Origin of the sequence: Rhizobium sp. RHZ01, assembly GCF_014851595.1 — a bacterium.
In the GTDB taxonomy this organism is placed as follows: Bacteria; Pseudomonadota; Alphaproteobacteria; order Rhizobiales; family Rhizobiaceae; genus Rhizobium; species Rhizobium altiplani.
In genome coordinates this window covers 288,358-402,600 of record NZ_JACUZZ010000001.1, presented here as the reverse complement: position 1 = coordinate 402,600, position 114,243 = coordinate 288,358, and the positions used below count along the sequence as shown (strand labels likewise).

Sequence of the window (114,243 nt, the reverse complement as noted above, 5' to 3'; positions counted from 1 at the left end):
AGCAGCTGTGAGGCAGCGACAAGATCATGGGCGCAACCGAATGGACTGCGTCGCAGTTGTATCTGCGACCTGACAGGTGCAGAGTACGCAATGAATAGCCGGAGATAGAAACCGGCCATGTGTTTCAACCCGTGAACAAGCAGCCGCGGACCATGGAACTCGTACTCGCCACCGGATTGATCGTCTTCAAGGTCGCGTTGCTGATTGCGATGCTGCTGCTGTTGCCTCTGCCTCTCACCTGGCTGGAACGCAAGATCGCCGGACACATGCAGCAGCGGATGGGGCCGATGCGGGTTGGGTGGCATGGGCTGCTGCAGCCTATGGCGGACGGAATCAAGCTTCTGACCAAGGAGGACCACATTCCCGCCGAGGCCGATCGCTTGCTGTTCAAAATGGCTCCCATCCTGGCGCTCGCTCCGCCCTTTGTCGTCTTCGTCGCGATCCCCTTCGGCGAATCCGTCTCGGTGCTCGGCAACGAGATTTCCCTCTATGTCTCCGACATGAATGTGGCGCTTCTCTTCGTCTTCGCGGTGCTTGGGATCGAGGTCTATGGCGTTATCTTCGGTGGCTGGGCCGCCAACAGCAAATATGCCGTCCTCGGCAGCCTCAGGACTTGCGCGCAGATGATCAGCTACGAGATCCCGATGGGGTTCGCGGTGATCGGCGTGGTCATGCTGGCGCAATCCATGAGCCTGTTGGAAATCGTGCGTGCGCAGGCCGATGTGTGGAACATCGTTTACCAGCCGATCGGCTTCTTCGTGTTTTTTGTCGCCGGCCTGGCCGAGGCCCAGCGCATTCCTTTCGACCTGGCGGAAGCGGAAGGCGATCTCGGTGCCGGGTTCCATACTGAATACAGCGGTATCCGGTTTGCGTTGTTCATGGTGAGCGAATATGCCATCGTCCTTTTGGTGTCGGTCCTGGCGGTGATCCTTTTCTTTGGCGGCTGGAACGGCGCGCTCATCCCCTTGCCACCGCTCCTGTGGTTCGCGCTCAAGGTCGCATTCTTCGTCTATATGTTTATCTGGTTCCGTTTCACCTTCCCACGCTACCGCTACGACCAGCTGATGGCGATCGGATGGAAAGTCTTGCTTCCTCTCTCGATGGCGAACATAATTATCACGGGTCTTGTCTTCCTTTAGGGGCCAGAGCGGCTCGGTAGTGAGGCAGCGATGTCGCACGCGCAGGACAGAATTGGCACATGGATCGGCTGGGCGTTCTTCGCCGACCTGGCGAAGGCTTTGGCTCTGACCTTCGGTTACATGTTTTCCAAACCGGTAACCATGCAGTACCCGGACAAGGAAAAATGGCTTCCCTATTCGCGCTACCGTGGGCATCACTTCCTGAAGCGTGACGAAGAGGGTGAGATCAAGTGCGTGGCCTGCGAACTCTGCGCGCGCATTTGTCCATGCGACTGCATCGAAGTCGTCCCCTACGAGGATGAGAAGGGCAAGCGTCATCCGGCGAAATTCGAGATCGATACGGCACGGTGCCTCTTCTGCGGCCTGTGCGAGGATGCCTGTCCAGCAGACGCGATCGCGCTTGGCCAGCAATACGAATTCTCCAGCTTCTCTTCGCGCGAGCTTGTGATCGGGCGTGACGATCTGCTTGCCAAGCCGGGCAAGGCAGCGACTGGCGGCAGCGTGGTGGCTGCGCGCCTCAGTGTCGAACCGAAGGTCCTGGTCGAGACCGGCGGGCGGCAGGGGTACAATTGGTGGCGTAATATCCGACGAACGTGAAAATGCGCCAGCCGTCAAGGCAAAGCGCGCAGAGAGGAGGCCCACATGCATGTGCGCCAGATCTTGAACAGCAAGTCTCCCGAGATCGTCTCGGTTACACCCAACCACACGATGGTGGAGGTCCTGAGGTTGTTTCGAGAAAACAACATCGGCTTTGTTATCGTCGCCCGTTACCCGGGGGAATGCCTGGGAACGGTGTCGGAGCGGGACTGCTGCAATGCCGTCGCCAAATATGGCACCCAAGCACCCGCCATGCGCGTCAGCGAGATCATGAGCCAGCGTGTGGCGACCTGCTCCACAGACGATTTACTGCCTCTCGTGATGGCGATCATGACCGAGCGGCGGACGCGCCACGTTCTCGTCATGGAAGGCGACAACATCGCCGGCATCGTCAGCATCGGCGACGTGGTCAAGTTCAGGCTCGAGGAAGCGATGCGCACGGAGCAGGATCTGCAGGATTACATCTGCGGGGTCAGCTATCATTGACAAGGCACGCCAGGGCTAGAGGCGGCCACCGGTCATGCCCTGGGCGTTGTCTTCGGGGTCAGGTGCGAGGACGGTGGCTGCGGTTCCATTGGCCACCCGCGCCTTTCGAACCTCCACCGGACACGGGTATTCGCCCCGCTGCATCAGGCTGTTGAGGCGCAACGCGCTGTAGTTTTCAGGAACGAACACAAGGTTCTTTGGGAAGCGCCTGTTGACCTTGAGCTTTGCAGTCAGCTCGCCCCGGGCTGAGCGCACGACAAGCTGATCGCCATCGGAAAGGTCCAACTCCTCGGCATCCTGTGCGCCCATCTCGACATAGGGATCATCTGCGACCGTATTCAGGATTTCCGATCGTTCGGAAAGATATCCATTGTGGAACAGGCAGTTGCCGGTGACCAGCATGAGACGGTCGGATTGAGCGGAAGCAGGCGCCGGGGCGAAGAACCCGCCAGCCGGTGGCGCAAGTCCCCCTTTGGTGAACGCTCCGTCTGCGCCAAGGCCGTCCCAGTTCAAGCCCTCGTAAGCAGGAACCAGCCTGGCAATCTCGTCGAAAATCTCGCGTTGGATCGATGGTCGCAGTGAGTGGCCACGAAGTGCCGCGACGAAGTCGAAGATCGCCAGATTGCCGCGTGCCTCGCCGACGGGTTCATGGAACTTGCAGACCTTCTGGAGCCGGCCCTCATTGTTGGTGAAGGTCCCGGGCTCCTCGCCGTAACTCGCGGCCGGCAGCACCACCTCGGCCATGCCGACAGTCTCGGTGAGAAACGCATCCTGCACGATCAGGAGCTCGGCGGCACGAAAGGCCTGCTGTACGTACGCACGGTCGGGATAGGACCCAAGCGGGTCGCTTCCGGCAATATAGAGCGCGCCCATCTGCCCCTTGTCGCAGAGGCCGAGCATCCCGTCGAAATCCGAGCCGGGCTCGGACGGTATCTCAGTGCCCCAGCTCCGTTCGAGTGTTGTGTGTGTCTGATCGTCAGCGACCGGGCGCAGCCCCGGCAGAGTTGCCGGCAGCACTCCCATATCCCAGGCTCCAAGCTGGTTGGCGCGGTCGAAGAGAAACTGCATCGCCAGTCTTTTGCCAAGCAGGCGGACAAGCTGCATAAGGTTTGAGAGTTGCTGCAGTGTGTCACGTGCTGTCGACGACCTCAGGAGCTCGGCGCTGACAAGCAGTGTGACGCTCTGCGCGTTGAGCAATGCCCGCACCAGACGAGATACCTCATCGCCAATGGCCGCCGGCGATCCGCCGAGGTTCGCGGGAACGGCGCCCAGCAGGTTCGGATCAGCCGCTGCCATGAGCCCAGCCACCACGCCAGCGAGACCTGGCCCCTCACCGCCCGGTGACACACGCACGACCGCCCTGGCATCGGCGTCCAGTCGGGATGGCCGGGCCGAAAGCATGAACAATCCGGTCTGTCGCCGCCGCGCAGCGTCCCGCAGGAGGTATTCGGTGACCGGGTTTTCCTCGGTCGGGTTACCACCTATGACAAGCACGCAATCGTTGCCGATCACGTCCGCCAGCGGCGCGCGGCTGTAGTGGCCGGTGACCAACGCACCGAGCGGATCGTAGGGTGTCGACCAGCGCGAGGAACAGTCCATGTTGTTGGTCCGGAAGACCGTGCGCATCATTTTCTGGAATTGATAAAGCGTCTCGTTTGGAAGGCGTGGCGAGGCAAGCCCGCCTGCGGCCTTTCCTTCGACCGCCGCAAGGCGCCGTTTCAGGTGGTCCCCGGCCTCTTCCCAGGAAACTGCGACAAGGGCGCCATCACGGCGGACCATCGGTCGCCTGATCCTCTCCGGGCTTGTGACAAAATCGAGGCCAAAGCGCCCGCGCACGCAGAGCGTTTCGCGGTTGACCCCCTGGTCCCATTTTGAGCGCACGCGCATGAACTCGCCCTTGCGCGTGCCAACTGTCAGCTGGCAGCCGGTACCGCAATGCGGGCAGATGGTGTCGGTTTCGGCCAGATCCCAGGGCCGCGCCTTGTAACGATAGGGGAAGCTCATCAGCGCACCGACCGGGCAGACTTCGATGCAATTGCCGCATTGGTCGCAGCTCGCGAGACTGCCCTCAAACCCGGTTACGGCAGTATCCATGCCTTTCTCGACCGTGCCCAAGGCGACCGCGCCGACCACCTCCTCGCACATCCGCACGCACCGCTGGCACTGGATACAGCGATTGACATTCATGATGACGACGGGGCTCAGACGGATATCTTCGGAATGGAACACGCGTTTGGCATCGCGAAAACGGCTTTCGCGTGGCCCATAGGCCATCACCTGGTTCTGCAGTTCACACTCGCCGCCCTTGTCGCAGATGGGGCAGTCGAGGGGGTGATTGGCGAGCAGCATGTCGAGCATGGACGAACGTGTTTCGTCAATCAGTGGCGTGTTCGTTCGCACGACCATGCCGTCTGTGACCGCGGTGGCGCAGGACGGCTGCAGCTTGCGCTGTCCTTCGATTTCGATCAGGCACATCCGGCACGAGGCCAGCGGCGGCAGCCGCTTCATATAGCAGAAAGTCGGGATGTCGATACCCAGACGCTGAGCCGCCTGCAGCACCGTAGACCCGGCCTCCACGTCCAGTGTCTGGTCATTGATCGTGACGCGAACCATGGCTTCCTCGCGGTCTTCTCCCGATGCACCCTAGTGGTACGGGCACCTGTGCTCCTTGATATGGACGTCGAACTCGTCGCGGAAATGCTTGAGCGCAGCCCGCAGTCCCATCGCCGCGCCGTCACCCAGCGCGCAGAACGTATTTCCGAAAATTCCTTTGCACAGGGCGTCCAACTGCTCCAGATCACCGGGCTCACCCTGCCCCGCCTCGACCCGGCGCAGTACTTTCACCGCCCAGTCCAGCCCTTCACGGCATGGGGTGCATTTGCCGCAGGATTCGTGATGGAAGAACTCGACGATCCGTGTGGCGACCTTGACCATGCAGGTCGCATCATCGATCACGATCACGCCGGCCGAGCCGAGCATCGAGCCGGCGGCAGCAAGCGAGTCAAAATCCATCCCCACATCAAGCCCACTCTCCGGTATGACCGGCGCCGAGACCCCGCCCGGGATCACCGCCTTGATCCTGCGTCCCGGCAACGGGCCGCCGGCGTGGCTCTCGACGAGTTCCCGCAGCGGTATGCCCATTGGCAACTCATAGAGACCGGGTTTCAACACCTGTCCGCTGACGCAATAGAGCTTCGGGCCGGGGCTCTTGTCCGGTCCGATCTCCCGAAACCACCTCGAGCCACGCATCACGATATGCGGCACGCAGGCAAGCGTCTCGACATTGTTGATCACCGTGGGGCTGGCATATAGCCCCTCGACTGCCGGAAACGGCGGTTTCAGGCGAGGCTGGGCGCGTTTACCCTCGAGCGAGTCGAGCATCGCGGTCTCCTCGCCGCAAATATAGGCGCCAGCACCGCAATGGATATGCACGGTGAAATCGAAATCGGTGCCCAGGATTTTCCGCCCGAGGTAGCCTTTATCGTGGGCCTCGGCGATCGCCTGCTCCAGGCGACGGATCGCTGTCACATACTCTCCGCGAACATAGACATAAGCGGTCTTGGCGCCAATTGCGTACGCGCTCACCGCCAACCCCTCCACGAGCTGGTGTGGGTCGCGCTCCATGATGATGCGGTCCTTGAAGGTACCGGGCTCGCCCTCGTCGGCGTTGCAGCAGAGATATTTCGGCTTGCCTGTTTGCTTCGGGACGAAGCTCCATTTCATCCCCGTCGGGAAACCGGCACCGCCGCGACCTCGCAGGTTTGCCTCCTTGACGAGGTCGATGACCTCGTCGGGGGCGTGCTCGCGCAGCGCCTTCTTCAGCGCCTGGTAGCCGCCGCCGGCTTCATAGGTCGACAACAAATGACCATCCTGCACGTTGACGTTCTTGAGGAGAACCGGCTCGAACATGGCTTTACTCTCCCGGCGGCCGCGCCGAAGCGGGCTCAATGCCTGCCGCTTGCGACACTCCTGCCCGAAGACTGTCGAGCAGTTGATTCACCCGCGCGTCATCCAGCTTGCCATGGTAGTCATCGCCAACCTGCATCACTGGAGCCATCTCGCAGGCCCCGAGGCATTCAACGGTCGAAAGCGTGAACAGCCCGTCCGGGGTCGTCTCTCCCTTTTTGATCTGCAGCACCGTTTCGAGATGTTTCAGCAGGTTCTCCGAACCGCACAGCATGCAGGAAACATTGTCACAGAGCTGCAGGTGGAACAGGCCAATCGGTTCGGTATGGAAGAGCGTGTAAAAAGTCGCCAGCTCGTAAACCCAGATCCGCTCGACGCCAAGGATGTCGGCGACCTCCTCGAGCACGGGGCCCGGCAGATAACCATGTTCTTTCTGCGCGATCAGAAGCGCGGGCATGATCGCTGAGCGCTGGTTCGGATACCGCGCTGCCGCTGCTTCAATTTTTTCGCGCATGCTCATTGCATCCAGATCTCCAGTTACTTGTCCACCTCCGCCATCACCGGGTCGAGGCTACCCAGCACGGCTATCATGTCGGCCAGGTAGTGTGCGTTGGTCACCCCGAAGAGCCCCTGCAGATTGACGAAGGACGGGGCGCGGACTTTCATGCGGAACGGTTTCGGCGACCCATCGCTGATAATGTAGAAGCCCAATTCACCCTTTGGCGCCTCGATCGCCGAATAGACCTCGCCCTTGGGTACGTCAAAGCCGTAGGCCGACAGGTCGAAATGCTGGATCAGGGCCTCCATCGAACAATGCACGCGTTCCTTGTCCACGGGGAACGCGATCGTCGGCATGTCGATCTGGAACGGGCCGTCCGGCATCTGGTCGAGGCATTGTTCGATGATCGCGATGCTTTCGCGCATCTCGTCAACGCGGCACCGCCAGCGCGCATAGCAATCGCCCTCGTTGCGGGTGATAACGTTGAAGGCGAGCCTTTCATAAATCTCGTAGGGCTCGTCGCGGCGGATATCCCAGTCGACACCTGAGGCCCGCAGGTTCGGGCCACTCAGACCAAGATCGATCGCATCCTCGCCGGAGATCACGCCGATCCCCTTCGTGCGCTTGAGAAAGACCCTGTTATCTTCGAGCAATCGCTCATAGTCGCGGATCCGGTTCGGGAAGATGTCGCAGAACTCCCTGATCTTGGGCAGGAAGCCGTCGGGCAGATCCTCGCGCACTCCGCCAACCCTGCAAAAGGACGTGTGCATGCGCGCACCGGTAATCATCTCCAGCAGGTCCATGATCATTTCGCGCTCACGCATGACGTAGAGCAGCGCAGTCATTGCACCGAGATCCATTGGCAGCGCACCCGTGATCAGGAGATGACCGGAAATCCTTGCCAGTTCTGCCATCATCACGCGGATATACTGAGCGCGGATCGGCGCTTCGATGCCGAGAAGCTTCTCCACCGCCAGCGCGAAGGCCAGGTTGTTCGACGGCGGACAGAGATAGTCGAGCCGGTCCGTGAGCGGGAAAATCTGGGTGTAGGTGAAGCTCTCGGCGAGCTTTTCCGTGCCGCGATGGAGGTAGCCGATATGCGGGTCCACGCGCTCGACATACTCGCCGTCCAGTTCGAGAACGAGCCGGAGCACCCCGTGAGTGCTGGGGTGCTGCGGGCCGAGATTGAGAAGCACTTCCTTGGTGTGGAGCGCTTCGCCTTGCGGCCTGCTGAGCTCGGTGACTTCGGTCATCTCAACCCTCCGGTGTAGAACGGCCTCCTTATGGGATGTCCCTGGTGGCGATGTCCGGCTGCGTCGGCGGCGGACCTTCGGCACCGAAGGGATTCAGTTTGTCCTTGTAGCCCCTCAAGGGGAAATCCTTGCGCTGGGGAAAGCCCTCGAAGCCTTCCCACATGTAGATCCGGCGCAGATCGGGATGGCCCTCGAACTTGATGCCGTACATGTCCCAGGCTTCGCGCTCATGCCAATTGGCCGTCCGCCAGATGCCCGTCACCGACGGGACGCTGGGCGGATCACCAAGGCGGCATTTGATGCGCACGCGCCATTTGTTCTCCAGCGAATAGAGGTGGTACACGGCCTCATAGCGTGGCAGCTCGGGGTAATGATCGACGCCGCAGATATCGGACAGGAAATTGAACTGCAGCGCCGGGTGCTGTTTCAGAAATCGGCAGAACTCAACAATCATTTCCGGTGGAACGGCAAAGGCATGAATGCCGTGCCTGGCGCCGAGATCCTCGATTGCGGCGTTGAAATGTTCCATGACCAGAGCGGGATTGAAAGCCGACTTGACGCTCATGAGGCTGCAATCCGATCGAGAGGCGTCCCGGCCAGCGCGCGGGATTTCTTGATCTTCTCCTGAAGCAGCAGGAAACCGTGCATCAGCGCCTCGGGCCGAGGCGGGCAGCCGGGGACATGCACGTCCACCGGCACGAAGGTTTCCGATCCCTGCACCACCGCATAGGTATTGTAGACCCCGCCCGAGATCGCGCAGGTGCCCATAGCGATCACCCAGCGCGGCTCCGGCATCTGGTCATAAAGCCGGCGCACGACGGGAGCGAATTTCCGGGTCACGGTACCGGCGATGATCATCACGTCGGATTGGCGCGGCGAAGGCCGGAACACCACGCCGAACCGGTCGAGGTCGTAACGCGCGCATCCTGCCGAGATCATCTCGATGGCGCAGCAGGCAATGCCGAAGGTTTCTGGCCACAGCGCCGAGCGTCGGCTCCAGCCGATGATGCTGTCGGCAGTCGTGAACAGCACACTGTCGCGGATCGCATCGCCTACGCCTCCCATTCCAGCGCTCCCTTCAGCCAGGCGTAGGCGAAACCCACGATCAGCAGCAACATGAACACGAACATCTCGACATAGCCGACCAGACCGATGTCCTTCAGGACGACGGCCCAGGGAAAGAGAAACATCGTCTCGACGTCGAAGACCACCAGCAGGATCGCCAGCATGAAGAACTGCACCCTGAAACGGCCCCCGGCGGCCTCGCCGGCCGGGTCCATGCCGCATTCATAGGCCACGTTCTTTGCAGGATAGGGATTGGATGGCCGCAGCAGTGACGAGACAAAAAGCGTTGCTCCCGTCACCAGAGCAACTCCGGCGAGCATGACGAGGACTGGCAGGAATTCCATTGCAGTCATAGTCATATCGCATTGCTGCGGTCGCCCACCGAGGGTTCTTTTCAGGCCGCCGCCGGCGCCAGTTCGGAACCGGAGGTGCGGTCGCAAAGGAAGCGACTTTGGCAATCCTTTCTAGAATTGTCAGTGTATTCCGTCGGGTGGATCATTGCAAATTCAATAGATCAGCCACCGAATACCGAGTGCTGGGCAAGCTTCAGAAACCATGCCGGAAACAGGCCAATTCCTATGGTGCCGGCGGCGGTAAAGGCAAGCGTGGCGCGCAACAAGGGAGACAGTGCGGGGGAAAACGCCCTTTTGGGTTCGCGCATGTAGATCAGCATGGCGATGCGGATATAGAAATAGGCCGCCACAACACTGAGCAGTACTGCGCTCACCGCCAGCATGACGAAGCCTTGCTCGACCAGCGCGACAAGCACGTAGAACTTGGCGAAGAATCCGGCCGTCGGTGGAATGCCCGCCAGTGAGAACAGATAGAGTAGCATCAAAAGCGCCAGCCCGGGATGCGTCTTCGAAAGACCGGCATAGTCATCGATAGTCTCACCCGAGAAATCGCCGTTGCGCATCATGATGATGGTCCCGAAAATGCCGAGATTCATGAACGAGTAGATCAGCAGGTAGAGCATCACGCTGGCGATCCCATCTGCGCCGCCGGCCACCACGCCGAATAGGGCGAAGCCGGCATGGGCAATGCTGGAATAGGCGAGCAGGCGCTTGAAATTGTCCTGCACCAGCGCTGAGAAACTACCGAGCGCCATCGTCGCGACCGCGATGACAGCGACGATGATCCAGGCATTTGAGGCTGCGACCAGCGGGTTGAGAAACACGCGCAGGATCACTGCAAAACCCGCCGCTTTTGGTCCTACAGACATGAAGGCGGTGATGGTTGTCGGCGCCCCTTCATAGGCGTCCGGCAACCACATGTGGAATGGAACCGCGCCGACCTTGAAGACCAGCCCCGCGACAATGAAGACGACAGCAAGCAACAATCCGGGATCGGGCCGGGCACCGGTCACAGCCGCAGCGACCCCATCCAGTTGCGTCGTGCCGGTCAGCCCGTAGACCAGCGAGACGCCATAAAGGAAAATCCCGGTCGAGGCCGAGCCAAGGATCACATATTTCAGCGCTGCTTCGTTCGACCGCCGTTCTTTGCGCAGGAAGCCGGTCAGAACATAGGTGCAAAGCGCCATCAGTTCGAGGCCAACATAGATCGACAGGAGATCGATCGCCGAGGCCATGATCATCATTCCTGAAAGCGCAAGGAGCAACAGGACATGATATTCGCTGTTCGCGATGCCTTCGATCTCCGCATATTTTCTGGAAAGGAGGAGTGTCAGAACGGTGGCCAGATAAAAGACCATCTTGAAAAAGACCGAAAAACGGTCGGCGATGAACATGCCCGTGTAAGCGGGGCGCACCTCGCCGGCGAGCATGATCGTCAGGAGAGCGGCTGTCAGTACCACCGCGACGGACGCCGAAAGAAGGAATTGCTCCTGCCCTTTCCGGACAAGCTGTCCGAGGATGAGGAGGATGCAGGCCCCGGTGACGACCACGATTTCGGGCAGGCTTGCTACAATCGACTGCAAGAGCGCGGCAGCAGTCATTGGACACTCCCCTCACCGTGCACATGTAGCATGAGCTGCTTCACCGAGGCGTCGATGATGCCGAGAAAGGGCTTTGGATAAAAGCCGACCCAGAGCACGAAGAGCGCCAGCGGCAGGATCGCCGCCATCTCGCGGGCGTTGACATCGCGTATCTTGAACTTCGCACCGACGTTTGCCGGACCAAGCGCAACTTTCCCATACATGCCGAGCAGGTAGGCCGCGCCCAGCAAGGCGCCAAAGACGGCGGCCGCACCGACGACAAGGTTGGCCGCAAAACCACCTGACAGCACGAGCAGTTCGCCCACGAATGAATTCGTTCCCGGGAGCGCCATCGACGACAGCGTGAACAGCAGGAAAAACGCGGTATAGACAGGCGCTGCCTTCATCAACCCGCCATAATCCGCGATGCTGCGCGTATGCGTCCGCTCGTAGATCAGGCCGACGAACAGGAACAGCGCGCCCGTCGTTACGCCGTGGTTGAACATCTGGAGGATGGCGCCCTCTAGCCCGCGCAGGTTCAGCGTAAAGATCCCCAGTGTCACGAAGCCCATGTGACTGATGCTTGAATAGGCGACCAGTTTCTTGAGATCATCCTGCGCCAGCGCAAGCAGCCCGCCGTAGACGATCGCAAGGGCCGAAAGCGCCAGCATCAGCGTGGAATAATACGCCGACGCTTCCGGTAGCATCGGCAGAGAGAACCTGAGGAAACCGTAGGCACCCATCTTCAGGAGCACGCCGGCAAGGATGATGCTGCCTGCCGTCGGGGCCTGGACATGGGCGTCCGGCAACCAGGTGTGGAGCGGAACCATGGGTACCTTGACTGCAAAGGCGACCAGGAAGGCGAAGAACAGCCACGACTGGATCCGGAACGGCAAATCCTGCGCTGTCAGCGCGAGGATGTCGAAGGTCTCGCCGCCATTGAAATAGAGCACGATGACGCCGATCAGAAAGAGGACGCTGCCGGCCAAGGTGTAGAGGAAGAACTTGAATGCCGCATAGACCCGGCCCTCGCCACCCCAGACGCCGATGATGAGGTACATCGGGATCAGCATCGCTTCCCAAAAGACATAGAACAGGAACAGGTCAAGCGCGCAGAACACTCCGAGCATCAGCGCCTGCATGGCTAGCAGGCTGACCATGAAGGCTTTCACCCTCCGGTCAATCGCGACCCATGAGGCGAGCACGCAGATCGCGCCAAGGAGCGCGCTCAGGAATACGAAAAGCGCGCTGATCCCGTCCACGCCCAGCGCATAGCTGATCCCAAGCGCGGGCACCCAGAGGTGTCTTTCGGTGAACTGCATCGCGTGCGTCGTGGTGTCAAAACTCGCAAGCATGATGATGCAGAGTGCGAGGTCGAGGATGGCGATGCCCAGTGCTGTCCATCTGATGGCATCTTCGCTGCGCAGAAGCGTCAGCACCCCTGCCCCGATGGCGGGCGTGAATACGATGAGGCTGAGCAGCGGCAACCCCATGGACGCCCCCTACCGCCACGCCACGGCGAGAATGACGGTGGCTGCGATCACACCGACAATCATCGCCAGTGCGTAATGGGTCACGACGCCCGTCTGGAGCCGCCGCAGCGCCCCGCCACCGCGCAGGATCGAGTGGGCGACGCCGTTCACGACGCCGTCCACGCCGACAAGATCGATCCGCAGTCCTGCCCGTGCCGCGCGATTGAGAAGAGGCAGCGCTGCTGTCTCCGACGCGTTGCTCACCGCCTGCTCGTAGCGCGCGAGCGGCTTTTCGGCGAACCACATGAATGCCCGCGCGCCCTTGCGATAGAACCAGTCGGTGTCGAGGCTGATCGTATTCTCGGGGTCGAGCGCCCTGAGGAACAGTATAAAACCCAGGGCGGTAAACATCAGTATGCCGAGGCTCTCGGTGACATGGGAGCCCGTATAGGGTTCGAAGTCGACCGGATATGGCAGGAGCGCATAGAGCGGCTGCGGAAAAACCCCGATCGCGATGCAGAGCACCGCCGCCATGGCCATTGCGACCAGCATGTTTGCTGGCGGTTCCCGCGCCTGAAGCTTCCGGTCCGTACCGAAAAACATGTAATAGGGAAGCTTGAGCCCGGTGTGCAGGAAAGTGCCGGAGGACGCCATGGTCAGGGCCAGCACCACGAGCGCCCGATGATCCTCGCCCGCAGCGGCAATCACCATCGACTTGGTCACGAAGCCCGAGAAGAATGGAAATGCCGAGATCGCGAAAGCACCGATCATGTAGAGTGCAACGGTTACCGGCATGCTCTTGTAGAGCCCGCCGAGTTCGGTCAGCTTGCGCCTGCCCGTAACATAGATCACCGCCCCGGCGCCCATGAACAGTAGGGACTTGTAGAGGATGTGCGCGAAGGCATGACTTGTGGCCCCGTTAACCGCCATCTCGGTTCCGATCCCGATGCCGGCTACCATGTAGCCCACTTGACTGACGATGTGATAGGCCAGCAGGCGCCGGCAGTCGTTTTCCAGGACCGCATAGACGACGCCGTAAAGCGCCATCGCGGTGCCAAGCCAGACAAGAAGCTCGGTTCCTGGAAAGGCACGGGCGAGCACATAGACCGCGGTCTTCGTGGTGAAGGCGCTCATGAACACCGCTCCCGTCACGGTCGCCTCGGGATAGGCGTCTGTCAGCCAGGCGTTGAGCGGCGGTACGGCAGCGTTGAGCAGAAACCCTGCAAGGATCAGGTAAGTCCCGGTGCTCATTTCCCCGATCGGTCCGAAGAGGAGCGATCCTGTTGAATGTCCATGGAGAATGATACCGCCAAGCAGGACGACGCCCCCCGTGACATGGACCATGAGGTACCGGAAACCGGCGCCGATGGCTCGCTGACCGCCCTGTGCGAAGACCAGATAGGCCGAAGCAAACGCCATGATTTCCCAGAACAGGTAGAGGGTCAGGTAGTCGCCGGCAAACACCACGCCAAGCGAGCTTCCGACGTAGACGAACGCCGCGACGTGCTGGCCGGGGTGAGACAGGTGCAGGGCGTAGACCGTTCCGATCAGAGCCATGATCGCAAAAACGGTGGCGAAGACGATGCTGAGCTTGTCGACCCTGGCAATCAGGATGTCCTGCCCCAGGAACTGCGTCGCCCCATAGCTGCCCGGCTGCATTGTGACCACTGCAAGCAGGCCCAGCAGCGGGACCAGCACCAGATAGATCCTGCGGATCGGATCCTTAAGGAAAGGGATCGGCGCGGCACCAAGAACGAACAGCAGGGCGGGATGGGCGAAGTCAATCATAATAGTCCTCGCGCCGCATGAGCCCCCCCTGATGGCCGAGGAACTTGGAAACGAAGATCAGCAGTACACAGGATACGAATCCGTAGACGGCCGACCAGCCCGGCAGGCGGTCCCAGAGGTATTCTGCGTGTTCGCGCGGGACCAGAAAGTCCGCGATGACGATCAGAACAAGCGCAATGTAGAACAGCCGGCGTCGCTGGCTGGCATATCTCTCCTCGCCAAAGAAATCGATCACGCGCTTGATCATCTGACAACTCCTTCCGCCAGAGCGAGGAAATAGTTGGGAAAGACGCCCATCGAGACAGACAGGATCGCGGTTGCGACCAACGGGATCGTCATCATCGGAATTTCCCGGACCGTTTCCGGGCTCCCCTCCGCCTCCGTCCTGAAGAAGGCGAGATAGGTCACTGGCAGGAAATAGGCGGCGTTCAGAACCGAACTCACCAAAAGCACGATCAGGAAGGCAACATCTCCCGCCTGCATAGAGCCCAGCGTCAGATACCATTTGCTGACGAAACCCGCGGTCGGGGGCACCCCGATCATGCTCAGCGACCCGACGAAGAACGCTCCCATCGTCCAGGGCAGCCGGCGGCCGATCCCGGCCATGTCGCTGATGTTGCGCTTCCCCGACGCGCAATAGATCGACCCGGCGCAGAAAAACAGGGTGATCTTGGAGAAGGCGTGCGCCGCAATGTGGATGATGCCGCCGACCATGGCGACCGGCGACAGCAGAACCGCGCCGAGCACGATATAGGAGAGCTGGCTGACCGTCGAATAGGCGAGCCTCGCCTTCAGGTCGTCCCGCGTGAGCGCGTAGACAGACGCCATCAGGATCGTGAACGAGACCAGATACGCCGTGGCGATGCCGAGATGCAGACTGCCCATCAGCCCGGTGCCGAAGACGTGAAAAACCACCCGCAATACGCAAAAGACGCCCATCTTGACGACGGCCACGGCATGCAGGAGCGCGCTGACAGGTGTCGGCGCCACCATCGCGGCTGGCAGCCAGGCGTGCATCGGCATAACCGCAGCCTTGGCGAAGCCGAAGAGATAGCAGAAGTAGACCACCGTCAGCAGCGCTGCAGTAGCATTAACCCCCGCCAGCAGACCACCCGCCACAAAGTCGAGCGATCCCGCAATCGAGTAGGTCAGCGCCAGAGCGGCCAGAAGTGCGCTCTTCGAGGCGCCCATCAGATAGACGAGGTATTTGCGGCTGCCAGTCCATGCCGCTTCGTCCTCGTGGTGATAGACGAGCGGGTAGGTAACGAGGCTGAGCACCTCGTAAAAGATCACCAGTGTGAACAGATTGGCCGCGAAAGCGCCGCCGGCGGCGGCCGCAAGGCTGCTGGCGAAGCAGGCGAAGAACCGGGTCTGCGCGTGCTCCTTCAAATGTCGCATGTAGCCGATGGAATAGATCGCCGCCGCGATCCATAACAGCGATGAGACGGTGGCAAACACCATGCCGAGCGCGTCGACCCGGAAGGCAAAGTCAATCCCCGGCAGGATCTCGAACAGGCGCAAGTCGATTGTCCCGCCGGAAAGCACTGTTGGCGCCATCGAGGCGACAATCGTAAACATGGCGACCGCCGCGATCGGCGAGACGGCGTCGCGGAATTTCTCGCGGTTGTTCAAAAGGATAATCGCAAGGGCCGCCAGACCTGGTATGGCGATGGCAAGCAGCGGCCGGATCGATGTCACCGGGTCCAAACCGCTATCCTTTCATCATCGTCACATCGTCGACCTTGAGAGTGGATTTGTTCCTCACAAAGGCGACCAGGATGCCAAGGGCGACTGCAACTTCCGCCGCGGTGATCGCGATGACGAAAATCGCGAAGACCTGGCCGCGGAAATCGCCATGCTGGCGCCCAAATGCGATGAAGTTGATGTTGACCGAGTTGAGCAGCAGTTCCAGCGACATCAGCACGACCAGGATGTTGCGTCTCAGCAAGACGCCGGCCGCCCCAATCACGAAGACGACCACTCCGAGCAGGATGAACCAGGAGAGCGGAACCATTATCGCTCGTCCTTTCTCGCCAGCACGATGGCGCCGACCAGGGCGGCCAGCAGGATGACGGAGGCTGTTTCAAACGGCAGCAGGTAGTCGGCGAAAAGTGCTGTGCTAAGTTGCCTGACCGTGTCGTCGCTTGATATTGCGGGGGGCAACGCAACCGAAAAGCGGCTGCTCCAGAGCACCAACGCAAGCATCTCGATCCCAAGCAGGACCAGGAGCACAAGAGCGGGCAGGTTGGGGCCCGGCAAGAACCGCTGCAACACGGCTTCGCGTACATCGATCATCATGATCACGAACAGGAAGAGGACCATGATCGCGCCGACATAGACGAATATCTGGATGACGGCGGGCAACGGTGCGTCAAGCAGGATGAAGATTGCCGAGATCTGCAGGAAGCAGGCCATCAACGCCAATGCGCTATGAACGGGATTGCGCGCCACGACCACAATGAGAGCCGCAATCACGCACACCGTCGCGAACAGAAGAAAAAACCCCTGACCCATCCACGCGACCCTCCCACGCAAACTGTCACCCAGCGCGAGATGGCCGGATTTGAGATAGTTGCGCACCTCAGGTGCATTTATAAATTGTGCCCTAGTCTCGGATCTTTCACAAGATTATTGTCATGGTGGCAGAAAACTCGGGCCCAACCCGCGTAGGGCGAACAATGCTCAAGAGAACCACTGGCCGGGGAGCCACCGGTTCCGTCACCGGCGCGCTCTGCGTCGCTGCGACGCGCCAGAAAACTCCGTCTTGCCGCTGGCTCAAAACCGAAAGCACATCATCGGAGCTGGTCAATCGCTGGGTGAGGTTCACGCAACCCATATCTGAGGCTTGACGAACGCGATATCGGTTGCACCTCAGCGAGCCTCTGAAGGCACTCGACGTGCTACAGATCCTGCTTCATCACGCCGTGATCCGGGTGGGCGTTTGCACCGCCCGACAGCAGCGTCGCGATCCACTTTCCAGATGGCGTGCCTGCGCAATAGACGATGAAGGCGATCAGAATAGGCACGCCGATGAAGGCACCGGAGATGCCCCACATGAAGCTCCAGAAGAAGACTGCGAAAATGACGGCGAAGGGAGATATTGCCAGCGACGCACCGGTAAGACGCGGCTCCAGATAGCTCCCGATGATGAACTGGATCACGTTCAGACTTGCGAAAATCAAGACCACGGATTGCCATTTCTCGAATTGGGCAATGGCAAACAGCGTTGGGAGCGCGGTTGCGACAAACGGTCCGAGGAAGGGGATGTAGTTGAGCGCGAATGCGATCGCGCCCCAAGCGGTCGCAAGTTCAAGCCCCGCACCCAGCGCAAACAGCCAGACCACCAGTCCGGTCAGGATACTGGCAAACGTCCGCACGGTCATGAAGCGACGCAGCTTGGCACCAATCACGCGATTGGCAGTCAGGATACGCATTCCGTGAGGTTGCGCATCGGGAGAGACAAGGCGTTTTTTAAAGTCTTCGACCTCGAGGAGGCCGAGCATGACGAAGATGAAGACCAGCAGCGCAAAGCCGGCGAAGCTGTTCAAGCGGCCGGCCATCCCCTGCACGAAACCGACCAGCCAGGCAACGTCGAAACGGTCGGCCAATGGACCAGCGACCGCAAGGCCCCGCTCTTCCAGCCAATTTGTCCAGTCGACATAGACCGCCTGGAAACGGTCAGCATTGACGAACAGCCATTGCGCGAGCTTGCCAAACCCCCACGCTACCGCAGACCCGATCGCGATGATAACGGTCATTGTGACGATCAGCGTTATCAGGAGGGCGACGAGCTTGGGAAGCCAGCGCTGCAGGGCGGCCTGGCATGGCCAGACCAGGGCTATGACAAAGAGCGAAAAGATCAGGGGCGCAAAGATCGATTGGGCGACATAAAGCAAAGCAAGCACCAAAATACCGGTTGCTATCGAACCGATCATGCGACCACCGCCCGCTTCCTGCATGCTCGCCCCTTGAATAGTGATAGAGTTTCCGGATGCCGGCCGATGATAGCGGAGCTCGACGGCAAATTGAATACTTCGCGCAGAACTGGAATTTATCTACCGCAACTGCTGCGGATAGCTTAGAACAATGACGTGCTTCGGCTCATGCATGTTGCCACAGGAGCGACCGGACCGCTTGTCTTTGTTGTTGACCCTTTTGATAAGCTTGGCAGAAGATTAGGTCGAGCCCGTGTCCTCAATCCGTTTGTCGGTCATTGTTGTCATCCTGTTGGCTCTCGTCGGTTGTGGCGGACCGCGTGCGGTCCTTGGCCTCCCCGTCGCATCATCATCAGGCGCAGAACCGCGAGCCATCGTTCCGATCTATGTCGCGACCAACCGCGCCCGATCCAATAATCTCTCCCTGCCATACTCGGCTGAGCGGTCGAAAACATTGAATTTTGCAGAAATCGACGTTGGGATTCCGCAAAACCATGTCGCCGGCCGCGTCGAGAAAAGTGGCAGGACCCCCGATCCGAGAAGACACTTTTCGGCAAGGACCTATCAGCCAATTGCCGGGCGAGAGGACTTCATCCGACGGCTGAATGCGGCGCTGGCGCAGAAGGCGCCCGAAAACCGTGAGATCTTCATCTTCGTCCACGGTTACAACAACAACTTCGCCGACAGCGTCTTTCGAAACGCCCAGATCAGCTACGACTTCGATGTCAAATCGGTCTCTTTGCATTACGCCTGGCCGTCAGGCGCGTCGATTCCGCTCTACGTCTTCGATCGTGACAGCGCCCTTGTTGGCCGGCGTGGCCTTGCCGAAACAATCGAGATCGCAGCCGAAACCAATGCGAAGAGAATAATCCTGGTTGGTCATTCCATGGGCGCCTATGTCGTCACCGAGGCCCTGCGCGATCTCGCCCTCAGGGGGCGCACCAGTGCATTGAAGCGGCTGGGTGGCGTGGTTCTTGCTGCGCCCGATATCGATGTCGACGTGTTCCTCAGCCAGCTTGACGACATTGGTGACATACCGAGACCGTTTACAATCATTGTCTCGCGCCGTGATCGCGCGCTCGGGTTTTCCCGGCGATTGGCAGGCGGCCGTCCTCGCGTCGGCAGTGGCTCCGAGCTCGCCGTCCTTCAGGCGAGAGAGATCGCGGTCATCGATGCCTCTGCTGTTGATGGCGGCACACACAGCGTCTTTGCGAGTTCACCGACGCTGATGGACATGGTCAACAACGATACTTTGATGCGTGGTCTTATCAGAGATGACGAGCCCCCGGCCGGGCAGACAATGCTTGCCGACGGCGCATCGGTGATCGAAGGCGCTGCATCGCTGATCGTTTTTCTGCCAAGCCGCATTCTGGGCGGGATCACACAGGCAGCCGCCAGCCAATAGCCATCGTGCCGGATTGCCGGCGCGATACGCTTTGCCCCAGCTTCGCTTGCTTCAGTAACTGCAGGGCCGATCGTTGCCGAATCCGCCCCTGCACGCTGGCCGCAGCGCAAAGTCGGCATTGTGAGCGCCATACCCGACCGACCCCGTCGTTCTGGGAGCCTCGGAGCTCGTCGAACACGCCGTCGCGACGCCCGCGACGGCAAGCACTATTCCCAGGCACATCATTTTTCGAAGCGTTTTCATTGCATCCACCCCTACGTAGCCTGCCACCAGTTGTGACAGAAACTAGTTCGCGGCGGGATCGGGTAAACGGCACGTCAGATCAACACTTCGGCATCGAACGCTGCCAAGGCGTCTTTCTGCAGCCGCAAGGCCCCCCTTCACCAGTTTGGCACGGCGTATGCATGACCCTTGCCGGGGTTCCTTTGTCAGGAGGGAAAAATGACGGCTTTGGTTAGCGATATCGTCAGCGCCACTGGTCAGCTTGAAGCAGCGATTCTCGATGCGACCACTGCAGATCCGGACATTCTGGTCTGCTCCAAGTCCTTGAGAGAGAAAGCAAAATTTCTCCCGCAGGTTTTGGTGGAGCACTACCCGGAACTCTTCTGGATCGAGAGCGAGCTGCGCGGCGTATTCGAGGCCTGCTCTGATGCTGTTGATCGCAAATCGGTCAATCCGTTGGTCGCAAAAGCGGCAATCTCGATCGCGGAGGAATACCGGCAGGTTATCGATGAGGTGAGGCGAAACAACTGACGGCTCACGAGAGCCGGCATCAGTTCGGATTGCCTATCACAATCGCGTCCAGATAAGCGAGACGCAGATCACCTTCATCGTGCAGCCGCGCATACGCACGGTGTCGCCGCTCAGGGTCAGTACGCCAGTGAATGTCTTCTTGCTCTCGGGCTCAACGATGCTGCCGGTGAAATTGCCGTTGCTGCCTTTGAATGATCCTATGCGCCTTCCCGCATTATTGCCGGTTTTCATGGTAATGCAGTAGCCTTGGGCGCATTCGTCGATGGTCGCGGTGGTGCCGACTTGTGTCTTCCAGTTACCCACAACAGGCTCTTGAGCCAGAGCGGTGAAGGCCACGAGCGCCATTGGCGCGGTGATCAGTGCCAGCCTTAGCATGGTTTGCTCCCCTTCTTTGGAAATCAGGGTGAGGCCGTGGGAGGCCTAAAGCGTTCCACTATACGCCCCGATGGCGCCCCGCTCCAGCGCTGCGTGCTCCCCATGCTGTCTCGGCAGGTCATGCGCCCGGGACTGGTGTTAGGCAGACCCGGGCGATTGTTGCTGTCGGCTCAGCCTTCCAGCCACCTCACCTGTTCTGGTGTGAGCTTGATGTCGAGCGCCGAGAGGCTGTCTTCCAGTTCGGCGATAGTGCGCGGCCCGATCAGGGGAATGACCGGGAAAGGCTGGGCGATCACATAGGCGAGCGCGATATGGATCGGGCTGCGGCCGAGCTTGGCTGCCAGCTCGATGGCCTTGTCCCGGCGGTCGAAATTGCGATCCGAATACCAGCAACGGACGATTTCTTCATCGTCGTGCTTGCCACGGCCCGCACGGTCGGTAAAGAAGCCGCGGCCCTGGCTCGACCAGGCGAAGTTCGGGATCTGCTTGGCGTTCAGCCATTTCTTCCAGTCGTCGTCGGAGGCCGCCACGCATCCAGCCCAGATCGGATCAAGCATTTCGGCAAGCGAGAAGTTGTTGGATAGGGCAGCCGGCGCCATCTTGCCGTTCTTGGCCGCATATGCTGCAGCTTCGTCCATGCGTTCCCGGGTCCAGTTCGACCCGCCGAAGATGCCGCGGATCCGACCGCGCCTGACTTCCGCGTCCATGGCATCGACAAACTCGCCGACCGGAATATCGGTGTTGTCGCGATGCATGAAGTAGATGTCGACGTAATCGGTCTTCAGTCGGTTCAATGACTGATCGAGCTGCTTGCCGATCACATCGGGATAGCAGAGTGGGGAATGAACGCCCTTCCCGATCAGCACGATCTCGTCGCGCGGAACTTTCCGGCTCGTATGCCAGTCACCAAAGATGGCCTCCGTCTTGCCGCCGCCATAGACGAAGGCCGTGTCGAAGACGTTGCCGCCTGCCTCGTAGAAGGCGTCGAGGGTCAGCGACGCGGCAGCGAAATTCGGGAAGAACTCGAAGCCGAGAGTGACGACCGAAGCAGGCTTGGAAATGCCGGGGATCTGCCGCTGCGGAATACTGCTGCCGCGCCGAACGACACCGCCTGCAAGGTTCGTGGTCCGCCTGTCTGACTTCTCGACCCCATATTCCAGGCCAATCGAGGCGCGCCATTGATCGAGAACGCGCAGGTTTCCGATGGAATCGCTCCAGCCCATGCCGGGTGCTCGGAATTCCTTTTCGCCGGCGCGGATTGCATCGCCGGCTGCGTCTACTTCAAAGGAATAGAGCCAGCGGTCTTCCTTGACCTCGACGGTCTGCTGCTCGCTGCCCTTGAAGATCTCGATCCGGCCGACGCCGCCCTTGTGACCGGAGGCAAACCAGAAGTCCTTGACCTCGATGCGACCCTCCGAACCGATGATGCGAAGCGTGTTGTCCTGTTGCGCCATGATGGAGCAGGACACTTCGGCGATAACGCCGTTCGGAAATTTCAGGACCGCGGAGGCCCATTCATCGACACCCGACTGACCGAGATGACCGACACCGGAGACCTTGTCCGGTTCGAGGAACGGTTTGCCCTCGGCAGCACCCGCAATCAACCGCGCCATGGAGACCGGATAGCCGCCAACGTCGAGGATGCCGCCACCTGCGGTATCATTGGAAAAGAGACGATGTTCGGGTTTGAACGAGCCCATGTTGAAACCAAAGCTCGAACGGATGATCCGTACAGTGCCAATGACGCCGCTCTTGACCAGTTCGACGATCTTGGCGGTCTGCGGGTGAACCCGATACATGAAGGCTTCCCCGGCGAAGACGCCAGCCTTTTTGGCTTCATGATAGATCGCATCGGCATCGAATGCGGAAAGCGCAATTGGCTTCTCGACGAGAACGTGCTTGCCTGCCCGGATCGCCTTGATCGCCCATTCAGCATGGCCGGTATGAGGGGTCGCGATATAGATCGCGTCGATCTCTGCATCCGTCAGAAGCGCGTCATAGCCTTTGACAATCCGGGCGCCTGGGAAGTTTTCGGCAAGCCCCGGCTTTTCCGGATTGCGGGTGGCGATGGCAACGAGCTTTCCGGTGCGTGAATGGGCGATACCGTCCGCAAAGGTGCGGGCGATCGTACCCGGGCCGATGATGCCCCAACGGATCGGTTGGTCTGTGCTCATGGGAATTCCTCTTTCATTGAATGGGTCTTGGGATGAGGTGGCAGTCACCGGAGGCGGTTGCCGGCGCTGTCGAACAGGAAGCTGCGGTTGGCGCTCAGACCGACAGTCAGCGTGTTGCGATTGCCGGCCGCCCGCGATTCGGGACGCTCGATGATCAGCTGTTCGCCTGCCGCCGTGGTCGCATAGATGTAACTGGTGTTGCCGAGGTGTTCAGCGACATCGATCGTAACGGTAAGATCCGCATCGCCCTGCCCCGCGTCGACGAAGTGCTCCGGGCGCAACCCAAGCGTTACCGACTGACCAGCCTCGAGCGGGCCTGTTACCGGCATGGTCAGACGAACATTCTTGTCACCGGTGACCGCAACGGTGACGCCTGCAGCATTCCGTTCCAGGATTTCGGCCTTGAGGAAGTTCATTTTCGGCGAACCGACGAAGCCGGCAACGAACTGGTTGGCGGGATCATCATAAAGGTCGAGCGGCGCGCCCACCTGCTCGATCTTGCCGGCCCGCAGGACGACGATCTTGTCGGCGAGCGTCATCGCTTCGGTCTGGTCGTGGGTAACGTAGATCATCGTCGTACCGAGCTGCTTGTGCAGTCGTGATATCTCGACACGCATCTGCACCCGCAGTTCGGCATCCAGGTTCGACAGCGGTTCATCGAACAGGAAGACCTGCGGTTCGCGCACGATGGCACGGCCGATGGCGACGCGCTGGCGCTGGCCGCCGGACAGTTGCTTCGGCCGTCGCTGCATCAACTCGTTGATCTGCAGGATGTTGGCCGCGTGCTTGACGCGCTTTTCCGTATCCTGCTTCGGGTTGCCGTTCATGCGCAGGCCGAAGCTCAGATTTTCCTCGACAGTCATGTGCGGGTAGAGCGCGTAGGATTGGAAGACCATGGCGATGCCGCGCTCGGCAGGTTCGACGTCATTGACGACCTTGCCGCCGATATTGATCTCGCCGCCCGTGATATCCTCAAGGCCCGCGATCATGCGAAGCAATGTCGACTTGCCGCAACCGGAAGGGCCGACGAAGACGACAAATTCGCCGTCCTTCACTTCAAGATTGGCGCCATGGATGATTTCCAGCGCGCCGAAGCGCTTGACGACATTTTTCAACGAAAGTTCCGACATCAGGCGTTCCCCGATTATTTGACTGCGCCGGCCGCGATGCCGGCGATGAAGTGGCGTTGCAGGAACACAAAGACGACCAGGATCGGGGCTGTCAGCATGATCGCACCCGCCATGATGCCTCCCCAGGACACCTTGGTCAGGCCGATCAGCGTTCCAAGGGCCACAGGCGCCGTCATCATTCCGGGCTTGGAGTTGATGAGGAGCGGCCAGAGGTAGTTGTTCCAGGAGTGCAGGAAGAGGATGATGGCCAGCGCGGCCATCGTCGGCCTTGCAAGCGGCAGGGCGATGCGGAGGAAGATTTGCCACTCCTTGACGCCCTCGACACGTGCTGCATCGAAGAGTTCGCCGGGCATCATCGAAAAGGCCTGGCGCATGAAAAGAACGCCGAGGGAATTGAAGAGCGGCGGGACGATCAACGCGATCCACGTGTTCGCCAGCCTGAATTCGCGGGCCACCATGATGAACTGCGGGATGACGACGACGGCAAAGGGCAGCGTGATGGTCCCAAGAATGATGCCAATCACGATTGACCGCCCGACGAAGCGGTAGCGCGCCAGCGCCCAGCCGGCCATCGAAGTGAGAAGCACCGACAGGAACGTATAGATCGCCGCGACGCCGATGGAGATGAACATTGCGCGGAGGAAGTCGGTGTCCGCCTGCAGGTTTTTAAAGTTCTCGACGAAGTTGGTCGACGGCCAGAGAACAATCTCGGGGCTGAAGATGCCGAAATCCGACATCGTGGAGAAGACGAACATCATCCATAGCGGAAACAGCCAGATGATGGCGAGCGGCGTCAGGACGGCATGAAGAGCGATCTGTCGCAGCAGCAGGGATTGAGACTTCGATCTCATTTGGGTTCCCTTCCGATCCAGAGGTTGAGCAGCGAAATCGCCACCGCCAGAGCTGCCATCGTGTAGGCGACAGCGGAGGCGTATCCGAAATTGAGAGAGCGGAAACCTTCGCGATAAAGCAGCAGGCCAAGCGTTTCGGTTCCACCGCCCGGGCCGCCGCGATTGGTGATCAAGAATGGCTCGGTAAAGAGCTGCATCGTGCCGATGACCGACAGGATGACGCAAAACAGGATGATCGGTTTCAGGAGCGGCAGGGTGATGTGGAAGAACTGCTGGGTCTTGCTGACGCGATCGAGCGTTGCTGCCTCGTAGACGTCGTCTGGAATGGATTGCAGGCCGGCAAGTATGATGATCGCGTTATAGCCAGCCCAGCGCCACGTCACCGCGATGATGATCAAGGCCATGGCGGCGTTGGCATTGTCGAACCAGGAGACCGCCGGAAGGCCAACCAAGGTGATGATCTTGTTGATGATCCCGAAATCGAAGCTGAACATCAGGCGGAAGACTGCGGAATAGGCCACTTCGCCGACGACGACGGGTGCGAAAAACGCAAAGCGAAACAGGGGCCGCGCCTTTAGAAGCGGGGAGTTCAGCAGGACAGCCATGACGGTCGCAATCGTGATCATGACCGGCACCTGGATGACCAGGATGATCAGCGTGTTGTAGAGCGCGTTGTAAAAGGCAGGGTCACCAATGAGACGACCCCAGTTAACGCCGGGACTGAATTTCCAGGGGTTGACACGGGTATTCTGAAACGAGGTCAGAAACGAACTGATGATCGGCCATATCCAGAAGGTGGCAAATACCAAGAGATAGGGCGCAAGAAAAGCGTAGGCGTTCCGGTTCCGGATCGGCATTCTATTCTCCTCACAGACGAGACGAGCCATCCCTGAGGATGGAGGCCGGGCGCCAAGCGACGCCCGGCACCGTTACTCATTTCGCAAGGGGAAGACCGGTCGCCGTCGCGATCTGTTTTGCGGCGTCGTCAAGCGCGGCCTTCGCATCAGGATAGCCGCCGGCGAAGTACTTGGTCTGCGCTGCCCTGTAGATCGAGTCCGCATCCGTCTGGAACGGCGTCCCGCGGCTTGGAACGATCTTCGGCAGGGTCGAAAGGATATCGGCCCATACCTTCTGGTCGTGCCAGTAGGCCTGTGGTTCGTTGACGAACGGATCCTGGACTGCGGTCAACAGCGACGGGACGAGGCCGAAGGATTTCAGCATCGTCACCTGGCCCTCATTGGTGCCAAGTGCGTAGTTGATGTAGGTCCAGGCTGCTTCCTTGTTCTGGGAATTGGCAGCGATCGCAAGCGACGAGCCGCCGAGATTCGCAGCATGCGGGCCATCGGGCGTCAGGCTTGGCATCATGTAGACGCCCCACTTGCCGGAAAGGTCGGGCGAGCCGGAGCGAATGGTGCCTTCATACCAGCCGCCATACATCTGGCTTGCCACCTTGCCAGCGGTATTGGCCTGGATCTTCTCGTCCCAGATGGCCGCCGTCAGCGTTCCGGCGTCCTTCATCTGCTTGACTTTTTCGAGTGTCGCAACGCAGGCCGGCTGATTGATGGTAATCGTCTGGCCGTCCGTCGAGAAATAGCCGCAGCCCTGCTCGTTGGAAATCATCCGGAACCATTCGCTGTCGCCGTTGAAGTCGGCTTGCGCCATGACGACGCCCGGATTGGCCGCGGAGATCTTCTTGCCAGCCGCAATGAAATCGTCCCAGGACTTGATCGTCGACGGATCAACGCCGGCCTTTTCATAGAAATCACGGCGATAGAAAACGGCGACCGGACCGGAATCCCACGGCATGGCGTAAGCGACATCACCGACTTCAAGCTCCGTGCGCTTGAAATCGGGGAATTTCGCCTGGATTTCGGGAGTGTAGCCCAGCTCTTTCAGATTGGCGAAGCAGTCAGGGAAGCGGCTCCAGAAGATTTCCGCCTCGAAGTTTTCCACGCTGACGATGTCCGGCAGTCCTTCGCCACCGGCGGCGCAGGCTGCCAGCATCTTGTCGAAGACCTGCTGGTTGCCGAGATCCTCGACCGTGACCTTGATGTCAGGATGCTGCTTGTTGAAGCCTTCGAGCGTGGACTTCAGCGCCGATGCGGCGATGTTCCAGCTCCAGATGGTCAGATTGCCCGACTGCTGTGCAAAGGCAGAACCGGAAGCAAGAAGTGCGACTGCAGCGGTCGCACCGATGAGTTTGAAGCGCATTGAAAATCCTCCCTTTTCAATTGCCGTCCCTTAGCGAACGCGGCTAGACTATCTACAAGGGAGCCGCTGTCTCCTAAAAAGGGAACATGGACTTGGCGGAAAGTAAGATCGTAAGGCGGGCAGTCTATCAACCGGGAGCGAGCAGCATCGAGGGTTTGCCGACGGCCCTTCAGATGTTTCACAACCATCCACCAGTGATGCTCATGCCTCATTGGCATGTGCAGGTCGAAGTGAATTATATCATGCAGGGTAGCGTGCACTACCGCATGAACGGCCAGAAAATCTCGATGAAGGCGGGCGATATGTGCCTGTTTTGGGGTGGGCAACCGCACCAGATGGACGATTGCTCCGAGGACGCCATCTATGCCGGCGGCCACCTGCCACTGGTCTATTTCTTCCGTATGCGCCTGCCGATCAACATCTCCAGCCGACTGATGAAGGGTGAGATCCTGTTCACCTCGGCAACTGATGCGGCCGACCTCGAGAACTTTCCGCGCTGGGTGCGCTATACCAAATCCGGCGATCCCGCCAAGGCTCAGCACGCCGTCGACGAGATGCTGTTGCGGGTGGAGCGAATCGCACTCGAACCCTATTCCATGATCCCGACCCTCGGGCCGACGGATGCCGACGATATCGAGCAATGCTACCCGCAATCGTCGCGAAGCGTGGCGCGTATGTGCGACTTCATCGCTGTCAACTTCCTGCAGGAAATCGATTCGGTCGATATCGCTCGCGCCGCCGATCTTCATCCGAAATATGCGATGAACCTGTTCAAGAAGACCACAGGCATGACGCTCAGCAAATATGTCAATCTGCTGCGTCTGTCACGGGCGCAGGCAATGCTGATGAACGATGAGGCGAACGTCTTGCAGGTCGCGATGGACAGCGGCTTCGGGTCGATCAGCGCCTTCAACAAGTCGTTCCGCCATATCGCCGGGATGTCGCCTTCCGATTTTCGTCGCGATGCGCGCATGGTCACGCAGTATGCGCCCTAGTCCATGGCCTCACAGATTTCGTGTCGTGGCAAACACATTGTAGACAAGCTCGGCGGAGGCCGACAGTTCACGTTCCTTGAGCTTGATGAGGCCGAAACCCGGAACGGAGATGTCTCCCTCGATCTGCAGCGCCTTGACGAGACCATGCCTCTCGAGGAGCGCGGCAACTGGCTCGGCGAAGATGCCAAGCCGCTGGCTCTGCAGGATCAGCAGCATGGTCAGGAGCGCGTCAGAGGTCGAAACGACGCTGGCCGGTACGATGCCATGGCGCCGGATGAAATCATCTATGACCTGCCTGAGGAACGAGCCATGCGGCTGCAGCACCCAGCTCTGGTGCCGGAGGTCGTCCTCGGTGACGACAGGTTTTGCCGAGAGCGGATGATCCACCGCCACGATGACGCGCAGCGTCTCCTGGCCAACAGGCAGATAATCAAACCAGAGTGGGTTCATGCCGCTCGGAATTCGGCAAACGGCAAAGTCGAGCCTCCTGCTCAGCACGTCCTCGAGCAGCACGTCGCTGCTTCCTACAGCGATGCTGATGTCGATTGTCGGATGGGTCTGGAAGATACGTTTGAGCGCGGGGGCGACATAGTCGGCGGCTGGCGTCATGATCGTTCCGAACGCGACGCTGCCGCCCTGCCCGGCTGCGGCGACCACCATTTCGTATTCGGCGCGCTGCGCCTCGGAGATCAACATCTTGGCGTGGCGAACGATTACCTCTCCTTGAGGGGTGGGGATAAGTCCACGGTTGTGTCTCTCGAAGAGCTGGTGCCCGGACATTTGCTCCAGCTCGTTCAATGTCCTCGACAGTGCCGGCTGCGAAACGCCGAACATTTCTGCAACGACACCGAGCTTTCCGTGCTCGCTGAGCGCCACGAGCATCTTCAGGTGGCGTAGCCTGAAACCATCCAATCCCATGCTTGCCTCACTTGATATAAGGAATTTGCATATCAAAATGCGAAAGACTGATTATACATTCCTGTATCGATCAGCTAAGTGCATGACAACAACGGCGTCAAAGCAAGGAAATTCATCGTGGTTGAGAAGACACCTTCCCCGAATCAGAACGCAGTTCAAGAGCAGGACGGATCGCGCCAGCTTCGCTCGAAGGCCTGGTTCGACAATCTCGCAAACCCTGACATGACCGCGCTCTACCTCGAGCGCTACATGAACTTCGGTCTCAGCCAGGAAGAGCTGCAGTCGGGTCGCCCGATCATCGGTATTGCGCAGACGGGCTCTGACCTGTCGCCGTGCAATCGTCACCACATCGAACTCGCCAAGCGCGTTCGCGAAGGCATCCGTGACGCTGGCGGTATCGCCATCGAGTTCCCGGTCCACCCGATCCAGGAAACCGGTAAGCGCCCGACGGCGGGCCTCGACCGCAACCTTTCCTATCTCGGTCTCGTCGAGGTTCTCTACGGCTACCCGCTTGACGGCGTCGTTCTGACCATCGGCTGCGATAAGACGACGCCGGCCTGTCTGATGGCCGCGGCAACCGTCAACATTCCGGCGATCGCGCTGTCGGTCGGCCCGATGTTGAACGGCTGGTTCCGCGGCGAACGCACGGGCTCGGGTACGATTGTCTGGAAGGCACGCGAAATGATGGCGCGTGGCGAAATCGACTATCAGGGCTTCGTCAAGCTCGTCGCATCCTCCGCGCCCTCGACCGGATATTGCAACACGATGGGCACGGCAACCACGATGAACTCGCTTGCCGAAGCACTCGGCATGCAGTTGCCGGGCGGCGCCGCCATTCCGGCCCCCTATCGTGACCGTCAGGAAGTTTCCTATGAAACCGGCCTGCGAATCGTTGAAATGGTTCGGGAAGATCTGAAGCCTTCCGACATCCTGACCAAGGAAGCCTTCATCAACGCGATCAAGGTCAACTCCGCGATCGGCGGCTCCACCAATGCTCCGATCCATCTCAACGCACTTGCCCGCCACATCGGCGTCGAGCTCACGGTCGACGATTGGCAGACCTACGGCGAGGAAATCCCGCTGCTCGTCAACCTGCAGCCGGCTGGCGAATATCTCGGCGAGGACTACTATCACGCCGGTGGCGTTCCCGCTGTCATGGGCGAACTGATCAAGCATAACCTCCTCAACACCGGCGCAATGACCGTCAACGGCAAGACTGTTGGCGAGAATTACACCACGGCGACGATCGAAGACGACAAGGTGATTCGCCCGTTCGAGCGTCCGCTTAAGGAGCGCGCCGGCTTCCGCGTCCTGCGCGGCAACCTCTTCTCGTCGGCAATCATGAAGACGAGCGTGATCTCGCCCGAGTTCCGTCAGCGTTATCTCTCCAACCCGAATGATCCGGAAGCCTTTGTTGGCCGCGCTGTCGTCTTTGACGGACCGGAAGATTACCATCACCGCATCGACGATCCGTCACTGGCAATCGACGCTTCGACGGTCCTCTTCATGCGCGGCGCCGGCCCGATCGGCTATCCGGGTGCGGCCGAAGTCGTCAATATGCGCGCTCCAGACTACCTCCTGAAGCAGGGGATCAGTTCCCTGCCCTGCATCGGCGATGGTCGCCAGTCCGGGACGTCCGGATCGCCCTCCATCCTCAACGCTTCGCCAGAAGCGGCAGCAGGCGGTGGGCTTGCGCTCCTCAAGACCGGCGACCAGGTTCGTATCGATCTCAAGAAGGGGAGCGCCAACATCCTCATCAGCGACGAGGAGCTCGCCGAACGCCGCAAGGCGCTCGAGGCGGCCGGGGGTTACGTCTATCCGGAGAGCCAGACGCCCTGGCAGGAAATGCAGCGTGCCTGCGTTGGTCAGATGGAAACCGGTGCCGTGCTCGAGCCTGCCGTCAAGTATCAGCGTATCGCTCAGACGAAGGGCATTCCGCGCGACAACCACTAAGTCGTTGGCGCGCGGGCGAGAGCGCGTGGCGCCGAAGACAGTCCGATCGAGTACAATGGGCGCGACGCTGTCTCCGGCATCGCGTCCATTTGCGTTTCCGGTCGAGAATCCTTGGTTTTGACCTTGTCGTCAGGCACCGATTGTGATCGGTTTTCGCGGCCGCTGGGTTGGAGGGCGGCCGGTTCGTTTTTCATTTTGAGCGCGTCCATCGCTCGCGTGACGGAACATGACGATGTCTTATACTCTTCTGGACTCTGCTGCCGCCGGTGGCTTGTTTGTAGGTCGTGCCTGGAACCCTGGTGTCCAAGGGCCGAGCGTCGTGGCGGTTCGGGATGGCCAAGTGGTCGATATCACCTCCAAGGCCGTGCCGACGCTGAGCGCACTTCTGGAGCAGGCCGACGCCGCAGCGGTTGCCCGTAATGCACCAGGCCCTGTGCTCGGCACGCTGGAGGAGATCGCTGCCTCGGGCATCGGCACGCCCGACCTGTCGCGCGTCCATCTGCTTGCTCCGGCTGACCTTCAGGCTATCAAGGCCTGCGGCGTGACGTTTGCCCAGTCGATGATCGAGCGGGTCATCGAGGAGAAGGCCGCCGGAAACCCGGATCGCGCAGCAGCCATCCGGGAGCGCGTCAGCACGCTCATCGGCGGTAGCCTCAACAACCTGAAGGCCGGGTCGCCGGAAGCTGCCAAGGTCAAGCAGGCGTTGATCGAGGAAGGCATGTGGTCACAATATCTCGAGGTCGGCATCGGGCCCGACGCCGAGGTGTTCACGAAGTCGCCGGTGCTTTCTTCTGTCGGCTGGGGGGCCGATGTTGGTCTGCATCCGATCTCGACCTGGAACAATCCCGAACCCGAGATCGTGCTTGCCGTGAATAGTCGCGGGGACATCAAGGGTGCAACGCTTGGCAACGACGTCAATCTGCGCGACGTCGAGGGCCGCTCGGCGCTCCTGCTCGGCAAGGCGAAGGATAACAATGCTTCCTGCTCGATCGGCCCGTTCATCCGACTGTTCGACGAGACCTTTGGCCTCGATGACGTGCGCAGCGCAGAGCTCGACCTCAAGGTTACCGGGACAGACGGTTTCGTCCTGCACGGCAAGAGCTCGATGTCGAAGATCAGCCGCGACCCGACTGACCTCGTCAAGCAGACCTGCGGCGCCCATCATCAGTATCCGGACGGCTTCATGCTGTTTCTGGGAACGCTGTTTGCCCCAACGCAGGATCGCGATGCGCCGAATCAGGGCTTCACCCACAAGGTTGGCGACGTCGTCGAAATCTCCTCGGCGGGTCTCGGCTCGCTCGTCAACACGGTGAGGCTTTCGACCGAGTGCCCGCCCTGGCGATTCGGGATTACGGCCCTGATGGCAAGCCTTGCAAGGCGCGATCTGCTGTAGGTTTTGAAGACGCGGTGCGGGCAGGCGCCGCTGAAATCTTGCGCCGGACGGGCGGGCTACCTGTTCCGTCGGAACTGATCACATATATGCTTCTAAAACAGGGTCGAAGCGTTGAGGATGCCATGAAGAAGAGAGCTCTTGTACTGGTTGGAGCATTCCTTCTTGCTGCATGCACGGCTGCAAAGGATTTTTCATCGCCCGGCCTCGAGCCGATTCCCGGCAGTGTCACCTATGGCGGCCAGCCACGCACCAAGCTGACGAAATCCCCGCCCGGATCGACGTTCCCCCACAACTTCATAGATCAGTGGGGTCAACAGGTCGATGAAACCTACATGATACAGCCCGACAGGTCTTTGAAGATCGTCCACAGGGAGTTCCGGCCAATTCGCTTCCACCGGTGAGCAATGTTGACACGGGGCCTTAGCGAAGGCCGTAGCCTGGCGATACTTGTGAGCGAGCCCTGGCCGCATGTTCGGGCTGGAGTCACATTCTTGTCAGATGATATTACCCAAGTAGGAAGAACTACCAATTGAATTTGGCCCATGCCTAATACACATTTATGGGAGTGCTATACCGGAGATCGAGCGATGATCGCCACGCCGGCCCGGTCATGGAAACGCGTATGATGAATGCAAAGACACCAAATGCCATCGATACCTATGTCGGTTCTCGCGTGAGGATGCGCAGGCAACTCCTAGGTCTCAGTCAGGAAAGGCTTGCCGACCAGATCGGTGTTACGTTCCAGCAGGTGCAGAAATACGAGAAGGGTCTGAACCGGATCGGTGCCAGCCGGCTGCAACGGATTGCCGAGGTCCTGAGTACGTCGCCGAGTTTCTTCTTCCAACAGAACGAATCCGAGCCGGTGAGCCTGGTTGAGACGAATGTCGCGGCTGACCCCGTCGCCGAATTCCTGCATTCGAAGGAGGGGCTCGCACTTAACCGCGCGTTCCTGAAGATCACCGATACGCAGCTGCGCGAAAAAATCGTCGCCTTGGTCAAGGCCATGGCGCAGGCGCAGGAAGGGCGTGACGTATCAGGTGAGCGAGGAAAACACGGCGAAACCTTCGCCTGAGCAATCAGGCTCATGTGATGTAGGGCCGGCCGGCAAGATGCAATTCCGCCTGTCATCCCGTGCGTTGTTCGGGCGGTCGGGCAACTTATGCTCGCTCTTCCCAAACCCTTGCAAGCTCAACCAGAGTGGCGACGGCCCTTTCCATGTCCTGCCTGCTGATCCATTCGCGTGGTGAGTGGAAGGCGTGTCCGCCTGCAAATATGTTCGGACATGGCAGCCCCATGAGGGAGAGACGCGAACCGTCAGTTCCGCCTCGAATACTGCCGCGGACCGGCGACATTCCGGCGCGGCGGATCGCTTCGATGGCGTTTTCCACGATCTGCGGGTGGCGATCGAGAACCACCTTCATGTTGCGATACTGCTGCTTGACGGCGAACGTGTAAGACGAGCCCGGATAGTCCTTCATCACCTCCCGCACGATTGCTTCGAGACGCTTCTCCTTGTCGGCGAGGCCGCTTTCTTCGAAGTCCCGGACAATGAGGCTGATAGCCGCCTTTTCCATCGATCCGCTCAGACCGGTCGGATGGATGAAGCCTTCCCGTCCGTCGGTCGTTTCCGGTGCGATATTCCTGGGCAACCGATCTATGATCGCACCGGCGATCTTGATGGCGTTCTCCATCCTTCCCTTGGCAAAGCCTGGATGGATGGCAACGCCTTCGATGGCAATGTCCACACCGTCGGCCGAGAACGTCTCGTCTTCTATGTGTCCGGCTGTCTCCCCATCCATCGTATAGGCAAACTGCGCACCAAGCTTGGTCAGGTCGACCTTGTCGACGCCGCGACCGATCTCCTCATCGGGCGTGAAAAGCAGCTTGATCGTTCCGTGCCTGATGTCGGGATTGTCCATCAGGATTTGCGCCGCCGTCATGATTTCGGCGATGCCGGCCTTGTCGTCGGCACCGAGCAGCGTCGTCCCGTCGGTTGTAACGATATCGTTGCCGATCTGGTCATTGAGCGCCGGATTCTCAGTAACGCGAATGACCTGCTTCTGGTCGCCGGAGAGCTTGATATCGCCACCGCCATAGTTGTGCAGGACTTTTGGCCTCACATTCGTTCCCGTGAAATCTGGTGCCGTGTCCATGTGCGAGCAGAAGCAAATGACCGGGACTGTCTTGTCGGTATTCGACGGAATGGTCGCATAGACATAGCCATGCTCGTCGAGGTGAGCATCGGACACGCCAATCCCCAGCAACTCGTCCACGAGCAATCGACCCAGGTCCTTCTGCTTGGCTGTCGACGGCTGTGTTGGTGATCCCGCATCCGATTGAGTGTCAATAACGACGTAGCGGAGGAAACGATCGAGGACAGTGTCGGTCATGGCGGCTCCGGTTTGTGTTTGGCGACGCACGGGTATAGCCTTCCAGGAGAGGTCTTGAATAGTGGTCTTCGACGCCCATGTTCGACCGCACGTTGGCGAAACCGGGGGTCCTGCCGTCCAGCGAATGCCAGTGTCAGACCTAAGTCCGATGGAACCTTGAGACGTCCGACTTAGTTCCTAAGCCGTAACGCAAAAATCAATTATGGTTGGAGTGGAAGATGAGAAAAATTATCCTGATTGGTGCATTTATGGGCGCGTTGGCCTCGTGCACCGCGACCGAGAAGGGAACGGCGATCGGCGCCGGTTCGGGAGCCATCATCGGCGGTGCAGTCAGCAATAGCTGGGAAGGTGCGGCCATTGGTGCCGTGGCCGGCGGCGTGGCGGGTGCCCTGATTGGACGCTCTACCGAACATCGCGGCTACTGTGTCTATCGTGACCGGTATGGCCGCAGGTATGAGGCGCGCTGCTAGGCGCATGCCCGATGACCGCCTCCTCCTCAAGAGGCGGTCATTTCCATCATGACCCCGCTAGTGGGCACTTTGTTGTTTTGCCCGCGCGACGATCTGCGTCGGGTTGACGAACTGCAGCGCGAGGACGAGCCAGAACAGTGTCGTGACCATGTAGACCACCGCCATCGCATCGATGGACTGGCCTGCCCGGACGCCTGACGCGAAGACGGCGTAGTAGAGGGAGACGACGAGTGTTTGGGTCGTGGGGCCGGCAATCAGGAAGGTGAGTTCGAACATCGCGATGGTTCGAACCAGAACCAAAAGCAAGGCGGCCAGCATTCCCGGCAGGAGCAGCGGTAGCAAGATTCGCAGAAAGAGGCTCGTCGTTCCTGCACCGAACACGCGGGCTGCCGCTTCGATACGCGGGTCTATTTGCTCGATGAAGGGGATCATCACCAGGACCACAAAGGGCAGCGAAGGCACGATGTTGATCAGCACGACACCCCAGAATGTGCCGCCGAGGCCGAGCCGATAGAGGACGGTTGCAAGCGGAATACCGTAGGTCAGCGGCGGGATCAGCAACGGCAACAGGAATAGCAGGACGACAAGGCCCTTTCCGGGAAAGTTGCGCCTCGCAAGCGCATAGGCGGTCGTGACGCCCAGAATTCCAGAAATGATGACGACGGTGAAAACGATCTCGAAGGTGACGAGAACGACACTGGAAAGCTGAAATTCCTTCCAGGCACTGAAGTACCAGCGTGTCGTCCAGCCGGCCGGCAGCCATGTGCCAAGCCAGCGCGTCGCAAACGAATTGACAATGACGGCTGCGATGACGGCAAGCAGGTTTAGCACAAAAAGGATGGCTAGCGCCCAAATGGCGAAACGCCAGATCTTCGAGGTGAGGCCCTGATCTCGGATCATGATTAGCCTTTCGTGCCGCCGGCGGGGCCGCGGTAGAAGAGTGAGCGTATGGCGAGAACCGTCAGCACGACAGCGAGCTCCACGGCACCCATGATGAGCGCGATCGCCGAACCGAGCGAATGATCATATTGCTCGAAGGCGGCCTGATAGGCGGCAATGGAGATGACACGCGTCGGCCCTGCCGGCGCACCCAGAAGCACGGCGGAGGGAAAGACAGCGAAGGCCTGGACGAAGGCAAGGCAAAAGGTGACGGCTAGGCCCGGAACCAGAAGCGGCAGGAAGACGCGGAAGAAGCGCTGCCGTGGCCCTGCGCCCAATGTTGCGGCTGCCTGTTCAATCGCGGGATCGATACCGGTGACGTAGGACAGCGTGAGCAGGAAGGCAAACGGAAAGCCGGTGATCAGTAGCGAGGCAAAGACGCCCCAGTAATTGTTCGTCAGCTTCACGGGGCTGTCGAGGATGCCGAGCAGCAGGAGCGTATGATTGAACCAGCCACGCGGTCCGAGAAAGGTCAGCAGTCCGTCGGCCACGAAGACCGTGCCAAGGGTGATTGGCAAGACGAGAATGGTCGTCAGCAGGCGCTGTCGGCGCATCAGGCGCACGCGCAGGGCAACCGGCACCGCGAATGCGAGGTTGATTATGGTTACCGGCAGGGCCAGCCACATGGTCGCAGCGATCGTTTGGTACTGGAACGGATCGCTGAAGAATTTTGTGTAGTTGGCATACCAGGCGCCCTCTTTCGGCATGAGGGAATCGGCCAGGCCATAGAGGAAGGGGTAGACGAACAGCGCGATCATGAAGATCAGGCCTGGCAGAAGCAGCAGCGTCGTGCCGTCAAGCCCACGAGCGGCAAGTCGAGTTTGCAGCGAGGGCTGGTTCATCCCGCCGCCCCCGAAAAGACCAGGGCCCGACCGGCAACCGGCTGCAGCCTCGTCGATGCGCCGCGGCCCAGCGGCTCGTCCGCCCGGAAATAGAGTTCCGAACCGTCGCCTGCCCGCGCCATGCCGAAAAATGCGCGTCCGCGATACTCCATGCTGCTGACGGTGGCGGCGATCCCCTCGCCGCTGGACGCGACAAGATCCTCCGGACGGACGGACAGGATGGCTGCGTCACCTGCCTTGAGGGGCGAACGCATCGTGCCGACGAGGCGAGCGCCGGCGACCTCGATCTCAGCCTCATCGCCGGACACGCGCGTAATGCGGCCGGGAACACGGGTTCTGAAGCCCATGAAGTCGGCGACATCAACGTTGACAGGCCGCTGGTAAAGATCCTGGGGCGAACCGATCTGCTCGATATGACCCTGGCTCATGACCACGATGCGGTCGGCAAGCGACAGCGCCTCGTCCTGGTCATGCGTGACATAGATGGTGGTGGACCCGATCTGGTCGTGGATACCGCGAATTTCGGCGCGCATTTCAAGCCGGAGCTTTGCATCAAGATTGGATAGCGGCTCGTCCATCAGGACGATTGGCGGGCGAATGACAATGGCGCGCGCGATTGCGACGCGCTGCTGCTGCCCGCCAGAGAGCTGGCCCGGCAATTTGTCGGCTTGGCTTTCGAGGCGAACCAGGGCCAAGGCATCGCGAACGCGCTGGTCGGCCTCGGGACCCTTTATGCCCTGCATGGCAAGCCCGAAGCCGACGTTCTTTCGGACAGTCATGTGTGGAAACAGGGCGTAGCTCTGGAAAACCATCCCAAAGCCGCGGCGCTCCGGTTCGAGCTGGTCGATGCGCGTGCCACCAAGGCGGATTTCGCCACCCGTCAGTGCAAGCAAGCCGGCAATGCAGTTCAGCGCGGTCGACTTGCCGCAGCCGGATGGACCAAGCAGCGCCACGAACTCGCCGGGCTCGATCGCAAGATCGATGCCATTCAAGGCGTTGAACGCCCCGAAGGCGCGACGCATTCCGTCGAGTTCCAGGCGCGCGTTCTTGCGCGTCGATGCTGCGGCATTCGATACCGAGGTCAAACCAATCTCCATCTGCAGAATGAGGTGGCCGGCCTGGGACGAAATCCCGGCCGGCTGATGCTGTTCGATCAGCCCTTCTTGGCGCCGATCTTCTCGTCCCAGATGCGGAAGGCTTCGACCAACTGCTTCGGCTCCAGCGGAACCTCCAGGGGATTGTTGGCGATCCAGTCGGCATATTCCGGTCGACCGAATTCCTTGAGGGTGTCCTGGCTTTCCTGCGGCGCCATGTCAATTGTGACGTCCTTGACGGCCGGACCCGGATAGAAGTAGCCGGCGTCGTAGGCGATTGCCTGCTGCTTGGGCTGCAGGACGTAGTTGAGGACGTCGATCAGCACGCCGATCTTCTCGTCGGACACGCCCTTCGGGATCACTGCGTAGTGGGCGTCGGTGACCCAGTGGAAGCCATCGAGCTTCTGCACCTTCGCTTCAGCCGGAACGATACCGAGCGCGCGCGGATTAATGTCCCACCCGGTCGTCGAGACGACGATGTCGCGGGTTCCCTCGCCAAGCTCCTTCATCACCTGGCCAGTGCCGGTCGGATAGTATTCGATGTGTTCGCCGAGTGCTGCGAGATAGTCCCACGTCTTTGACCAGCCCTTGGCAGGGTCACGCGGGTCGCTGTCGCCGAGCAGATAGGGCAAGCCCATGAGGAAGGTGCGGCCGGGGCCGGAATTGGCAGGGCGAGCGTAGATGAAGCGGTTCTTGTTGGCCTTCGCCCAGTCAAGCAACTCCTGCGCCGACTTTGGCGGCGTGGGCACCTTGTCAGGCATATATTCGATGAGGGGACCGGACGGGTAATAGGTGACGACGACGCCCTGATCCTTGGCAAGGGCCTGCATCTTGAAGGCCTGCGGCTGCAGGATTTGCTCGAGGTTGGGAAGCTCGGACTTGTGCGCTCCGAGATCGATCCAAAGTCCCTGGTCGAGGCCGGCCGAAAGTGCATCCGTGCCTGTCAGGACGAGATCGATATCGACCTTGCCGGCTGCCTGCTGCGCCTTGATCTTGCCAGGGAGTTCCGGCGCCGGTGCCTTTGTGAAGGCGAAGCTCGAGACCCATTCCGGCTTCTCCGCGGCATAGGCCTCGAACATGCCCTGCGTGAGCGCGAGGTTGCCGGCGACATCCGCGATCGTGATGGTGACTGGACTTGCCGGTTTCTTGGCCTGTGCAAAGACCTTCAACGGCAGCATGCTCGCGACGGCAGCGCCTGCGGCGGTGCCGACAAATGTTCTGCGGGTGACTTTCATATTGTTTCTCCTCCTCTTGTTGCCGGGCACCGCAAAACGTGGTGCTGCGCGTCCCCGAACCGATCGTTGCAGGGATCGGCACCTTCTCTTAGATGTCTGAAACATCTGAAATGATTGCCGAAAACACCATTCCTCCCGGTGCAGCTTGGCAGTCGCGATAAATTGATATACTAGTATTCACGAACGAGTCAATGTCAGGGCCGCACGTAATGCAGGCAACAGTTGTTTCCACTCCCGCGACCCTGCCTTCCGGGGCTGAGAGGCCGGCGAAGCTTCGTCGCGTGACGACCGCAGATGCCATCTACGACAGGCTGTACGCCGACATTCTTGCTCTGCGTATGCGACCTGGAATGCAACTGCAGGAAAAGCGCATTGCCGAAGAGTTCAACGTCAGCCGCACACCCGTGCGTGAGGCGCTGCTTCGACTGTCGGAAGGCGGGCTTGTCGATATCTATCCGCAATCGGGCACCGTCGTGTCGCGCGTGCCCGTCGCGGCCATCCCGGAGGCAGTCGTCGTTCGCAAGTCGCTTGAGGGTACCACGGTGGAACGTGCGGCCGAGATCGCGACAGCTGCCGATATCAGTCGCCTGGATGGCATCATCTCACGACAGAGATCACTGGCCGCACTCGGCGACCCCTCGGCGTTTCACGAAGAGGATGAGGCGTTCCACGAGGCGATTGCCAGCATCGCTGGATATCCTGGGATCTGGACGATCCTCAAGACGGTCAAGGTGCAGATCGACAGGGCGCGTCGGCTGACGCTGCCGGTTCTTGGCCGGATGGACAATGTCGTGCACGAACACGAACTCATTCGCGATGCTATTGCGGCCCATGATCTTCAAGCAGCGCGCGCGGCAATGATGCATCACCTCAGCGCCGTCATACCCGATGTCGCCGAGCTTCGAACGCAGTATCCAGATTACTTCTGCTGAGCCGATCAGCGGACAACGACAAGACGATCCCAAGGAGGAAGTGCATGCGCCAGGGTTGGAGATGGTTTGGGCCTGAGGCTCCGGTGACACTTGATGAGGTGCGCCAGACCGGAGCGACGAATATTGTTTCGTCCCTGCATCAGGTTCCGATCGGCCGCGCGTGGACTGAGGCTGAAGTGCGTGAGCGGCAGGCGATGATCGAAACCACGCCGGCTGGGCGCTCGAGCCTGACATGGTCCGTCGTCGAGAGCATCCCCATTCCCGATGCGGTCAAGCGCAATGGCGGGCGGGCAAAGGCGGAAATCGAGGCCTGGATTGCCAGCCTGGAAGCTGTTGCCGCCTGCGGTATTGCAATTGTTTGCTACAACTTCATGCCCGTCGTCGACTGGACGCGCACCGAACTCGACCATGTGATCGATACCGGTGCCACCGCCATGCGCTTCGATCACGAGAAGTTTGCTGCCTTCGATCTGTTTGTACTACAGCGCGCAGGTGCCAAGGAACAGTACAGCGCCGAGGATGCGGCGCGGGCGCGCGAAGTGTTCGACACGATGAGCGAAAGCGAAATTGCGGAGATCACCCGGATCATCACATCTGCCCTGCCCGGCTCTACGACCGAGCCATTGACGATCCCGCAGTTCCGCGAAAAGCTCGCCGCCTATGCCGGGATCGATGCCTCCAGGCTGCGCCAGCACCTCATTGAATTCCTTCAAGCGGTGACACCGGCTGCCGAAGCGCGTGGCGTGAAGCTGACGCTGCACCCCGACGATCCGCCGCGCTCGCTGTTTGGCCTGCCGCGTATTGCATCTACCGCGGATGACTATGCCGCACTCTTCGATGCCGTGCCCTCTGAGGCAAATGGCATGTGCTATTGCACCGGCAGCCTCGGCGTTCGTGCAGACAACGACCTGGCCGCAATTGCCCGGCGCTTTGCCGCCCGGATCCATTTCGCGCATCTGCGGGCAACCAGGCGCGAGGGCGACGGCCGTACCTTCCATGAGAGCGCCCATCTGGAGGGTGACGTTGATATGGTCGCCGTCCTGAAGGAGCTTGTTGCGGAGGACCGACGGCGTCAGGCAGACGAAACGATCGTTTTCCGTTCCGACCATGGTCATCGCATGCTCGACGATCTCAACAAGAACGTGACGCCAGGCTACCCGGCAATCGGGCGTCTGCGCGGTCTGGCCGAGCTCCGCGGCATTCTCCATGCGCTGGGGGCGGCGCCGTCGTGACGGTGGCCGCATCGCATTGAGGATCTTTTAAGCGCTTGTTGCGGGGGTGAAACGGCGGATCGTCCGGCACGCCGCATCTCCCGCATCGGGAACAAACTTGGGCACGGCTCATTTCTCTTCTTGCAGAGAGGAGAAACGACATGACGTACGACCCCAATGATCCCAACCGCAATCCCGACACAGATCACGATCTGCGCACGCCACCGGTGCGTCGAAGCTCGAGTGCCTGGATCGGATGGGTTGCCGCGATCGCTGTGATCCTCGTTGCGGCGTTTGCTATCACGGAATGGTTCGACCGGCCGGGTACCGACATGAACCCGACGGCTTCGACGACTGAAACTCAGCCGGTGAAGCCGCCGGTAGCGCCCGCCGCGCCGTCAAGCGAGCCGGCAACACCAGCCCCGCCCAATCCTTCGACCGGCGGCACGACACCGCAATAACCATGACCGGAATGGGGAGCCTTACCGTTCCTCGGAGGCTTCCCTTTTCTGATCGCACTCTGGTCGGTTTCAGTCGGCCGCGGCTCTCCTGGCCACGGCCTGGGTCTCGACCGAGAGGGCGTGTTGTCCGGCTCCCCGGAGCCAGGTCCACGCACCATCAGTGTGTCGCTGCGCGCTTTCTGGAGGCGGCGAGGATGTAGTCGTCAGCAATATCGGCGATTGCCATTGCGATTTCCGTCGACGAAAAACCGTCGAGTTTTTCGCCCTGGATGATCAGATAGACGGCTTGCTCGATCTTCTCCCTGCAGGCGGAAAGCCTGTCGGCGTGACTGATTACTATAGGACGTAGTTCCATTGCCCTCTCCGGTCGTTCTTGATCTGTGTTGAATGCTGACATTGGTTAAGCGGTGCACCTGTTGACAACCGAGACGCTGTCGCAGACGCCCACCCATCGCTCAGTTCAGCGAAATGGCTTTGCCGCCAATCATCTCCGCTGGAGCGATCGGCGATCGAAGCTTCAACTTAACCGTGCCTCGACCATAGTCGCAAAAGTTCAAAGCGGCTCGTGAAATCGACGTGACACGACCATAAATTGCATCGCCAAAAATATGTACCGCCCAGGGTCAGTGTTGTGCTGCATCAATACTGTTGCTTGACCGCTTTGACCTTGGTCTCATTTGCGCGACAGGGATAAATTCGCAACGGCGGGGGAAAAATTTGGGCGATCAGCAATTAGCTTCTTGAAATAATTTACTCTTGGTTGTATTTTTTCAGAGTTCAAAGATATTGCCAGTCTGACACGAGGAAACGGTGAGCGCCATGAAGGCCAAGACTCCAAACGCCATTGATGCCTATGTGGGCGAGCGTGTCAGGTTGAGGCGGAAGCTACTTGGCATGAGCCAGGTTAGCCTTTCAGAGTCGCTTGGGATTACGTTTCAACAGCTCCAGAAATACGAAAAAGGCGTCAATCGCATAGGTGCGAGCCGGCTGCAGCGGATTGCGGAGGTCCTTGGCGTGCCTATTGGCTTCTTTTTCGATGAAGAGGGGGCGCATACGGCAGGTGTGCAGTTGAGCGCTGAGACCGATGAAGTTGCGCATTTCATCGCCTCGAAGGAGGGGTTGGCGCTAACGCGCGCCTTTATCGCGATCGAAGATCCGAACATTCGTCGAAAGCTGTTGGCGCTTGCAAGGAGCCTTGGCTCCTCGCAATCGGGCACGGATTCGCATGAGGGCTGGGAACGCGCGGACGAAACACGAGGATAGGCGGTGCTGCACCTCCAGACATTTGGCGAACTGCGGCTGACAGATGAAGCGGGCAATGCAGTCGGCTATCCCGCCAAGGCACTGTTGACGATGGCGTATCTCTTTACGTGCAAGGGTCATGCGCTCACACGCCAAGAGGTGGCTTCGTTTCTGTGGTCGGATGCCGAAGCCGATCAGGCCGGTCTCAATCTGCGAAAGCTGATTTCCCGTATTCGACAAATCGATGACAGCGTTGCCGCGCCACTTCGGATCACCTCGGCCTCCGTCGAACTGCGGGCGGAACTCCTGACCGTTGATATTGAAATACTCGATGAGGCAAAATCGCCGATGGACAGGCTGAAAGCGAGTAGCGATCTGCTTCAGCGTGAATTCGTCGGCAATGTTCGCTCAGCCAGCAAAGCGGTCGACAACTGGATCGCGCGGGAGCAGCGAAGCCATAGGGCCAAGTTGCGCCAGACGCTCCTCGATGCGGGCTCGGCTGCTCAGGGTGCCGACGATTATCGCGCCGTGTCGGGCGCTGCTTTGCAGCTCCTGGAACAGGACCCGGCCGATGAGCAGATCCGGGCGATCCTCCGCGGGCTGCCGGGAGTAGCCGACCCGGACCTACTGCCTCGGGGCGAACGCCAAGCGAGAAGCTATTTCGTGTCAGCGGAGGCGCAGAATGCGACCACTCGTGAGGCGGAACCTCGAGCCGCTTCGAGCCTGCCGCGGCTGGTTCTGCTTCCGCCAACGTCCCAGGGTAACGTCGTTGGTCTGTCGCTTGCCGCCGCGCTGATCGAAGATGTCACGATCGAGCTATGCGGCCTCCGAAACATTTCCATCGTTGCGCCTCACACTGCGGAGCAAATCCGTCGTGACTCTGACAAGGCGGCCATGATTGCCCGCCACTCGATCTCCTATCTTCTCGATACAAGGTTTTCGGGCGAAGGCCTCTATGCGCAACTGGTCTATTTCCCGACGGACGAAATCATCTGGGCCGTGAGATTTCCCATGACCGCGGCAACGCTGCCAACCCAGCGACGGCTCATGGCCCAGCACTTGTCATTATCCGTCGTGGATGAGCTTGCCAGGAATGAGGAAGCCCGGCTTAGCCTGGAGGCGAACCCGCAGGCATATCACTCCTACCTTGTCGGCGCGAGCCTGATGGGCAAGCTGACCTTGCCGCACATTCGCAGGGCGAGAGCGGCCTTCAAGGAGGCGCTGAAATATAATAAGGATTTTTCACCAGCGTTTACCGGCCTGGCGCGGACTTACACCAGCGAGTGGCTGGTGACGGCGCAGGGTAACGAGGAGCTCTTGGGCCTTGCTGAACAGAGTGCGTTGAAGGCCATCGAGCGGGACGAAGCTTTCGCCGGCGGCTACCGCGAACTCGGCGTGACAAAGCTTTATCTCGGCGACGTCGATCAGAGCGTGGCGGCGCTCCGCCACGCGGAAGAATTGAGCCCTCATTTCGCCGACGTGATCTATAGCCACGCCGACACACTTGTTCATGCCTCGCGTCCCAAGGAGGCATTGGCCAAGATCGAGAAGGCGATCTCGCTGAATCCAATTTCGCCTGACAGCTATCTTTGGTGTGCCGCAGGCGCGAGCTACTTCCTCGAGCGCTACAACGACGCCATTGCCTATGTGGAAGCCATGAAGGACAAGGAGCCGGCTTACCGCATTGCTGCTGCGAGTTGTGCAATGATTGGCGATCGCAGGCGGGCCCAGTTTTATCGGCAGCGTGCGCAAGCGCTGAACCCGGTCTTCGACCTGGAAAAATGGCTTTCTGTCATTCCGTTCAAGGAACAATGGCAGAAGGATCTCTACAGAGAAGGGCTTTTGAAAGCTGGATTTTGACACCAACGAAAGGAAACGTCATGTCAAGGGCAGTAGTATTCGGCATTGCAGGGGATGCGAAACTTTGGATTGCCGACCTCGATGCGGGGACCGTCAAGCCACTCGATGGGGCAACCGGTGATCTGGCGAAGGTCGCGGATCTGCGCAAGTCAGGTGCCTCCGTCGTCAAGAAGGTGGATTTCGCAATTGCGGTTTCTTCGGCGAAAGCGGCGTTCTCCGGCCACGTCGAGCCGAACCCCTGACGAGCATCAAGCTGGCCGCCTACTCCGACCGCACGGTTCCACCCTCTGAGACGCTGGCCCGAACCGCGCCACTACTCGCGAACTTTGGTATAACACGCGTGGCGCGCCACACCGGCTTGGACAACATCGGCATCCCGGTGTGGTGCGCTTATGTCCCCAATGGGCGGTCGATCGCGATCGCCCAAGGCAAGGGTCTGACCGACGACGATGCCAAGGCTTCGGCCGTTATGGAAGCGCTTGAGCGCGTCGTTGCCAACAGGCCGGCCATTGCAACGCTTTGCGCCTCGGCGAACGATCTGCAGGAGGAGGGATTCTCATTTGACACGCTTGCTTGCCTGATTGGTCGGCATGAGGACGACATTCGGCTCGATGAACAGATTGACTGGGCGCTTGGCAAGGATCTCCTGACCGATCGGGACGTGTATGTTCCCTTTGAGGCGGCACTTCTGGACCGCACCCGCCGCAATCGCTTCTGGATGTCTTCCGATGGTCTTGCCTCCGGCAATACGATGGAAGAGGCCACCCTGCACGGACTCCTTGAGCGTGTCGAACGCGACGCATTTTGCCTCTGGCAGGTTGGCGCCGTTGAGGATCGGCTTTCGCGCTGCATTGATCCGGCAAGCTTCGAAAATCCATGGCTCGATGACCTCGTTCGAAAGATTGAGGCGGCCGGTCTTGTCGTTCGCCTGTTCGATATGACAAGCGATATAGCTGTGCCCTGCTTCACGACCGTCCTCGGGCCCGCGGAGCGACGGGGCGACAATATTCGCTTTGTCGAGGTGACGGGAGGAAGCGGTGCGCATCCCTCCCCTGTCCGCGCGGCCATTCGCGCAATAACAGAAGCCGTTCAGTCGAGGATAACATTCATCAGCGGCGCCCGTGACGACCTGTCGCCGGACGAGTTTCAAAGGCCTGTGCCTGCGGAGACCTTGCATGCCCTCGATGCCATCCCAGTCGCCTGGATCGCTGCTGCGCGCTGCGATGACAAACCGCACCTCAACAGGATCCTCGATGCCTTGCGGGAGCGACAGATCGCGCCAGTGATAATGCTACCACTCAGCGACCCCGCCTTGCCCTTCCATGTCGTCAAAGTCTTCGTTCCAAGCCTCGAAAACCCCGAGGGCGCGCGGGCGCGTCGCTTTGGCACCCGCGCGATCGCAAAGGCGCTGTTTTCATGAAAGTCATCTTTGTTGGGCCAAGTCTCCCGGACGCAGCGACGCTGGCAGGAGATGGGGTCACCGTATATCCGCCCGCCGTTCAAGGTGACGTGTTGGCCGCAGTGCGGAGAGGCGCGCGAGTCATCGGCATCGTCGATGGCGGTTTCGAATACACCGCGCCTGTCTGGCACAAAGAGATCCTTTTTGCACTGTCACGGCAGGTCCGTGTGTTCGGTGGTGCAAGCATGGGGGCGCTTCGCGCGGCGGAATGTAAAGTCTTCGGAATGGTTGGCGTTGGCCGGATCTACGGCGAATATGCCTCGGGAGCGACGGTGGACGACGCCGATGTAGCGCTGCTGCATGGACCCATGGAACTTGGATATCGGGCGTTGACCGTGCCGCTGGTGAATGTCAGGTCGACACTCGATAAGCTGGAGGGCCGGCAGATGCTGACGCATGAACTTCGCGTAGCGCTCGAAGTCGCTGCTGTCGATTTGTTCTTTAAAAAGCGGACTTGGAGGGCGATTGTGGCAAATGCGGACGTTTCCGCCGATCGGCAGGAACTCCTGTCGTTGCTGCGATCGAACGAGGTCGATCAGAAACGGGCGGACGCTCTCGCTCTGCTGGACGCTGTCCGAGTGGCGGACAATGACTGCTCGACCCCGGCTGAGTTGGCGTGGCAATTCAACGAGACCTTTGTCCGCTCGGAAGAGCGATAATTTGGAAACTGTCTGCTGTAATGCAACAATAAAGTGTGTCACGGGGTTTTCACGGGCCTTTTGCGCGCACACTGAATATTCTCCGATGGTTCGAGGGAGAATAGTTATGAGTGCAGCATCGGCAAACGGATCGGTGGTACTAGACGGCAGTGAGCGATCTTCTGAGGACTTGGATGAGCTCGTCGCACTGGCGCGTATGATCGCCTATGCGAAATATGCCGCTGGAGATGCCGATCTGGTGGGGGCTATGGACTACCTTGGTATGGCGCTGAATGAGGTTCTGCGTGAAATTGGGGACGGTCCGCATGAGGGTCTGGCGGACGTGATGGCGTCCAAAGCGGCGACATGCCTGAATTGACATGAATTGAGGGGACGGTGGGGATGGGGCCGGCGCGTTGCGTCGGCCCTATTTCAATTTCTTGGAATAGACGCAGAGCTTTTCGGAGTGTTCATAGTCGTTGCTCTTGTAGTACTCCGCAACGCCGCCCGTGCTGCGCGAGACGAGCCAAACGTGGACATAGCCCATTGCGCGCGCGTCCTCCTCCAATGTGTGCAGGAGGCGGGAGCCGATCCCGGAGCGCTGGTAGCGTGGCCTTATCGCTATTTCCGCGACGTGGATCCCGCGTCCCATGACAGAGGTGTGCGGCAGGCCGAAGGCGAAGCCGACGGGTCGTTCGGCATCGAACGCGGCCATCGCCAGGCACATCGGCGTCGTTGTCAGTTCGTCTATGCGTGAGATTGCGTTCTGAAGGCACCACTCCTCGTGCCAGGGCGGCCTCGCGTAGGCTTCGACGATGATGTCAGCATTGAGGAGTGCTTCATCCCGGGTCACGCGTCTATAAATTATCGGCATTCATACACTGTCGCCATCACCGCGCACGACACGCTTGATGGCGCCTTCCTGTTCACTCCACCCCAGAGCGTTAAAGCATAGGCCAAACGACCCGTGTTGTGACTTCATCGTGACACGCGTTTTGCGCGAACCCCGGGGCGACCTGCAAGCCAGCGCTTTGTGCCGGGTCCTGCCCGGCAAAGAAAGGGCGCTTCGTGAAAGACTGAGCGCCTTTTTCCTTTTGACATTTGCTGTTGCTCGCCCGAAACAGCGTATGTTGTGGCGCGAGGAGAAACCGCAGATGAACGATAATGTCATTCAATTCCGTCGACGAAAGCCGCCCCGGCCACCCCGGCCAGGCCTTCGCAAGCTCGCGATCGCCGCAGCAATTCTTGCGCTGTTCGTTGCGGCGTGGGGGTATTTCACCCTGTTCAGCCCGCCGGTCTGACATCGCGTCGCGCTGGTGCGGGTTGGCGTTTGACGCTGGCAGCACAAGAACATGGCCTGATGTGCAGGCCGCATCGTTCGGCAAAACTCTCTCATCCAGGCATTTGATCTGAGGCAAGGCGCGCTACTCTTTTAAATGGAGTGGTGCGCAAAACTCGTGCAGGCCGCATAGTTTCGCCCGAAGTGCCTTGTCATGAGAACCGCACAGATCGCGGAAGCGAGAGATTCCAATGAGATTGCCCGCAATTGACAATATCGATCGAAAGATTCTCCGATTGCTCCAGAGCGAGGGTGATCTCAGCCACGCCGCGCTGGCCGAGCGGGTCGGGGCATCGAGCGCGTCGTGCTGGCGCCGCATCAGGGCGCTGGAGGCGGCGGGCATGCTGGGGCGGACTGTCAGGCTCGTGAGCCCCGAAGCCGTTGGCCGTGGGCTGACCGTGTTCTGCCAGGTGCGAATGAAGACGCATGATCCGGCTGCAAGAGATGATTTCGAGCGCTTCGCAGAGAGCCATGAGGAAGTGCTTGAATGCTATTCGATGTCTGGTGATTGGGACTATCTGTTGCGCGTAGCCGTCGCCGATGTCCAGGACTACGAGCGTCTCCTCATGCAGGGTATTCTGACGCACCACTCAGTGGCGACATCGTCGTCGCATTTCGCCTTGAAGCGGGTGAAGTACTCCACTTCGGTTCCAGTCTGAGCCGGTCGCTTTTTTCTGGTTACTCCGGCGAGGCCTGTTGTTCCCCTCAGCAATATTCGGACCTTGGTCCTAGGAGGGCCGGACTAACGTCCGGTGGTGGTCAAGGAAAGGTCTGATGTCAACGATTGCGAATTGACGGTCGGGTCGACCCGTGGGCAAAATTGGTAAGGGTTGAGCGGCTAGCATTTGCAATGCCGCGCGGTTTATCTGGGCCCCAGCCCAAGATGGCTGACAGCGCCGGCTGGCTGGATCGCGACCAGGAAAACCATGGAATGCAAGGGAATGGTGATGCTCTCACGACGTAGCTTTGTTGTGGCTCTATGCTCGATGTCAATCGGCCTGTCGCTCGCGGCAATGCCGTTCAAGGTCGCGGTTTCGGGCGGCTCGTTCAAGCTCAGCCTCCAGACTGCCGAGGCCGCCAAAGGCGGCAACGGCAATGGAAACAGCGGCGGCAATGGCGGTAACGGCAATGGCGGTAACGGGAATGGAAACGGCGGAGGCAATGGCGGCGGTGGCGGCAACGGTGGCGGAAATGGCAACGGTGGCGGAAATGGCGGCGGCAATGGTAACGGGAATGGCGGGGGAAACGGCAACGGCGGAGGGAATGGTAGCGGGAACGGCGGCGGTAGGTCCAGTGGCAGCGCCACGACCGGAACAGGCTCGACGGTTGATGTTGATACGGACAACTCGTCAATAGAGGTTCGCCACCGCGACGGCATGAGCGAATTCATCCGGAACGGCCGTTACATCATGAAGGACGCCCGTGGACGCACGATCGTCAATCGGCGGGCAACCTCAGCAGATGAGGCGCGCCTTGAATCCTTCACTCACTGATTGCCCCGCCCGTCGGTGGCATCGCGCAGCGCTATAGCCGCTTCCGTTCGGTTGGCGACCCCGAGCTTGGCCATGATCTGCGTCATGTGATGTTTGACGGTCTTTTCGTGCAGATCGAGCTGCCTTGCCACGTGCTTGTTGCTCAAGCCGGAAGCGACCAGCTGCAGGACCTGCAGCTCACGGGCGGTCAACGCCTCCAGGGCCGATGGTGTTTTCGGTGCGGGTGAAGAGCGGCTGGAAAGTAGCCGCGCAGACAGCGCCGGCGCGACATAGCTTTCACCAGCTGCCACGCTGCGGATAATCTCTGCAAGCGCCCTTGAACCGACCCCCTTCAACACATAGCCCTTTGCGCCGCAATTCAATGCCGCCGTGACATCATCGCTGGATTCGGAAACCGTAAGCATGACAATCTTTTGTGATGGTACGGTTGTCAGAATGGGAAGGATCGCGTTCAACCCGCCCCCAGGCATTGAAATGTCCATGAGCAGGACATCGGGCTGGAGGGTTTCGGCGACCCTGATTGCATCGTCCTTCGTGCTTCCTTCCGCGACAATCTGAAATCCATCTATCTCGGACAGGCTCCGGGATACCCCTTCCCTGAACAATGGATGGTCATCTATGACGGCGACGCGAATTCCTGCTGTCATGACTGGGCAATCTCCTCGCTGCTGAGCGACATGCTGACTATGGTACCTTGTGCGGATGTTCGGAGCTGGAAGGTGCCGCCCAGGCTTTCAATCCGCTCTCGCAGTCCTGCAAGGCCGAGGCTGGCAGGGCCGACATCGTCGGGATCAAAGCCGGGGCCGCCGTCGGAAACCTCGATGCTGATACGGTCACCTTCCATGCGTTGCACGACCCGTTGTTCTTTGCCGCCGCCGTGACGGTAACCGTTGTTCAACCCTTCCTGCACAAAGCGATATACGCAGATCTTGGCGGAGGGCGAAAGATTTTCGGGCGTCTCCGCTACCGATAGTTCAACGCTTGAGCCGGTTCGCTGCTCATGCGCGCGCACACTGCGCTCCAGTATCTCCGTTAGGGTTGCGGCTTCGATCTGCGGCAACACCAGCCCATTGCAGATGGTCCTGATCTCATGCATTGCCTCGTCCAGGCTTTCCTTGATGGCTGCAATTTCACCCTCGCGCCTGGATGCCGGTGTTGAGGGATCGACCAGCGCATTGCTGTCCAGGCGCAATGAGGCAAATGCAACAAGCTGCGCTGGTCCGTCATGGAGATCTGCACCAATGCGCCGCAGGTGGCTTTCGTTGAGGGCTGTGGCGCGTTGGGACGCACGCTGGACGCGCCTGCGCAAGGCCTGGTTCTGGGATAGCAAGGCCGAAAGGTCATCCACGCGCCGACTTAGAGCATGCCGCTGATCATCGATGGTTCGGCTGCCTCTCAACGCGATCGCCGACAACACGATAAAGAATGCAAGCGTGAAGGCGGCGACGGCCATCCAGCTGTGCAATCGCGCCTCATTGAGGCTGCGCTCGAAATCATTGGCTATTTCATAGAATTCGGACACGGCGACAACCTGTCCGGACCATGGCTGCAGAACGGGGTTGTAGATTTCGAGCAGGGGTTTGCCGCTCGCCCGCTCGACCTCGTCTTCCGCATCTTCCAGACGATTGAACTGGGCGACCATCGTGCCGGAAAAGGCCGCCTTGAGGTCGTCGCTCAACTCGAAGCGCTTTCCTTGCATGGTTTTGTCGTTTGAATAGAGAACCGTGCCGTCCGCGCGCCAAAGCCGGAAGGAGATCAGGCGGTTTCCAAGCGCCCCCTGCTCCAGCGTCTCGTCTAGCGCGCGGGAAACACTATCGTCGAGCTCTTGGGCCGTGAGCATGTCAGGCAGGAGGGGGGCAATCACACTGTCGACGTAGAGGGCGGTGGATGCCGCCGAGTTGCGGGTCACCGCGTCTTCGATCAGACTGCTCACGAATGCGCCGACCAACACCATCGCCACCAGCGACACGGCGCCTCCTGTGAACAGGAACTGCCTGGCCAATGATTGCGAATTCCATCGTTTTATGAGTTCACGGGGCCGCACGAGATGTCTCGGGATCGGCCGCCAAAATTGCGTGGCGGCACTTTAGTTGTTTCGATCGTAAACTAGCTTCATCCAGCGGCGGGTCAAACGATATCGCCTCGCAGCCCCCAGGTTTCCGACCTTTGGTCTCCTTTTGGCTAGGACCTAGGTCCTATCCGGTTAAGCAAAGGTCTGACCGCCATGGAGCCTGCGCGGGACGCAGGCTATCGTCGTTGTGATCTGGAACGCGGCATGTCCGCGTCCGGCCGGAAGGCTGGCGTCTTGCCTGCCGCGAGCAGCTTGGCTTTCCGGACGTAGGAACAAAAGACGGCAAAACGGTTTTGGACCGGGAGGTTGATATGAGCATTTCAAGTATTCTTGGACGCAGCGTTATAGCGCTCACAATTGCGGTTGTACCCGCCTGTGGCGCTTTCCTGGGATTAGAGGGCATCGCCTACGCAAAGGGTGGTAACGGCAACGGAGGCGGCAACGGAGGCGGCAACGGCAACGGAGGCGGCAACGGGGGCGGCAACGGCAACGGGGGCGGCAACAGGGGCAACGGCGGCGGGGGGAACCACGCGGGCGGCAATTCCGAACACGGGAAGAAATCCGATACCGTTGGCTCACACGGCTCGCATGCAAAGAGTAAGGACGACACCCGGAGAGATCACCCGACGTTGAAGTCGTTCTTCACACACGAGAAGAAGGCGGCAACGACGACAAGGACCAGAACCGCCACAACGACAAGAACGAAGGCCGCCAAATCCGAGTTTGCCGGGCTGAACTCGCTGAACAGGAATTACCACGCCTACTTGCATTCGAACGATCCGCGAATGGCGGCGGTTTCGGCCTATGTGATGGCCTATGCAGAGTTCGAGGCCGAGAATGGGCCGGATGCCATCCCTACGGACCCTGCTCTTAGCGACGAAGCCCTTCGCGAAGCACTCTCGAGCTTTACCAAGGGCGGCGAAGTGAGTGACGGGGCTCTCGAGCGAGCAAAGGACATCTTGGGCGTTGGGCCCGCCGTTGGCAAGATTGATCAGGTTCGTGACACTCTTCCAGTGCAGGAGCCTGCGCCGGAGCCCGTCGAAAGCGCGCCTGTGGAGGATGAGGCGCCGCCACCGCCGGTGACGGTCATCATCGAGCAGCCCTGACGCTTTCAAAACTTGGCCACCGCACGGACACAACGCGCCGTGCGGTGGCCCAAAAATGCAGGTTGTACCAGCCACGGGCTCGGCAACCACTACTTAGATCGAGCCAGGGATGGCTCGGACGGGGCAGCGCCGCCGCTCTTCGCCGCCTGTTCCAAGGCGCATCGGTGCCTTCTGAACCTTCACCTTCTTGATCCGGGATTGCTTCTGTCGCGCTAAAGGCGTGTCTCTCAAGGCAGTTCCTTTCGCCGTTTGTGAACAGCTACAGGCGGAATCGGTCCTTTTCACCTTCTCATGTAACTCGACGGCGGCCGGCCGCGGCACGGCTGGGTGAACCTCGTCCTCATATGTGCGGCCTCCGTCAGCCGACCACATAAGGGAGCCAGTGACGGGTTTGCCGAATCTCGCGAATCGAGCTAGTTCTGTAACTACGCAAAAAGAGCGAATTATCGCTGTAGAGCGAAACAAGTATTGAATTAACTGTTCATCAACCGTATCGGCGCTTAGGCTATTGGAACGAACTGAGGAAAGAATCGTGAATCGCCACTTAAGCAGCCTCGACTTCATGCAGAGCTTTTCCACAAAATTGGAGCTCGCCCTGCAAAATCTTTCGATGGCACAGTATCCACCGGATGCGCGCCGCGAGATGCGGAAATTTTCCTCGTCGGAAGTCGCAGCGCTCCTGGATGTCTCGGAAGCCTATATCAGGCAGATCGTTCTGAAGGACAAGGGTCCCTCGCCGGAGACGACGTCAAACGGCCGCCGCATGTACACGCTCGAGCAGATCCTCGAGCTGCGACTGATGCTGGCCGGAAAGGGTCGCAAGAAGTGGATGAACCCGCGCCGCGTCGAGGGTGAGGAATGCCAGATCATTGCGGTCACCAATTTCAAGGGCGGCTCCAGCAAGACATCCACGACCATTCATCTTGGTCACTACCTGGCGCTCAAGGGCTACCGGGTATTGGCGGTCGATCTCGACCCGCAGGCGTCGCTTACAAGCCTGCACGGCGCGCTTCCGGATTTCGATCCGCGCGAGGACGAAACGCTCTATGCGGCCATTCGCTTCTCGGATCCCAAGCCGACGAAATCGCTGGTCCACACCACGCATATTGCCGGCTTCGACGTGATCTGCGCCGGGCTCGACCTGACAGAGTTTGAAACGGCTGTCGCTCTCGAGATGCGCAAGAATGGCGGCACGAGCTTCCTTCTGCGGGTATCTCAGGCCCTCGAGCAGGTTGCGGATGACTATGACGTAATCCTGATGGATTCCGCGCCTTCCCTGAACTTCCTTACTCTGTCGTCGCTGACCGCTGCCACCGGCGTCATCATACCGGTCCCGGCACACATGCTGGACGTCGATTCGACGGGGAAATTCCTCGAGCTTGCCTCGTCCTACATGCAGATATTGAGCGAGATGGGGAGTTCGGCCCAGTGGGATTTCGCGAAGTTCCTCGTGACGAAATTCGAAGCCAACGATCACCCGCAGGCCAACATGACTGCGTTGATGCGACAGGTCTTTGGCGAAGACCTGCTGTTGAACATGGTGACGAAGTCAACGGCTGTTGCTGATGCATTGACGTGGAAGCAGAGCCTCTATGAGGTGCAGCGTTCGCGCTTCTCGGCACCGAAAACCTATGACCGCGCAATGGAATCGATCAACGCGGCCAATGCCGAGATCGAGAAGTTGCTTTGGGCAGCATGGGGGCGCGAATGAGCCGCAAGGATTCGCGTGGCATGTTTGCCAATGTGCTCGGTCAACTTGAGCAACCGAGCGCAGCGCCGGCCGCAAAGCCGACAACATCTCCACACCTTCTCAAGGTCGCCGCAGGCGTCAGGCAGATACAGGAAAAGGGCGAGGTTCTCGACAGGCTCCTCAAGGACGGCGACCATATTGTCGAGGTCGACCCCGATGACGTTGCTCCCTCCTCGATTCCCGACCGCTTCGATGGCGCTTATGACGATGCGGCCATTGATGAGATAGCGACGTCCATCAAGGAGCGTGGGCAGATTGTCCCTGGCTTGATCAGGCCGCACAAAGGTGATGGGCTGCCATACCAGATCGTGTTCGGAAGACGGCGTTTGGCTGCCGTCAAGATTCTTGGATTGAAGTTCCGCGCTATTGTCCGCGAACTCAGCGACGAAGAGGCGATCGTCTTCCAGGGTGAAGAAAACGCCAACAGGAATGACCTTTCCTTTATCGAGAAGTGTGCATTCGCACTGTCACAGGAGCAGGCGGGATATCGGCGCGACGTAATCTGCGCGTCGCTGGCGACAGGAAAGTCGCACGTGTCGGAGATGCTGCGGATTGCAACGGCTATCCCCCGGGATGTTCTGCTCGCGATCGGCTCGTCGCCCGAGATCGGCCGTCGTAGATGGATCGAGTTTGCGGATGCCTTTGCCAAGCGCCAGGACGGGGTGGCGCGCGTCAAGCAATCGCTGAGCGAGGACAAGCTCGTCGCCGGGAAAGATCGCTTCGCTGTCGCATTAGGTGCGCTGAAGGCTGAGCAAGCGCCGACCGCCGCGCGGCCTTCCGTCACCGAAATACGTGCAAATGGCTTTCTTCTGGCGACCGTAAGCTACGCGAAGACCGGCCCGAAGATGAGCTTCACCAAGGCTGTTCCGGATAGTTTCGTAGACTTTTTGAACGATCGTATGGAGGCGCTTCACAGCGAATTCGTGCAGTCAATACAACGCAAAAGCAAAGGATAACGCCGCAAAAGAAAAAAGCTCCCGAACGTTGCCGTAACGGAAGCCCTTCTCATAGGTTAGCAGCTAGAGAATCGCATTTCCGGGAATCCCTGTCAAGTGTGGGCACCAATCTGGTGAGTGGATTTCTTTTGCCTTCAACAAGGTGAAGGTGATGGAAACAGGAAGTGTGACGACGCCCTTTGGGCAGCGTCCGATGACGCTTGGCATGCTCGCGAGCCAGAAGGCAGCAAGCGAGCTTCAGGCTGATCAATCGGTCGACAAGTGGAAAATCTACAGGTCACTGTGTGCAGCCAAGCCCTTGCTTGGAGTGACGGATCGCGCGCTTGCCGTCCTCAATGCACTGCTCAGCTTTTATCCGAAGAACGTCCTGTCGGAGGAAAACGGCCTGGTGGTCTTTCCGTCAAACGAACAGCTTTCGCTGCGCTCACACGGCATGGCGGAGCAGACGATCCGCCGCCACCTGGCGGTCCTGGTCGAAGCGGGGTTGATCATCCGCAAGGATAGCCCAAATGGCAAACGCTATGCCCGCAGGGCGAAAGAGGGTGAGGTCTCAGAGGCATTCGGCTTTTCATTGGCTCCGCTGATCGTGCGTGCCGAGGAGATCGAACGCCTCGCATCGGAAGTGGCGGCCGAGCGGCTACATATGCAGCGACTGCGTGAGCAACTCAGCCTTTGCCGCCGCGATGTGGCCAAGCTCATTGAGACCGCGATGGCGGAGCAGCTGGCAGGAGATTGGGAAACCGCGTTTGCCTATTTCAGGGAGCTGGTAGGTTCCATACCACGCACGGCGACGGCCGAGCAACTTTACGCTGCACTCGAAACGATGGAAACGCTGAGAGACGACATCACTAGCAGACTGGAAACATTACTAAAAGCAAAGAAAACGAGCGGCAATCACGATCAAAATGAGCGTCACATACATAATTCAAATCCCGACTCTACTTTTGATCTTGAACCAGCTTCCGAAACGAAGCAGGGGGCAAACTCGGAATTCACGATTGAGCCGAAAACCGTGGCGTCGACGCGGAAACAGAAAAGTGACGCTGGACGCATAGCCAGGGTTCAGAGCCAGGCGGCCAACGATCGCCCGGACCTGAAATCCTTCCCCCTCGGGCTGGTCCTCCAGGCTTGCCCCGACATGGTGAGCTACGGCCCGGGTGGTTCGATTGCAAATTGGCGAGACTTGATGGCGGCTGCGGTCGTTGTGCGGGGAATGCTCGGTGTAAGCGAGTCGGCCTACGAGGAGGCTGCTGCCACGATGGGACCGGAGAACGCCGCCACGGTCATGGCGTGCATCCTCGAACGTGGCGGGCATATCAACTCCGCGGGTGGTTATCTGCGAGACCTGACCCGTCGCGCCGAACGAGGTGAATTCTCGATCGGTCCGATGTTGATGTCGCTGGTGCGAGCACGCGGCGGCGGAACACGGCGGGCGGGATAGCACGCTCATGCAAGCCTGACATTGTTTCGCAGGGGCGAGCTGTTTCGGAAAGGGAAGCGGGTGGCGGGGGTAGAAATCCGTTCGAGGCAGCGGATTGGGCCGGTCGGAAGCAGCGGCGTGGGAGCGGGGAAAAAGTGGGCGAAGAAATTTTGGGTAAGCATGTGCCTTTTCTGAAGGGGCATTACTTGGCTCCGCAATTAAAGATGATCATCTCGGTCGAGCTTCTTGGCATCGACGGCGTGTCGCAGCGTTGCGACATTGCCAAGGTCGACCGGTCTCTCGATGGGGCCTGTCTCAACGATTTTGGCCTCTCCCTCGAAGAAGCCAAGGAGATCCAGCGGCGCCTGCAACAGGAACTGACGCAGTTTCAGGCGGATCAAGCCGGCCACCGAGATCGGAAGCGCCAAGACTGTAACCGCCGTCGGTCGGTGCATGATAGTAGGTACCGTACAATCCATTCGCTCTTTGGCTCTTGCCAAGTGCGTGTGCCGCGGTGGTGCCGCTGTGCATGGGAAGCGTCGAGACCCTGTTGAATGGCCGAGCTACCCCCGAGTTGGAGCGCATCCAAGCCGAACTGGGGTCCCGGTTGTCATTTCGAGAAGCAGCCCGTGTACTTGATATCTTTGTGCCGGCCACGCGGCCTCATAATCATCGAACCGTGAGCAACCGGCCGGCTAAGGTTGCCGATCAGATCGAAAAGTGGGATGTCGCAGGCCCCTATCGTATCAGTCGCGCCGGCAAGTCTCCCGTTTCCGTTTTCATAAAAGAGCACGTGACAACAGTCGCAACGCGTCATAACGCCAGCGCTCGCGTGAGGTCGTCGTGTTCGAAGGCGCTGGCCATGCGGTTGATCTCGGCCGACCGGGCACCAACGGCCATGGCTGTCTCGCGCCATGTTGAAGTCACGGTCGCGACGTCTTTGATGACTACACGTGCCTGCGCCAGCGTGAGCGCGAAATATTCGGAAGCCTGTTCGAGAAGATCAAGGGAGCAGGTGCCCTCGTCGAGGTCAATGTTCGTAGTCAGCACCCGCGCTTTAAGATCCGTAGGCACGGGATTGAGATCATAGGCGGGCGAGAGCGACCATCCGGCCTTGCCAAGCCAGAGGAAGCCGTGGTTACGCAGATGATCGTCGACATTGGAAATCAGCACATTGAAGACGACCCGCCGATAGAGCGCGTGAGTGTCCCTCTTTCCCTGGGAGCCATGCCGGGCCAGGGCGTCGACAATTTCGGGGTAACTGCTACGGTCGCCGTCCTTGGCGCCCACCATCGCCATTGCGGACAGGAATGGGATGCGGATCACGCCATCGCGATCGAAGCGTCGCGATAGCATCACTGACTTGCCGGCCACTTTGACAAGTTCGTGTCGTGGAGTGGCAATGCGGGCTTGGCCGGCCAGCCGCAGCGCAATCTCCTCCCAGGTTTCCATGCTGTACTCGTCCGTCTCCTTCGGAAACTTGACGATGGAGAGATGGCCGTGTTGGTCGATGACCGACGCCTTCGGCCGCGCACCTCCGAGGGAGGAGCCGGGCGCGAAGATGAGTTGAAGGTCTTCGTCCGTTTCCTCGTCCCGCAGAATCCGCTCGGTGATCTGAAGCAGGCGGCCAAGCTCTATTAGGGCCGGCACGCCGGCTCTGACAGGCGCCTGGAAGATATCCTCGCCGACCCAGCGAAACCGCAGCGCGCCGAGCCGCGTCTCATCTGCGACCCCGAGCAGGTAGTCGCTTTCCGCGAGCGTGCGCACGGCGCGGCCCTCGCGATCGGCAAAGCGACGCTCGGCGCGCTGCATGAGGCGGCGGCCCCACGTATCTGGCGCGGAGTCGCCGATCGAGCCGAAGGTTGCTAGTCCGGCAGGAGGAGCGAAGGCGCCGCGCGTCAATGCAAGTGCTGGCTCCAGCGACAAGCGGTGCGGATCCTCAAGCCATGTATCTTCGTACTCGAAAAGAATAGTTTCCGCGCCGCGGACGCGATTGCTCCTCGCCAATCCGATCGGGCGCGTGCGACCATGCAGATCGATGTGCACCTCGAAGTCAGCCATCGTGGGGCGATCGGGTTGGCCGCCTAAGATGAACGTGCTTGGGCAGATCGGCACTGGCCAATGCCTGTCCGACACTGTCGTTGCTGATGTCGGCGATTTGCCCCAGACCTTCGAGCAGACCGAGGGCCTGAAGGACGCCAGCATAGATGCCGATGCTGACATTGGTGTCGCCGGCTTCGACCCTTTGCAGGGTTGAGCGGGATGTGAAAGCACGCTGCGCCACGACCGCCATAGGCAGTTTGCGACGGCGGCGGGCGTCGTGGATATCCGCGCCGAGCTTCCGCAGGGCGCGGCGCACGGCCGCTGGAGGGTTATGGGGAGTAGGCATTTGAAACCTTCGCACTACAGATTAGCGGGATATGTAGCACGAAGATTACAATATTTCGAGCCGTGATTGGAATCTGTTGTGGCGTTTCCCGGCAGTGGAAACTACCTAGGTGAGGTTGGTGGACGTCTCACCCTAATTTACAAACTGCCTGCAAGTTGATCGCCGACCACATAAACCGCTGCATTATCCGACACCTCGCGTAGCCCCTTGTAGGACGCGTGTCTCAGCTTGCCGTCATGCGTCCTGGCGCGATACTCGATCTCGGCAATTAGCGTCGGCTGGACCCATAGGAGGTTCTTTCGACGCCCGTCCTATTTCACCGGCGGCGTCTTGCGCTTTATGCGATCGAGCGCCTTACGGCGTGATCAAATTCGCATGGTTCGCGATCGTCCTTCATCCGCAGACTGCCGCGCATCGAATGTGCGAAGACCTGGGCGGCGTCGACGGCAAGTGCCCTTGAGAGGAGAAGGGCGACATGCGGTGCAAATCGCGAGGTTCTGCTTGAGGCGAGCAGAGGAACGCGTCCCTGTCAGGCGAGATTGGGAGGAGATACGGGCACTCGTCTGGATCCGGAAAAAAATTGAGCAACCGCTTCATGTGCGAGGCAGTTGCCACCCGGCCCTGCCCGTGGTCTCGGGCATTCGTTGGGGCGGAAGTGGCAAGTTCCTCTGTCCTCTGGATGACCGAGCCGTGTCGTCATCGGTTCCGCGCTCCCCGTTTCGGCCCATGGCACTGCATGAGGCGGGCCTCGGCGGGGTCCGAGCTTTGCAGCGCGACTGCGACCGAACGGCACAGGCGGATAAACATATATTGCCAATATATCTTATGATGGTTACGTCACCTTTGTCGACGGAACAAATTTTGGAGACCATGATGACGCAAACATTGACCGAGGCCACGAAGGCAATTGTCCGCGCAACAGCGCCTGCCCTCGCAAGTCACGGGACCGAAATCACGGCGGCCATGTATAAGCGGCTGTTTGAGAATGCCGAGGTCCGCAACCTGTTCAACCAGTCGAACCAGGGAGAAGGCGGGCGCCAGACGAAGGCGTTGGCGCAGGCGATCCTCGCTTACGCCCAGAACATTGACAATCTCGCCGTACTCACCTCAGCTGTTGAACGGATCGCCCAAAAACACGTCGGCCTGCACATCCGGCCCGAGCATTATCCCCATGTCGCGACGGCCCTCCTGAATGCGATCAAGGATGTCCTCGGCGAGGCGGCGACGGATGAAATCCTCAACGGATGGGGCGAGGCCTTCTGGTTTCTGGCCAATATTCTGATCGAACGTGAAGGACAGATTTATAATAGTCTTCAAGCGTCCGAAGGCGGCTGGAATGGATGGAGGCAGTTTGCCGTCGTGTCGAAGCGCCGGGAGAGCGACATCATCACATCGTTCGTGCTGCGACCGGTTGATGGCGGGGCGGTGATCAGTCATCGGCCTGGTCAGTATCTGACATTTCGGTTCGATATTCCGGGTCTTCCTCCGCAGCATCGAAACTACAGCATTTCTTCTGCGCCCAATGCCGAGAGCTACCGCATCTCGGTCAAGCGAGAGACGCATGGGCTGGTATCAAGGTTCCTTCATGATCAGGTTGAGGAAGGCGCGGTCATCGAGGTTGCCCCTCCTACGGGAGATTTCCATTTGCCGACTGGGCAGGAAAGGCCTGTCGTGTTGCTGAGCGGCGGTGTCGGTCTGACGCCGATGGTAAGCATGCTGGAGACCATTGCAAACGATGGACGCGAGGTTCCCGTGCATTACGTCCATGGTGCCGAGAACGGTCGTGTCCATGCGATGGGATCGCATGTCCGCGATATTGCCAAGGACCGGGAGCATCTCAAGACGACAATTTTCTACGGAAGCCCGCATGCGCAGGATCAGAGGGGCGTTCACTTCGACCACGATGGCCTCATCACGGTTGAATGGCTGGCAAGGAACACGCCGATCGCAGAGGCCGACTTCTATCTCTGCGGCCCGCGGCCCTTTCTCGCCGTCTTTGTGAACGGGCTCGCAAAGGCCGGTGTCCCGCAGGATCGTATTCACTACGAGTTCTTCGGTCCGGCCGACGAACTCGCTGCTGCATAGGTTTTCGGAAATGCAAGGCGACCGGCGACGGCCGCCTTGCTATTTGATATACGTTGCCGATATCTTTTATGCGATTGCGCCGATTTTTCCGGGAGGATCTGGTGATGCGTTTGACCGTTTACTCCGACTACGCGTTGCGGCTCATGATGTATCTTGCGCTCAAGGGAGAGCGGCTGTCGACGATTGCGGAAATCGCCGAAGCTTATGATATTTCAAAGGCGCATCTGATGAAGATCACCCACGAACTCGGGCAAAAGGGCCTGATCGACACTGTACGAGGTCGTCACGGCGGCATGCGGCTTGCACGTGCAGTCGAACAGATCGGCGTCGGTGAGATCGTGCGGGCCTGCGAACCCGACTTTGCGATCGTGCCGTGCATGGAAAATGGTACGGAGATTGTCTGTGTCGTGCAGCCTGCGTGCGTATTGAAGAGGGCGCTCGCTTCGGCGGCTGCGGCATTTCTCGATGTGCTCGATGGCTACACGCTTGCCGACCTGACCCGACCAGCCGTACCATTGCGCCGCCTGCTCGCGCTGCCGGAGGCGGAAGCCCACGCAGGGCACCCGGGATGACAACAGGATCGCAAGGACCGTTTGCTCGGCAGAAGCACACCGGATGATATCGCCATCGTCGGACAGGACGGCATCGCCATGGCGGCGCAAGGCTGCAATAACCCGACGACGCTAAGTAAAGACCACGTCGCTTTCATCGATGCAGTCATGGGAGCTTGTCGAGTGCCATGATGCTCAGCTGGAAGGCCCGTAGCATCACCCTCACCTTCACGGACCGCTGGGGCTCGACATCGTGAAACCTCTCCCGCGACATTGTTTCAGAGATGAAATTTAAGCCTGGCGAGATCGCGTGATCACCAGATCTTCGGCTTCCTCTTGGCTCATATTGAGCACGGTCCTGCCAGTTTCGAAGCTGAAGCCATTGCGCCCGAAGGCCGCCATTTCTTTTGCGCTGCGCTCCCGATCGACGTCGCCACGACGAAACGGTCCGAAGCCACGCTTGCGCGCAAAATGCACGGCTGCGAGTAATTCATCCGCCTCATCAAGTGCGGCAGTAATGACCTCTTGATCGACGCCCTTTTGTGTAAGGGTCTGAGCGATGCGCCGCTTCGACCGGCCACTGCGAACACCAGAGCGCGTGCTGATCTCGGCATAGCTGATATCGTTCAGGCCGCCATTGTCATAGGCGAAGGTCACGGCCGATTCTGCAACCGCTCTGAGCTGCATTTCGGTGATGTTCTCGAATTTGTGCTTCGCCTTCCGGATGATGGCATCGTACAGCTGTCTTTCGGTCATCATTCGCCGCTCGAGCCGATAGATGGTGGAGTTTCGGGCCCAACTCAGCATCCGTGCACTGGGAACGTCTGATGGTGCTTCATCATTGCTCACGATTCAGTCGCACCCCTGGTGCTTACCTGTGAGAGAAGCCAGGTCGTGAACGCCACGCCGAGGGCATGTTCGCGCTTACCGTCTGGCATCACGACATAATAGCTGTTTTCCGTCGCCATCGGCCGGTCAAAGACGATTTGCAGCTTTCCAGCACTCAACTCTTGTTCGATGAGATAGAGCGGTAGAAGCGCGAACCCCATCGCCATCGTAGCCGCCTCGATGATCATCGAAAACTGGTCGAACCGATTGCCGCGATAGGAAGGATCTGCGTCGACGTCGCAAAATTCGAACCATTGGCGCCAGAGTCGCGGGCGTGTAGCCAGATGCAGCAGGGGCCTGCGCATGAGCTCGGCCGGGGTTGCAACCGGATCCGCTTGTAAAAGGGTTGGGCTGGCAACGGGAACGATCTTCTCGTCGCAAAGGAAGGTGCAGGTCGCCCCTGCCCAGATTGGCTGGCCGTAATGGATGGCGAGATCGACGTTTTCCTGCTCGAAATCGAAAGGCTCGGAGCGCGATGTTATGTCAACGAGGGAGCCGGGATGGGCAGCCAGGAAGTTCGGCAGCCGAGGCGTCAGCCAACGACTGCCGAACGTCGGCAAGGTCGCAATCGAAAGCGTCGCAGTCGCATCGGCGCCCGATGCTGCACGGATCATCATCTCTTCTGTCTGATGGAGGAGCCGTCTTGCCTCAGGCAGCAGCCTTCGTCCGGCTTCCGACAGGATTGCCCGCTGGCGGACGCGTTCGAAGAGAAGGACCCCCAACTGGGTTTCCAGGTCCTTGATCTGGCGGCTGATGGCGCTTTGCGTCAGATGAAGTTCAAGAGCGGCGCGCGTGAAATTGCCGTGTCGGGCGGCAGATTCAAAAGACTGCAGCGTTGTCAGGTCGGGCGTCAGCTTTCGGGGCAAAGTCATTCCAAAACCGCATCATCTAAGCTTGATTTATTGTTATTCATGTACTCCACGCGCGATATGATCGCAATCCAGAATGAACTCTTCCAACTATGGCGCGTGAGGCAATAAATGTTGACCAGAAGTTTCGTTTCCTCCTGCAGCATCCGCACTGCATTCTCGGCGGCAATGTCGGCCATGTATCGCACCGAGGTGCCCGCTTACGGCACCCTGATGGACATTGTTGCAAAAGTGAATGAGGCCACGCTTGCAGCCGATCCAGCCCTCAGGCGCAGGTTGGAAGAAACGGATTCCCTCGAGCGTGTTTCCGAAGAGCGCCACGGCGCCATCCGTCTCGGAACTGCCGACGAACTTGCGATGATGAGACGCGTCTTTGCCGTCATGGGCATGTTCCCGGTCGGCTATTACGATCTCAGCGAGGCAGGCGTACCAGTCCATTCCACCGCTTTCCGCCCGGTCGGCGATGTAGCGCTGAAGCGCAACCCTTTCCGTGTTTTCACCTCGCTGCTGCGCCTCGACCTGATTGCCGACGAAGAACTGCGCGCCGAAGCCGAGACGGTCCTGCAGAAGCGTCATATCTTTACCGCTGGCGGCATCGAACTGACTGAAAGGGCCGAGCGCGAGGGCGGTCTAGGCGAGGACGATGCCAAGCGCTTCGTCGCAGAAGTGCTGGAGACTTTCCGCTGGCATCATCAGGCGAACGTTGATCTCGCCATGTATAGGCGCTTGCATGATGCGCACCGGCTTATAGCCGACGTTGTCTCCTTCAAGGGACCGCACATCAATCACCTGACACCCCGCACGCTTGATATCGACGAAGTGCAGCGGCTGATGCCGGAATATGGCATTGCGCCGAAGGCAGTTGTCGAAGGTCCGCCGAGCCGTCGTTGCGCGATTCTGCTGCGGCAGACGTCGTTCAAGGCCCTCGAGGAAGCCGTCTCTTTCAAGGATGCGGGCGGGAACTGGCAGCAGGGCACGCATACTGCGCGTTTTGGGGAGATTGAGAGCCGCGGTATCGCCCTGACACCGAAGGGCCGCGCCCTCTACGACAAGCTCTTGGCGGATTCGCGCAAGGTCGTGCGCCCCGCGGCCGATGGCTCGAACGCTGCGGCTTACGAAAAAGCACTCGCCGAGGCTTTCGCGCCTTTCCCGGACAGCTGGGCCGAAATTCGCGACCAGGGTCTTGGCTACTTCAGCTACTCACTCACGCCGAAGGGCCGGAGCGCGATTGCCTCGGCTGATGCCAGTGTCGATCAACTTGTGGCGGAAGGCCTCATCTGCTTCGACCCGATTGTCTACGAAGACTTCCTGCCCGTCAGTGCGGCGGGCATCTTCCAGTCCAACCTCGGGGACGAGGCTGCGCAGGAGTTCACTGCAAGCCCCAATCAGCAGCGCTTCGAGCGGGACCTCGGCGCCTCGGTTCTCAACGAATTCGATCACTATGCTGATATCGAGGCGCAATCAATCGCCGAATGCCGGGCCCTTCTGACCGCGGCGCAGGCGGCCGAGTAGGCCAACAGACCGAACCAGCAACCATTCAAAACGTCAAAGAGTGCACAAATGACCATCGCAGCAAGAACAGTGAATGTGGCCCACGAAGCCGTCGGGCTTCTCGACAAGATCGGCGTCGACAAGGCGCTCTACACCGGCGGCGACCTGGCCTCCTACAGCCCGGTCACGGGCGAGCAGCTCGCGGCTTTGAAGACAGACAGCCAGGACGCGGCGGGCGCCAAGATCGACAAGGCTGCGCGTGCATTCCAGACCTGGCGCCTTGTCCCGGCGCCGAAGCGCGGTGAGCTTGTCCGCCTCCTGGGCGAAGAGTTGCGTGCCGTCAAGACGGAGCTTGGCCGACTGGTATCGATCGAAGCCGGCAAGATTCCGTCCGAAGGCCTGGGGGAAGTACAGGAGATGATCGACATCTGCGATTTCGCGGTCGGTCTTTCCCGCCAGCTCTATGGTCTGACCATCGCAACCGAACGGCCGGGGCATCGAATGATGGAAACCTGGCATCCCCTCGGTGTTGTCGGTGTCATCTCTGCCTTCAACTTTCCTGTCGCAGTCTGGGCCTGGAACGCTGCTCTGGCGCTGGTCTGCGGCAACGCGGTCGTCTGGAAGCCTTCCGAAAAGACGCCGCTGACCGCACTTGCATCGCAGGCCATCCTGCAGCGCGCCATTGCCCGCTTCGGCGATGCGCCAGAGGGTCTGAGCGAAGTGCTGATCGGCGACCGTGCGATCGGCGAGGTCCTGGTCGACCATCCGAAGGTGCCGGTGGTTTCGGCGACGGGTTCTACGCGCATGGGACGGGAAGTCGGTCCTCGACTTGCTCGCCGCTTTGCCCGTTCGATCCTGGAACTCGGGGGCAACAATGCCGGCATTGTCTGCCCGTCTGCCGATCTCGACATGGCGCTGCGCGCAATTGCCTTCGGGGCAATGGGCACTGCCGGCCAGCGCTGCACGACACTTCGCCGCCTGTTCGTCCACGAGAGTGTTTATGATCAACTCGTACCGCGCCTGAAAAAGGCCTATGCCAATGTCTCTGTCGGCAATCCGCTTGAAAGCACGGCTCTGGTCGGTCCCCTGATCGACAAGCTTGCCTTCGACAATATGCAAAAGGCGATCGGCGAGGCGAAAGCCCATGGTGGCACGGTCAACGGCGGTGAGCGCGTCGCGATGCCCCACGACAAGGCCTATTACGTCAAGCCGGCGCTGGTGGAAATGCCGTCGCAGGTCGGGCCGGTGCTGGAAGAGACCTTCGCGCCGATCCTCTACGTGATGAAATACTCCGACTTCGACAGGGTTATCGAAGACCACAATGCCGTCGGCGCGGGGCTTTCCTCGTCGATCTTCACGCTGGACCTGCGTGAAGCGGAGCGCTTCCTGTCAGCCGATGGATCCGATTGCGGTATTGCAAACGTCAACATCGGAACATCAGGCGCTGAAATCGGTGGCGCATTCGGTGGCGAGAAGGAGACCGGTGGTGGCCGCGAGTCCGGTTCGGATGCGTGGAAGGCCTATATGCGCCGTGCAACCAACACGATCAACTATTCGAAGGCTCTGCCGCTGGCGCAGGGCGTTTCCTTCGAGATCGAGTAGGTGTTGCCATGACGATCGATGTGAAGATTGAAGAGGCGGGCTTTCGTCCCGCCTCGAGGATATCTGCCATAGGCGTCTCGGAGATCCTGCAGATCGGGGCGCGCGCCGCTGCCATGAAACGGGACGGCAAGCCGGTCATTATCCTTGGAGCCGGTGAGCCTGATTTTGAAACGCCAGACCACGTCAAGCAGGCTGCATGGGACGCAATGCAGCGCGGCGACACAAAATACACGGCGCTCGACGGCACGCCGGCGTTGAAGGAAGCAATCCGCACCAAGTTTTTGCGCGAGAACGAAGTTTCCTTCGAGGTTGGCGAGATAACCGTTGCCACCGGCGCCAAGCAGATCCTCTTCAACGCGATGATGGCAACCGTCGATCCAGGCGACGAGATTATCATTCCCACGCCCTACTGGACGTCCTATTCCGATATCGTTCAGATCTGCGAAGGCAAGCCGGTGCTTGTCCCATGCGATGCCGAGAGCGGCTTCCGGCTGACCGCCGAAAAACTCGAAGCTGCGATCACGCCGCGGACGCGTTGGCTGCTGCTGAATTCGCCGTCCAACCCGTCCGGTGCGGCCTATAGCGCAAAGGACTATCGCCCGTTGCTGGATGTACTGCTCAGGCATCCGCATGTCTGGTTGATGGTCGACGATATGTATGAACACATCGTCTATGACGATTTTCGGTTCGTCACGCCGTTGCAGCTGGAGCCGCGCCTGCGTGAGCGCACGCTGACGATCAACGGCGTCTCCAAGGCCTATGCCATGACCGGGTGGCGTATCGGCTATGCAGGTGGCCCGAAGGCGCTTATCAAGGCTATGGCCGTGGTGCAGAGCCAGGCGACGTCCTGCCCATCTTCGATCAGCCAGGCTGCCGCCGTTGCCGCACTCAACGGGCCGCAGGATTTTCTTGCCGAGCGAACGCAGAGCTTCAAGCGGCGCCGCGATCTCGTCGTTTCCGGTCTGAACGCAATTGATGGTCTCGATTGCCGCGTTCCCGAGGGCGCCTTTTATACCTTCTCCGGATGTGGCGGCATTCTCGGCCGGACTGCCCCAGACGGCCGCAAGATCACGTCGGACAGCGAGTTTTGCGCCTATCTGCTCGAGGAGGCGAATGTCGCTGTCGTTCCGGGCTCAGCCTTCGGCCTGTCGCCGTATTTCAGGATCTCCTACGCTTCAGCGGAAGCGGACCTGAAGGAAGCCCTGGAGCGAATCGCAGCAGCTTGCAGGCGGCTCGGCTGATTGTCTGAGCGAGAGAGGGTCGCCATTTTCCCGCCACGACGCAAAGGGAATTGAGTTTGGCTTTCGTTGCCAGGCAGACAACGCAAAAGCGCCCGGATCATTTCCGGGCGCTTTTTCCTGTCCACTTTGATTGGACGATCAGCCGGCGATCTTTTCGCCGTACGGCTTCTGCGCATAGTGGTGGCCGAAGCGGCTGTCGAGGAATGCGTCGAGACCAATATCTTCCTGGCGGATGAAACCCTTGCCAGGCAACTCACCCTTGGCCAGCATGTCGAGCACGGCGCAGATGCTGCAGGCGGTGGTGATCTGGATCGCACTCATCATGCGGCCGGCGACAACAGCGCTGTAGACCTTGTTGGCATAGGTTTCCTGCACGAGACGGCCGTTCTTCCAACCGGACACAGTGACGAAGACGATGACGACGTCCTGCATCGTGGACGGCAAGGCGTGCTCGAGGATGTCCTTGAGAACTTCGCGGCGATGACGCAGTCCGAGGTCGCTCAGCAATGCCTTCATGATCGCGGCGTGGCCGGGATAGCGGATCGTACGATAGTTCAGCGTGCGAACCTTGCCCTTCAGCGTCTCACACAGCGTGCCGAGACCGCCGGAGGTATTGAAGGCCTCGTAGGTTACGCCGTCGAGGGAGAACTCTTCCCGCTCTTCCAGAGCCGGAACTTCGATGAGCTGGCCATCGACGATCGCCTCGCAGGGCTCGATGTATTCGTTGATGACGCCGTCGGTGCTCCAGGTCAGGTTGTAGTTCAAGGCATTCGAGGGATACTGCGGCAAGGCGCCGACGCGCATGCGAACACTGTCGAGCTTGTCGAAGCGGCTCGCAAGATCGTTGGCGACGATCGAGATGAAGCCCGGCGCCAGGCCGCATTGCGGTATGAACGCGGTGGATGCACCGGCGGCAATTGCCTTGACGCGGCGGGTGGATTCGACGTCTTCGGTCAGATCGAGGTAGTGCACGCCGGCCTCGGCCGCAGCCTCGGCGATGGCAATGGTCAGATGGAACGGGGCGGCACTCAGCACGGCAAACTTGCCGGAAAGGAGTTTGACCAAGGCTGCGTGGTCGGCAATGTCCACTTCCGCCAGGCTGAGCGCGGCGTTGGTCTCCATGTGATCCAGCTGTTGCTTGCTGCGGTCGGCAAGCGTGACGTGGTAGTCGCCGGAATGGATGAGAAGACGGGCGATCGTCGAGCCGATCTTGCCAGCGCCGATGACGACAATGTTTTTCATATGCGTTCCCTCATATTGGTTCGAGAAATCTTTATGCCCCCTTTATTCCTGTCGGTTTGGTTGATTCACAGCGCGAGAATGATAAAATCGGCTGGAATTCTTTGGCATATCGCCGTCTGGATTGATCAATATGACGATGAGTGACAAGGATCGGCAGCTTCTGTCGATTCTCAGCGAAAACGCCCGGATGCCGACCGCCATGCTGGCCCGCAAACTCGGCCTGTCGCGCACAACAGTGCAGGCCAAGATCGAGCGCCTGGAGCGCGACGGCGTCATAGCAGGCTATGGCGTGCGGCTGTCGGATAACTTCGAGAGCGGTCAGATAAAGGCCCACGTGCTGATCACCCTTGCTGCCAAGGCGCTCGGACGCGTCACCCAAGAGCTGCAGGCCATTGCGGACGTCCGCTCGGTCCATTCGGTCAGCGGTAGTTTCGACATGATCGCAATCGTGGCCGCCGGCTCGATCAGCGAGCTCGATACCGCCATCGACAAGATTGGTGATATCGACGGCGTCGAGAAAACCCTCTCTTCGATCATCCTGTCGACGCGCATCAACCGCTAAAGGGCACCTGCATCTCGCGGTCAGCCTGGATTGCCCGAAGCACTAGACGCGGTAGGTGACGGCCGCCCCGGTGAGACCAGCACCGGCTGCTGCAAGAAGAAGGGTTTCACCCTCCCTGAGAGGCCGCGCGGCTGCATCCAGCGACAAGGTGAGCGGGATCGTCGCGGCGGAAGAGTTTCCGAACCGGTCCAGCGAGCAGACGGTCCGTTCGGGCCCGATCCCGAGATTGGTTGCAACTGCCTGAAATATCCGGACATTGGCCTGGTGCGGTACAAATCGGGTGATCGCTGCAGCTTCCACGCCAGCCATGTCGAGCGTCCGCTGCGAGGCGGTGCTCATCATCTCGACCGCCCGGGAAAACACCTCACGCCCGTCTCGCATCGTCATCAGATAGTCCGTGGCGGCGCGCCCCGGCGCGAAGGGCTTGTTGCTGCCGCCGGCGGCAATCGAGATCAGGTCATAGTTGCTGCCCTCGGAGCAGAGTTCAGTGCCGAGAATTCCGACGGTAGGATCGCTGGAGGGCGTCAGCACGACTGCGCCCGCCGCGTCAGCAAACAATACGCAACTGGCTCGCTCGGCCGGATTGATGCGGCGACTGAGAATATTGGCGGCAACGACAAGAACCGGCCTCCCCTGGGTGCGAACGAATGCGTCTGCGAGTGTCAGGGCATAAAGAAAGCCGGAGCAGGCGCCGGCCAGGTCGATCGCGCCACAGTGCTCGAGTCCAAGCCTGTGTGCCACGAGTGGCGCCGTCGGTGGCAGCAACTGATCCGGCGTGGAGGTTGCCAGGAGCATCAGGCCGACCTCGGATCGATCGATCCCGGCATTGTCGAGGGCCATGGCTCCGGCTTCGGTGGCGAGGCCGCTGAGGGTGTCGCCCTCTTCTGCCCAGTATCGGGTGCGGATCCCGGTGCGACGCTCGATCCAACCGGTTTCGAGCCCGAGGGATTGCTCGATTTCGGCGTTTTCGACACAGCGACCAGGAACAGCGTGCCCAAAGCCTGCGATGCGCGCGGAGCGGACCTTCGTCATGCTGCCGTTCCGATCAGTTCGTCCGCTGCCTCGTCTATGGCGTCATAAAGGCGATCGATTTCGGTTTCCGACACGCAATAAGGTGGCATGAGGTAGATGACGTTTCCAAGTGGGCGGATGAGGAGGTTGCGGTCGCGGAAGAAGCTGCGCAAGTGCGGTCCTATGTCGGCTAAATATCCTTCCGAGCCGACAGCCATGTCCAGCGCCGCAATGGTGCCGGTCTGGCGGACGTTCATGAAGCGCCGATCATTGGCGAAGCGTCGCAGCGCCTTCTCCTGCAGGGCAGCGAGGTGATCTATGCGCGCCTGAACCGGCTCGTTCGCCCAGATCTCCAGGTTGGCGACCGCTGCCGCGCATGCAATCGGGTTGGCAGTGTAGGAACTCGAATGGAAGAAGGTCTTGCGGCGGTCGGTGGAAACATGCGCGTCAAAGATCTCGCTTGTGCAAAGTGTGGCAGCGAGCGGCATGGCGCCCCCGGTCAGTCCTTTTGATGTGCAGAGGATATCCGGACAAATACCTGCCTGATCGCAGGCAAACAGGGTCCCTGTCCTGCCCCAGCCGGTCATCACTTCGTCTGCGATGAAAAGCACATCGTGGGAGCGGGCGATCTCCCTGAGCTTGCCGAGCAAGGATGGCTCGAACATCTTCATGCCACCGGCGCCAAGTACCAGTGGCTCAATCAACAAAGCCGCGACCTGGCCGGAGCAACAAAGGAGGTGAAAGGCATCAAGCGTCCGTTGCTCCGAACCGGGCTCCGGAAAGGCAAGTCGATCTACGCCGAACAGCAGAGGCTCGTAGGCGGCATTGAAGACGCCCCTTTCGCCGACGGACATCGTTCCGATCGTGTCGCCATGATAACCGTGCTCCATGACGACGATCCGATCGCGGCGCCTGCCGGTGTTGTGGAAGAAGCCAAGCGCCATCTTCAACGCAACCTCGACCGCCGTCGACCCGCTGTCCGAATAGAAGACGTGCTCAAGCCCGGCCGGACTTACCTTGATCAGACCACGGGCGAGTTCTTCGGCAGGGGCATGCGTGTATTCGGCGAAGATGACCTGGTCATAACTGTCAGTCGCACGGCGGATCGCCTCCATGATCGTCGGATGCCGATGCCCGTGGGTGCTGACCCACCATGAGGAGATCGCATCAAGAATGCGACTGCCGGCTTCGTCGATCAGATAGGCGCCTTCCGTCTCTATGACCTTTTTCATCGGCGGCTCGAGGCCGTGCTGTGTAAATGGATGCCATACAGGGGAACGCGTCATGACGTTGAACTCCGAAAGACCGACACGTCGAAGCCGCGATGAAAGGCTGCCATCAGGCCGTCGTGGGTAAGTGGGTTGGTCGGCTCCAGCCGTCCCAATTCCCGAGCACCACTCATGTGGATGATGATCCTCTGGGTTTCGGCGTTTTCCTTGCCCATAAAGGCAATGCCGAAGATGGGCACACATCGGCGCTGCAGCGCTTCTACGGATAACAGCGTATGGTTGATGGTGCCGAGCGAGGTTCTGGCGCACAGGATGACGGGTGCCTGCCAGCGAGCGAAGACATCTGCAAACAGGATTCCTGATGTCAGTGGAACGAGAACGCCACCAGCGCCCTCAATGACAAGCGAATGCGGGAGCGCCGGCAGTTCAAGCGCGCCGGGTTCGATCGTCACGTGATCAAGCGCTGCTGCGTGGTGGGGGGATGCTGGTGTCTTTAGCCGGTAGGCCTCGGGTAGAATCCGTTCGGCCGGAACGTTGCCCAGTCGGGCGACCGTTTCTGCGTCAGTCTCTTCGTCCAGTCCCGACTGGACAGGTTTCCAGTAATGCCCTTTGAGTGCGCAGGTTAATGCGGCGGCGAAAACAGTCTTGCCGATGCCGGTGTCAGTGCCGGTGACGACGAAGCGCGACGTCATTGCTGCTCCTTTCGCATGACAACGGCCAGCCTCTCGAACAGCCGCGAAATTGTCTCCGGTTCGACGTTGAGGGTGATGGAGATGCGCAAACGCGCCGTGCCCTCCGCCACGGTTGGTGGGCGGATGGGTCTGACGTCGAAACCCTCGGCCCGCAAGCCTTCGGCGATCCGCACCGCGCGACGATTGTCGCCGACAAGAATGGGGAGGATCTGTGAGCCGCTGGATCGCATCCCGATCGTCCTTTCCATCTCGCGATTGGCAAGAGAGACAAGTCCGGCGAGCTTGTCGCGTCGCTCCGGTTCATCGTCGAGGATCCTCAATGCCTCCCGAACTGTCGCAGCCATCAGCGGGGATGGTGCCGTTGAATAGATGAAGTTGCGGGCGCGATTGACGAGAAAATCGCAGAGGACTGTCGGTGCAAGAACAAGCGCGCCTGACGCACCAAGCGCCTTGCCGCAGGTGTGCAGCGTTATGCAGTTTTCTGGATGCCCCAGCCCCTCCGCCAGGCCGCGTCCTCCCTTTCCGAAGACCCCCGTCGCATGTGCCTCATCGATGACGAGGAAACCATCATGGAGCCTCGCAAGTTCGGCCAACTCGCGAAGCGGTGCGCGATCCCCGTCCATCGAGTAGAGACTTTCGACAGCGATCCAGGGTCGGCCGGTGCCGCCGGCTTTGCGCCATGATCGGATGGCGTCGGCGACGGCGTTGACATCGTTGTGTGAGGTCGCGATCGATGGCGCCCGGCTGGCAGAAATCCCTTCATGAGCGCTGGCATGGATGAGCGCATCATGAAGGATGATGTCCTGGCGCTGTGGCAAGGTTGAGAACAACGCCACATTGGCAGCATAACCGTTGGCGAAGTAGAGCGCCCGTGCTGCCCCGAAATACGCGGCAGCCTCCCGCTCCAGCGCGTCATGCTCCGGATGATTGCCACGTAGCAGGCGCGAACCCCCGGCCCCCACTGCCACGCCGCGGTCCAATGCAGACCGAAGCGCATCTCCTAGCCGCTGCGATTGCGCAAGACCAAGGTAGTCGTTCGAGGCGAAATCCGCGCCGCAAGCGGCGACAAGGCTGCGGCTCCTTCCCTTGCGATCAAGGCCAGCGAGCTTGCGCTCATAGACTGCAAGGCCCCCGGCACTCACTCTACCCGTTCCAGCTGTTCGGCCTTCAACCCCAGGCGGCGAAAGAGAGCCGCGTCATGATCCTCACCGGGATTGTCCGCTGTCAGGAGGGTTTCGCCCACAAAGATGGAATTGGCGCCCGCAAAGAAACAGAGCGCCTGCATCTCGTCCGACATATCCGTTCGTCCCGCAGACAGGCGAACGTGGGAAGCAGGCATCAGGATACGTGCCAGTGCAACCGTCCGAACGAATTCGATTGGATCGATCGGCTTTGCATTGGCGAGCTTTGAACCCGGGATCGGGATCAGCATGTTGATCGGAACGCTCTCTGGCGGCGCCGGAAGATTGGCAAGCGTGACAAGCATCGAGATCCGATCTTCCGCCGTCTCGCCCATTCCGAGAATGCCGCCGGCGCAGACCTTGATGCCGGCCCGGCGGACATTGGCAAGGGTATCAAGGCGATCTGCGAAGGTCCTGCTCGTGATGATCTCGCTATAGAAGCGCTCCGAGGTATCGATGTTGTGATTGTAATAGTCGAGGCCGGCATCCGCGAGCCTTGCCGATTGCTGCGGCGTCAGCATGCCGAGCGTCATGCAGGTCTCCATCCCGAGCGCCCGCACACCCTCGACCATCGCGACGATCGAGTCCATGTCCCGGTCCTTGGGGCTGCGCCAGGCGGCGCCCATGCAATAGCGCGTCGCACCCCCTTCCCTCGCCTTTCGCGCTTCGGAAAGTACGCGGTCGACCTCCATCAGTTTTGAGGCCTTGAGGCCGGTCGGATAATGGGCCGACTGGCTGCAATAGCCGCAGTCTTCGGCGCATCCGCCGGTCTTGACGGACAGGAGGCGGCTCATCTGTACGGCATTGGGATCAAAATTGGCTCGATGGATGCCGTGGGCGCGAAAGAGAAGGTCGCTGAAAGGCAAATTATAGATAATCTCAGCGTCCGAGGTGGTTAGTTGCCCCCTATTGCCGCTCGCCGCGGTTGGACAGTCGGTATGTGGCTGCATTTGATTAAAACCTTTGCGCTGCGGAATGTCGAGGTCGTAGATAGAAATCAAAATTATCTATAATAATTTCATACGACATTAGGCAAGTGCGTTTTTCAGTCCGCCGGAGGTAAATTGGGGATCCGGCTCTGGTGCTCCAGTGTCGGCTAGCGCCTGATTGGCTGACAGGCTTCGCGTTTTCGATGCCACTCTCAGAAATCAGGCTGCATTCCAGCGCGCAACAGGGATTGCGATCGCTCGGCCGATGCGCGTCGCTATTGTCCGAGCTCGGAGCGAAGGCTACCGCTGAACAGGAAACGCGCGCGGAGCAAGTGGGAACGGAGGCTAGCCGACGATTGCAAATCGCTCGCGAGCGGCATGCTGCATTCGCCGCGACGGGCCGCCGATCCATTGCACATGCCGCTCCAGCGCGGTCACGGCATTCTCGACCTTGCCGGCGCGAAGGAATGCGAGAATGCTGCGGTGGTCCGTATCGATTCGCGGTTCCCAGTCGGTGAGCCAGGTGGCGAACAAGAATCGGGCGCTCGCCGCATGCAGGTCGTCAATGGCAGAAAGCAGACGCGGCATTTCGCAGGGTTCGAGGATGAGCTTGTGAAACCTGCGATTGGCCTCTTCCCAGGTGCGAACGTCGCGCGCATTGTCACCGTCGATCGTTGCCTGCTCGGCCTGGTCGAGACGCGAAGGCGTCAGGTGCTCTGCCGAGTGGCGCAGTGCAAGGCCCTCGAGGGCGGCGCGCATCTTCGCGACCTCCTGCACCTCCTTTAGATCGAAGGAGGCAACACGAACGCCGCGGCGCGGTTCGCTGACGGCAAGGCCTTGCGCCTCCAGACGGCGCAGGGCCTCGCGCACGGGAACGTGCGAGGATCCGAATTCCTCGGCTATGTGGTCCTGCTTCAGTTTCGAGCCGGGCGGCAAGGCGCCCGTCACGATGCGCTCCGCGAGCGCGCGACTTATGCGGCCGGCTATCGTGTCGTCGTTATGAATAGTCATATTTTAGAGATAGTTCCTGCGCTCGATGCTGTCGAGATGCGTATCACCGACTGCTGTGGATTTGTAGGTTGGCCCTGCAGCGGTTCCTGGCGGTTTTGACGGCCATGCGGCATTGGTTGCAAAGTTCCGGCACGAAGATCGGCAATGCCGGGCCCTGATTGTTTGTCCGTTCGACACCAAGGCGGGGTCACGCCGCGTTGGTTGTCGGGCCATGACGCGGGACAATCTCTTATTCGTCCAACGCCATCTTGCAATGATTGTGTTGGATGCAGGGAGGCGCAGGACGACCGAAGGGTTCCTTGACGGATATCGGGGTCACGGTCGGGCGTTGTCGTCAGGATCCGTTCCGCACAGCGCGTTGAAGGCTTCCTCGTCGTTGGCGGTAACAGCCGCCGGCGCAAGCTTTGCGGCCTTTGCCTGTAGTCGGGGGACTCCACGCTCGGACGGTGGGCCGTGCCGGGCGGCGATGACATTTCGTCCTGGAAATAAAGACTTGGGCACGCCAGATGGCGAGCTCGTGCATAGGATGGTGGCTTCACCGTTGCGTTTGCGGTGGTTTTCTTGCCGATGAGCGGCGCGCGGGCCTGCGTCATCTGAACGCCGCGCCATGGCGGGCTGACCTTCTGTGGTCATGTCGTCACTGTGATTTGCGCGTGGTTGGTGTTGTACCTGCTGCCGCTTGTGTGCGGGCGTCGCACTTGGCGGCTGCGCGGGCCAGGCGTGAAGGCGGCGGCGTTACCCACAGGCCTTCGAGCGCCGGGGAGGCATGAGAGGGCTTTTCGCGAAGAACCGAGGAGGTGAGCGACAATGCGGTCGGCGCCTCCGGTGACGGTGGTTGGTGTATGCAGGATGATTGACCGTTGTCGCAGGGCTTGGCTCGAACATGAAGGGATCTGCGACTGGACCTGCCAAGGCGCTCGGCGCTGTCTGCCTGTCTTGCGCTCGCATTGGCCGGAAGACCGTCGGGGGGGGCACCATCAGGATTTGCCCTGACCATCGGTTGCTGCCAGGCTCGCCGAGTTCCGGTTCAAGCGGAGTTCCCCGCGGGGAACAATGGGTGAGATGACGTGTCGTGCCGCTATCCACCGGCGCGAGGGGGAGTATCGGTTCGACAGGAATCGTTTGGCGTTGTCGCAGGGCTTTGCTCGGACATGAAGGGATCTCCGAATGGCCTTGCCAAGGCGCTGGGAGCTGTCTGCCTGTCTCGCGCTCGCATCGGCCGGAAGACCGTCGGGGTGCAGCATGAGGAGATACCCTGACCATCGGTTGCTGCCAGCCTTGCAAGGTCCCGATCGAGCGGAGTTCCCCGCGGGGAACAATGGGTGAGATGACCTGTCGTGCCGCTATCCACCGGCGCGAGGGGAAGTATCGGTTCGAAAGGAACCGTTGGGCGTCGGCGTAAGGCTTGGCTCGGACATGAAGGGATCTGCGACCGGAGTTGCCAAGGTGCTCGACGCTGTCTGCCTGTTTCGCGCTCGCATTGGCCGGAAGATCGCCGGGACGTAGCATCAGGAGGTGCCCTGACCATCGGGTTGCTGCCAGCCTCGCAGTGTCCCGACCATGCGGAGTTCCCCGCGGGGAACAGTAGGGTCAAGATCATTTGTCGCGCCGCTGATCCACCGGCATGAGGCGCAGGATCATTTCAAAATAGCCGCGCCGTGATTGGTGTGCCTTGGTGACAATTCCCCGATGATCGGGCGATTGTTGTTGACAAAGCACGGTCTTGTCCGAGATTCTGTGGGCAGGTTTCAGCATTTGCGCCGCTCGCAGGAAGCGGCGCAAGGACATATTCTGGATGCCGCAGCCGTCATTGAGGCAATTTCAGCAGCATCCTTCGGCATTGGCTTCCCGCCCTGCAAATTGCATGTAGCGGAACCAAACCGGCCGTTGGCTGCCGTAAGTGAAAATATGTACGGTTGGTCAATGATTTAGCGGCGGCGCGACGACTGTGTCAGCAGACGCTGCGAAAGCGATCAACGCATGTGGAGAGCACTTTTTCCCCCGGTCGTTTCCACCAGTTCGCTGCCGAAAAGATTTCGACTTCCTGCGCTCCATGATAACCGGCAGCCTCGATGGAGCGTCGGATCCCCTTGAGATCGATCACGCCGTCTCCCATCATGCCGCGGTCCAGCAACAGGTCCGTGGTCGGAACCAGCCAGTCGCAGATGTGGTGTGCCAGGATCCGGCCCGACGCCCCGGCTCGGGTGATTTGCTGCTCGAGTTTCGGGTCCCACCAGACGTGATAGACGTCGATGGCCACACCGACGCCGTTGCCGAGAAGGTCACAGATATCGAGTGCCTGCTCAAGTGTGTTCACGCAGGCGCGGTCGGCGGCATACATCGGATGCAGCGGTTCGATCGCAAGTGGTATGCCGGATGCGCGTGCGTGCGGAAGGATCGCGCCGATCCCGTCTGCAACCATATCGCGCGCGTGGGCGATATCCCTGGACCCCGCAGGCAGGCCTCCGACGACGAGAACCAGGCAGTCGGCGTTGAGAGCAGCTGCCTCATCGATCGCCCTCTTGTTGTCGTCGATTGCTGCAGCTCGCCCCGCAGCATCCGCGGCGGGGAACATGCCCCCGCGGCAAAGCCCGGTCACCTGCAGTTGGTTGTCGGCGACGATCCGGGCAGCTTCCGACAAGCCGATCTTATGCACCTGATCACGCCAGGGAGCGATCGCAACAATATCCTGCTTGAGGCAGGCCTCGACCGCCTGCTTCATGTCGTACTGCTCTCGCACCGTCGCGAGGTTGATGGAAAGGCCATTGACTGCCATTTTTGATATTCCTCCCTCACCTCGCGATGCGAAGTGCATGCCGTGATTTTCAGATGCCTGCAGTCGCCAGGATCGTCTTCATCCGGCTGACGGCGAGATCCGGATCCCGCAGGACGCGGGCCTCGTCGGCAAGTCGGAACAGTTCCGCCAGATGCACCATCGAGCGCGTGCTTTGCTGGCCGCCCAGCATCTGGAAGTGATTCTGGAAACCATTGAGATAGGCCAGGAAGACTACGCCCGTCTTGTAGAACCGCGTCGGCGCCTTGAAGATGTGCCGTGAAAGCGGCACGGTCGGCGCCAGGATCTCGTGGAATCCGGCGAGATCGTCTGCGCCAAGCTTCTGCAGGGCAGCGCTGGCCGCGGGCGCTATGGCATCAAAAATGCCGAGCAAGGCGTGTGAGTATCCTTTCTCGTCGCCGGCGATAAGCTCCGCGTAGTTGAAGTCATCGCCCGTATACATCTTGACCGCCGGATCAAGCTTTCGACGCATGACGATCTCTTTCTCCGCGGAGAGGAGGGAGATCTTCACGCCGTCCACCTTGGTTGCGTGGTCATTGATGATGGCGACGGCCGTTTCCATGGCCTGCATATCATCACGCGAACCCCAATAGCCGGCGAGCGCAGGATCAAACATATCGCCAAGCCAATGGATGATCACCGGCTGCCGGACCTGCCGCAAGATGCGATCATAGACACGCACGTAATCCTCGGGGCTCTTGGCGGCGGCCGCAAGTGCGCGGCTTGCCATGAGGATGATCCGCCCGCCCTGCCCTTCGACGTAGGCGACCTGCTCCTCATAAGCCTGGATGACATCATCGATGCTAACGCCAGGGCCTGGTGGCAGATGGTCGGTGCCGGCGCCATAGGCGATGAGGGCATCCGGGCGCCTGCGCGCTGCCGATTGGACATTGGCGATGAGTTCCTTGGCGCCAGCCCAGTCGAGCCCCATGCCACGTTGGGCGGTGTCCATCGCCTCGGCAACGCCGAGGCCGAGATCCCAAAGATACTCCCGGAATGCAACGGTGCGTTCCCAGTCGATGTTGCGGTCGAGCCATGGATCGTTGTCTGCCAATGGATCGACGACCACATGAGCGGCCGCGTAGGCGACACGGTTGAAGGCATGGCCGCCGGTCGGGCGTTCCGGCGCGGCAAGCGGTGCGTTGGCGATGGCATAATCCTCCAGCGTGCCGCCGGAGACGGGAAGACGAAGTGACTTTGCCATGGCCGTCAGGCAACCTTGCGCACGGAGGTGTCGGCGAGCGAGGGAACATCCACCCAGCGGCGTTCCTTCCAGCTCTGGTGCGCCAGTTCCGCAAGCTGAACACCCTTGGCGCCCTCGCGCAGCGTGAACCTCCACGGCGCGTCTTCGACGACGTAGCGCAGGTAGTCTTCCCACTGCGCCTTGAAGCCGTTGTCGAAAACCTGGGTTTCCGGAACCTCGTCCCATGTCCTGTAGAAGTCGATCGTCTGCGGCTGATCGGGATTCCAGACAGGCTTCGGTGTGTTGACCCGATGCTGCGTCCAGCATTTGGTCAGACCGCAGACGGCCGAACCATGTGTTCCGTCGACCTGGAAGGTCACGAGGTCGTCACGACGCACGCGAACCGCCCAGGAGGAGTTGATGTGGGCGACGATGCCGCCCTCGAGTTCAAAAGTCGAATAGGCTGCGTCGTCGGCATCTGCCCTGTAGGCCTTGCCGTTCTCGTCGACGCGGCTCGGGATATGGGTGGACGCGTAGCAGCTGACGGCCTTGACCTCGCCGAAGAGGTTGTCCAGCACGTAGCGCCAGTGCGGCAGCATGTCGAGGATCATGCCGCCACCATCGGCCGCGCGATAGTTCCAGGATGGACGCTGAGCCTTCACGCCCCAGTCACCCTCGAATACCCAGTAGCCGAACTCGCCGCGTACCGAGAGTATCTTGCCGAAGAAGCCGCTGTCCTTGAGCAGCGCGATCTTGCGCAGTCCCGGCAGGTAGAGTTTGTCCTGCACGACACCATTTTTGACGCCGCGCTGTTCGGCAAGCGTCGCAACGGAAAGCGCCTCCTCGAGCGTCTCCGAGATCGGCTTTTCGCAATAGACATGCTTGCCGGCCTCGATTGCCTTTTTCAGGAGCGAGACGCGCATTTGCGTCGAGCCTGCGTCAAAAAAGATCCTGTTGTTCGGATCCGCAAGGGCGCTGTCGAGATCAGTGGTCGTGCGCGTCAGGCCGTGCTTGCGGGCAATGGCCTCGATCTTGTCGGCGTTGCGTCCGACGAGGATCGGATCGGGCATCAGGCGGTCGCCGTTGGAAAGCTCAAGGCCCCCCTGCTCGCGGATCGCGAGAATGGAGCGCACCAGATGCTGGTTATAGCCCATGCGGCCGGTGATCCCATGCATGATAATGCCAAGCGAAATCGTCGCCATCTGCGTCTTCCTCCCGTAAATAACTATTTAGTTACATAAGTGCCATGTGCTCCCCATGCTGTCAACCCGGCCCGTTGCTTGCGACCAAGAAATGGCGCCGGCGCCAGCGCCCGCAAAGTTCCTGGTGCTCGCTCGTGGCTCGTTGCAACGCCCTGCGCACAATCACGCGGATGGGTCCGGACTACCGGGATGCAATCTGCTGGATATAAATGACGGAACCGCTTATGCGGTAAGCAAGGTGATTGTTTAGAACGCTCGCAAGTCAGGCCAATGAAGGCAATTTCAGGCACCAATCTCGAACAGGCAAAATCGCACAACCGACGCGTCGTGATCGAAGCGGTCCGGACGAATGGACCGTTGTCGCGGGCGGCCCTCTCCCGGTTGACGGCGCTCAGCACGCAGACGGTATCGAACATTGTCGAAGAACTCGAACGGTCCGAGTTGCTGAAGGCCGAAGCCCCGAAGAAGGCGGCGCGGGGACAGCCGATCACGCCCTACTCGATCAATCCGGACGGTGCCTACTCCATTGGCCTGGAGCTGGAGCGGGATCGTGCGGTTGGCGTGCTGACCGATCTTTCCGGACGTGTCCGTGCCAGGATCGACAAGCCCGTCGACAGGCCGACGCCGACCGAGGCGATGCCGATCCTCGGCGGTATCGCTGACGAACTGCAACGGAACTTTCGCTTCGATCGCGCCCGCCTGCTGGGTGTCGGCATCGCAATGCCGGGGCGTTATGCGGCCGAAGGTGTGACATCGCTGAGCCCGGTGACACTTCCCGGCTGGCAAGGTTTCCCCGTGGCCCCGGAACTTGCCCGACTTGTTGGCGTCCCGGTTCTCGTCGAGAACGATGCCACCTCTGCTGCGATCGGTGAGCGGCTCCACGGCGTCGCTCGGGGCTTGAGCAGCTTTGTCTATCTGTTTCTCGGCGGGGGTATAGGGGCCGGCATGTTTCTCGACGGCCATCTCTACAAGGGAAGCCGCAACAATGCTGGCGAAATTGGCCATATGATCGTGGTGCCGGATGGGCTGGCCTGCGTGTGTGGCAAGCGTGGTTGCCTCGACCGCTATGTCTCGCTCGGCGCGGCCTACGAATATCTCGACATTGGCGACCCCAGACAGCACGATCCTGAAACTCTTGCCGCCTTGATCGCGCAAGGGGACAGTCGGATTGATGCCTGGGCAGAAGCTGCCGCGAAGCCCATGCGTCAGACAATCGATGTTCTGGAATTGGCCTTCGATCCGCAGACGATCGTGCTTGGCGGTTCGATGCCCTCGTCACTGCTGCAGCGCCTCGCTCGTCAGCTGGATCCGTTGCATACCCCGGTCAATCCCGGGGAGGAACGAAACCTGCCGCGCATCATGATCGGTGCGACCGGCAGGGACACGGCGCTTCTGGGCGCCGCGGCACTGCCGATCTTCTCGGAAACGAACCCGCAGTTCGATGTCCTTCAAAAACCTCTGGGCTGACAACCTCACGGATAGGCGTACAGGACCGGCATCAATCCCGCGACTGCCTTGAAGCGCTCCCAGGACTTGTCCGCGGGCTTCGTCCAGGCGCTCTCGGCAAGTGCCGAGATCCTTGGAAACACCAGGCGGTCAAAGACCGCGCGATCGGTCATCGGCTCCGACCAGATGCAGGCCTGGATGCCACGCAGCTTCTTTTTCTGCTCGTCGCTCCAGCCTTCGACCGGGTCGAAATTGTAGAGCTTCTCGGGCTCCGACCACCCGGCCCAGCTGGCGCCCGGCTCGTCCCAATCGGGGCTGTTTGCCATGTCGAGATAGTAGACCTGCCCAGGGCAGACGACCATTTCGTAGCCCTGACCGGCGAGCGCCGCCGAAACGTCGACACTGCGCCAGCCGCAGAGATAGCTCTTTGCCTTGTCGATGACATTGCCATGCGCTGCCTCTTCCCACCCGCCGGTGATGCAGCCCTGCTCGGCGAGGAACTTCTGGATCCGGGCGAGGAAAATGGACTGCAGAACCGCGGCTCCCGATCCGTCTATGTCGTCGGCGCCGTGAGTATTGGTGATGACGTTGAGCCGCTTGGCATGTGCTTTGGCCACTGCATCTCCGCCAATCTCGCGCAGACGCGCCAAGGCCTCCGGCGAACCCGACCAGGCGCCGAGGGGCACTTCATCGGCGCCGATATGGATCGTCTTGAAGGGGAAAAGCTCGATCAATTCGCGGAAGATCGTTTCCAGAACCTCGTAGGTCTTCTCGCGTGCCGGGTTCAGGCAGTTGTCGGGGAAGCCCTGAACCGAATGGTAGCTCCCGGCTTCTTGCGGGTCGCGAAGTTCCGGGATTGCCTGTTGCATGGCATAGCAATGTCCAGGGACATCGATCTCCGGCACGACCTCGATGCCGAGCTCCTTGGCGTGCGCGACGATCTCGCGTACCGCCGCCTTGGTGTAGTAACCGCCGGTGCGGGCCGCGCCAGAGCCGAGAAGCGGCGGAATGGGAAGGCCGTGTCCCCGCCAGGCGCCGACTTCGGTCAGGGCAGGATAGGCGTCGATCTCGATCCGCCAGGCTTCGTCGTCCGAGAGGTGCCAATGGAAGCGGTTGACCTTGTTCCAGGCGAGAATGCTGAGCAGCTTCTTGATTTCAGCCTTGCCGTAGAACTGACGGGCAACATCGAGATGAAGGCCGCGCCATCCCATGGATGGCGCGTCGCGGATCTCGCCTTCGACCGGAAAACGGAAGGCGTGCGGATAAAGGTGCGCACCACGCCAGACCTGGCCAAGCGTGATCAGGCCATAGAGCAGGCCGGTCTGTGTGCCGGCGGAAATGTGTACGATCTCGCTCGAGAAGGACACGCGATAGGCTTCTGGCGCCACGCCCTCGACGACGTCAAGCATCACGGGCATTCCGCCTTCCGAGGCAGGACGAACGATCCCTTCGACCGCAAAGAGCTGTTCGACGAGGCCGGTAAAGGCAGCTGCCGCCGCAATTGCCGTGGGATTGCCGGCATTGAGCGCAAAGCCGGGAGGAACCGAGCGCTTGCCAGATACCGACACCACGTCAGGCCACGGGACGATCGCGACAGGCACAGGCGGATTGACCGGCACGGGATAGATTTCTGCGCCACGCTTCAATGGGGCATTGTTGGCAAGCGAGCGGGTCGGCTCGACAGATAGTGCAAGCGTGCCGCCGTCGGCGAACGCCACATAGGCACCGGTTGCCCCATCTGTCCAATGCTGGAACGGCCAGCTGAGAGCGGAGACGGTCAGCGTCCAGGTCTTGCCCGCCTCAAGCTCGAAATTCTCGGGCGGAAGAAATTCGGTGAAATTTGATAGCCGGCGGCCGATCGTGCCCCCCTCGATGTGAACAGCCGGATCCACCCGTCCCGGACCGCTGATGCAGAGGGTGAAGTTGGCAAGGGAATTCGATGAAAGGTTCTTGAGGTTGAGCGTGTAGGCCTGGTCTCGTTCTTCCGAAGCGGGCAGCCATGAGGTTTCGAGCCGCAGGGCGGGTTGGCGCTGTATCGACATCATCATCTCTTGATAGGGTTGGGGACTATGTTGTTCCGATTTGATCAATCAATTTGATTTAATCAGCTTGCGTTGGCGATCGTCAATCGGCAGAAGGAATTATTGCGGGCCCGGCAAGGGCCCGTGTGCCAGGCGCCACGAAGGGACCGTCACCCGCTGCAAGTGGTGAGATACAACTTGCAGCGTGTGATATCGTGATGTCGGTTAGACCGGCTTTGCCGCGTCCGGATGGGCAGCCTTGAACGCCGGCAGTGCGTTGCACGCATCGACAATGCGAACGACGCGAGGAAACGCCGACATTTCGATACCCCAGCGACGGGCGTTGTAGACCTGCGGCACCAGGCAGAAATCGGCCATCGTCAGTGTGTCTCCAAATGTGTAGCGACCGGTCGTCGGCTCATCGAGCATCTGTTCCACCGCGTGTAGTCCGCTGCCAATGAACTTGGTCATCCACTCGGCTCGGGCCCCCTCCTCGCCAGTCAGGTAAGCGACGTGCGAGACGACATTAAGGTTGCAGATCGGATGAATATCCATCGCAACGGCATAAGACAGCGCCCTCACCCGCTGCCGCCCCACGGCGGTATCGGGCAGGAACCCGCTTTCGGGATAGGTCTCGGCAAGGTATTCGATGATGGCCAGGGATTGGGTGAGCGTGTGTCCGCCGATGCGCAAGGTGGGGACCAGACCCTGGGGATTGATTTTCAGGTAGTCAGGATCCTTGTGCGCCAAGGCAAGCAGGTCGATCGGGACGGTCTCGAAGGCAAGCCCCAGCACATGAAGCGCGATGCGGACCCGGTAGCTGGCCGAGGAGCGCCAGTAGTCGTAGAGCACGATCCCGGTCATTGCCGCTCGTCCCCGGCGTAGCGTTGTACGGTCTGCTCGATCGCGCCGAAAATCGATGCGCCGTGCTTGTCCTTCATCTCGATGCGAACCCTGTCGCCGAAGTGCAGGTAAGGCGTTTTGGGGCCTCCGCGCTCAATGGTCTCGATCATTCTGATCTCGGCGATGCAGGAATAGCCGTCTCCGCCTTCAACGATCGGCTTGCCGGGGCCGCCGTCACGCTTGTTGGAAACCGTGCCTGAACCGATGATCGAGCCTGCCGCCAGCGGGCGTGTTTTCGCCGCGTGCGAAACGAGCTGTCCGAAGTCGAACGTCATGTCTCTGCCCGCGTTGGCGCGGCCAAACGGAATGCCGTTCAAGCTGACGAGCAATGGAAGATGGAGCCTGCCGTCCTTCCAGGTGTCGCCGAGTTCGTCCACTGTCACGGCGACGGGCGAGAAAGACGACGAGGGTTTCGACTGGAAGAAGCCGAATCCCTTGGCGAGCTCATCGGGAATGAGACCGCGCAGCGACACGTCGTTCACGAGCATCACGAGCCGGATTGCTTCATGTGCCTGCCGAGACGTTGCGCCCATCGCGACGTCGTCGACGATAACGGCAACCTCGCCTTCCATATCGATGCCGAAGCGTTCATCGGCGGCAAGGATCGGGTCGCAAGGGGCGAGAAAGTTGTCGGAGCCGCCTTGGTACATCAGGGGATCGGTCCAGAATGTCGTCGGCATGTCGGCATTCCGGGCCCTTCGCACCAGCTCGACATGGTTGACGTAGGCCGATCCGTCCGCCCACTGGTAGGCGCGTGGCAGTGGGGAATGCACATGGCGCGGATCAAAGGGCTCGGATGGCACTGAGCCGGCTTCGAGGCTTTCGGCGAGGTGGCTAAGTTTTGGCGCGGTTGCCGGCCAGTCGTCCAGCGCTGCCTGCAGGGTGCGGGCGACCTCGCCCGCATCGGCAAACTGCATCAGGTCACGGGTGACGACGATCAGCCGGCCGTCGCGCGAACCGTCTTTGAGCGTGGCAAGTTTCATGTGATCCTCCGCGTTCGAGCCTACTTGATGCCAGGCGTCCCATCGAAACGGCGCTCCAGACCATCCCAGCAATCAATATAGTCATCCTGCAGCGTCTCCAGTTCCGCGGCGTATCTTGTCAGCTGCTGCGGGAAGCGCGTCTCGAACATGAACGCCATCGTGTGATCGAGCTTGACCGGCTTCAGCTCGGAGTTGGACGCTTTTTCGAAGCCGGAGGCATCCGGCCCATGTGGCAGCATCATGTTGTGCAGGCTCATTCCGCCTGGGACGAAGCCCTTTTCCTTGGCGTCGTATTGTCCATGGATCAGCCCCATGAACTCGCTCATGATGTTGCGGTGATACCAGGGCGGCCGGAACGTGTGCTCGGCAACGAGCCAGCGGGGCGGAAAGATCACGAAGTCGACATTTGCCGTCCCTTCTTCGCCACTCGGCGCCGTCAGGACCGTGAAAATCGACGGGTCCGGGTGATCGAAGAGAATGGCCCCGACCGGGGAGAAAGTCCTCAGGTCATATTTGAAGGGGATGTAGTTTCCGTGCCAGGCGACGACGTCGAGCGGCGAGTGGTCGATCTCGGTCACATAGAACTTGCCGCACCATTTCACATGCACGCGGCACGCCGTCTCCTTGTCCTCGAAGGCGGCGACCGGCGTCTTGAAGTCGCGGGCGTTCGCCAGGCAGTTGGCGCCGATCGGTCCACGATCCGGCATGGTGAACTTCGCTCCGTAGTTTTCGCAGATGTAGCCGCGCCACTCGGGCCCGTCGCCGAGACGTGAAACCTTGAACATCATCCCACGGGGGATGAGGCCGATTTCCGCGGGTTCGAGCTCCATGACGCCCATCTCGGTGAAGACGCTGATGGCGCCAAGTTGCGGAACAATGAGCAGTTCCCCGTCGGCATTGAAGAAATAGTCATCCACCATGTCCGCATTGAAGGCATAGGCATGCGCGGCCATTCCGACCTGGGTCATGACGTCGCCGGCTGCCGTCATCGTTCGGATTCCGGCAAGAAAGTCGGCGCTTGCCACTGGAGCCGGGATCGGATCCCAGCGCAATTGACCAAGTGGCAGGGAGTGATCGTCGAGACATGGCGCCGATTTCCAGAAGGGGTAGCTCGCATTGGCGAAGCGGCGCGTGTGGCGAACGCTTGGCCTGATGCGATAGAGCCAGGAACGCTCGTTTGTTCCCCTCGGAGCCGTGAATGGCGAGCCGGACAGCTGCTCGGCATAAAGGCCATAGCTGCATTTTTGCGGGCTGTTCTGGCCCTGCGGCAATGCCCCTGGCAGCGCCTCCGTCTCGAAGTCGTTGCCGAACCCCGGCATGTAGGCCAGCTTGCTGGTCTCCGCCCGCGCACGGGAACCTGGTGCTTCGGTGGTGTCCATGCTTGCGTCTCCTCCGTCTATTTAGTTACAAACGTAACCGTCGATTTTGTAACTATCAAGGAGCAGCCATGGAGAGTGGATTTGAGCTCGACGGCTTCATTCCCTACCGGCTCAATCGGGCGTCGGAACTCATCAGCCTGTCATTCGCGCGCCAGTACAAGCAGGAGTTCGATCTGACCCGGCCCGAATGGCGCACGCTTGCCGCACTCGGCAGTGTCGGCGTGATGACGGCAAAGGACATCGGCGCCCATTCACACATGCACAAGACCAAGGTGAGCCGGGCCGTCCATGCGCTTGAGCAGCGCCATTGGCTGAAGAGAATTCCGAGCTATACAGACAGACGTTTCGAAGAGATCGAACTCACGGCGCTCGGGCGCGAATACTACCGCAGGATCACAGTCCTTGCGCACAAGTACCAGGAGACGGTGTGCCTGAAGCTTGGCGAAGAGGCGATCCGCCACCTCGACCTCGCGCTTTCGGCAATCGAGGCTTCCGCAGGACTGCGGCGCAAATCGAAATGAATCTATGAGCCGCTGAGCGGGTAGCCTTCGAAGTGCTTCAACGTGTTGAGCACGATCGAGGTTTTCACGTGCTGGACGGATTCGTGCGGCAACAGAACGTCGTTGACGAACCGCGAAAGGCCCGACAGGCCGCGCGTCGCCACCTTCAGGTGATAGTCCATCTCGCCCGTCAGCGCATAGGCCTCCAGAACCTCTGGCAGGCCGTTGACCAATTGCTGAAAGCGGCGGGCATTGTCGCGATTATGGGTTGCCAGCGTGACCGAGATGACGACCAGCAGATTGAGCCCCAGCCTGTCCGGATCGAGATTTGCCTGATAGCCGCGAATGAAGCCCTCTGCCTCCAGCCGCGTTCGCCGTCGCGAGCATTGGGAGGCCGAGAGGCTGATGCGTTCGGACAGTTCGATATTGGTCAACCGTCCGTCTCTTTGAAGTTCGGCGAGGATCTTCAGGTCGAAACCATCCAGCTGCTCAGACATTGTACGATTATCTCGTCTTATGCACATTCCGTGCGGATATTTGGCCATAAGCCACCACAATGCAAGCACATTGCACAAGGACAGGTCCATAATTTGCATCCAACTGGCTACAGCCTCAGGAGGAGCAAATGGGCCCCTATCCGCACGACGCACCGCCGTCTCAGATCACCGTTGACAATCCTGCCGGCACGGACGGGTTCGAGTTTGTCGAATTCGCACATCCAGCGCCCGAGAAGCTGGCGGAACTGTTCGACCGTATGGGATATCGCGCCGTCGCCAGGCACAAGAGCAGGAACATCACGGTCTGGCGTCAGGGCGACATCAACTACATCGTCAATGCCGAGCCGGGCAGCCATGCCATGCGCTTCGTCGAGGATCATGGGCCTTGCGCGCCGTCGATGGCGTGGCGTGTCGTCGATGCCAAGCATGCCTTCGACCATGCCGTTGCCAGGGGCGCGACACCCTACGAGGGCAAGGACAAGACCCTCGACGTGCCAGCGATCGTCGGCATTGGCGGCTCGCTTCTCTACTTCGTGGAGCGCTACGGCGCGAAGGGCTCGGCTTATGATCTCGAGTTCGACTGGCTGGCCGAGCGTGATCCGCGGCCCAAGGGTGTCGGCTTCTTCTATCTCGACCACCTGACCCACAACGTCTATCGCGGCAACATGGACAAGTGGTGGGACTTCTATCGCGAACTCTTCAACTTCAAGCAGATCCACTTCTTCAATATTGACGGCCGGATCACGGGGTTGATGAGCCGTGCAATCACCTCTCCCTGTGGCAAGATCCGTATTCCGCTGAATGAATCGAAGGACGAGACCAGCCAGATCGAGGAGTATCTGAAGAAGTACAGAGGCGAAGGCATCCAGCACATTGCCGTCGGTACCGACGCCATCTACGAGGCGACCGACATGCTTGCCGAAAACGGCCTGCGCTTCATGCCGGGTCCTCCGGAGACCTACTACGATATGTCACGCGAGCGCGTTCATGGACATGACGAGCCGATCGAAAGAATGGCCAGGCATGGCATCCTGATCGACGGCGAAGGCGTGCTCGATGGCGGCACGACGAAGATCCTGCTGCAGATCTTCTCGAAGACGGTGATTGGTCCGATCTTTTTCGAGTTTATCCAGCGCAAGGGCGACGAAGGTTTCGGCGAAGGCAACTTCCGGGCGCTTTTCGAATCGATCGAAGCCGACCAGATACGCCGCGGTGTCATCAAGCCCGCTGCCGCCTAGCGGAAATGAACTTGTGAATTAGTGGCCGTCTGGGGCAACAGCCTCCGGCGGCACTGTTTCCAGCAGGTTCTTGCGATGGAAGATGAACAGGCCGGCGACGACGATGATCGTGCCGCCTGAGATCACATAGAGATCCGGAACGTCGCCGAAGAACAGATATCCGAGCGCAATCGCCCAGATCAGAAGGCTGTATTGCAGCGGCGCCAGCAGGGATGCCGGGGCGAGCTTCAGCGAACGCGTGATCAGAAGGTGCGCACAGGATGCAACGACGCCGAGGGCGAGCATGCCGGTGAGCTCAACCGGACTTGTTGGCTGCCAGGCGCCGATGGAAAGCACCGCCCCGACGACGAGTGCGGCGACCATCTGCCAGGTAACAAGGGTCGTGTCACTGGTGTTGCGGAGGTATCGGTTGAGCACCAGGGCCATCGAAAAGGACAGGCTGCCGACAATGCCGAAAAGCGAGGGCAGCGACAGCATCGCCGAGGACGGACGCAGCGCGATCACCACGCCGCAGAAGCCGACGAAGACCGCCAGCCAACGGCGCCAGCCGATCCGTTCGTTGAGGAAGAAATGCGAGAGCGCGGCGACATAGATCGGTCCGGCCATGTAGAAGGTCATGACGTCAGCGAGCGGCAGGTAGGCGACGGCGGCGTAAAACAGGCCGACATCGACTGTTGCAAAGAGCACGCGAAGAAGCTGCAGCCCCTTCTGCTCTACCCTGAACAGTTGGGCTGGGCCCTGCCTGGCAATCAGGGGTCCCAGGACGATGAAGCATCCGAACGAGCGGATCAGCAACACCTGACCGACAGAGAAGCTTGTCACGAGCCACTTGCCCATCGCGTCATTGAGCGCGAAGAGAAAGTCCCCGAGAAGCATCAGAACAACGCCCAATAGCACGAAGTTCTTGAGGCCCGTCGCGGTAGGCTGCGGTTGCATGTCGGAATTCCTGTTGCCGGTCGCCGCATCGCGGCAGCCGGGGGCGTCGCGCATATCAGCGGGAGTGTCAAGCCACGGCAGAGGGCTATTCGGTCTTGCCGCGCAGCATTTCGATGATTGCAGAAAAATCGCGTGCGCCATTCCCCTGCTTCTCAAAGAGCGCATAGAGCTGAGAAGCTTCGGCGCCGAGCGGCGTCGAGGCGCCGGTCGACAGTGCCGCCTCCTGCGACAGGCGCAGGTCCTTCAGCATCAGTGCGGCCGCAAAACCGGGCTTGTAGTCATTGTTCGCGGGCGATGTCGGAACCGGTCCCGGGACAGGGCAATAGGTGCTGATCGACCAGCATTGTCCCGACGAGGTCGAGGCGACGTCGAACAGCGCCTGATGCGAAAGACCGAGCTTTTCGCCAAGGGCGAAAGCTTCGCAAACGCCGATCATCGAGATGCCAAGGATCATGTTGTTGCAGATCTTCGCTGCCTGCCCTGCGCCCGCGTCCCCGCAATGGACGATTTTCCTGCCCATGGCTTCGAGGACCGGCTTTGCCTTCGCAAACGCCTCGTCCGATCCGCCGGCCATGAAGGTCAGTGTACCTGCGGCCGCCCCGCCGGTGCCGCCGGACACAGGTGCATCGAGGGAAAGGCAACCGGCATTGCTTGCCATTACGTGCGCCTTGCGGGCGCTGTCGACATCAATCGTCGAACTATCGATGACAAGCGTCCCGGCGGGGATGGAGCGAAGGATGTCAGTCCAGGCGCTGAGCACATGCTTGCCCTGCGGCAGCATCGTCACGACGATCTCGGCGTCCGAAACAGCCTGGCTGATATGGCCTGCCGCCTTCACGCCGTGCCCTTCCGCAGCCTGCAGGACGGGGGCGGCGAGGTCAAAACCGGTGACTTCATGACCAGCCTTGACGAGGTTGGCGGCCATCGGCCCGCCCATGTTGCCAAGCCCGATGAATGCAATCCGTGCCATGCCGTTCTCCTATCTGTTGTCCGCCAGGATCATCGCAGCTGCCTTTTCGGCGATCATGATCGTCGGCGAATTGGTATTGCCCGACGTGATGGCCGGCATCACGGAGGCGTCTGCAATACGGAGCTTCGCCAACGCCCGGAACCTGAGGCGAGGATCGACGACACTTTCGCGATCGGAACCCATCCGGCATGTTCCGACAGGGTGGAAAATCGTCGTGCCAATATCCCCGGCTGCCTGCGCCAGTTCCGCGTCCCTTTGGTAATTCGGGCCAGGCCTGAACTCCTCGGGCCGGAACCGCGCAAAGGACGGCTGCGCGACGATCTTCCGCGTCATGCGTATCGCGCGAATAGCGATGTCGCGATCTCGTTCGGTCGAGAGATAGTTCGGACTGATCGTCGGCTGGAGAGCAAAATCCGGGCTCGCCACATGGACCGAACCGCGACTTTCGGGTCTGAGGTTACAGACGCTCGCGGTGATGGCAGGGAATGGGTGAACTGGATCGCCGAACTTGTCGAGCGACACCGGCTGTACATGGTATTGAAGGTCCGGTGTCTCCTTGTCGGGGCCGGAGCGGGTGAAGATGCCAAGCTGGCTTGGCGCCATTGCCATCGGCCCTGAACGTCTGATCAGATATTCCAGGCCGATCTGAGCCTTGCCGATGAACCTTGTTGCCTTCTCGTTCAGCGTCGCAACGCCGGTGACCTTGTAGACCATACGAAGCTGCAGGTGGTCCTGGAGGTTCTCGCCGATGCCTTTTACCTCGGCAATGACCTCCACGCCCGCGCGTTTCAGCACCTCTCCTTGGCCCAGACCAGACAGCTCCAGGATGTGTGGCGAACCGATTGCGCCCGCCGCGAGGATCGTTTCCCTCGTCGCGTAGGCGCGCTTGGTAGTGCCCGCATGCTGATAATCGACGCCCGTGACAGCGCCCTCCTCGATCAGCAGCCGGCGCGCCTGCGCCTTCGTCAGAACCGTCAGATTGCCTCGCCGCATGGCCGGGCGCAGGAAGGCCTTGGTCGTATTCCAGCGAATGCCGGACCGCTGGTTGACGTCGAAGTAGCCTGATCCCTCGTTGTCGCCGGTGTTGAAGTCGGGCGTTTCCGGAATGCCGGCCTCCCTGGCGGCGGCCTGGAACGCATCGAGTACCGCCCAGCGAACGCGGGCTTTTTCCACCCGCCACTCGCCGCCTGTTCCATGCATCTCGGTCTCGCCGCGATAGTAGTCCTCCGATTTGCGGAAGAACGGAAGCACGTCGTCCCAGCCCCAGCCCGAGCATCCCATCTGCCGCCAGAGATCATAGTCGCGTGCCTGGCCGCGCATGTAGATCATGCCGTTTATCGAGGATGAGCCGCCGAGCACCTTGCCGCGCGGATAATTGAGGGCGCGCCCGTTCAATCCCTGCTGCGGAACCGTCGTGAAGCACCAATCGGTGCGCGGGTTGTTGATGCAATAGAGATAGCCGACAGGAATATGGATCCAGTGGTAATTGTCGCTGCCACCGGCCTCCAGCAGCAGAACGCGCGTGTTGTGATCCTCGGACAGCCGGTTGGCGAGAACGCAGCCGGCGCTGCCGGCACCAATGATGATGTAGTCGAAGCGATCCATGCAAATGCCACCCCGCAGGTTAGCGGCGGTAGACGAAGCCGAGCTTCCGACCGAGACGCGACGCATAAAACTCGCCGATGATGCCGCGGCGGAAGATCAGCACGCAAACCATGAACACCACACCTGTGATGATCGTCACCGGGAATTCCGATGTTGCAAGGTAGTTTTCCAGCGTGACGACAAGGCCCGCGCCAAACAGCGGACCGATCAGGGTACCAATACCGCCAAGCAGGGTCATCAGGATCACCTCGCCAGACATCTGCCAGGCGACATCGGTCAAGGTCGCGAACTGGAAGACGAGGGATTTTACTGCCCCGGCCAGGCCCGCGAGTGCCGCCGACATAACGAAGGCGCCCAGCTTGTAGCGCGCGACGGAATAACCGAGCGATATCGCCCGCTGCTCGTTCTCGCGGATCGATTTCAGGATCATGCCGAACGGCGAATTGATGAAGCGCCAGATAATCAGGATGCCGACGACGAAAACGGCCAGCACGAAATAATACATGTTGGTCGAACTACTGAGATCGAGGACGCCGAACAGATGACCGCGCGGCACGGACTGGATACCGTCCTCGCCATGCGTGAACGCCGCTTGCAGGCAGAAGAAGAAGAACATTTGCGAGAGGGCAAGCGTAATCATCGCGAAATAAATACCCTGACGGCGGATCGCGAAGAAACCCATGACCAGGCCGAGGATGGCAGCACCTGCGACGCCGACCAGGATGCCGAGTTCCGGCGAAAACCCCCATTCCTTCACGGCATGGGCGGTAAAATAGGCCGCCCCGCCGAAGAAGGTCGCATGACCGAACGACAGCAGGCCGGTATAGCCGAGCAGCAGGTTGAAGGCGCAGGCAAACAGCGCAAAGCACAAGAGCTTCATCAGGAAAATCGGGTAGAAGAAGAACGGCGCCAATAGCAGGAGCAGCAGGCCGATGATCAGGAATGCCGCCTGTACCGATAGCGCGGTGCGGCTTTTTTCCGGACGGATGGTTTCGGTGATCTCTGTCATCGTCATGCATCCCGGCCGAAGAGGCCCGCGGGCCTGATGAGAAGAACGATTGCCATGATGACGAAGATCACGATGTTGGACGCCTCGGGATAGAAGACCTTGGTCAGGCCTTCCGCGATGCCGAGTACATAACCGGTGATGATCGCGCCCATGATCGAGCCCATGCCACCAACCACGACGACGGCGAACACGACGATGATCATGCTGGAGCCCATCAACGGCGACACTTGATAGATCGGCGCGGCCAGTACACCCGCAAAGGCTGCAAGACCGGCTCCAAGTGCGTAGGTCAATGTCAGGAGAACCGGCACGTTGACGCCGAATGCCTGGACGAGCGTTGCATTCTCGGTGGCGGCCCTGAGATAGGCGCCGAGCTTTGTCTTCTCGATCAGGAGCCAGGTGCCGAGGCAGACCACAAGCGACACGACGACCACCCAGCCGCGATAGATCGGCAGGAACATGAAGCCGAGATTGACGGCGCCGGCGAGGGCAGCGGGTTGCGCGTAGGGTTGGCCGGATGAGCCGTAGAGGTAACGGAAGGTGCCTTCGACCGTCAGGGCCAGACCGAATGTGAAGAGCAGCCCGTAGAGTGGGTCCAGATCATAGAGCCGACGGAGGAACAAGCGTTCGATCACCGCGCCGGCCAATCCGACGATCACGGGGGCAAGGATCAGCGATGGCCAGTAACCAATGCCGGCATAGGCAAGCAGAAGATAGGCGGCGAAGGCGCCGAGCATGTATTGCGCGCCGTGCGCGAAATTGATGACGCGCAACAGGCCGAAGATGATGGCGAGCCCGAGGCTCAAGAGCGCGTAGAAAGAGCCGTTGATCAGACCGATCAGCAACTGGCCCATGAACGCCTGCAGGGGAATGCCGAAGATCATTGTCATTCAGATCACACTCCCAGGACCTTGTGCAGCGTATCCATCCGCTGGGGCAACTCGCCCACCGGGAACTCCGAAACCATCTGCCCGTGATCCATAAGATAGAAGCGATCGGCGATCCGGCTAGCGAAACGGAAATTCTGCTCGACAAGCAGGATCGTCATGCCCCGCTCCTTCAATTGCCTCAGCACTTCGCCGATGCGCTGGACGATGACGGGCGCCAGCCCCTCCGTGGGTTCGTCGAGCAAGAGCATGCGAACACCGGTGCGCAAAATGCGGGCGATTGCCAGCATTTGCTGTTCACCGCCCGACAGCTTCGTGCCCGCACTGTTGCGGCGCTCGTAAAGATTTGGAAACAGCTCGTAGATCTCCTCGACCGTCATCCCGCCCGAGGCAACGACTGGCGGCAGCATCAGATTCTCGGACACCGTCAACGTCGAGAATATGCCGCGCTCCTCCGGCACGAAGCCGATACCGCGATGCGCCGTCTTGTGTAACGGCACCTGCATCATGTCCTTACCTGCGAATGTCAGCTTGCCCTTGCGGGTGCGGACGATGCCGGTGATGGTGCGCAGCGTCGTCGTCTTTCCGACGCCGTTGCGGCCAAGAATGGTGACTGTCTCACCCTCGCCGACCCGCATGTCGACACCGTGCAGGATGTGGCTTTCGCCGTACCAGGCGTTGAGCCCCTGGACGTCCAGAAGTGTCGCCATCAGCCCTCCTCCGAGCCCATGTAGGCCTGGCGAACCCGCTCATCGGCGCTGACGGTCGCATAGTCGCCTTCGGCAAGGATTTCGCCACGCTGCAGCACGGTCACATGCTGGCAGATGTTGGCGACGACGGACAGATTGTGCTCGACCATCAGGACGGCGCGGTCGCGCGCCACCTCGCGGATCAGAGCGGAGACGACGCCGACATCCTCGTGCCCCATGCCGGCCATCGGTTCGTCGAGAAGGAGCACTCTTGGATCAAGTGCCAAGGTCGTTGCGATCTCAAGGACACGCTTGCGGCCATAGGAAAGATCGGCAGCGATGGCGTCGCGCTCCTTGAAGAGGCCGACCTTCGCAAGCAGCTGTTCGGCGCGATCGTTCAATGCGTCGAGTGCTGATAGTGGGCGCCAGAATTGCGTTGACAGCTTGTTGGGCCGTTGCAGCGCCACCCGCACATTGTCGAGAACGCTGAGATGTGGAAACACGGCCGAGATCTGGAATGATCGCACCAACCCCATGCGCGCCACCTTGTCGGGTGCCGTTCTGGTGATATCAGTCCCCATCAGCGTGATGGTGCCCGATGTCGGCTGCAGGAACTTCGTCAGCAGGTTGAACACCGTCGTCTTTCCCGCGCCGTTGGGGCCGATCAGGGCATGCACGCTCGCGTCATGGACGTCGAGGTCAACATTCTTGACGGCAGTGAAGCCGCCGAAGTCACGACGCAGGCCGCGAGCGGAAAGGACCACCCGCGGCATAGAGTTCGATTGGGTCGCGGAAACCGCCATCGCCTAGTTCACCAGGGCGCAGCCGCTCTTGGCGGGATCGATATAGGCTTCCTTGCCCGGGATGGTCGCGAGAACGTTGAAGTAGTCCCACGGTTCCTTGCTGTCGGCCGGCTTCTTGACCTGCAGCAGGTACATGTCGTGGATCATGCGGCCATTCGGGCCGACGGTGCCACCGCGAGCAAAGACGTCGTCGACGGGCAGTTCGTGCAGCTGCTTGGCAACGGCCTCGGTGTCGTCGGTGCCGGCCTTGTCGATCGCCTTGAGATACTGGAGCACGGCCGAATAGGTACCGGCGTGGATCATGTTCGGCATCTTGCCGGTGCGGGCGAAGAACTTCTTGCCGAATTCGCGGCTCTTGTCGTCGAGGTTCCAGTAATAGCCTTCCGTCAGCGTCAGGCCTTGCGCTGCCTCGAGCCCCAGGCCGTGAACTTCGGCCAGCGTGAAGAGCAGTGCCGCCAGATGCTGGCCACCCTGAGTGATGCCGAACTCGGCAGCCTGCTTGATGGCGTTGGACGTATCAAGGCCGGCATTGGCAAGGCCGATCACCTTGGCGCCGGAGGATTGTGCCTGCAGCAGGAAGGACGAGAAATCCTGGTTCGACAGGGGATGGCGGACAGAACCGACGACCTTGCCGCCGGCGGACTTGACGAAATCGCTCGTCTGCTGCTCCAGGGAGTAGCCGAACGCGTAGTCGGCCGTCAGGAAGAACCAGCTGTCGCCGCCTTGCTTGACAAGCGCACCGCCAGTGCCGACGGCAAGCGCATGCGTGTCATAGGCCCAGTGGAAGCCGTAGGGGGAACAGGCCTTCCCGGTGAGATCCGTGGTCGCGGCCCCGGTGACGATGTTGATCTTCTTCTTTTCCTTCCCGATCGCCTGAACCGCGAGCGCCACTGACGAGGTGGTCAATTCCATGATCGCGTCCACTTGCTCCGTGTCGTACCACTGGCGGGCAATGTTGGAGGCGATGTCAGGCTTGTTCTGGTGGTCGGCGTCGACAATCTCCACCGGCACGCCAAGCACCTTGCCGCCGAAATCCTCGACCGCCATCTTGGCCGCCTCGACGGAGGACTTGCCGCCGAAATCAGCGTAGACGCCGGACTGGTCGTTCAGGATGCCGATCTTCACCTTGCCGTCGGATGCACCATCGGCGAGCACGGCAGTGCTGCTTGCAAGCAGGAATGCCAGCGACGCAATGAGATTCTTTCGCATATGTCTCTCCTCCCAGAGATTGGCCAGAATGCGGATCTGTTCAAATTTGGCCAGCCGCCCTCCTCAAGGCGGCCAGCGCATGCCCCACGATCACGGAATTGCACCAATCAGGCAAGGCCGCTTTACAACTAATTCCAAACAGTATCTGTTCGTTTTTGAACAGAACTATTGGTCTGTCGCGGTTCCCCAATGAATGCAGATCGTTAGGGCGCTTTCGTTGGAACCTAGGGCGGACGACGACGAGGTGCAGGCCGGGGCGCATTAGACGAAAGACCAATATCGAACGGCTGGATGATGCAAGCGCCGATTTGGGGGATCCGAATGAACAATCCGCCGCAATTTACATGGGATGACCTGCAGTTCTTTCTCGCGGTTGCCCGCACCGGACAGCTGTCGACTGCGGCGCGGCAATTGCGCACCAGCCACGCCACCGTGTCGCGCCGCATCGACCGGCTGGAGTTCGCGCTCAAGGTCAAGCTCTTCGAACGCAACCCTCGCGGCTATGTGATGACGGCGATGGGCGCCCGCTTCGTCGAAACCGCCGAGAAGATGGAGCAGGAGACCGAACGGTTGCGCGCCGACCTCACCGACGGCGCAACGACCCAACGCGGCGTGGTACGCCTCAGTGCGCCCGAGGGCTTCTCCAATTTCTTCTTCGCGCGTGTGTTGCCGCAGTTCGTCGCCCGGCATCCGAATTTGTCGCTCGAACTTGTGACGATCCAGCAGATCATGTCGCTGTCGCGCAAGGAGGCCGATATCACCGTCGTTCTCGATGAGCCGAAGGGCGGACCGTATTTCTCCGACAAGCTCACCGACTACCACCTTCAGGTCTATGGCTCGCGGGACTATCTGCACCGAAGCGCGCCTATCACCTGCCGCGACGACCTCCTGGGGCACCCGTTCATCAGCTACATAGAGGAAATGATCTTCGCCCCTGGCCTCGACTATCTTGGCGACGTGCATCCGCGCATCAAGCCGCAGTTCCAGAGCTCGAGCATCTTTGCGCAGCTGACGGCGACCAGAAACGGTCTTGGGCTTTGCGTGCTTCCCTATTTCTTCGCAAGTCGCTACCCCGAACTCGAGCGGGTTCTGCCTGAAGAGGTCGATCTCAGGCGGCACTACTGGATCACCTGCCATCGCGATCTTCGCCAGTCGCCGCGGGTGCGTGCGGTCATCGACTTCCTGCGCGAGGCGGTGACCGGCGAGGATGTCAGGTTCATTCCGCCCTGGGTGAAGCGATAAGGCGTCACCCAGCAGTGTTCTTGGCGAGTTGACCCATTCGACGGCCGGGTCTATGCCCGAAGGATGTTGGTGCCAGCAGGTAAATGAGGAGAAGTGACCATGCAGCATACCCGCGAGATCTTTGATTGGGCCGATCCGTTTCGCCTTGTCGAGCAGCTCACCGACGAGGAGCGCATGGTGCAGGAGACGGCGCAGGCTTATGCACAGGACAAGCTGGCGCCGCGCGTGCTCGAAGCCTTCCGTCACGAGAAGACCGATCCGGAGATCTTTCGCGAAATGGGCGAACTCGGACTGCTCGGGCCGACGATCGCGCCGGAATATGGTGGCGCCGGCCTGGGCTACGTCGCTTACGGTCTGATTGCCCGCGAGGTCGAGCGCGTCGACAGCGGCTACCGCTCGATGATGAGCGTGCAGTCGTCCCTCGTCATGGTGCCGATCGACGCCTTCGGCTCCGAGGCGCAGAAGCAGAAGTACCTGCCGAAGCTTGCGACCGGCGAGTGGATCGGCTGCTTTGGCCTCACCGAACCCAACCACGGCTCAGATCCGGGCTCGATGGTGACGCGGGCGAAAAAGGTTGATGGCGGCTACAGCCTGACCGGCGCCAAGACCTGGATTTCCAATGCCCCGATCGCCGACGTATTTGTCGTCTGGGCCAAGACCGAAGACGGCGTCATACGCGGCTTCATCCTCGAGAAGGGCTGGAAGGGCCTGTCGGCGCCGGCGATCCACGGCAAGGTCGGCCTGCGCGCCTCGATCACCGGTGAGGTGGTGATGGATGAGGTGTTCGTACCCGAGGAGAACCTGCTGCCCAACGTCTCCGGCCTCAAGGGCCCGTTCACCTGCCTGAACTCGGCTCGCTTCGGCATTGCCTGGGGGGCGCTCGGCGCTGCCGAGGACTGCTATGCCAGGGCACGTCAATATGTGCTCGACCGCAAGCAGTTCGGCCGGCCGCTGGCTGCCAACCAGCTCATCCAGAAGAAGCTCGCCGACATGGTGACCGAAATCGCGCTCGGCCTGCAGGGCTGCATCCGGCTCGGCCGCATGAAGGAGGACGGGCACCCGCCCGTGGAACTGACCTCCATCGTCAAGCGCAATTCCTGTGGCAAGGCCCTCGACATCGCAAGGCTGGCGCGCGACATGCTCGGCGGCAATGGCATTTCCGACGAGTTCGGCATTGCCCGCCATCTCGTCAACCTCGAGGTGGTCAACACCTATGAGGGGACCCACGACGTCCACGCCCTTATCCTCGGCCGCGCCGTCACGGGCATTGCCGCCTTCGCCAATTGAAACACGTAAACCATCGCGCAAATTGAAACCTGCGCGACAATGTGCAAGCTTCCCATGACCGCGTTTAGATTGTGCGCGGCATGGGGGATTGCACATGTTTTTGCTTCTTGCATTTCTGATTGGAATTATCGCGGGTCTCAGGGCCATGACGGCGCCTGCCGCCGTTGCCTGGGCCGCTGCTCTCGGCTGGCTTGACGTTTCGCAGACGCCGCTTGCCTTCATGGGATACCGTTGGGCCCCATGGGTGTTCACCCTGCTCGCTGTGGTCGAGCTGATCACCGACCAGCTGCCCTCGACCCCGTCCCGTAAGGTTCCGATGCAATTTGCCGCCCGCTTGATCATGGGCGGGCTGGCGGGCGCCACGATCGGTGTTACCGGCGTCTCACTCATTGGCGGACTGATTGCGGGCGTCGTTGGCGCAGCGATTGGCACGTTCGGTGGAGCGGCGGCTCGTGGTAAACTCGCCGCCGCCTTCGGCAAGGATACACCGGCAGCGCTGATCGAGGATGCGGTTGCGATCATCGGCGCGCTCATCATCGTGGGAGCAGTGTGATGCCTAGTTTCGACGCCATCGTCATCGGGGCCGGCCAATCCGGTCCCTTCCTCGCCGCGCGCATGGTCGCGAAGGGCATGAAGGTGGCGTTGATCGAACGCAAGTTCCTGGGCGGCACCTGTGTCAATGCCGGCTGCATGCCCACCAAGACGCTGGTGGCAAGTGCCCGTGCCGCCCACATGGCGCGGCGCGGCGCGGACTTCGGCGTGGTGCTTCCAGGTGGCGTGGGTATCGACATGACTGTCGTGCGCAAGCGTGCCGAAACCGTGACGATGAACGCCCGCAACGGCCTGATCAACTGGTTCGCCGGAATGGACGGCATGACCGTCATCTATGGGCATGCCCGCTTCGAGGACGCCCATAGCGTGACCGTCAACGGCGAGATCCTGACGGCCCCAAAGATCTTCCTGAATGTCGGCGCGCGGCCGACCATTCCCGATATGCCCGGGATTGGCGGCATAGACTACCTGACAAGCACCTCGATCATCCATCTCGACCGTCTTCCAAGGCACCTTGCTGTCATCGGCGGCAGCTATATCGGGCTTGAGTTCGCGCAGATGTATCGCCGGTTCGGGGCTGAGGTGACGGTGATCGAGCGCGGGCCGAAGCTTGCTTCGCGTGAGGATGCCGACATTTCAGACGCGATCGCTGACATCCTGCGCTCGGAAGACATTGCCGTACACACGGATGCCGACGGGATCGGATTTGCCAAGACGGCCAACGGCATCAGCGTCAGCATCGGCAATGGTCAGCCGGCCATTGAGGCGAGCCACGTGCTGGTTGCCACCGGGCGCACGCCGAACACCGACGACCTCGGTCTTGACAAGGCAGGCGTCGCCACCGACCGGCGCGGTTACATCACCGTTGACGACAAGCTTGCCACCAATGTCGAGGGGATCTTCGCGCTCGGCGATTGCAATGGCCGAGGCGCCTTCACCCACACATCCTACAATGACTTCGAGATCGCTGCCGCGAACCTACTCGACGGCGAGGATCGCAAGGTCAGCGATCGCATTCCTGCTTATGCGCTCTATATCGACCCGCCGCTCGGCCGCGTCGGGATGACAGAGAAGGAAGCACGGGCGTCGGGCCGCACCATCATGATCTCCACACGGCCGATGAGCCGTGTCGGCCGCGCCAACGAGCGCGCCGAGACCAAGGGCTTCATGAAGGTGATCGCCGATGCCGAAACGCAGCAGATCCTGGGTGCTGCAATCCTCGGGATCGAAGGTGACGAGGCGATCCACGGTTTCATCGACGCGATGAATGCCAAGGCGCCCTATCCGGTGCTGAAATGGGCGGTGCCGATCCATCCAACCGTGTCAGAACTCATTCCGACATTGCTCGGGGATCTGAAGGCGGTCTAGCAAATCGCCGCGGCGGCCGGTCTGGAGTGAGAGCCGCAATCCATGATCTCTCGCCCACTCGAAATCTTCGGTTACGTCGTCGCGGAGGGTTATTGGAGTGAGGTGCGCCACTCGATATCCCTCATGACCACAGTGGGCGCACGCCCAGCAATGCGGGCAACGCCGTCCCCTGCCCGTGATCGCTTCAGGCCGCCGCGACCAGATGCCGATCGCCGATGTCCGTCAGCTGATTGTAGACCGGCTGGTATCCGAGCGGCCGGATCGGGCTTTTGATCTCGCGCGCCGCTGCGTCATAAAGCCGGCGCTCTCGGCGTGGATCCGGAACCGGCACCGCGCTGAGCAGCTGGCGCGTATAGCTGTGCCGCGGGTTTTCGAAGATCTGCCGGCGGGTTCCCACTTCCACGAACTGGCCCATATACATCACCGCGACGCGGTGACTGATCTGTTCGACCACGGCCATGTCGTGGGAGATGAACAGATAGGCGATGCCGGTCTCGTTCTGGATATCCTGCAGTAGATCAAGAACCTGCGCCTGGATCGACACGTCGAGCGCCGAGACGCTTTCGTCCGCGATGATGACCTTCGGTGACAGTGACAAGGCGCGCGCGATCGAGATGCGCTGGCGCTGGCCGCCTGAAAATTCGTGCGGATAGCGATTGATCTGATCCGGCGACAGACCAACCCGGCGGAACAAGTACTCCACCCGGTCCTTGAGCTCGGAGCCCTTGGCAAGGCCATGGATTACCAATGGCTCGGCCACGAGATCGCCAACGCGATAGCGCGGATCGAGCGAGGCATAGGGATCCTGGAACACCATCTGCACGTCGCGGAGGATCGGCTTCATCGCCCGGCGACCGAGTCCGCTCGTCTCCTGTTGCGCAACCCGGATCGAGCCTGTCCACGGGATCAGGTTCATCAGCGCCTTGCCGGTCGTCGACTTGCCGCAGCCGCTTTCACCGACCAGCGAGAGTGTCTCGCCCTTCGCGATCTCGAAGCTCAGGCCCTCGACCGCATGGACGCGGCTCACCGGACGCTGGAGAATACCGCCCTTGATGTCGAAGCGGACGGTGAGATCCCTCACCTCGACCAGCGCCCCGTCGGTCCGTGCAGCAGCCCCCGTGGCGGCAGAAGCGGGCACCGCTGGGATCGGCTTTGCACGCTTCGGCGTGTCGATGCCGTGCATTTCCCCGAGCGTTGGAACCGCCTCGAGCAGCATCTGCGTGTAGGGCGCGCGCGGTTTTTCGAAGATATCGTGCACGGTGCCGTATTCCACGGCTTTGCCATTCTTCATCACCAGGACATGGTCGGCCATTTCCGCGACGACGCCCATGTCGTGGGTGATCATGATCACCGCCGTTCCATGCTCCCTCTGCAGGTGGCGGATCAGGCTCAGGATTTGCGCCTGCACGGTTACGTCAAGCGCCGTGGTCGGTTCGTCGGCGATCAGGATATCGGGGCCTTGCGACAGCGCGATCGCGATCATCACACGTTGACGCATGCCGCCTGAAAGTTCGTGCGGGTATTGGCTTAACCGCCGTGCCGCGTCTGAAATCTGCACTTGTTCGAGAAGCCGCAGGGCCTCGGCCATGGCTTCGGCATGGCTCATCGGCCGTTGCGCCGTGATCGCTTCGACGAGCTGGCGCCCGATCGTCAGCACCGGATTGAGCGAGGTCATCGGCTCCTGGAAGATCATTCCGATTTCCTTGCCGCGTAGCTTGCGCAGTCCCTCGTCGTCGAGCGCGAAGACATCACGGCCCTTGAACAGCGCCAGGCCGGAAGCGACCCGTGCCATCGGCTTCGGCAGCAGCTGGATCAGCGACAGTGCCGTCATCGACTTGCCGGAACCGCTTTCGCCGGCGATGCACAGCGTTTCGCCGCGCATGAGATCGAAACTCAGGCCGTCGACGACGGTCTTCGCGCCCAAGGGGGTCGCCACCTGTGTCACGAGATCGCGAACAGAAAGTAGCGGTTCTGAGGATGTCTTTTGCGTCGTCGTCATGGCTTGCGATCAATAAGGGTGAAAGAAGCGGAGCCGCGTTTGAAACGCGGCTCCGCATGGCTTATTCGAACACGATCCGCGGGAAGTAGAACGACACGACCCAGTTCGGCATGTCGACGATTTCGCTGATGCGCAGGTCGCCGCAGACCGAGCAGAGCATATAGGCGTCGTCGGCGGAGAGGTTGTAAAGCTTGCCGAGCAGATCGACCATGTTGGAAACGGCGGCCTTGGCCCCATCCATCAGGTCCGCTCCGATCCCGGTCGTCACCTCGTAGCCCTTGGCGTCGAGATGACGGGTCACCGGGCCGGGCGTGGTGAAGCGCGGCATGGACAGCTTGGCGCCCTTGACGAGATCCAGCGTCACCGTGAGGTTCATCTGGCTTTCGATCGCCGTGCCGCAAACCTCGCCATCGCCCTGTGCAGCGTGCGTGTCGCCGATCGAAAACAGGCCGCCAGCGACTTCAACCGGCAGGTAAAGCACAGAGCCGGAGGAAAGGTCCCGAATGTCGAGGTTGCCCCCCACCCGCCGCGGCGGAACAACCGAATGACGCCCTTCTTCCGCCAGCGCCAGCCCGATCGTGCCGGCGAACGGTTTCAACGGCACGCGGCCGTTCTTGCCGAACATAGCCGGCTCCATGCTGACGGGATCGTATTTCCATACCGTCAGGGCCGGGCTGGTGAACTGATCCGCCAGAAGTCCGAAACCCGGAATGATCCCCGTCCAGCCGAAGCCGGAAGGCTCGAACTCGTGGATGGTGATCTTGACCGCGTCCCCGGGCTCGGCCCCGTCGATATAAACGGGACCGGTGACCGGATTGACCTTCGAGAAATCCAGCGTCGCGACATCGGCCGCGGTGCTGTTGGCATTGAAGTGCCCGCTGCCGCTATCCATGCATTCGAAGCGGATCGTCGAGCCCGGCGCGACTTTCTCGACGGGCGGGATCGAACGATCCCACCCGAAGTGATGATGCGCGCCGTGGATGGTGTAGTTACAGTTATTGCACATCTTTGGCGTAAACCTGCTCGTAGTTGATGGGGATGTGGACCGGATCGACGAAAATCGCGTCCGGACCACCGAGCCGCTCGGAGCGGATGGTGAATCGCTGCTCGTTGAAGACTGGCGCCCACGGGGCATCCTTCATGATGTCGAGGAAGATCGACCGCCAGGCTTCCTCGCGCTCAGCCTTCTTGGCCGGATCGGTGATCGAATCGGCCGCGGTTGCGCGCTCTTCCAGTGCCTTGTTGCAGTAGTAGGACCAGTTCCAACCACCCTTGACCGCGCCCGAGCAGCCGAGGATCGGGCCGTAGAAGTTGGACGGATCCGGGAAGTCGGCGATCCAGGCCATGCCGCCCGACCAGACCATCGGCGCCTGGTCCGGCTCACCGCCGGCGGCAATGACATTGGCCTGGGCCAGCGACTTGATTTCAGCCTTGATGCCGATGGCGGCGAGATCCTGTTGGATCGCCTGGGCGATGCGAGGCTGCGGGTCGGTGTTGTAGACGTAGAGTTCGGTTTCGAATCCGTCCGCCAGACCGGCTTCTGCCAAAAGCTTCTTGGCGCCCTCCACGTCGTACTTGTAGCCTTCGTAGTCCTTGGCGAAGCCCGGCATGGTCGGCGGCAGAGGCTGGTTCGCCGGAACGGCGCGGCCGTTGATGATGCGGATGATGCGATCCTTGTTGATCGCCATGTTGACGGCCTGACGCACCTTGACGTTGTCGAAGGGCTTTATCGTCGTCTTCATGGTGACGTAGCCGGTGTGCAGCTGACCGCCCTCGACAATCAGCTTGGCGTAGGTCGGGTCGTTCTTCACCTCGAGGAATTTCGCCGGCGGAATGCCGTCGCCGGCGACGTCGACCTCGCCTTTCTGCAGGCGCAGAAGCGCCACAACCGGCTCCTGGCCAACCTCAAAAGTGATCTGGTCGAGCTTCGGAAGGCCAGCGTTCCAGTAATCCTTGTTGCGCTCGAACACGAGCTTCTGGCCGAGCGTCCACTCGCCCAGCTTGAACGCGCCCGTACCGACCGGATGCTTGCCGAAATCGGCGCCCCATTTTTCGACTTCTTCCTTCGGGACGACAAAGGAGAAGTTGATCGCCATGACGTGCAGGAAGGTGGCGTCCGGACGGGTCAGTTCGAACTTGACCGTGTAGGGATCAACGACAGTGACGCCCTCCAGCGACTTGGCCGAACCGTCGGCCATCTTGTCGAAGCCCTTGATCGAGCCAAAGAAGCCGGCGCCGGGGCTCTGGGTCGCCGGGTTTGTGACGCGGTCCAGCGAGTATTTCACGTCCTCGGCAGTCATTTCGCGGCCGTTGTGGAACTTCACGCCCTTGCGCAGCTTGAAGGTGAAGGTCTTGCCGTCGTCGGAGATGGTGTAGTCCTCGGCGAGATCTTTCCGAAGTGTGGAAGTGCCGGGTTCGTAGTCCATGAGACCGTCGAACAGGCTCTTGATCATCGACCAGTTCTGCCAGTCATAGCCGATGGCCGGATCGAGCGTCGACACGTCGTCCTTGTAGGTCACGACCATCTGGCCGCCCTGCTTGATGTCATCGGCGTGTACCGCCGTCATGCCCGCTGCGGCAATGGCAAAGAACGCCACGCCTGCAAGAAGTGTCCTACGCATTTGCAATTCTCCTCTGGTTTTTTTGTACCTGTTCACGTTATCCGCCGACGATCGTCAGCGAAGCTTGATGCGCGGATCGATCATCGGGGCGATGAGGTCCGCCATGAGATTGCCGACGACGATGGCCAGGGCCGAGACCAGCGTGACTCCCATGATGATCGGAATGTCCACCCGCTGGATCGCCTGCCAGGCAAGCTGGCCGATACCGGGCCACCCGAATACGCTTTCGACCACGACGATGCCCGACATGAACATCCCGATGTCGATGCCGATCATCGCGATTACCGGCAGAATGGCATTGGGCAGCGCGTGGCGGAAAATCACCGTGGCGCGGCCAAGCCCCTTGGAATGAGCCGTGCGGATGAAATCCTGGCGCAGCACGTCGATCATCGAGGAACGCATCATGCGCGCATACCAGCCCGCTCCCAGCACTCCGAGAGTAAGTGAGGGCAGCACAAGATGCGAAAAGGTGCCGTAGCCGCCGATCGGAAACCAGCCGAGCTGCACGGAAAAAACGTAGAGCATCAGGATGCCGATAACGAATTGCGGCGCCGAAACGCCGACGAAGGAAAGAAGCATCAGCCCGTTGTCGAGCCCCGAGCCACGGCGCAGCGCTGAGACGAGACCCATGGCGATGCCGAGAATGAGTTCGCAGGTGATCGCCCCTGCCATCAGAAGCAGGCTTGCCGGCAGGCGCGAGGCGATCAGCTCTACCACCTCGGTTTTCTGCAGGTAGGAGCGACCGAAATCGCCGTGCAGTAGTCCGGTCGCATAGCGCAGATACTGCTGGTAGAATGGCAGGTTGAGCCCGAGCTGCTGACGGATGCTTTCCACTGTCTCGGCCGTCGCGCTGCGCCCGGCGATCTGGCGGGCCGGATCGGCCGGCAAAAGGTAAAGCAGCACGAAGGTGACCAGACTGATGCCGACCAGAATGAGCGCCGATTGCAGCAGGCGGCGGGCGACGTAGGAGATCATCAGTGGTGCCCCTGCTGAGTCGGGTCGAGGATGTCACGCAGGGCATCGCCGACGAGATTGAACGCGAGCGCGAGCAAGATGATCGCAAAACCCGGAATGAAGACGAGCCAGGGCGCGCTGGTGAAATAGGTCTGGTTCTCGAAGATGATGTTGCCCCAGGAGGCCGTCGGCGGCTGGACACCGATGCCGAGGTAGCTGAGCGTCGCCTCGAGCAGCACCGTCGTTGCAATGCCGAGCGTCGCATAGACGACGATAGTCGATACCAGATGCGGGAAAATGTGGCGGGTGAGGATGCGGAAAGTCCCTGCTCCGAGTGCCCGTTCAGCCTCTACGAAATCCCGCTCGGCAAGCGAACGCGTTTCCGTGTAGAGCACGCGGGCGATCTGCACCCAGTTGACCATGGCGATCACCATGGCAACGATCAGGAGGCTCGGGCGGAAGATCGCCGCAAGCACGATGGCAAGCAACAGCGCCGGAAATGCCATCATCAGATCGGTGAAACGCATCAGCACAGTACTCACCCAGCCCTTGAAATAGCCGGCCGTGATACCGACCGCCGAGCCGATGAGGACGGAAACGCCGTTGGCGATGACGCCAATGATCAGCGAGGTTCGCGCGCCGTAGATGATGCGGCTCAGGAGATCGCGGCCGACCAGATCGGTGCCGAACCAGAACCGCGCGTTCGGCGCGAGCGGCGCGCCCTCGAGCGTCAGTCCTTCGAAGAACTGTTCATCCGGATTGTAAGGAACGATCCATGGCGCAAACACTGCGGCGAAAACGATCAGCGCAATGACGATCAGCCCGAAAACGGCAAGTTTGCGCTTCAGGAGGCGGCGAAAGACGCCGGGTGTCGGGGCGACAGGGACGGAGATGGCGACCTCAGCCACGGCGCTTGCCCTCGTTCAACCCGGTTTTCTCCAGAATGATTTGAGCGACCTCGTCGATCGTTCGGCGTTCGTCCATCGCGCGGCGGCGAAGCAGCGCATAGGCGGCGTTGGCCGGCAGCCGCTCCCGCACCATCAGGATCGCGGTGGCCTCGGCAAGGTTTTCCCGGTTCGCCAGACGTTCGGAGAGCGTTGCGACTTCGCTTGAGAGCGACTTTCGGCGTTTAAACGCATGCGTGGCAATGACCAGCGCGCTATAGACGCCCGAGCTGCCGATCGGCTTCAGGAGCTGCGCGTCGGCGCCGTGGCTGACGGCCCAGGTGATCCGCCCCGGCGCTTCGCTGCCGATCAGGGCGATCGTTGGAATGGGCGCCTCGCCGGCGCTCCAGGGAAACTGCTCATCATAGCCCATGTCTGCGTCGAACATCAGGACGTCGAAATCCTGAAACGACTGTTCGGCCGCAAGCTCCGGCCAGACGGTCACGGCGCTGACGCCGATGCGCGCGAACTGGCGTTCCAGCGCCTCGGTATTGGCGTGTTGGCGGTGCAGGATCAGCGCTCTTAGGCCTTCGAAGGAAGGCGTCATGAAGCCATTGTTCATTAGACGAGTCTCAGCTGTGGTCGGGACGGCGCCGTCGCGGTTTCGATTGCGGGAACGGCAAGCGCCGAGCGGATGAGGAAGGGATCCGGTGCGATCGCGTCGCGTCCTTGCCGGACGATATCATAACGGCCGCCGGCAGTCGCCCGAGCGACATGCGCGACCACGTGAATGTGGTTGTTGGCCGGGTCGATCCGCAACGGGCCGAAGGGCGTTTCGACCGCGCGTGCCTTGACCGCTTCGAGCACATCGAGTGCCGCCGCCCCGCCTGTGACCTCGATCCCGGCAGCGATCAGCAGAACCGCCGAATAGGCCTGCGCGAAGAAGGCCGATATGCCGGCTGCGCGAGCGTCTTCGGGAAGTCCCGCGAGAAAGCGCGCGTTCTCCTGCGTCTCCAGCGTTTCGAAATAGGTGGCCGTGGTGTAGTGCCCTTCGGCCGCGGGCATAATCTTGACGATCTCGTTCTCACCGAGATTGCAGCTCAGCACCGGGCGACGGCCCGGCGCGAAATCGCCGTCGCGCTCGCCGAGCGCGCGATAGGCGCGCAGGAAAGCGTAGGATGACGGTCCGATCAGCGAATTGAGGATGAAATCCGGCTTTTTGCGGTGAATTTCATCGATGATACGGTCGATATCGGCGTCGCCGAGCGGAACGTGCCTTTCGCCGAGGACCTCGCCACCGGAACGCAGGATCACATCACGAGCAATACGGCAGGTCTCCCAGCCCCAAATGTAGTTTGAGCCGAGGAGGAAACCCCGGCGGCCGAAGGCAGGAAGGGCGAATTCCAGAAGCGGTAGAATGTGTTGATTGGCGCAGGCACCGACATAGACAACATTCTCGTTCGCCTCGAACCCCTCGTAGACGCAGGGGTACCAGAGGAGTGCCTGCGTCTTTTCCAGGACCGGGATGACCTCTTTGCGGCTCCAGGATGTCGTGCAGCCGACAATATGTCGGACCTCGCCACCGCTCACCAGCTCGGCGGCAAGCGCAGCATAGCGATCGGTATTTCCCTTCGGATCGGCAACACTGGCCTCAAGCCGGAACGGCAGGCCGGTGCGTGCATTGACTGCGGCGATCCCAGCCATTGTGCCAGCGTAGCCCTGCTCACCCAGATCCGCGTAGGGACCGGAGCGGGAAAACAATACGCCGACCTGAACAACCGTCCGAGTGTCCAAAAAGCACCTATGAACGAAAAAACCCCACGCGGGATGTCATCCCGGTGAGGCCGAACCGCCTGATTTTTTTCGATGTTCGGAATTGATAGCGCCCTTTATATAGGGCCGTCAAGTATAGGCGAAGCAAGGATTGAAGTGACGACAACCATTCTGAGAGCCAGAAACTGTGCTCCTGGTCCGATATGCCGCTGACAGCCTCAGCGCATTTCGGAGTCATCTCTTGACCCGCCGCCCAAACGACGAAATCAATCATGAAACGGGGGTAGAAGAGAGCCCGCCCGGCGCGTTTCCAAGCGAGCGACGATCCGATATCGTTGGAACCGAGGTCCTGCGGGAGCCCCACAGTTTGATCGATGTCTTGGGTCACGGTTACCCTGCGGCCAAGGCGCATAGTCGCTCACGGCGCGAACGCCATGGTGGAGGAGAACGATCGTCATGAATTGCCATGCCTCGCCTGTCGATCGACCGATTTGCAGCCCCGGAAGATGTCCACTCCGGCAAAGCTGCGTTCGAGCAAGATCTTCACGCGGTGTCAGACGGATGCCGGCTTCATGAACCAGAAAGCGCCCCAACCGGGATCTCATCTTCCCGTCCTGCCCAGCCTTGCCGATTTTCATCCGCTCAGCGCCGCTGAAACGAAGGTCGTGGCACATCTGCAGCTCGGAGACTTCGACCGATTGGGCGACGGTCTGCGGCCGGAACAGGAAGATCCCGAGCGGACGGTGCGGGCGGACCTGTTGCGCTATCTCATCCTTGGCGACGGTGCCTATCGCTTGCATGAGAAGGGGTTGAGGCTGAGCGGAGCCTGGATCATTGGCATTCTCGACCTGGAGGGGTGCCGGATACCGCGCGATATCGGTCTCAAGGATTGTCACTTCGACGCCTCGCCGGTGCTGCGCTCGGCGGTTATCGACAATCTGTTCCTGGACGGTTCGGCCCTGCCCGGCTTGCAGGCCGACAGGTTGGAGGCACGGGGGGTCATTTCGCTTCGCGGCGCGATTGTAACCGGTGAAATCCGCCTTCCCGGCGCGCGGATTGGCGGTAGCATTGAGGCTGACGGTGTTTCGATCGCTTCGCCCGGCGATATGGCGTTTGACGCCGAGGCATTGGAAACACGCGGTGGCATCCTGTTGCGTGGCGCCAATGTGCGTGGCGGCATCAATCTTTCGGCGGCGCGCCTTGGGGGCGACGTCAATGCGGTCGGCGCGCAGATCGAACGCCCGGGCGAAGTCGCATTGAACGCAGACGCGATCGTGGCCGGGGGCGACCTTGCCTTGCGTGGGGCGACCATCGTCGGCGAAACGCGCCTGCTCGGTGCCCGCTTCGGAGGTGACGTCAATTGCACCTCCGCATCACTTTCGCAGCCGGACGGCAATGCGCTGCGGCTCAATCGCGCCATCATCGACGGCGCATTCTTCCTGCGACAAGGTGCATCCGTCGAGGGTGCGCTCGACCTCACTGCGACGACGATCGGCGCGATCGATGACGATCAGAGCAGCTGGCCCAAGACTGGCGACCTGCTTTTGAACCGCTGCCGGTACGGGGCTTTCATTGGAGGACCAGCCGATGCGGCAAGCCGGCTCGACTGGCTATCGCGTCAGACGCCGGAACGGTGGAAGGCGGATTTCTGGCCGCAGCCCTACGAGCATCTGTCAATGGTATTGCGGGAAATGGGCCATGACGAGGATGCCCGTGCGGTCTTGATCGCCAAGGAGCGACTGCAGCGACGTGCGCGCCGAGCGCGTGCCAAAAATCCAATCTTGCGGGCAAGCCTGGCGATTGTCGACGGTGTGCTCGCCGTCACCCTTCGTTACGGGCGGCAGCCTCTGCTGGTGCTGGTCTGGCTGATGCTCTTTTGGGCGATCGGGACGGGTGTCTTTGCATTCGCCTATCGCGACGGTGCGATGAAACCGAACAATCCCATCGTTCTGCGTTCCCCCGAATGGACGATGTGTGATCTCCCGCGAACCGAAATCCGCTACATGCCATCAACCGGACAGGACCTGGCTGGACGTGCCGCGGTCGGGGAAGACCAGCTCACTTGCTTCCGCAATCAGCCGGAAGCGGCCAGCTACCCGGAGTTCAATGCGCCAATGTACTCGCTGGATGTACTCCTGCCTGTAGCGTCCATCGGTCAAAGGGAATACTGGCGACCGGATTCGATGAAACCAAACGGCACGTTCTCCTTGAGATATTTTTTCTTCCAGTCCGTCATCGGCTGGGCCCTCAGCCTTCTGGCTGTCGCTGGTTTCTCCGGTCTGGTGAAATCACATTAAAATAGCCGGACGCGCTTGCTATCAAGGCTGAAGATGCGTGAGTTCCTCACCAAGCTGTCGCAACGGCAGCACCTCGATTTCGTTGTTGAGAGGATAGGCCTCGGACCCTGGGTAAACGACGATGCGGCGATCGGGCTTCAGTTCCAGACAGGCGTTATGAAAGCCGCGTTCCACTTTCGGAGTGAGACTTCGCTTGATCTCGATTGCCCAACGGCGCCCGCCGGGCAGAGTGACAATGAGGTCGACCTCGGCGCCGGCAGCGGTACGATAGAAGTTCGCATGTGCGCCCACTGGCATAGCGGCATGAAGCGTTTCGATCACGAATCCTTCCCAACTGGCGCCGGCGATCGGGTGCCCGAGAATATCCTCGAGCGTTGTCAATCCAAGTAGACTGTGGAGCAGCCCGGAGTCGCGAACGTACACACGCGGCGACTTTACCATGCGTTTGCCCGCATTGTTGTGCCAGGGTTCGAGCCGACGCACCAGAAGCAGATCCACCATGAGATCGAGATAGGAAGCAACGGTCTTTCCGTCGACGCCAAGTGCGCGGGCGAAGTCTGCCGCATTGAGAAGGCCGGATTGATGGTGCGCGAGCATTGTCCAGAATCGGCGTAGCGTTTCGGCAGCAATCCTTGGTCCAAGAAGCGGAATGTCCCGTTCTAGGTACGTTCGAATGAAATCAAGGCGCCACCGCCGGCTAACAGCATCTGTCCTGGCCAGAAGACTGTCAGGAAACCCACCCCGGTTCCACAGCGTATTGAGCTCAGTCGTGTGGACCTCGAGGCCGTCAATTGGGGCAAGCTCCAAATATGCTATCCGTCCAGCTAGGCTCTCGCCGGACTGTTTCAGGAGATTGATTGAGGCCGAGCCGAGCAAAAGGAAACGGCCGCTGCGCAATCC

107 protein-coding genes and 4 pseudogenes (1 of these 111 only partly in view) are annotated in these 114,243 nt (G+C 60.4%); 43 read left to right on the top strand and 68 right to left on the bottom strand.

Features of this window, described 5'->3' with window-relative positions; translation table 11 throughout:
• Positions 1-152: 152 nt before the first annotated feature.
• The 3 genes from nuoH to IB248_RS01775 are packed head-to-tail and all read left to right on the top strand — an operon-like array spanning position 153 to position 2,222.
• Positions 153-1,139 (top strand): NADH-quinone oxidoreductase subunit NuoH, encoded by a 987-nt coding sequence (gene nuoH / locus IB248_RS01785; RefSeq protein ID WP_025658438.1) that lies wholly within the window; start codon positions 153-155, stop codon positions 1,137-1,139.
• 30 nt (positions 1,140-1,169) lie between these two features.
• Positions 1,170-1,736, top strand: coding sequence for an NADH-quinone oxidoreductase subunit I (locus IB248_RS01780; RefSeq protein ID WP_025658437.1), 567 nt, complete (start codon positions 1,170-1,172; stop codon positions 1,734-1,736).
• Between the two features lie 45 nt (positions 1,737-1,781).
• Positions 1,782-2,222 carry a CBS domain-containing protein gene (locus IB248_RS01775; protein ID WP_192240136.1) on the top strand — a complete coding sequence of 147 codons (441 nt, stop codon included), beginning with the start codon at positions 1,782-1,784 and terminating at the stop codon, positions 2,220-2,222.
• Between the two features lie 15 nt (positions 2,223-2,237).
• On the opposite strand, the gene nuoG is transcribed toward IB248_RS01775, so the two are convergent.
• The 15 genes from nuoG to IB248_RS01700 form a co-directional block, all read right to left on the bottom strand.
• Complete coding sequence (gene nuoG, locus IB248_RS01770) at positions 2,238-4,835, bottom strand: NADH-quinone oxidoreductase subunit NuoG (protein WP_192240135.1); 2,598 nt, start codon at positions 4,833-4,835, stop codon at positions 2,238-2,240.
• 30 nt (positions 4,836-4,865) lie between these two features.
• Entirely contained in the window at positions 4,866-6,131 is a 1,266-nt protein-coding gene (nuoF, locus tag IB248_RS01765) for an NADH-quinone oxidoreductase subunit NuoF (RefSeq protein WP_169679900.1), read from the bottom strand.
• Positions 6,132-6,135: 4 nt separating this feature from the next.
• Positions 6,136-6,648, bottom strand: coding sequence for an NADH-quinone oxidoreductase subunit NuoE (nuoE, locus tag IB248_RS01760; RefSeq protein WP_192240134.1), 513 nt, complete (start codon positions 6,646-6,648; stop codon positions 6,136-6,138).
• 17 nt (positions 6,649-6,665) lie between these two features.
• Positions 6,666-7,880, bottom strand: coding sequence for an NADH dehydrogenase (quinone) subunit D (gene nuoD, locus IB248_RS01755; RefSeq protein WP_192240133.1), 1,215 nt, complete (start codon positions 7,878-7,880; stop codon positions 6,666-6,668).
• A 28-nt stretch (positions 7,881-7,908) separates the two neighbouring features.
• A complete protein-coding gene (locus tag IB248_RS01750) occupies positions 7,909-8,445 on the bottom strand; it encodes an NADH-quinone oxidoreductase subunit C (protein ID WP_192240132.1) in 537 nt (178 codons plus the stop codon).
• Complete coding sequence (locus IB248_RS01745) at positions 8,442-8,945, bottom strand: NADH-quinone oxidoreductase subunit B (RefSeq protein ID WP_025658428.1); 504 nt, start codon at positions 8,943-8,945, stop codon at positions 8,442-8,444. Before IB248_RS01745 ends, IB248_RS01750 begins: the two co-directional genes overlap by 4 nt.
• Complete coding sequence (locus IB248_RS01740; RefSeq protein ID WP_192240254.1) at positions 8,933-9,298, bottom strand: NADH-quinone oxidoreductase subunit A; 366 nt, start codon at positions 9,296-9,298, stop codon at positions 8,933-8,935. The genes IB248_RS01745 and IB248_RS01740 overlap by 13 nt, the downstream gene beginning before the upstream one ends.
• Positions 9,299-9,459: 161 nt before the next feature.
• Positions 9,460-10,899 carry an NADH-quinone oxidoreductase subunit N gene (locus tag IB248_RS01735; RefSeq protein WP_192240131.1) on the bottom strand — a complete coding sequence of 480 codons (1,440 nt, stop codon included), beginning with the start codon at positions 10,897-10,899 and terminating at the stop codon, positions 9,460-9,462.
• Positions 10,896-12,371 (bottom strand): NADH-quinone oxidoreductase subunit M, encoded by a 1,476-nt coding sequence (locus IB248_RS01730; protein ID WP_192240130.1) that lies wholly within the window; start codon positions 12,369-12,371, stop codon positions 10,896-10,898. The genes IB248_RS01735 and IB248_RS01730 overlap by 4 nt, the downstream gene beginning before the upstream one ends.
• A 9-nt stretch (positions 12,372-12,380) precedes the next feature.
• A complete protein-coding gene (locus tag IB248_RS01725) occupies positions 12,381-14,138 on the bottom strand; it encodes a Na(+)/H(+) antiporter subunit D (RefSeq protein ID WP_192240129.1) in 1,758 nt (585 codons plus the stop codon).
• Complete coding sequence (locus tag IB248_RS01720) at positions 14,131-14,385, bottom strand: hypothetical protein (RefSeq protein ID WP_169679914.1); 255 nt, start codon at positions 14,383-14,385, stop codon at positions 14,131-14,133. The genes IB248_RS01725 and IB248_RS01720 overlap by 8 nt, the downstream gene beginning before the upstream one ends.
• The gene (locus IB248_RS01715; RefSeq protein ID WP_192240128.1) at positions 14,382-15,845 is read right to left on the bottom strand and encodes a monovalent cation/H+ antiporter subunit D family protein; all 1,464 of its coding nucleotides are present in this window, start codon (positions 15,843-15,845) and stop codon (positions 14,382-14,384) included. Before IB248_RS01715 ends, IB248_RS01720 begins: the two co-directional genes overlap by 4 nt.
• Before the next feature lie 4 nt (positions 15,846-15,849).
• Positions 15,850-16,152 carry an NADH-quinone oxidoreductase subunit NuoK gene (gene nuoK, locus IB248_RS01710; RefSeq protein WP_018855546.1) on the bottom strand — a complete coding sequence of 101 codons (303 nt, stop codon included), beginning with the start codon at positions 16,150-16,152 and terminating at the stop codon, positions 15,850-15,852.
• On the bottom strand, positions 16,152-16,652 hold the full coding sequence (locus IB248_RS01705; protein WP_192240127.1) for an NADH-quinone oxidoreductase subunit J: 501 nt from the start codon (positions 16,650-16,652) through the stop codon (positions 16,152-16,154). Before IB248_RS01705 ends, nuoK begins: the two co-directional genes overlap by 1 nt.
• Positions 16,653-17,038: 386 nt before the next feature.
• Complete coding sequence (locus IB248_RS01700; protein WP_192240126.1) at positions 17,039-18,097, bottom strand: AI-2E family transporter; 1,059 nt, start codon at positions 18,095-18,097, stop codon at positions 17,039-17,041.
• A gap of 229 nt (positions 18,098-18,326) precedes the next feature.
• Here IB248_RS01700 and IB248_RS01695 point away from each other — a divergent pair, with 229 nt between their 5' ends.
• Positions 18,327-19,478 (top strand): alpha/beta fold hydrolase, encoded by a 1,152-nt coding sequence (locus tag IB248_RS01695; RefSeq protein WP_312867190.1) that lies wholly within the window; start codon positions 18,327-18,329, stop codon positions 19,476-19,478.
• A gap of 441 nt (positions 19,479-19,919) precedes the next feature.
• A complete protein-coding gene (locus IB248_RS01690) occupies positions 19,920-20,231 on the top strand; it encodes a hypothetical protein (protein ID WP_169679922.1) in 312 nt (103 codons plus the stop codon).
• A 36-nt stretch (positions 20,232-20,267) separates the two neighbouring features.
• On the opposite strand, the gene IB248_RS01685 is transcribed toward IB248_RS01690, so the two are convergent.
• The 6 genes from IB248_RS01685 to IB248_RS01660 all read right to left on the bottom strand — a co-directional run bounded on the left by IB248_RS01685 (position 20,268) and on the right by IB248_RS01660 (position 26,972).
• Positions 20,268-20,606, bottom strand: a complete 339-nt coding sequence (locus IB248_RS01685; RefSeq protein WP_192240125.1) for a DUF2147 domain-containing protein — start codon at positions 20,604-20,606, stop codon at positions 20,268-20,270.
• Between the two features lie 170 nt (positions 20,607-20,776).
• Positions 20,777-22,780: an aldo/keto reductase gene (locus IB248_RS01680; RefSeq protein WP_192240124.1), complete on the bottom strand. Its 2,004-nt coding sequence runs from the start codon at positions 22,778-22,780 to the stop codon at positions 20,777-20,779.
• 44 nt (positions 22,781-22,824) lie between these two features.
• Positions 22,825-23,910: a sn-glycerol-3-phosphate ABC transporter ATP-binding protein UgpC gene (ugpC, locus tag IB248_RS01675; protein WP_169679925.1), complete on the bottom strand. Its 1,086-nt coding sequence runs from the start codon at positions 23,908-23,910 to the stop codon at positions 22,825-22,827.
• A gap of 14 nt (positions 23,911-23,924) precedes the next feature.
• Positions 23,925-24,761 carry a carbohydrate ABC transporter permease gene (locus IB248_RS01670; protein WP_062369415.1) on the bottom strand — a complete coding sequence of 279 codons (837 nt, stop codon included), beginning with the start codon at positions 24,759-24,761 and terminating at the stop codon, positions 23,925-23,927.
• The gene (locus tag IB248_RS01665; RefSeq protein ID WP_025658413.1) at positions 24,758-25,618 is read right to left on the bottom strand and encodes a sugar ABC transporter permease; all 861 of its coding nucleotides are present in this window, start codon (positions 25,616-25,618) and stop codon (positions 24,758-24,760) included. The genes IB248_RS01670 and IB248_RS01665 overlap by 4 nt, the downstream gene beginning before the upstream one ends.
• Before the next feature lie 76 nt (positions 25,619-25,694).
• Positions 25,695-26,972, bottom strand: coding sequence for an ABC transporter substrate-binding protein (locus IB248_RS01660; RefSeq protein WP_018855536.1), 1,278 nt, complete (start codon positions 26,970-26,972; stop codon positions 25,695-25,697).
• Positions 26,973-27,058: 86 nt separating this feature from the next.
• Here IB248_RS01660 and IB248_RS01655 point away from each other — a divergent pair, with 86 nt between their 5' ends.
• Entirely contained in the window at positions 27,059-27,967 is a 909-nt protein-coding gene (locus tag IB248_RS01655) for a helix-turn-helix domain-containing protein (RefSeq protein ID WP_018855535.1), read from the top strand.
• A gap of 9 nt (positions 27,968-27,976) precedes the next feature.
• Here IB248_RS01655 and IB248_RS01650 read toward each other — a convergent pair whose 3' ends face one another.
• The gene (locus tag IB248_RS01650) at positions 27,977-28,885 is read right to left on the bottom strand and encodes a LysR family transcriptional regulator (protein WP_025658411.1); all 909 of its coding nucleotides are present in this window, start codon (positions 28,883-28,885) and stop codon (positions 27,977-27,979) included.
• A gap of 117 nt (positions 28,886-29,002) precedes the next feature.
• On the opposite strand from IB248_RS01650, the gene IB248_RS01645 reads away from it, so the two are divergent.
• The 4 genes from IB248_RS01645 to IB248_RS01630 all read left to right on the top strand — a co-directional run bounded on the left by IB248_RS01645 (position 29,003) and on the right by IB248_RS01630 (position 33,303).
• Positions 29,003-30,838: an IlvD/Edd family dehydratase gene (locus IB248_RS01645; protein ID WP_026371556.1), complete on the top strand. Its 1,836-nt coding sequence runs from the start codon at positions 29,003-29,005 to the stop codon at positions 30,836-30,838.
• 232 nt (positions 30,839-31,070) lie between these two features.
• Positions 31,071-32,231, top strand: coding sequence for a fumarylacetoacetate hydrolase family protein (locus IB248_RS01640; RefSeq protein WP_192240123.1), 1,161 nt, complete (start codon positions 31,071-31,073; stop codon positions 32,229-32,231).
• A gap of 122 nt (positions 32,232-32,353) precedes the next feature.
• The gene (locus tag IB248_RS01635; protein WP_192240122.1) at positions 32,354-32,632 is read left to right on the top strand and encodes a hypothetical protein; all 279 of its coding nucleotides are present in this window, start codon (positions 32,354-32,356) and stop codon (positions 32,630-32,632) included.
• A 224-nt stretch (positions 32,633-32,856) separates the two neighbouring features.
• Positions 32,857-33,303 (top strand): helix-turn-helix transcriptional regulator, encoded by a 447-nt coding sequence (locus tag IB248_RS01630; RefSeq protein ID WP_025658407.1) that lies wholly within the window; start codon positions 32,857-32,859, stop codon positions 33,301-33,303.
• A gap of 85 nt (positions 33,304-33,388) precedes the next feature.
• On the opposite strand, the gene pepT is transcribed toward IB248_RS01630, so the two are convergent.
• Entirely contained in the window at positions 33,389-34,621 is a 1,233-nt protein-coding gene (gene pepT, locus IB248_RS01625; protein WP_192240121.1) for a peptidase T, read from the bottom strand.
• Between the two features lie 218 nt (positions 34,622-34,839).
• On the opposite strand from pepT, the gene IB248_RS01620 reads away from it, so the two are divergent.
• Positions 34,840-35,091, top strand: coding sequence for a YMGG-like glycine zipper-containing protein (locus tag IB248_RS01620; RefSeq protein WP_169679932.1), 252 nt, complete (start codon positions 34,840-34,842; stop codon positions 35,089-35,091).
• A gap of 57 nt (positions 35,092-35,148) precedes the next feature.
• Here IB248_RS01620 and IB248_RS01615 read toward each other — a convergent pair whose 3' ends face one another.
• The 4 genes from IB248_RS01615 to IB248_RS01600 are packed head-to-tail and all read right to left on the bottom strand — an operon-like array spanning position 35,149 to position 39,201.
• Positions 35,149-35,991, bottom strand: coding sequence for an ABC transporter permease subunit (locus IB248_RS01615; protein ID WP_018855527.1), 843 nt, complete (start codon positions 35,989-35,991; stop codon positions 35,149-35,151).
• Between the two features lie 2 nt (positions 35,992-35,993).
• Entirely contained in the window at positions 35,994-36,872 is an 879-nt protein-coding gene (locus IB248_RS01610) for an ABC transporter permease subunit (protein WP_169679934.1), read from the bottom strand.
• The gene (locus IB248_RS01605) at positions 36,869-37,969 is read right to left on the bottom strand and encodes an ABC transporter ATP-binding protein (RefSeq protein WP_169679936.1); all 1,101 of its coding nucleotides are present in this window, start codon (positions 37,967-37,969) and stop codon (positions 36,869-36,871) included. Before IB248_RS01605 ends, IB248_RS01610 begins: the two co-directional genes overlap by 4 nt.
• Before the next feature lie 56 nt (positions 37,970-38,025).
• Positions 38,026-39,201 carry an extracellular solute-binding protein gene (locus IB248_RS01600; protein ID WP_018855524.1) on the bottom strand — a complete coding sequence of 392 codons (1,176 nt, stop codon included), beginning with the start codon at positions 39,199-39,201 and terminating at the stop codon, positions 38,026-38,028.
• 209 nt (positions 39,202-39,410) lie between these two features.
• On the opposite strand from IB248_RS01600, the gene IB248_RS01595 reads away from it, so the two are divergent.
• From IB248_RS01595 to IB248_RS01585, 3 genes are all read left to right on the top strand, one after another.
• The gene (locus tag IB248_RS01595; RefSeq protein ID WP_169679937.1) at positions 39,411-40,133 is read left to right on the top strand and encodes a GntR family transcriptional regulator; all 723 of its coding nucleotides are present in this window, start codon (positions 39,411-39,413) and stop codon (positions 40,131-40,133) included.
• 44 nt (positions 40,134-40,177) lie between these two features.
• On the top strand, positions 40,178-41,365 hold the full coding sequence (uxuA, locus tag IB248_RS01590) for a mannonate dehydratase (protein ID WP_192240120.1): 1,188 nt from the start codon (positions 40,178-40,180) through the stop codon (positions 41,363-41,365).
• Positions 41,366-41,505: 140 nt separating this feature from the next.
• Positions 41,506-41,805 carry a hypothetical protein gene (locus tag IB248_RS01585; protein ID WP_169679939.1) on the top strand — a complete coding sequence of 100 codons (300 nt, stop codon included), beginning with the start codon at positions 41,506-41,508 and terminating at the stop codon, positions 41,803-41,805.
• Positions 41,806-41,962: 157 nt separating this feature from the next.
• Here the strand turns inward: IB248_RS01585 and IB248_RS01580 are convergent, their stop codons facing one another.
• Positions 41,963-42,160 carry a hypothetical protein gene (locus tag IB248_RS01580; protein WP_169679940.1) on the bottom strand — a complete coding sequence of 66 codons (198 nt, stop codon included), beginning with the start codon at positions 42,158-42,160 and terminating at the stop codon, positions 41,963-41,965.
• 464 nt (positions 42,161-42,624) lie between these two features.
• Between IB248_RS01580 and IB248_RS01575 the strand changes: the two genes are divergently transcribed.
• The 6 genes from IB248_RS01575 to IB248_RS01550 all read left to right on the top strand — a co-directional run bounded on the left by IB248_RS01575 (position 42,625) and on the right by IB248_RS01550 (position 47,383).
• Positions 42,625-43,068 (top strand): helix-turn-helix transcriptional regulator, encoded by a 444-nt coding sequence (locus IB248_RS01575; RefSeq protein ID WP_192240119.1) that lies wholly within the window; start codon positions 42,625-42,627, stop codon positions 43,066-43,068.
• A gap of 3 nt (positions 43,069-43,071) precedes the next feature.
• Positions 43,072-44,907, top strand: a complete 1,836-nt coding sequence (locus IB248_RS01570) for a peptide antibiotic resistance protein (RefSeq protein WP_192240118.1) — start codon at positions 43,072-43,074, stop codon at positions 44,905-44,907.
• A gap of 20 nt (positions 44,908-44,927) precedes the next feature.
• Complete coding sequence (locus IB248_RS01565) at positions 44,928-45,149, top strand: hypothetical protein (RefSeq protein WP_112666691.1); 222 nt, start codon at positions 44,928-44,930, stop codon at positions 45,147-45,149.
• A gap of 11 nt (positions 45,150-45,160) precedes the next feature.
• A complete protein-coding gene (locus tag IB248_RS01560) occupies positions 45,161-46,327 on the top strand; it encodes a YcaO-like family protein (RefSeq protein ID WP_192240252.1) in 1,167 nt (388 codons plus the stop codon).
• On the top strand, positions 46,324-47,025 hold the full coding sequence (locus IB248_RS01555; RefSeq protein WP_192240117.1) for a TfuA-like protein: 702 nt from the start codon (positions 46,324-46,326) through the stop codon (positions 47,023-47,025). Before IB248_RS01560 ends, IB248_RS01555 begins: the two co-directional genes overlap by 4 nt.
• Positions 47,026-47,131: 106 nt before the next feature.
• Positions 47,132-47,383 carry a hypothetical protein gene (locus tag IB248_RS01550; protein WP_169679947.1) on the top strand — a complete coding sequence of 84 codons (252 nt, stop codon included), beginning with the start codon at positions 47,132-47,134 and terminating at the stop codon, positions 47,381-47,383.
• A 48-nt stretch (positions 47,384-47,431) separates the two neighbouring features.
• Here IB248_RS01550 and IB248_RS01545 read toward each other — a convergent pair whose 3' ends face one another.
• Entirely contained in the window at positions 47,432-47,878 is a 447-nt protein-coding gene (locus IB248_RS01545; protein WP_192240116.1) for a GNAT family N-acetyltransferase, read from the bottom strand.
• 109 nt (positions 47,879-47,987) lie between these two features.
• Here IB248_RS01545 and IB248_RS01540 point away from each other — a divergent pair, with 109 nt between their 5' ends.
• From IB248_RS01540 to IB248_RS01530, 3 genes are all read left to right on the top strand, one after another.
• Positions 47,988-48,305, top strand: coding sequence for a hypothetical protein (locus IB248_RS01540; protein ID WP_192240265.1), 318 nt, complete (start codon positions 47,988-47,990; stop codon positions 48,303-48,305).
• 229 nt (positions 48,306-48,534) lie between these two features.
• Positions 48,535-49,002, top strand: coding sequence for an Lrp/AsnC family transcriptional regulator (locus IB248_RS01535; protein ID WP_192240115.1), 468 nt, complete (start codon positions 48,535-48,537; stop codon positions 49,000-49,002).
• Positions 49,003-49,290: 288 nt separating this feature from the next.
• Positions 49,291-49,836: a hypothetical protein gene (locus IB248_RS01530; protein ID WP_192240114.1), complete on the top strand. Its 546-nt coding sequence runs from the start codon at positions 49,291-49,293 to the stop codon at positions 49,834-49,836.
• Here IB248_RS01530 and IB248_RS01525 read toward each other — a convergent pair.
• Together IB248_RS01525 and IB248_RS01520 are read right to left on the bottom strand one after the other, a co-directional pair.
• Positions 49,830-50,483 carry a response regulator transcription factor gene (locus IB248_RS01525; protein WP_192240113.1) on the bottom strand — a complete coding sequence of 218 codons (654 nt, stop codon included), beginning with the start codon at positions 50,481-50,483 and terminating at the stop codon, positions 49,830-49,832. The two genes, IB248_RS01530 and IB248_RS01525, sit on opposite strands and share 7 nt — an antisense overlap.
• On the bottom strand, positions 50,480-51,880 hold the full coding sequence (locus tag IB248_RS01520; protein ID WP_192240112.1) for a sensor histidine kinase: 1,401 nt from the start codon (positions 51,878-51,880) through the stop codon (positions 50,480-50,482). Before IB248_RS01520 ends, IB248_RS01525 begins: the two co-directional genes overlap by 4 nt.
• 338 nt (positions 51,881-52,218) lie before the next feature.
• Here IB248_RS01520 and IB248_RS01515 point away from each other — a divergent pair, with 338 nt between their 5' ends.
• From IB248_RS01515 to IB248_RS01495, 5 genes and pseudogenes are all read left to right on the top strand, one after another.
• Positions 52,219-53,013: a hypothetical protein gene (locus IB248_RS01515; RefSeq protein WP_192240111.1), complete on the top strand. Its 795-nt coding sequence runs from the start codon at positions 52,219-52,221 to the stop codon at positions 53,011-53,013.
• A gap of 532 nt (positions 53,014-53,545) precedes the next feature.
• Positions 53,546-54,724: a plasmid partitioning protein RepA gene (gene repA / locus IB248_RS01510; RefSeq protein WP_025658386.1), complete on the top strand. Its 1,179-nt coding sequence runs from the start codon at positions 53,546-53,548 to the stop codon at positions 54,722-54,724.
• Positions 54,721-55,719, top strand: a complete 999-nt coding sequence (repB, locus tag IB248_RS01505; RefSeq protein WP_169679954.1) for a plasmid partitioning protein RepB — start codon at positions 54,721-54,723, stop codon at positions 55,717-55,719. The genes repA and repB overlap by 4 nt, the downstream gene beginning before the upstream one ends.
• Before the next feature lie 151 nt (positions 55,720-55,870).
• Positions 55,871-57,160 carry a plasmid replication protein RepC gene (gene repC, locus IB248_RS01500; RefSeq protein ID WP_192240110.1) on the top strand — a complete coding sequence of 430 codons (1,290 nt, stop codon included), beginning with the start codon at positions 55,871-55,873 and terminating at the stop codon, positions 57,158-57,160.
• A 185-nt stretch (positions 57,161-57,345) separates the two neighbouring features.
• A pseudogene (locus IB248_RS01495) lies at positions 57,346-57,923 on the top strand (ISKra4 family transposase); the annotation flags it as partial.
• Positions 57,924-57,952: 29 nt separating this feature from the next.
• On the opposite strand, the gene IB248_RS01490 reads toward IB248_RS01495, so the two are convergent.
• The 3 genes and pseudogenes from IB248_RS01490 to IB248_RS01480 form a co-directional block, all read right to left on the bottom strand.
• Positions 57,953-59,200: a HipA domain-containing protein gene (locus IB248_RS01490; protein ID WP_192240109.1), complete on the bottom strand. Its 1,248-nt coding sequence runs from the start codon at positions 59,198-59,200 to the stop codon at positions 57,953-57,955.
• The gene (locus tag IB248_RS01485) at positions 59,193-59,528 is read right to left on the bottom strand and encodes a helix-turn-helix transcriptional regulator (protein ID WP_026371549.1); all 336 of its coding nucleotides are present in this window, start codon (positions 59,526-59,528) and stop codon (positions 59,193-59,195) included. The genes IB248_RS01490 and IB248_RS01485 overlap by 8 nt, the downstream gene beginning before the upstream one ends.
• Before the next feature lie 137 nt (positions 59,529-59,665).
• A pseudogene (locus IB248_RS01480) lies at positions 59,666-59,887 on the bottom strand (ATP-dependent DNA ligase); the annotation flags it as partial.
• Between the two features lie 514 nt (positions 59,888-60,401).
• Here IB248_RS01480 and hmpA point away from each other — a divergent pair.
• From hmpA to IB248_RS32335, 3 genes and pseudogenes are all read left to right on the top strand, one after another.
• Entirely contained in the window at positions 60,402-61,613 is a 1,212-nt protein-coding gene (gene hmpA, locus IB248_RS01475; protein ID WP_169679960.1) for an NO-inducible flavohemoprotein, read from the top strand.
• 104 nt (positions 61,614-61,717) lie between these two features.
• Positions 61,718-62,185: an Rrf2 family transcriptional regulator gene (locus IB248_RS01470; protein WP_018855499.1), complete on the top strand. Its 468-nt coding sequence runs from the start codon at positions 61,718-61,720 to the stop codon at positions 62,183-62,185.
• A gap of 18 nt (positions 62,186-62,203) precedes the next feature.
• Positions 62,204-62,421: pseudogene (locus tag IB248_RS32335) on the top strand (LacI family transcriptional regulator); the annotation flags it as partial.
• Positions 62,422-62,455: 34 nt separating this feature from the next.
• Here the strand turns inward: IB248_RS32335 and recX are convergent.
• Both recX and IB248_RS01455 read right to left on the bottom strand, forming a co-directional pair.
• Positions 62,456-63,013 carry a recombination regulator RecX gene (recX, locus tag IB248_RS01460; RefSeq protein WP_192240108.1) on the bottom strand — a complete coding sequence of 186 codons (558 nt, stop codon included), beginning with the start codon at positions 63,011-63,013 and terminating at the stop codon, positions 62,456-62,458.
• Complete coding sequence (locus tag IB248_RS01455) at positions 63,010-63,924, bottom strand: LysR family transcriptional regulator (RefSeq protein ID WP_169679965.1); 915 nt, start codon at positions 63,922-63,924, stop codon at positions 63,010-63,012. The genes recX and IB248_RS01455 overlap by 4 nt, the downstream gene beginning before the upstream one ends.
• 108 nt (positions 63,925-64,032) lie before the next feature.
• On the opposite strand from IB248_RS01455, the gene IB248_RS01450 reads away from it, so the two are divergent.
• The 3 genes from IB248_RS01450 to IB248_RS01440 are packed head-to-tail and all read left to right on the top strand — an operon-like array spanning position 64,033 to position 68,255.
• Positions 64,033-65,433: a VOC family protein gene (locus IB248_RS01450; RefSeq protein ID WP_192240107.1), complete on the top strand. Its 1,401-nt coding sequence runs from the start codon at positions 64,033-64,035 to the stop codon at positions 65,431-65,433.
• Between the two features lie 48 nt (positions 65,434-65,481).
• Positions 65,482-67,014, top strand: a complete 1,533-nt coding sequence (locus IB248_RS01445) for an aldehyde dehydrogenase family protein (protein WP_192240106.1) — start codon at positions 65,482-65,484, stop codon at positions 67,012-67,014.
• An 8-nt stretch (positions 67,015-67,022) separates the two neighbouring features.
• Entirely contained in the window at positions 67,023-68,255 is a 1,233-nt protein-coding gene (locus IB248_RS01440; RefSeq protein ID WP_192240105.1) for a pyridoxal phosphate-dependent aminotransferase, read from the top strand.
• Positions 68,256-68,393: 138 nt separating this feature from the next.
• Here IB248_RS01440 and IB248_RS01435 read toward each other — a convergent pair whose 3' ends face one another.
• Positions 68,394-69,497, bottom strand: coding sequence for a saccharopine dehydrogenase family protein (locus IB248_RS01435; protein WP_169679973.1), 1,104 nt, complete (start codon positions 69,495-69,497; stop codon positions 68,394-68,396).
• A gap of 130 nt (positions 69,498-69,627) precedes the next feature.
• Between IB248_RS01435 and IB248_RS01430 the strand changes: the two genes are divergently transcribed.
• Entirely contained in the window at positions 69,628-70,059 is a 432-nt protein-coding gene (locus tag IB248_RS01430; protein ID WP_112646901.1) for an Lrp/AsnC family transcriptional regulator, read from the top strand.
• Between the two features lie 42 nt (positions 70,060-70,101).
• Here IB248_RS01430 and IB248_RS01425 read toward each other — a convergent pair whose 3' ends face one another.
• From IB248_RS01425 to IB248_RS01380, 10 genes and pseudogenes are all read right to left on the bottom strand, one after another.
• Positions 70,102-71,091 (bottom strand): beta-ketoacyl-ACP synthase III, encoded by a 990-nt coding sequence (locus IB248_RS01425; RefSeq protein ID WP_192240104.1) that lies wholly within the window; start codon positions 71,089-71,091, stop codon positions 70,102-70,104.
• Positions 71,088-72,356 (bottom strand): adenosylmethionine--8-amino-7-oxononanoate transaminase, encoded by a 1,269-nt coding sequence (locus IB248_RS01420; protein ID WP_192240103.1) that lies wholly within the window; start codon positions 72,354-72,356, stop codon positions 71,088-71,090. Before IB248_RS01420 ends, IB248_RS01425 begins: the two co-directional genes overlap by 4 nt.
• A complete protein-coding gene (gene bioD / locus IB248_RS01415) occupies positions 72,353-72,991 on the bottom strand; it encodes a dethiobiotin synthase (RefSeq protein WP_192240102.1) in 639 nt (212 codons plus the stop codon). Before bioD ends, IB248_RS01420 begins: the two co-directional genes overlap by 4 nt.
• Complete coding sequence (locus tag IB248_RS01410; RefSeq protein WP_192240101.1) at positions 72,988-74,133, bottom strand: 8-amino-7-oxononanoate synthase; 1,146 nt, start codon at positions 74,131-74,133, stop codon at positions 72,988-72,990. Before IB248_RS01410 ends, bioD begins: the two co-directional genes overlap by 4 nt.
• A pseudogene (gene bioB, locus IB248_RS01405) lies at positions 74,130-75,062 on the bottom strand (biotin synthase BioB); the annotation flags it as partial. The pseudogene bioB and the gene IB248_RS01410, both read right to left, overlap by 4 nt.
• Before the next feature lie 384 nt (positions 75,063-75,446).
• The gene (locus IB248_RS01400; RefSeq protein WP_025658367.1) at positions 75,447-76,112 is read right to left on the bottom strand and encodes a GntR family transcriptional regulator; all 666 of its coding nucleotides are present in this window, start codon (positions 76,110-76,112) and stop codon (positions 75,447-75,449) included.
• 1,596 nt (positions 76,113-77,708) lie between these two features.
• Positions 77,709-77,894: a hypothetical protein gene (locus tag IB248_RS01395; RefSeq protein ID WP_192240100.1), complete on the bottom strand. Its 186-nt coding sequence runs from the start codon at positions 77,892-77,894 to the stop codon at positions 77,709-77,711.
• A gap of 169 nt (positions 77,895-78,063) precedes the next feature.
• The gene (locus IB248_RS01390; protein WP_192240099.1) at positions 78,064-78,888 is read right to left on the bottom strand and encodes a sugar phosphate isomerase/epimerase; all 825 of its coding nucleotides are present in this window, start codon (positions 78,886-78,888) and stop codon (positions 78,064-78,066) included.
• Between the two features lie 49 nt (positions 78,889-78,937).
• Positions 78,938-80,110, bottom strand: coding sequence for a dihydrodipicolinate synthase family protein (locus tag IB248_RS01385; protein ID WP_192240098.1), 1,173 nt, complete (start codon positions 80,108-80,110; stop codon positions 78,938-78,940).
• Positions 80,111-80,115: 5 nt separating this feature from the next.
• Positions 80,116-81,291, bottom strand: a complete 1,176-nt coding sequence (locus tag IB248_RS01380) for a Gfo/Idh/MocA family oxidoreductase (RefSeq protein ID WP_192240097.1) — start codon at positions 81,289-81,291, stop codon at positions 80,116-80,118.
• A 270-nt stretch (positions 81,292-81,561) separates the two neighbouring features.
• Between IB248_RS01380 and IB248_RS01375 the strand changes: the two genes are divergently transcribed.
• On the top strand, positions 81,562-82,758 hold the full coding sequence (locus IB248_RS01375; RefSeq protein WP_192240096.1) for an ROK family transcriptional regulator: 1,197 nt from the start codon (positions 81,562-81,564) through the stop codon (positions 82,756-82,758).
• A gap of 5 nt (positions 82,759-82,763) precedes the next feature.
• On the opposite strand, the gene IB248_RS01370 is transcribed toward IB248_RS01375, so the two are convergent.
• The 4 genes from IB248_RS01370 to hmgA form a co-directional block, all read right to left on the bottom strand.
• Positions 82,764-84,785 (bottom strand): family 20 glycosylhydrolase, encoded by a 2,022-nt coding sequence (locus tag IB248_RS01370; RefSeq protein WP_192240095.1) that lies wholly within the window; start codon positions 84,783-84,785, stop codon positions 82,764-82,766.
• A gap of 198 nt (positions 84,786-84,983) precedes the next feature.
• Positions 84,984-85,622, bottom strand: coding sequence for a maleylacetoacetate isomerase (gene maiA, locus IB248_RS01365; RefSeq protein ID WP_192240094.1), 639 nt, complete (start codon positions 85,620-85,622; stop codon positions 84,984-84,986).
• Positions 85,619-86,644: a fumarylacetoacetate hydrolase family protein gene (locus IB248_RS01360; RefSeq protein ID WP_192240093.1), complete on the bottom strand. Its 1,026-nt coding sequence runs from the start codon at positions 86,642-86,644 to the stop codon at positions 85,619-85,621. Before IB248_RS01360 ends, maiA begins: the two co-directional genes overlap by 4 nt.
• Positions 86,645-86,664: 20 nt before the next feature.
• Positions 86,665-88,023, bottom strand: coding sequence for a homogentisate 1,2-dioxygenase (gene hmgA, locus IB248_RS01355; RefSeq protein WP_192240092.1), 1,359 nt, complete (start codon positions 88,021-88,023; stop codon positions 86,665-86,667).
• 68 nt (positions 88,024-88,091) lie between these two features.
• On the opposite strand from hmgA, the gene IB248_RS01350 reads away from it, so the two are divergent.
• Entirely contained in the window at positions 88,092-88,544 is a 453-nt protein-coding gene (locus IB248_RS01350; RefSeq protein ID WP_018855473.1) for a MarR family winged helix-turn-helix transcriptional regulator, read from the top strand.
• A gap of 2 nt (positions 88,545-88,546) precedes the next feature.
• Here IB248_RS01350 and IB248_RS01345 read toward each other — a convergent pair whose 3' ends face one another.
• Positions 88,547-89,020: an Lrp/AsnC family transcriptional regulator gene (locus IB248_RS01345; RefSeq protein ID WP_025658357.1), complete on the bottom strand. Its 474-nt coding sequence runs from the start codon at positions 89,018-89,020 to the stop codon at positions 88,547-88,549.
• 128 nt (positions 89,021-89,148) lie between these two features.
• Between IB248_RS01345 and hppD the strand changes: the two genes are divergently transcribed.
• On the top strand, positions 89,149-90,258 hold the full coding sequence (gene hppD, locus IB248_RS01340) for a 4-hydroxyphenylpyruvate dioxygenase (RefSeq protein WP_192240091.1): 1,110 nt from the start codon (positions 89,149-89,151) through the stop codon (positions 90,256-90,258).
• Positions 90,259-90,276: 18 nt separating this feature from the next.
• Here hppD and IB248_RS01335 read toward each other — a convergent pair whose 3' ends face one another.
• The 8 genes from IB248_RS01335 to IB248_RS01300 all read right to left on the bottom strand — a co-directional run bounded on the left by IB248_RS01335 (position 90,277) and on the right by IB248_RS01300 (position 98,366).
• Entirely contained in the window at positions 90,277-91,194 is a 918-nt protein-coding gene (locus IB248_RS01335) for a DMT family transporter (protein WP_169679999.1), read from the bottom strand.
• An 85-nt stretch (positions 91,195-91,279) separates the two neighbouring features.
• Positions 91,280-92,164 carry a 3-hydroxyisobutyrate dehydrogenase gene (mmsB, locus tag IB248_RS01330; protein ID WP_192240090.1) on the bottom strand — a complete coding sequence of 295 codons (885 nt, stop codon included), beginning with the start codon at positions 92,162-92,164 and terminating at the stop codon, positions 91,280-91,282.
• A gap of 9 nt (positions 92,165-92,173) precedes the next feature.
• Positions 92,174-93,769 carry a GMC family oxidoreductase N-terminal domain-containing protein gene (locus IB248_RS01325; protein ID WP_192240089.1) on the bottom strand — a complete coding sequence of 532 codons (1,596 nt, stop codon included), beginning with the start codon at positions 93,767-93,769 and terminating at the stop codon, positions 92,174-92,176.
• A 19-nt stretch (positions 93,770-93,788) separates the two neighbouring features.
• Positions 93,789-94,778 (bottom strand): branched-chain amino acid ABC transporter permease, encoded by a 990-nt coding sequence (locus IB248_RS01320; protein WP_169680004.1) that lies wholly within the window; start codon positions 94,776-94,778, stop codon positions 93,789-93,791.
• A 2-nt stretch (positions 94,779-94,780) separates the two neighbouring features.
• Positions 94,781-95,668 (bottom strand): branched-chain amino acid ABC transporter permease, encoded by an 888-nt coding sequence (locus tag IB248_RS01315; protein ID WP_025658351.1) that lies wholly within the window; start codon positions 95,666-95,668, stop codon positions 94,781-94,783.
• A 5-nt stretch (positions 95,669-95,673) separates the two neighbouring features.
• Positions 95,674-96,375 carry an ABC transporter ATP-binding protein gene (locus IB248_RS01310; protein WP_169680007.1) on the bottom strand — a complete coding sequence of 234 codons (702 nt, stop codon included), beginning with the start codon at positions 96,373-96,375 and terminating at the stop codon, positions 95,674-95,676.
• Positions 96,375-97,157 carry an ABC transporter ATP-binding protein gene (locus tag IB248_RS01305; protein ID WP_192240088.1) on the bottom strand — a complete coding sequence of 261 codons (783 nt, stop codon included), beginning with the start codon at positions 97,155-97,157 and terminating at the stop codon, positions 96,375-96,377. The genes IB248_RS01310 and IB248_RS01305 overlap by 1 nt, the downstream gene beginning before the upstream one ends.
• 3 nt (positions 97,158-97,160) lie before the next feature.
• A complete protein-coding gene (locus IB248_RS01300) occupies positions 97,161-98,366 on the bottom strand; it encodes an ABC transporter substrate-binding protein (protein WP_169680011.1) in 1,206 nt (401 codons plus the stop codon).
• Positions 98,367-98,687: 321 nt separating this feature from the next.
• On the opposite strand from IB248_RS01300, the gene IB248_RS01295 reads away from it, so the two are divergent.
• The 4 genes from IB248_RS01295 to IB248_RS01280 all read left to right on the top strand — a co-directional run bounded on the left by IB248_RS01295 (position 98,688) and on the right by IB248_RS01280 (position 102,815).
• On the top strand, positions 98,688-99,608 hold the full coding sequence (locus tag IB248_RS01295) for a LysR family transcriptional regulator (RefSeq protein WP_113113108.1): 921 nt from the start codon (positions 98,688-98,690) through the stop codon (positions 99,606-99,608).
• 99 nt (positions 99,609-99,707) lie between these two features.
• Positions 99,708-100,895 (top strand): acyl-CoA dehydrogenase, encoded by a 1,188-nt coding sequence (locus tag IB248_RS01290; protein WP_192240087.1) that lies wholly within the window; start codon positions 99,708-99,710, stop codon positions 100,893-100,895.
• 94 nt (positions 100,896-100,989) lie between these two features.
• A complete protein-coding gene (locus IB248_RS01285) occupies positions 100,990-101,448 on the top strand; it encodes a DUF4126 domain-containing protein (protein ID WP_192240086.1) in 459 nt (152 codons plus the stop codon).
• Complete coding sequence (locus tag IB248_RS01280) at positions 101,448-102,815, top strand: FAD-containing oxidoreductase (RefSeq protein ID WP_192240085.1); 1,368 nt, start codon at positions 101,448-101,450, stop codon at positions 102,813-102,815. Before IB248_RS01285 ends, IB248_RS01280 begins: the two co-directional genes overlap by 1 nt.
• 184 nt (positions 102,816-102,999) lie before the next feature.
• Here IB248_RS01280 and IB248_RS01275 read toward each other — a convergent pair whose 3' ends face one another.
• The 7 genes from IB248_RS01275 to IB248_RS01245 all read right to left on the bottom strand — a co-directional run bounded on the left by IB248_RS01275 (position 103,000) and on the right by IB248_RS01245 (position 111,067).
• Entirely contained in the window at positions 103,000-104,814 is a 1,815-nt protein-coding gene (locus IB248_RS01275) for an ABC transporter ATP-binding protein (protein WP_192240084.1), read from the bottom strand.
• Positions 104,815-104,875: 61 nt separating this feature from the next.
• Complete coding sequence (locus IB248_RS01270; RefSeq protein ID WP_025658344.1) at positions 104,876-105,820, bottom strand: acetamidase/formamidase family protein; 945 nt, start codon at positions 105,818-105,820, stop codon at positions 104,876-104,878.
• On the bottom strand, positions 105,810-107,435 hold the full coding sequence (locus tag IB248_RS01265) for an ABC transporter substrate-binding protein (protein ID WP_192240083.1): 1,626 nt from the start codon (positions 107,433-107,435) through the stop codon (positions 105,810-105,812). The genes IB248_RS01270 and IB248_RS01265 overlap by 11 nt, the downstream gene beginning before the upstream one ends.
• 54 nt (positions 107,436-107,489) lie before the next feature.
• A complete protein-coding gene (locus tag IB248_RS01260; protein WP_192240082.1) occupies positions 107,490-108,410 on the bottom strand; it encodes an ABC transporter permease in 921 nt (306 codons plus the stop codon).
• Positions 108,410-109,297: an ABC transporter permease gene (locus tag IB248_RS01255; protein WP_192240081.1), complete on the bottom strand. Its 888-nt coding sequence runs from the start codon at positions 109,295-109,297 to the stop codon at positions 108,410-108,412. Before IB248_RS01255 ends, IB248_RS01260 begins: the two co-directional genes overlap by 1 nt.
• Complete coding sequence (locus IB248_RS01250) at positions 109,290-109,895, bottom strand: ANTAR domain-containing protein (RefSeq protein ID WP_018855453.1); 606 nt, start codon at positions 109,893-109,895, stop codon at positions 109,290-109,292. Before IB248_RS01250 ends, IB248_RS01255 begins: the two co-directional genes overlap by 8 nt.
• A complete protein-coding gene (locus tag IB248_RS01245) occupies positions 109,895-111,067 on the bottom strand; it encodes a transporter substrate-binding protein (protein WP_281419694.1) in 1,173 nt (390 codons plus the stop codon). Before IB248_RS01245 ends, IB248_RS01250 begins: the two co-directional genes overlap by 1 nt.
• Positions 111,068-111,618: 551 nt before the next feature.
• Between IB248_RS01245 and IB248_RS01240 the strand changes: the two genes are divergently transcribed.
• The gene (locus tag IB248_RS01240; RefSeq protein ID WP_192240079.1) at positions 111,619-113,343 is read left to right on the top strand and encodes a hypothetical protein; all 1,725 of its coding nucleotides are present in this window, start codon (positions 111,619-111,621) and stop codon (positions 113,341-113,343) included.
• Between the two features lie 21 nt (positions 113,344-113,364).
• On the opposite strand, the gene IB248_RS01235 is transcribed toward IB248_RS01240, so the two are convergent.
• Positions 113,365-114,243, bottom strand: the 3' portion of a protein-coding gene (locus IB248_RS01235; RefSeq protein WP_192240078.1) for an ATP-binding protein. The gene runs 291 nt beyond the window's last position; only the last 879 of its 1,170 coding nucleotides appear in the window; its start codon lies off the right edge, out of view; its stop codon occupies positions 113,365-113,367.

Coding starts and splice junctions, on each gene's coding strand:
- IB248_RS01750 (WP_192240132.1), bottom strand. CDS start 8,445: ATGAGCGTCAAGTCGGCTTTCAATCCCGCTCTGGTCATGGAACATTTC.
- IB248_RS01665 (WP_025658413.1), bottom strand. CDS start 25,618: ATGCCGATCCGGAACCGGAACGCCTACGCTTTTCTTGCGCCCTATCTC.
- IB248_RS01450 (WP_192240107.1), top strand. CDS start 64,033: ATGTTGACCAGAAGTTTCGTTTCCTCCTGCAGCATCCGCACTGCATTC.
- IB248_RS01320 (WP_169680004.1), bottom strand. CDS start 94,778: ATGACAGAGATCACCGAAACCATCCGTCCGGAAAAAAGCCGCACCGCG.
- repC (WP_192240110.1), top strand. CDS start 55,871: ATGGAAACAGGAAGTGTGACGACGCCCTTTGGGCAGCGTCCGATGACG.
- IB248_RS01720 (WP_169679914.1), bottom strand. CDS start 14,385: ATGATCAAGCGCGTGATCGATTTCTTTGGCGAGGAGAGATATGCCAGC.
- IB248_RS01315 (WP_025658351.1), bottom strand. CDS start 95,668: ATGACAATGATCTTCGGCATTCCCCTGCAGGCGTTCATGGGCCAGTTG.
- IB248_RS01370 (WP_192240095.1), bottom strand. CDS start 84,785: ATGATGATGTCGATACAGCGCCAACCCGCCCTGCGGCTCGAAACCTCA.
- IB248_RS01375 (WP_192240096.1), top strand. CDS start 81,562: ATGAAGGCAATTTCAGGCACCAATCTCGAACAGGCAAAATCGCACAAC.
- IB248_RS01745 (WP_025658428.1), bottom strand. CDS start 8,945: ATGGGAGGCGTAGGCGATGCGATCCGCGACAGTGTGCTGTTCACGACT.
- IB248_RS01310 (WP_169680007.1), bottom strand. CDS start 96,375: ATGGCGACACTTCTGGACGTCCAGGGGCTCAACGCCTGGTACGGCGAA.
- IB248_RS01525 (WP_192240113.1), bottom strand. CDS start 50,483: ATGACAGCAGGAATTCGCGTCGCCGTCATAGATGACCATCCATTGTTC.
- IB248_RS01690 (WP_169679922.1), top strand. CDS start 19,920: ATGACGGCTTTGGTTAGCGATATCGTCAGCGCCACTGGTCAGCTTGAA.
- IB248_RS01545 (WP_192240116.1), bottom strand. CDS start 47,878: ATGCCGATAATTTATAGACGCGTGACCCGGGATGAAGCACTCCTCAAT.
- IB248_RS01535 (WP_192240115.1), top strand. CDS start 48,535: ATGAGATTGCCCGCAATTGACAATATCGATCGAAAGATTCTCCGATTG.
- IB248_RS01470 (WP_018855499.1), top strand. CDS start 61,718: ATGCGTTTGACCGTTTACTCCGACTACGCGTTGCGGCTCATGATGTAT.
- IB248_RS01780 (WP_025658437.1), top strand. CDS start 1,170: ATGTCGCACGCGCAGGACAGAATTGGCACATGGATCGGCTGGGCGTTC.
- IB248_RS01670 (WP_062369415.1), bottom strand. CDS start 24,761: ATGAGATCGAAGTCTCAATCCCTGCTGCTGCGACAGATCGCTCTTCAT.
- nuoK (WP_018855546.1), bottom strand. CDS start 16,152: ATGGTTCCGCTCTCCTGGTTCATCCTGCTCGGAGTGGTCGTCTTCGTG.
- IB248_RS01260 (WP_192240082.1), bottom strand. CDS start 108,410: ATGATCTCCTACGTCGCCCGCCGCCTGCTGCAATCGGCGCTCATTCTG.
- IB248_RS01730 (WP_192240130.1), bottom strand. CDS start 12,371: ATGGGGTTGCCGCTGCTCAGCCTCATCGTATTCACGCCCGCCATCGGG.
- maiA (WP_192240094.1), bottom strand. CDS start 85,622: ATGACCGGGATCGTGCTCTACGACTACTGGCGCTCCTCGGCCAGCTAC.
- IB248_RS01325 (WP_192240089.1), bottom strand. CDS start 93,769: ATGGATCGCTTCGACTACATCATCATTGGTGCCGGCAGCGCCGGCTGC.
- IB248_RS01660 (WP_018855536.1), bottom strand. CDS start 26,972: ATGCGCTTCAAACTCATCGGTGCGACCGCTGCAGTCGCACTTCTTGCT.
- IB248_RS01360 (WP_192240093.1), bottom strand. CDS start 86,644: ATGAAACTTGCCACGCTCAAAGACGGTTCGCGCGACGGCCGGCTGATC.
- repB (WP_169679954.1), top strand. CDS start 54,721: ATGAGCCGCAAGGATTCGCGTGGCATGTTTGCCAATGTGCTCGGTCAA.
- IB248_RS01240 (WP_192240079.1), top strand. CDS start 111,619: ATGAACCAGAAAGCGCCCCAACCGGGATCTCATCTTCCCGTCCTGCCC.
- IB248_RS01440 (WP_192240105.1), top strand. CDS start 67,023: ATGACGATCGATGTGAAGATTGAAGAGGCGGGCTTTCGTCCCGCCTCG.
- nuoD (WP_192240133.1), bottom strand. CDS start 7,880: ATGACCGAAGTCACCGAGCTCAGCAGGCCGCAAGGCGAAGCGCTCCAC.
- hppD (WP_192240091.1), top strand. CDS start 89,149: ATGGGCCCCTATCCGCACGACGCACCGCCGTCTCAGATCACCGTTGAC.
- IB248_RS01445 (WP_192240106.1), top strand. CDS start 65,482: ATGACCATCGCAGCAAGAACAGTGAATGTGGCCCACGAAGCCGTCGGG.
- hmpA (WP_169679960.1), top strand. CDS start 60,402: ATGACGCAAACATTGACCGAGGCCACGAAGGCAATTGTCCGCGCAACA.
- IB248_RS01295 (WP_113113108.1), top strand. CDS start 98,688: ATGAACAATCCGCCGCAATTTACATGGGATGACCTGCAGTTCTTTCTC.
- IB248_RS01425 (WP_192240104.1), bottom strand. CDS start 71,091: ATGACGAAGGTCCGCTCCGCGCGCATCGCAGGCTTTGGGCACGCTGTT.
- nuoH (WP_025658438.1), top strand. CDS start 153: ATGGAACTCGTACTCGCCACCGGATTGATCGTCTTCAAGGTCGCGTTG.
- IB248_RS01735 (WP_192240131.1), bottom strand. CDS start 10,899: ATGACTGCTGCCGCGCTCTTGCAGTCGATTGTAGCAAGCCTGCCCGAA.
- IB248_RS01420 (WP_192240103.1), bottom strand. CDS start 72,356: ATGACGCGTTCCCCTGTATGGCATCCATTTACACAGCACGGCCTCGAG.
- IB248_RS01550 (WP_169679947.1), top strand. CDS start 47,132: ATGAGTGCAGCATCGGCAAACGGATCGGTGGTACTAGACGGCAGTGAG.
- IB248_RS01285 (WP_192240086.1), top strand. CDS start 100,990: ATGTTTTTGCTTCTTGCATTTCTGATTGGAATTATCGCGGGTCTCAGG.
- IB248_RS01605 (WP_169679936.1), bottom strand. CDS start 37,969: ATGGAGATTGGTTTGACCTCGGTATCGAATGCCGCAGCATCGACGCGC.
- uxuA (WP_192240120.1), top strand. CDS start 40,178: ATGCGCCAGGGTTGGAGATGGTTTGGGCCTGAGGCTCCGGTGACACTT.
- IB248_RS01345 (WP_025658357.1), bottom strand. CDS start 89,020: ATGTCTGAGCAGCTGGATGGTTTCGACCTGAAGATCCTCGCCGAACTT.
- IB248_RS01290 (WP_192240087.1), top strand. CDS start 99,708: ATGCAGCATACCCGCGAGATCTTTGATTGGGCCGATCCGTTTCGCCTT.
- hmgA (WP_192240092.1), bottom strand. CDS start 88,023: ATGGACACCACCGAAGCACCAGGTTCCCGTGCGCGGGCGGAGACCAGC.
- IB248_RS01385 (WP_192240098.1), bottom strand. CDS start 80,110: ATGGCAAAGTCACTTCGTCTTCCCGTCTCCGGCGGCACGCTGGAGGAT.
- IB248_RS01655 (WP_018855535.1), top strand. CDS start 27,059: ATGGACTTGGCGGAAAGTAAGATCGTAAGGCGGGCAGTCTATCAACCG.
- IB248_RS01775 (WP_192240136.1), top strand. CDS start 1,782: ATGCATGTGCGCCAGATCTTGAACAGCAAGTCTCCCGAGATCGTCTCG.
- IB248_RS01485 (WP_026371549.1), bottom strand. CDS start 59,528: ATGCCTACTCCCCATAACCCTCCAGCGGCCGTGCGCCGCGCCCTGCGG.
- IB248_RS01305 (WP_192240088.1), bottom strand. CDS start 97,157: ATGGCGGTTTCCGCGACCCAATCGAACTCTATGCCGCGGGTGGTCCTT.
- IB248_RS01350 (WP_018855473.1), top strand. CDS start 88,092: ATGGAGAGTGGATTTGAGCTCGACGGCTTCATTCCCTACCGGCTCAAT.
- IB248_RS01700 (WP_192240126.1), bottom strand. CDS start 18,097: ATGCAGGAAGCGGGCGGTGGTCGCATGATCGGTTCGATAGCAACCGGT.
- IB248_RS01685 (WP_192240125.1), bottom strand. CDS start 20,606: ATGCTAAGGCTGGCACTGATCACCGCGCCAATGGCGCTCGTGGCCTTC.
- IB248_RS01580 (WP_169679940.1), bottom strand. CDS start 42,160: ATGGAACTACGTCCTATAGTAATCAGTCACGCCGACAGGCTTTCCGCC.
- IB248_RS01555 (WP_192240117.1), top strand. CDS start 46,324: ATGAAAGTCATCTTTGTTGGGCCAAGTCTCCCGGACGCAGCGACGCTG.
- IB248_RS01585 (WP_169679939.1), top strand. CDS start 41,506: ATGACGTACGACCCCAATGATCCCAACCGCAATCCCGACACAGATCAC.
- IB248_RS01280 (WP_192240085.1), top strand. CDS start 101,448: ATGCCTAGTTTCGACGCCATCGTCATCGGGGCCGGCCAATCCGGTCCC.
- IB248_RS01650 (WP_025658411.1), bottom strand. CDS start 28,885: ATGGGATTGGATGGTTTCAGGCTACGCCACCTGAAGATGCTCGTGGCG.
- IB248_RS01390 (WP_192240099.1), bottom strand. CDS start 78,888: ATGGCAGTCAATGGCCTTTCCATCAACCTCGCGACGGTGCGAGAGCAG.
- nuoG (WP_192240135.1), bottom strand. CDS start 4,835: ATGGTTCGCGTCACGATCAATGACCAGACACTGGACGTGGAGGCCGGG.
- mmsB (WP_192240090.1), bottom strand. CDS start 92,164: ATGGCACGGATTGCATTCATCGGGCTTGGCAACATGGGCGGGCCGATG.
- IB248_RS01250 (WP_018855453.1), bottom strand. CDS start 109,895: ATGAACAATGGCTTCATGACGCCTTCCTTCGAAGGCCTAAGAGCGCTG.
- IB248_RS01600 (WP_018855524.1), bottom strand. CDS start 39,201: ATGAAAGTCACCCGCAGAACATTTGTCGGCACCGCCGCAGGCGCTGCC.
- IB248_RS01265 (WP_192240083.1), bottom strand. CDS start 107,435: ATGCGTAGGACACTTCTTGCAGGCGTGGCGTTCTTTGCCATTGCCGCA.
- IB248_RS01740 (WP_192240254.1), bottom strand. CDS start 9,298: ATGACTGCAATGGAATTCCTGCCAGTCCTCGTCATGCTCGCCGGAGTT.
- IB248_RS01380 (WP_192240097.1), bottom strand. CDS start 81,291: ATGGCGACGATTTCGCTTGGCATTATCATGCATGGGATCACCGGCCGC.
- ugpC (WP_169679925.1), bottom strand. CDS start 23,910: ATGTCGGAACTTTCGTTGAAAAATGTCGTCAAGCGCTTCGGCGCGCTG.
- nuoF (WP_169679900.1), bottom strand. CDS start 6,131: ATGTTCGAGCCGGTTCTCCTCAAGAACGTCAACGTGCAGGATGGTCAT.
- IB248_RS01335 (WP_169679999.1), bottom strand. CDS start 91,194: ATGCAACCGCAGCCTACCGCGACGGGCCTCAAGAACTTCGTGCTATTG.
- IB248_RS01595 (WP_169679937.1), top strand. CDS start 39,411: ATGCAGGCAACAGTTGTTTCCACTCCCGCGACCCTGCCTTCCGGGGCT.
- IB248_RS01515 (WP_192240111.1), top strand. CDS start 52,219: ATGAGCATTTCAAGTATTCTTGGACGCAGCGTTATAGCGCTCACAATT.
- IB248_RS01725 (WP_192240129.1), bottom strand. CDS start 14,138: ATGATTGACTTCGCCCATCCCGCCCTGCTGTTCGTTCTTGGTGCCGCG.
- IB248_RS01615 (WP_018855527.1), bottom strand. CDS start 35,991: ATGATCCGAGATCAGGGCCTCACCTCGAAGATCTGGCGTTTCGCCATT.
- IB248_RS01300 (WP_169680011.1), bottom strand. CDS start 98,366: ATGCGAAAGAATCTCATTGCGTCGCTGGCATTCCTGCTTGCAAGCAGC.
- bioD (WP_192240102.1), bottom strand. CDS start 72,991: ATGACGTCGCGCTTCGTCGTCACCGGCACTGACACCGGCATCGGCAAG.
- IB248_RS01400 (WP_025658367.1), bottom strand. CDS start 76,112: ATGACTATTCATAACGACGACACGATAGCCGGCCGCATAAGTCGCGCG.
- IB248_RS01705 (WP_192240127.1), bottom strand. CDS start 16,652: ATGGGTCAGGGGTTTTTTCTTCTGTTCGCGACGGTGTGCGTGATTGCG.
- IB248_RS01680 (WP_192240124.1), bottom strand. CDS start 22,780: ATGAGCACAGACCAACCGATCCGTTGGGGCATCATCGGCCCGGGTACG.
- IB248_RS01430 (WP_112646901.1), top strand. CDS start 69,628: ATGACGATGAGTGACAAGGATCGGCAGCTTCTGTCGATTCTCAGCGAA.
- IB248_RS01275 (WP_192240084.1), bottom strand. CDS start 104,814: ATGACGACGACGCAAAAGACATCCTCAGAACCGCTACTTTCTGTTCGC.
- IB248_RS01620 (WP_169679932.1), top strand. CDS start 34,840: ATGAGAAAAATTATCCTGATTGGTGCATTTATGGGCGCGTTGGCCTCG.
- IB248_RS01530 (WP_192240114.1), top strand. CDS start 49,291: ATGCTCTCACGACGTAGCTTTGTTGTGGCTCTATGCTCGATGTCAATC.
- IB248_RS01565 (WP_112666691.1), top strand. CDS start 44,928: ATGTCAAGGGCAGTAGTATTCGGCATTGCAGGGGATGCGAAACTTTGG.
- IB248_RS01490 (WP_192240109.1), bottom strand. CDS start 59,200: ATGGCTGACTTCGAGGTGCACATCGATCTGCATGGTCGCACGCGCCCG.
- IB248_RS01610 (WP_169679934.1), bottom strand. CDS start 36,872: ATGAACCAGCCCTCGCTGCAAACTCGACTTGCCGCTCGTGGGCTTGAC.
- IB248_RS01640 (WP_192240123.1), top strand. CDS start 31,071: ATGTCTTATACTCTTCTGGACTCTGCTGCCGCCGGTGGCTTGTTTGTA.
- IB248_RS01435 (WP_169679973.1), bottom strand. CDS start 69,497: ATGAAAAACATTGTCGTCATCGGCGCTGGCAAGATCGGCTCGACGATC.
- IB248_RS01270 (WP_025658344.1), bottom strand. CDS start 105,820: ATGTGCAATAACTGTAACTACACCATCCACGGCGCGCATCATCACTTC.
- IB248_RS01635 (WP_192240122.1), top strand. CDS start 32,354: ATGAAGAAGAGAGCTCTTGTACTGGTTGGAGCATTCCTTCTTGCTGCA.
- nuoE (WP_192240134.1), bottom strand. CDS start 6,648: ATGAGCATGCGCGAAAAAATTGAAGCAGCGGCAGCGCGGTATCCGAAC.
- IB248_RS01575 (WP_192240119.1), top strand. CDS start 42,625: ATGAAGGCCAAGACTCCAAACGCCATTGATGCCTATGTGGGCGAGCGT.
- pepT (WP_192240121.1), bottom strand. CDS start 34,621: ATGACCGACACTGTCCTCGATCGTTTCCTCCGCTACGTCGTTATTGAC.
- IB248_RS01455 (WP_169679965.1), bottom strand. CDS start 63,924: ATGACTTTGCCCCGAAAGCTGACGCCCGACCTGACAACGCTGCAGTCT.
- IB248_RS01630 (WP_025658407.1), top strand. CDS start 32,857: ATGAATGCAAAGACACCAAATGCCATCGATACCTATGTCGGTTCTCGC.